The sequence below is a fragment of the Hymenobacter daeguensis genome, from assembly GCF_054780555.1.
Window position 1 is genome coordinate 114,511 of sequence record NZ_BAAGWC010000002.1, and the last position, 115,343, is coordinate 229,853.

90 protein-coding genes (2 of these 90 only partly in view) are annotated in these 115,343 nt (G+C 62.2%); 67 read left to right on the forward strand and 23 right to left on the reverse strand.

The features are described 5' to 3' along the window. Positions 1-844, forward strand: partial view of an HlyD family secretion protein gene (locus tag ACYVHT_RS04150; RefSeq protein WP_460548266.1) — the 3' portion only. The gene continues 269 nt to the left of window position 1, outside the view; 844 of the gene's 1,113 nt are visible here — the last part of the coding sequence; the start codon falls outside the window, past its left edge; it ends in the stop codon at positions 842-844. Positions 845-915: 71 nt separating this feature from the next. On the opposite strand, the gene ACYVHT_RS04155 is transcribed toward ACYVHT_RS04150, so the two are convergent. After that, entirely contained in the window at positions 916-1,284 is a 369-nt protein-coding gene (locus tag ACYVHT_RS04155; protein WP_460548268.1) for a four helix bundle protein, read from the reverse strand. A 71-nt stretch (positions 1,285-1,355) separates the two neighbouring features. On the opposite strand from ACYVHT_RS04155, the gene ACYVHT_RS04160 reads away from it, so the two are divergent. Continuing rightward, the gene (locus ACYVHT_RS04160; protein ID WP_460548270.1) at positions 1,356-2,927 is read left to right on the forward strand and encodes an efflux MFS transporter permease; all 1,572 of its coding nucleotides are present in this window, start codon (positions 1,356-1,358) and stop codon (positions 2,925-2,927) included. A gap of 175 nt (positions 2,928-3,102) precedes the next feature. Then, entirely contained in the window at positions 3,103-5,391 is a 2,289-nt protein-coding gene (locus tag ACYVHT_RS04165; RefSeq protein WP_460548272.1) for a GH92 family glycosyl hydrolase, read from the forward strand. Positions 5,392-5,480: 89 nt separating this feature from the next. On the opposite strand, the gene ACYVHT_RS04170 is transcribed toward ACYVHT_RS04165, so the two are convergent. The 4 genes from ACYVHT_RS04170 to ACYVHT_RS04185 form a co-directional block, all read right to left on the reverse strand. Then, positions 5,481-6,509 carry a hypothetical protein gene (locus tag ACYVHT_RS04170; RefSeq protein ID WP_460549059.1) on the reverse strand — a complete coding sequence of 343 codons (1,029 nt, stop codon included), beginning with the start codon at positions 6,507-6,509 and terminating at the stop codon, positions 5,481-5,483. A gap of 109 nt (positions 6,510-6,618) precedes the next feature. Then, on the reverse strand, positions 6,619-7,437 hold the full coding sequence (locus ACYVHT_RS04175; RefSeq protein WP_460548275.1) for a class I SAM-dependent methyltransferase: 819 nt from the start codon (positions 7,435-7,437) through the stop codon (positions 6,619-6,621). Between the two features lie 251 nt (positions 7,438-7,688). Then, on the reverse strand, positions 7,689-9,053 hold the full coding sequence (locus ACYVHT_RS04180; protein WP_460548276.1) for a TonB family protein: 1,365 nt from the start codon (positions 9,051-9,053) through the stop codon (positions 7,689-7,691). Continuing rightward, positions 9,031-9,438 carry a BlaI/MecI/CopY family transcriptional regulator gene (locus ACYVHT_RS04185; RefSeq protein WP_460548278.1) on the reverse strand — a complete coding sequence of 136 codons (408 nt, stop codon included), beginning with the start codon at positions 9,436-9,438 and terminating at the stop codon, positions 9,031-9,033. Before ACYVHT_RS04185 ends, ACYVHT_RS04180 begins: the two co-directional genes overlap by 23 nt. A 214-nt stretch (positions 9,439-9,652) precedes the next feature. Here ACYVHT_RS04185 and treF point away from each other — a divergent pair, with 214 nt between their 5' ends. The 3 genes from treF to ACYVHT_RS04200 all read left to right on the forward strand — a co-directional run bounded on the left by treF (position 9,653) and on the right by ACYVHT_RS04200 (position 13,813). Next, entirely contained in the window at positions 9,653-11,314 is a 1,662-nt protein-coding gene (gene treF, locus ACYVHT_RS04190; protein WP_460548280.1) for an alpha,alpha-trehalase TreF, read from the forward strand. A gap of 157 nt (positions 11,315-11,471) precedes the next feature. Further along, positions 11,472-12,026, forward strand: coding sequence for an RNA polymerase sigma factor (locus ACYVHT_RS04195; protein ID WP_460548282.1), 555 nt, complete (start codon positions 11,472-11,474; stop codon positions 12,024-12,026). Further along, on the forward strand, positions 12,023-13,813 hold the full coding sequence (locus ACYVHT_RS04200) for a hypothetical protein (protein ID WP_460548284.1): 1,791 nt from the start codon (positions 12,023-12,025) through the stop codon (positions 13,811-13,813). Before ACYVHT_RS04195 ends, ACYVHT_RS04200 begins: the two co-directional genes overlap by 4 nt. 156 nt (positions 13,814-13,969) lie before the next feature. Here ACYVHT_RS04200 and ACYVHT_RS04205 read toward each other — a convergent pair whose 3' ends face one another. Beyond that, the gene (locus ACYVHT_RS04205) at positions 13,970-14,263 is read right to left on the reverse strand and encodes a hypothetical protein (protein WP_460548286.1); all 294 of its coding nucleotides are present in this window, start codon (positions 14,261-14,263) and stop codon (positions 13,970-13,972) included. A gap of 894 nt (positions 14,264-15,157) precedes the next feature. Between ACYVHT_RS04205 and ACYVHT_RS04210 the strand changes: the two genes are divergently transcribed. Both ACYVHT_RS04210 and ACYVHT_RS04215 read left to right on the forward strand, forming a co-directional pair. Further along, the gene (locus ACYVHT_RS04210; protein WP_460548288.1) at positions 15,158-16,744 is read left to right on the forward strand and encodes a T9SS type A sorting domain-containing protein; all 1,587 of its coding nucleotides are present in this window, start codon (positions 15,158-15,160) and stop codon (positions 16,742-16,744) included. A 317-nt stretch (positions 16,745-17,061) separates the two neighbouring features. Beyond that, on the forward strand, positions 17,062-17,880 hold the full coding sequence (locus tag ACYVHT_RS04215) for a porin family protein (RefSeq protein ID WP_460548293.1): 819 nt from the start codon (positions 17,062-17,064) through the stop codon (positions 17,878-17,880). Positions 17,881-18,005: 125 nt separating this feature from the next. Here ACYVHT_RS04215 and ACYVHT_RS04220 read toward each other — a convergent pair whose 3' ends face one another. After that, positions 18,006-20,774 (reverse strand): T9SS type B sorting domain-containing protein, encoded by a 2,769-nt coding sequence (locus ACYVHT_RS04220; protein ID WP_460548296.1) that lies wholly within the window; start codon positions 20,772-20,774, stop codon positions 18,006-18,008. Between the two features lie 112 nt (positions 20,775-20,886). Beyond that, entirely contained in the window at positions 20,887-22,893 is a 2,007-nt protein-coding gene (locus ACYVHT_RS04225) for a vWA domain-containing protein (protein WP_460548298.1), read from the reverse strand. Between the two features lie 168 nt (positions 22,894-23,061). Between ACYVHT_RS04225 and ACYVHT_RS04230 the strand changes: the two genes are divergently transcribed. Then, a complete protein-coding gene (locus tag ACYVHT_RS04230; RefSeq protein ID WP_460548300.1) occupies positions 23,062-23,757 on the forward strand; it encodes an RNA polymerase sigma factor in 696 nt (231 codons plus the stop codon). After that, the gene (locus ACYVHT_RS04235; protein ID WP_460548302.1) at positions 23,744-24,937 is read left to right on the forward strand and encodes an energy transducer TonB; all 1,194 of its coding nucleotides are present in this window, start codon (positions 23,744-23,746) and stop codon (positions 24,935-24,937) included. Before ACYVHT_RS04230 ends, ACYVHT_RS04235 begins: the two co-directional genes overlap by 14 nt. A 102-nt stretch (positions 24,938-25,039) precedes the next feature. Here the strand turns inward: ACYVHT_RS04235 and ACYVHT_RS04240 are convergent, their stop codons facing one another. Both ACYVHT_RS04240 and ACYVHT_RS04245 read right to left on the reverse strand, forming a co-directional pair. Then, complete coding sequence (locus ACYVHT_RS04240) at positions 25,040-26,110, reverse strand: alpha/beta hydrolase family protein (protein WP_460548304.1); 1,071 nt, start codon at positions 26,108-26,110, stop codon at positions 25,040-25,042. Positions 26,111-26,284: 174 nt separating this feature from the next. Continuing rightward, positions 26,285-26,671 (reverse strand): dodecin family protein, encoded by a 387-nt coding sequence (locus ACYVHT_RS04245; protein WP_460548306.1) that lies wholly within the window; start codon positions 26,669-26,671, stop codon positions 26,285-26,287. A gap of 209 nt (positions 26,672-26,880) precedes the next feature. Here ACYVHT_RS04245 and fumC point away from each other — a divergent pair, with 209 nt between their 5' ends. Beyond that, entirely contained in the window at positions 26,881-28,281 is a 1,401-nt protein-coding gene (gene fumC / locus ACYVHT_RS04250) for a class II fumarate hydratase (RefSeq protein WP_460548308.1), read from the forward strand. A gap of 104 nt (positions 28,282-28,385) precedes the next feature. Here the strand turns inward: fumC and ACYVHT_RS04255 are convergent, their stop codons facing one another. Next, positions 28,386-29,417, reverse strand: coding sequence for an LLM class flavin-dependent oxidoreductase (locus ACYVHT_RS04255; RefSeq protein WP_460548310.1), 1,032 nt, complete (start codon positions 29,415-29,417; stop codon positions 28,386-28,388). 225 nt (positions 29,418-29,642) lie between these two features. Between ACYVHT_RS04255 and ACYVHT_RS04260 the strand changes: the two genes are divergently transcribed. From ACYVHT_RS04260 to ACYVHT_RS04315, 12 genes are all read left to right on the forward strand, one after another. After that, positions 29,643-30,236, forward strand: coding sequence for a GNAT family N-acetyltransferase (locus ACYVHT_RS04260; protein WP_460548313.1), 594 nt, complete (start codon positions 29,643-29,645; stop codon positions 30,234-30,236). Further along, positions 30,229-30,636, forward strand: a complete 408-nt coding sequence (locus ACYVHT_RS04265) for a diacylglycerol kinase family protein (RefSeq protein WP_460548315.1) — start codon at positions 30,229-30,231, stop codon at positions 30,634-30,636. Before ACYVHT_RS04260 ends, ACYVHT_RS04265 begins: the two co-directional genes overlap by 8 nt. An 86-nt stretch (positions 30,637-30,722) precedes the next feature. Then, a complete protein-coding gene (locus ACYVHT_RS04270; protein ID WP_460548317.1) occupies positions 30,723-31,181 on the forward strand; it encodes a DUF6970 domain-containing protein in 459 nt (152 codons plus the stop codon). 92 nt (positions 31,182-31,273) lie between these two features. After that, positions 31,274-31,771, forward strand: coding sequence for a DinB family protein (locus ACYVHT_RS04275; RefSeq protein WP_460548319.1), 498 nt, complete (start codon positions 31,274-31,276; stop codon positions 31,769-31,771). Positions 31,772-31,938: 167 nt separating this feature from the next. After that, complete coding sequence (locus tag ACYVHT_RS04280; protein WP_460548321.1) at positions 31,939-32,616, forward strand: response regulator transcription factor; 678 nt, start codon at positions 31,939-31,941, stop codon at positions 32,614-32,616. 96 nt (positions 32,617-32,712) lie between these two features. After that, a complete protein-coding gene (locus ACYVHT_RS04285) occupies positions 32,713-34,083 on the forward strand; it encodes a HAMP domain-containing sensor histidine kinase (RefSeq protein ID WP_460548323.1) in 1,371 nt (456 codons plus the stop codon). A gap of 129 nt (positions 34,084-34,212) precedes the next feature. Then, positions 34,213-34,719 carry a gluconokinase gene (locus ACYVHT_RS04290; RefSeq protein WP_460548325.1) on the forward strand — a complete coding sequence of 169 codons (507 nt, stop codon included), beginning with the start codon at positions 34,213-34,215 and terminating at the stop codon, positions 34,717-34,719. Positions 34,720-34,915: 196 nt separating this feature from the next. After that, positions 34,916-35,179, forward strand: a complete 264-nt coding sequence (locus ACYVHT_RS04295; protein WP_460548327.1) for a hypothetical protein — start codon at positions 34,916-34,918, stop codon at positions 35,177-35,179. A gap of 37 nt (positions 35,180-35,216) precedes the next feature. Next, on the forward strand, positions 35,217-36,374 hold the full coding sequence (locus tag ACYVHT_RS04300) for an efflux RND transporter periplasmic adaptor subunit (RefSeq protein ID WP_460548329.1): 1,158 nt from the start codon (positions 35,217-35,219) through the stop codon (positions 36,372-36,374). Between the two features lie 287 nt (positions 36,375-36,661). Beyond that, positions 36,662-39,817, forward strand: coding sequence for an efflux RND transporter permease subunit (locus ACYVHT_RS04305; RefSeq protein ID WP_460548331.1), 3,156 nt, complete (start codon positions 36,662-36,664; stop codon positions 39,815-39,817). 211 nt (positions 39,818-40,028) lie between these two features. Then, positions 40,029-41,471: an outer membrane factor lipoprotein domain-containing protein gene (locus tag ACYVHT_RS04310; RefSeq protein WP_460548333.1), complete on the forward strand. Its 1,443-nt coding sequence runs from the start codon at positions 40,029-40,031 to the stop codon at positions 41,469-41,471. 131 nt (positions 41,472-41,602) lie between these two features. Next, complete coding sequence (locus ACYVHT_RS04315) at positions 41,603-42,211, forward strand: thioredoxin family protein (RefSeq protein ID WP_460548335.1); 609 nt, start codon at positions 41,603-41,605, stop codon at positions 42,209-42,211. A 143-nt stretch (positions 42,212-42,354) separates the two neighbouring features. Here the strand turns inward: ACYVHT_RS04315 and ACYVHT_RS04320 are convergent, their stop codons facing one another. From ACYVHT_RS04320 to ACYVHT_RS04340, 5 genes are all read right to left on the reverse strand, one after another. Continuing rightward, on the reverse strand, positions 42,355-43,905 hold the full coding sequence (locus ACYVHT_RS04320) for a TolC family protein (protein ID WP_460548336.1): 1,551 nt from the start codon (positions 43,903-43,905) through the stop codon (positions 42,355-42,357). A 147-nt stretch (positions 43,906-44,052) separates the two neighbouring features. Continuing rightward, positions 44,053-45,414, reverse strand: a complete 1,362-nt coding sequence (locus ACYVHT_RS04325) for an HlyD family secretion protein (protein WP_460548338.1) — start codon at positions 45,412-45,414, stop codon at positions 44,053-44,055. Beyond that, positions 45,407-46,420, reverse strand: coding sequence for an ABC transporter transmembrane domain-containing protein (locus tag ACYVHT_RS04330; protein WP_460548340.1), 1,014 nt, complete (start codon positions 46,418-46,420; stop codon positions 45,407-45,409). Before ACYVHT_RS04330 ends, ACYVHT_RS04325 begins: the two co-directional genes overlap by 8 nt. Before the next feature lie 228 nt (positions 46,421-46,648). After that, positions 46,649-47,494: a DUF4382 domain-containing protein gene (locus ACYVHT_RS04335; RefSeq protein WP_460548342.1), complete on the reverse strand. Its 846-nt coding sequence runs from the start codon at positions 47,492-47,494 to the stop codon at positions 46,649-46,651. A gap of 114 nt (positions 47,495-47,608) precedes the next feature. Then, a complete protein-coding gene (locus ACYVHT_RS04340) occupies positions 47,609-50,635 on the reverse strand; it encodes an AsmA family protein (RefSeq protein ID WP_460548344.1) in 3,027 nt (1,008 codons plus the stop codon). A 441-nt stretch (positions 50,636-51,076) separates the two neighbouring features. Between ACYVHT_RS04340 and ACYVHT_RS04345 the strand changes: the two genes are divergently transcribed. From ACYVHT_RS04345 to ACYVHT_RS04355, 3 genes are all read left to right on the forward strand, one after another. Continuing rightward, a complete protein-coding gene (locus ACYVHT_RS04345; protein WP_460548346.1) occupies positions 51,077-52,180 on the forward strand; it encodes an OmpA family protein in 1,104 nt (367 codons plus the stop codon). A 90-nt stretch (positions 52,181-52,270) separates the two neighbouring features. Continuing rightward, positions 52,271-53,317 carry a PorP/SprF family type IX secretion system membrane protein gene (locus ACYVHT_RS04350; protein WP_460548348.1) on the forward strand — a complete coding sequence of 349 codons (1,047 nt, stop codon included), beginning with the start codon at positions 52,271-52,273 and terminating at the stop codon, positions 53,315-53,317. A gap of 69 nt (positions 53,318-53,386) precedes the next feature. After that, positions 53,387-54,661 carry an SUMF1/EgtB/PvdO family nonheme iron enzyme gene (locus ACYVHT_RS04355; protein WP_460548350.1) on the forward strand — a complete coding sequence of 425 codons (1,275 nt, stop codon included), beginning with the start codon at positions 53,387-53,389 and terminating at the stop codon, positions 54,659-54,661. Between the two features lie 72 nt (positions 54,662-54,733). Here ACYVHT_RS04355 and ACYVHT_RS04360 read toward each other — a convergent pair whose 3' ends face one another. Continuing rightward, a complete protein-coding gene (locus tag ACYVHT_RS04360) occupies positions 54,734-55,435 on the reverse strand; it encodes a ComF family protein (protein ID WP_460548352.1) in 702 nt (233 codons plus the stop codon). A gap of 219 nt (positions 55,436-55,654) precedes the next feature. Between ACYVHT_RS04360 and ACYVHT_RS04365 the strand changes: the two genes are divergently transcribed. From ACYVHT_RS04365 to ACYVHT_RS04435, 15 genes are all read left to right on the forward strand, one after another. Further along, the gene (locus ACYVHT_RS04365) at positions 55,655-56,074 is read left to right on the forward strand and encodes a carboxymuconolactone decarboxylase family protein (protein WP_460548354.1); all 420 of its coding nucleotides are present in this window, start codon (positions 55,655-55,657) and stop codon (positions 56,072-56,074) included. Next, positions 56,071-56,463: a hypothetical protein gene (locus tag ACYVHT_RS04370; RefSeq protein WP_460548356.1), complete on the forward strand. Its 393-nt coding sequence runs from the start codon at positions 56,071-56,073 to the stop codon at positions 56,461-56,463. The genes ACYVHT_RS04365 and ACYVHT_RS04370 overlap by 4 nt, the downstream gene beginning before the upstream one ends. Before the next feature lie 48 nt (positions 56,464-56,511). Further along, entirely contained in the window at positions 56,512-57,282 is a 771-nt protein-coding gene (locus tag ACYVHT_RS04375) for an exodeoxyribonuclease III (protein WP_460548358.1), read from the forward strand. A gap of 146 nt (positions 57,283-57,428) precedes the next feature. Continuing rightward, on the forward strand, positions 57,429-60,977 hold the full coding sequence (locus tag ACYVHT_RS04380; protein WP_460548360.1) for a DUF4175 family protein: 3,549 nt from the start codon (positions 57,429-57,431) through the stop codon (positions 60,975-60,977). A gap of 164 nt (positions 60,978-61,141) precedes the next feature. Next, positions 61,142-61,588, forward strand: coding sequence for an ATP-binding protein (locus ACYVHT_RS04385; protein ID WP_460548362.1), 447 nt, complete (start codon positions 61,142-61,144; stop codon positions 61,586-61,588). A gap of 6 nt (positions 61,589-61,594) precedes the next feature. Then, the gene (gene ybeY / locus ACYVHT_RS04390) at positions 61,595-62,092 is read left to right on the forward strand and encodes an rRNA maturation RNAse YbeY (RefSeq protein ID WP_460548364.1); all 498 of its coding nucleotides are present in this window, start codon (positions 61,595-61,597) and stop codon (positions 62,090-62,092) included. Between the two features lie 73 nt (positions 62,093-62,165). After that, complete coding sequence (locus ACYVHT_RS04395; RefSeq protein ID WP_460548366.1) at positions 62,166-63,086, forward strand: hypothetical protein; 921 nt, start codon at positions 62,166-62,168, stop codon at positions 63,084-63,086. Positions 63,087-63,157: 71 nt separating this feature from the next. After that, positions 63,158-63,883, forward strand: coding sequence for a GNAT family N-acetyltransferase (locus tag ACYVHT_RS04400; protein ID WP_460548368.1), 726 nt, complete (start codon positions 63,158-63,160; stop codon positions 63,881-63,883). Positions 63,884-64,116: 233 nt separating this feature from the next. Continuing rightward, entirely contained in the window at positions 64,117-65,985 is a 1,869-nt protein-coding gene (gene mnmG, locus ACYVHT_RS04405) for a tRNA uridine-5-carboxymethylaminomethyl modification enzyme MnmG/GidA (RefSeq protein WP_460548369.1), read from the forward strand. A gap of 115 nt (positions 65,986-66,100) precedes the next feature. Then, complete coding sequence (locus tag ACYVHT_RS04410) at positions 66,101-67,009, forward strand: class I SAM-dependent methyltransferase (RefSeq protein WP_460548372.1); 909 nt, start codon at positions 66,101-66,103, stop codon at positions 67,007-67,009. Beyond that, a complete protein-coding gene (locus ACYVHT_RS04415; protein ID WP_460548374.1) occupies positions 67,009-67,299 on the forward strand; it encodes a hypothetical protein in 291 nt (96 codons plus the stop codon). The genes ACYVHT_RS04410 and ACYVHT_RS04415 overlap by 1 nt, the downstream gene beginning before the upstream one ends. Next, positions 67,283-68,917 (forward strand): Ig-like domain-containing domain, encoded by a 1,635-nt coding sequence (locus ACYVHT_RS04420; protein WP_460548377.1) that lies wholly within the window; start codon positions 67,283-67,285, stop codon positions 68,915-68,917. Before ACYVHT_RS04415 ends, ACYVHT_RS04420 begins: the two co-directional genes overlap by 17 nt. Before the next feature lie 78 nt (positions 68,918-68,995). Then, positions 68,996-69,466, forward strand: coding sequence for a hypothetical protein (locus ACYVHT_RS04425; protein WP_460548379.1), 471 nt, complete (start codon positions 68,996-68,998; stop codon positions 69,464-69,466). 465 nt (positions 69,467-69,931) lie between these two features. Continuing rightward, entirely contained in the window at positions 69,932-70,426 is a 495-nt protein-coding gene (locus ACYVHT_RS04430) for a DUF4385 domain-containing protein (protein ID WP_460548382.1), read from the forward strand. Positions 70,427-70,542: 116 nt separating this feature from the next. Next, a complete protein-coding gene (locus ACYVHT_RS04435) occupies positions 70,543-71,028 on the forward strand; it encodes a hypothetical protein (RefSeq protein ID WP_460548384.1) in 486 nt (161 codons plus the stop codon). 186 nt (positions 71,029-71,214) lie between these two features. Here the strand turns inward: ACYVHT_RS04435 and ACYVHT_RS04440 are convergent, their stop codons facing one another. Beyond that, positions 71,215-72,618, reverse strand: coding sequence for an inorganic phosphate transporter (locus tag ACYVHT_RS04440; protein ID WP_460548386.1), 1,404 nt, complete (start codon positions 72,616-72,618; stop codon positions 71,215-71,217). A gap of 314 nt (positions 72,619-72,932) precedes the next feature. Here ACYVHT_RS04440 and ACYVHT_RS04445 point away from each other — a divergent pair, with 314 nt between their 5' ends. The 12 genes from ACYVHT_RS04445 (at position 72,933) to ACYVHT_RS04500 (ending at position 93,504) form a co-directional block, all read left to right on the forward strand. Continuing rightward, entirely contained in the window at positions 72,933-74,438 is a 1,506-nt protein-coding gene (locus ACYVHT_RS04445) for a glycine--tRNA ligase (RefSeq protein WP_460548388.1), read from the forward strand. Between the two features lie 154 nt (positions 74,439-74,592). After that, entirely contained in the window at positions 74,593-78,021 is a 3,429-nt protein-coding gene (locus ACYVHT_RS04450; protein ID WP_460548390.1) for a DUF7948 domain-containing protein, read from the forward strand. Between the two features lie 136 nt (positions 78,022-78,157). Continuing rightward, complete coding sequence (locus ACYVHT_RS04455) at positions 78,158-80,602, forward strand: efflux RND transporter permease subunit (protein WP_460548392.1); 2,445 nt, start codon at positions 78,158-78,160, stop codon at positions 80,600-80,602. Between the two features lie 130 nt (positions 80,603-80,732). Further along, positions 80,733-84,230 carry an isoleucine--tRNA ligase gene (gene ileS, locus ACYVHT_RS04460; protein ID WP_460548394.1) on the forward strand — a complete coding sequence of 1,166 codons (3,498 nt, stop codon included), beginning with the start codon at positions 80,733-80,735 and terminating at the stop codon, positions 84,228-84,230. Positions 84,231-84,397: 167 nt separating this feature from the next. Next, the gene (locus ACYVHT_RS04465; protein ID WP_460548396.1) at positions 84,398-85,069 is read left to right on the forward strand and encodes a lipoprotein signal peptidase; all 672 of its coding nucleotides are present in this window, start codon (positions 84,398-84,400) and stop codon (positions 85,067-85,069) included. A 207-nt stretch (positions 85,070-85,276) separates the two neighbouring features. Beyond that, positions 85,277-85,945 carry a lipoprotein signal peptidase gene (locus ACYVHT_RS04470; RefSeq protein WP_460548398.1) on the forward strand — a complete coding sequence of 223 codons (669 nt, stop codon included), beginning with the start codon at positions 85,277-85,279 and terminating at the stop codon, positions 85,943-85,945. Between the two features lie 114 nt (positions 85,946-86,059). Next, positions 86,060-86,473 carry an Imm50 family immunity protein gene (locus tag ACYVHT_RS04475; RefSeq protein ID WP_460548400.1) on the forward strand — a complete coding sequence of 138 codons (414 nt, stop codon included), beginning with the start codon at positions 86,060-86,062 and terminating at the stop codon, positions 86,471-86,473. 92 nt (positions 86,474-86,565) lie between these two features. Beyond that, positions 86,566-88,470 carry an ABC transporter ATP-binding protein gene (locus ACYVHT_RS04480; protein ID WP_460548402.1) on the forward strand — a complete coding sequence of 635 codons (1,905 nt, stop codon included), beginning with the start codon at positions 86,566-86,568 and terminating at the stop codon, positions 88,468-88,470. Between the two features lie 342 nt (positions 88,471-88,812). Continuing rightward, positions 88,813-91,293 (forward strand): ribonuclease R family protein, encoded by a 2,481-nt coding sequence (gene rnr / locus ACYVHT_RS04485; RefSeq protein ID WP_460548404.1) that lies wholly within the window; start codon positions 88,813-88,815, stop codon positions 91,291-91,293. 210 nt (positions 91,294-91,503) lie between these two features. Then, entirely contained in the window at positions 91,504-92,475 is a 972-nt protein-coding gene (locus ACYVHT_RS04490; RefSeq protein WP_460548406.1) for a polyprenyl synthetase family protein, read from the forward strand. Between the two features lie 8 nt (positions 92,476-92,483). Beyond that, a complete protein-coding gene (locus ACYVHT_RS04495) occupies positions 92,484-93,134 on the forward strand; it encodes a rhomboid family intramembrane serine protease (protein ID WP_460548408.1) in 651 nt (216 codons plus the stop codon). A 100-nt stretch (positions 93,135-93,234) separates the two neighbouring features. Continuing rightward, a complete protein-coding gene (locus tag ACYVHT_RS04500; protein ID WP_460548410.1) occupies positions 93,235-93,504 on the forward strand; it encodes a PLD nuclease N-terminal domain-containing protein in 270 nt (89 codons plus the stop codon). Positions 93,505-93,590: 86 nt separating this feature from the next. On the opposite strand, the gene ACYVHT_RS04505 is transcribed toward ACYVHT_RS04500, so the two are convergent. After that, positions 93,591-94,214 carry a hypothetical protein gene (locus ACYVHT_RS04505; protein ID WP_460548412.1) on the reverse strand — a complete coding sequence of 208 codons (624 nt, stop codon included), beginning with the start codon at positions 94,212-94,214 and terminating at the stop codon, positions 93,591-93,593. Between the two features lie 144 nt (positions 94,215-94,358). Here ACYVHT_RS04505 and ACYVHT_RS04510 point away from each other — a divergent pair, with 144 nt between their 5' ends. Both ACYVHT_RS04510 and ACYVHT_RS04515 read left to right on the forward strand, forming a co-directional pair. Continuing rightward, on the forward strand, positions 94,359-95,225 hold the full coding sequence (locus ACYVHT_RS04510; RefSeq protein WP_460548414.1) for a glycerophosphodiester phosphodiesterase family protein: 867 nt from the start codon (positions 94,359-94,361) through the stop codon (positions 95,223-95,225). Between the two features lie 289 nt (positions 95,226-95,514). After that, complete coding sequence (locus ACYVHT_RS04515) at positions 95,515-95,901, forward strand: helix-turn-helix domain-containing protein (RefSeq protein WP_460548416.1); 387 nt, start codon at positions 95,515-95,517, stop codon at positions 95,899-95,901. 298 nt (positions 95,902-96,199) lie between these two features. Here ACYVHT_RS04515 and ACYVHT_RS04520 read toward each other — a convergent pair whose 3' ends face one another. After that, positions 96,200-96,508 carry a DciA family protein gene (locus ACYVHT_RS04520; protein ID WP_460548418.1) on the reverse strand — a complete coding sequence of 103 codons (309 nt, stop codon included), beginning with the start codon at positions 96,506-96,508 and terminating at the stop codon, positions 96,200-96,202. A 73-nt stretch (positions 96,509-96,581) separates the two neighbouring features. Then, on the reverse strand, positions 96,582-97,694 hold the full coding sequence (gene recF, locus ACYVHT_RS04525; RefSeq protein WP_460548420.1) for a DNA replication/repair protein RecF: 1,113 nt from the start codon (positions 97,692-97,694) through the stop codon (positions 96,582-96,584). Between the two features lie 73 nt (positions 97,695-97,767). Between recF and pdhA the strand changes: the two genes are divergently transcribed. The 12 genes from pdhA to recJ all read left to right on the forward strand — a co-directional run bounded on the left by pdhA (position 97,768) and on the right by recJ (position 112,496). Further along, positions 97,768-98,961: a pyruvate dehydrogenase (acetyl-transferring) E1 component subunit alpha gene (gene pdhA / locus ACYVHT_RS04530; protein ID WP_460548422.1), complete on the forward strand. Its 1,194-nt coding sequence runs from the start codon at positions 97,768-97,770 to the stop codon at positions 98,959-98,961. 68 nt (positions 98,962-99,029) lie between these two features. After that, positions 99,030-99,803 carry a tetratricopeptide repeat protein gene (locus ACYVHT_RS04535; protein ID WP_460548424.1) on the forward strand — a complete coding sequence of 258 codons (774 nt, stop codon included), beginning with the start codon at positions 99,030-99,032 and terminating at the stop codon, positions 99,801-99,803. 203 nt (positions 99,804-100,006) lie between these two features. Further along, positions 100,007-100,483, forward strand: coding sequence for a 6,7-dimethyl-8-ribityllumazine synthase (gene ribH / locus ACYVHT_RS04540; RefSeq protein WP_460548425.1), 477 nt, complete (start codon positions 100,007-100,009; stop codon positions 100,481-100,483). Positions 100,484-100,659: 176 nt separating this feature from the next. After that, the gene (locus ACYVHT_RS04545; protein ID WP_208173963.1) at positions 100,660-101,043 is read left to right on the forward strand and encodes a TraR/DksA family transcriptional regulator; all 384 of its coding nucleotides are present in this window, start codon (positions 100,660-100,662) and stop codon (positions 101,041-101,043) included. A 154-nt stretch (positions 101,044-101,197) separates the two neighbouring features. Beyond that, positions 101,198-103,135 (forward strand): pseudouridine synthase, encoded by a 1,938-nt coding sequence (locus tag ACYVHT_RS04550; protein WP_460548428.1) that lies wholly within the window; start codon positions 101,198-101,200, stop codon positions 103,133-103,135. Positions 103,136-103,226: 91 nt separating this feature from the next. Further along, on the forward strand, positions 103,227-103,967 hold the full coding sequence (locus ACYVHT_RS04555) for a type III pantothenate kinase (protein ID WP_460548430.1): 741 nt from the start codon (positions 103,227-103,229) through the stop codon (positions 103,965-103,967). Beyond that, complete coding sequence (locus ACYVHT_RS04560) at positions 103,954-105,282, forward strand: hypothetical protein (protein WP_460548432.1); 1,329 nt, start codon at positions 103,954-103,956, stop codon at positions 105,280-105,282. The genes ACYVHT_RS04555 and ACYVHT_RS04560 overlap by 14 nt, the downstream gene beginning before the upstream one ends. Positions 105,283-105,309: 27 nt before the next feature. Beyond that, positions 105,310-105,870 carry an LPS export ABC transporter periplasmic protein LptC gene (lptC, locus tag ACYVHT_RS04565; RefSeq protein WP_460548435.1) on the forward strand — a complete coding sequence of 187 codons (561 nt, stop codon included), beginning with the start codon at positions 105,310-105,312 and terminating at the stop codon, positions 105,868-105,870. A gap of 18 nt (positions 105,871-105,888) precedes the next feature. Then, positions 105,889-106,155 carry a hypothetical protein gene (locus ACYVHT_RS04570; protein ID WP_460548437.1) on the forward strand — a complete coding sequence of 89 codons (267 nt, stop codon included), beginning with the start codon at positions 105,889-105,891 and terminating at the stop codon, positions 106,153-106,155. A gap of 162 nt (positions 106,156-106,317) precedes the next feature. After that, positions 106,318-108,441 carry a SurA N-terminal domain-containing protein gene (locus tag ACYVHT_RS04575; RefSeq protein WP_460548439.1) on the forward strand — a complete coding sequence of 708 codons (2,124 nt, stop codon included), beginning with the start codon at positions 106,318-106,320 and terminating at the stop codon, positions 108,439-108,441. Between the two features lie 169 nt (positions 108,442-108,610). After that, on the forward strand, positions 108,611-110,437 hold the full coding sequence (locus ACYVHT_RS04580) for a tetratricopeptide repeat protein (RefSeq protein ID WP_460548441.1): 1,827 nt from the start codon (positions 108,611-108,613) through the stop codon (positions 110,435-110,437). A gap of 319 nt (positions 110,438-110,756) precedes the next feature. Beyond that, a complete protein-coding gene (gene recJ / locus ACYVHT_RS04585) occupies positions 110,757-112,496 on the forward strand; it encodes a single-stranded-DNA-specific exonuclease RecJ (protein ID WP_460548443.1) in 1,740 nt (579 codons plus the stop codon). A gap of 48 nt (positions 112,497-112,544) precedes the next feature. On the opposite strand, the gene ACYVHT_RS04590 is transcribed toward recJ, so the two are convergent. Together ACYVHT_RS04590 and ACYVHT_RS04595 are read right to left on the reverse strand one after the other, a co-directional pair. Next, positions 112,545-113,213 (reverse strand): TonB family protein, encoded by a 669-nt coding sequence (locus ACYVHT_RS04590; protein ID WP_460548446.1) that lies wholly within the window; start codon positions 113,211-113,213, stop codon positions 112,545-112,547. 283 nt (positions 113,214-113,496) lie between these two features. After that, positions 113,497-115,343, reverse strand: the 3' portion of a protein-coding gene (locus ACYVHT_RS04595; protein ID WP_460548448.1) for a penicillin acylase family protein. Its footprint extends 592 nt past the window's final position; 1,847 of the gene's 2,439 nt are visible here — the last part of the coding sequence; its start codon lies beyond the right edge, outside the window; the stop codon is at positions 113,497-113,499.

Genomic DNA, 115,343 nt, shown 5'->3' on the forward strand with positions numbered 1-115,343 from the left:
AGTGGACGATAACGTGCCCGTGAAAAAGGGCGATGTGCTCGTGACCATCGACCCGGCCGACTACCAGCAGCGCGTGAACGCCGCCGAGGCGGCCCTCGCCGCCGCCCAGGCCCAGGTGACGGCTGCCCGCGCCGGCGTGGCCACCGCCCAGGCCAACGTGCGCACCGCCCAAACCGGCATCGGCGTGAGCCAGGCCAACCAGGAGCGCCTGCAGAAAGACCTGAAGCGCAGCACCTTCCTGCGCCAGCAGGACATCATCCCGCAGAGCGAGTATGACGCCGTGCAGGCCAACCTGAAATCGACCGCGGCCCAGCGCGCTACCGCTACCGACCAGGTGAGCGTGGCCCGCCAGCAGGTAGCCGCCGCCCAGCAGCAGATTGCCGTGGCCCAGGCCGTGGTGAAACAGCGCCAGGCCGACCTCGACAACGCCCGGCTGCAACTGAGCTACACCATCGTGACGGCTCCGCAGGACGGCATCATCAGCAAAAAGAACGTGCAGCCCGGCCAGGTAGTGGCCCCCGGCCAGCAGCTGTTCGGCATTGTGGGCAGCGCCCGCACCTGGGTGGTGGCCAACTTCAAGGAAACCCAGCTGGAAGACATGAAGGTGGGGCAGAAGGTGAAGCTCGACGTGGATGCCTACCCGCATGAGGAGTTTGAGGGCCACATTGAGAGCCTCTCGGCCGCTACCGGCGCCCGCTTCGCCCTGCTGCCCCCCGACAACGCCAGCGGCAACTTTGTGAAAGTAACCCAGCGCGTGCCCGTCAAAATCGTTCTCGACAAGCAGGACCCCGAACACCCCCTGCGCGCCGGCATGAGCGTGGACGTGCAAGTAGCGGTTCATTGAGTGAATGAGTGAATGAGTGATTGAGCGAATGAGTGAGTTTTTTCTTATTCTTAATTCCCTTATTCGCTCAATCATTTCCCGTACGTTTTGCGGGCGGTGGCTAGAACCGACACTATTTCCAAATATTCCTGCTCCAAGCTTGCCAACTTAGCCTTGGGGAAAATTCCCGCGTCGCCGAGAAGTTCAAGCCATAGTTGTGTTTCGTCGGCTTCTTCTACGCAAATACATACTTTGGCATACCATTCGGCCCCCGAGCGGCCCCGGCACGCCGCCCGGTAGTTAGCGGCTACAGAAGTGGCAGACCGCAACAATTGCTTCCCTAATACTTCTGCATCTCCGCTACGCGGCAACTGCTGATAGAGGCGAATAATACGAAGTGCTGCTGCCTTAGTCCGAGCCCGAAATGCTTGATTAAAGGCTGTTTTAGAAGAATTTTCCATAATGTACAGCAGAGTGCGTAAGAGGTGCCCCTAAGCTACTTCACTCATTCGCTCATTCACTCATTCACCACATGGAGACTGGTTTTAGAAAATGGATTATCGTTGTGACGGTAGTGCTGTGCTGCCTGCTGGAGCTCATTGATACCAGCATCGTGAACGTGGCCCTGACCCAGATGATGGGCAACCTCTCGGCCACGCAGCAGGAAGTGAGCTGGGTGGTGGCGTCGTACGCCATTGCCAACGTGATTGTGATTCCGATGACTGGCTTCCTGGCCGAGCAGTTCGGGCGCAAAAACTATTATCTGGTGTCGGTTATTCTGTTCACGCTGGCCTCCATGGCCTGCGGGCAGAGCACCAACCTGTGGGAGCTGGTGGCGTTCCGCTTCATTCAGGGCATTGGCGGGGGCGCGCTCATGGCCACCTCGCAGGCCATTCTGATTGATACCTTCCCGCCCAAGCAGCTGGCCCTGGGCCAGGCCCTGTTTGGCATGGGCGTCATTATCGGGCCCACCATCGGGCCCACGCTGGGCGGCTACATCGTGGAGAACTACGACTGGCCCTGGATTTTCTACGTGAACGTGCCGGTGGGCATCATGGCCAGCATCTTCACCATTCTGTTCATCCGCGACCCGGAGCGCATCAAAAACGCCATTCCGCGACCGTTGCGCGAGATTGACTGGGCCGGCATTTTCCTGCTCATTCTGGGCGTGGGCTCGATGCAGTTTGTGCTGGAGCAGGGCGAAACCAACGACTGGTTCGACGATTCGACCATTGTGTTCTTCACCATCTTGGCGGTGATTGGCGTGGTGGGCTTCCTGTGGCGCGAGCTCACGGCCAAGCACCCCATCGTGGACCTGCGCGTGCTCACCAAGAGCCGCAACCTGGCGGTGGGCGCGTTTCTGTCGTTCGTGCTGGGCTTTGGCCTGTTTGCCTCGGTGTTTGTGTTCCCCATTTTCACCCAGCGCATCCTGGGCTTCACGGCGGCCCAAACGGGCTGGCTGCTGCTGCCCGGCGCCCTGGCCTCGGGCCTGATGATGCCCATCATCGGCCGGATGCTCATGGCGGGCATTCCGCAGAAGCTGATGATTCCGATTGGCTTCACCATCTTCTTCTTCTTCACGTTCTGGATGGCCGCCAAGATTTCGCCCACGGCCGGCGAGAGCGACTTCTTCTGGCCGCTCATCGTGCGCGGCGTGGGCCTGGGGCTGATTTTCATGCCCATCACCACCATGAGCCTGGCGGGCCTGCAGGGCAAGGACGCCGGCCAGGCCGCCGGCCTCACCGGCATGATTCGCCAGCTCGGCGGCTCGTTCGGGGTGGCCATTGTGGGCACCTACCTGGAGCGCACCATTCAGGCCAACCGGGTGGCGCTGCTGCCCAACATCTCGCTCTACAACTCGGCCACGGTGCAGCGCATTCAGGCCTTCACGCAGAACTTCCTGTCGCACGGCTACTCCCTCGACCAGGCCAGGCAGCAGGCCTACGCCGTGATGGAAGGCATTCTGATGAAGCAGGTGTCCATCATCACCTACGCGCAGATTTTCACCAGCCTCGGCATTTTCTTTTTGCTGTGCCTGCCGCTGGTATTCCTCATTAAGCGGCCGAAGCCCGGCTCGGTCATCGACCTGAACGCGGCGCACTAAGGCCCCTGCTGCAGTCAGGCGCACCACCCGGTTTGATAAGCCCCGCCTCTTCCAGAAGCGGGGCTTATTGGCTTTATAGCAGCAATGCGGGCGCAGCCACGCCGCACGGCAGCTGGCGTTTGCGCAACGCCAAACGGCGTTTATTTGCTGCCGCTTACCTATTTGGTTTATACGAATGCTGAAAACCCTTACCGCGCTGGCGGCACTCTGGCTAGCGGCCGGCGGGGCCCGGGCCCAAACGCCGGCTCCCCCCGCCGACCCGGCCCAGTGGGTGAACCCGCTCGTGGGCACCGACTCGAAGCCGGACCTCTCGAACGGCAACACCTACCCGGCCATTGCCCTGCCCTGGGGCATGAATTTCTGGATGCCGCAAACCGGCAAGATGGGCAGCGGCTGGGCCTACCAATACGCGGCCGATAAGCTGCGCGGCTTCAAGCAGACGCACCAGCCCTCGCCGTGGATGAACGACTACGGGCAGTTCGCCCTCATGCCCATCACCGGCCGGCGCGTGTTTGATGAGGACGCCCGCGCCAGCTGGTTTTCGCACAAGGCCGAGGTGGCCGAGCCCAGCTACTACCGCGTGTACCTCGCCGACCACGACGTGACCACCGAAATAGCCCCCACCGAGCGCGCCGCCCGCTTCCGCTTCACCTTCCCCAAAACCGACAGCGCCTACGTGGTGATTGACGCGCTGGACCGGGGCTCCTACGTGAAGGTGCTGCCCGGGCAGCGCCGCGTCGTCGGCTACACCACGCGCAACAGCGGCGGCGTGCCGAAAAACTTTAAGAACTACTTTATTCTGGAGTTCGACCACGATTTTACCAGCACGGCCTTGTATCAGGACAAAGCGCTGGCCGCCGGCGTGCTGGAGGTGACGGCCAAACACGCCGGCGCCGTGGTGGGCTTCCGAACCCGCAAGGGCGAGCAGGTGAATGCGCGGGTGGCCTCCTCGTTCATCAGCCCGGAGCAGGCCGAGCTCAACCTGCGCGAAATCGGTGAGCAGGACTTTGAGGCCGTGCGCCGGCAGGGCCGCGCCGCCTGGAACAAGGCGCTGGGCCGCATCGAGATTGAGGGCGGGACGGAGGCGCAGCGGCGCACGTTCTACTCGTGCCTGTACCGCTCGCTGCTGTTTCCGCGCAAGCTGTATGAGCGCGACGCCGCCGGCAACGTGATGCACTACAGCCCCTTCAACGGGCAGGTGCTGCCGGGCTACCTGTACACCGACACGGGTTTCTGGGACACGTTTCGGGCGCTGTTTCCTTTCCTGAACCTGCTGTACCCGGACGTGAATGCCGAGATTCAGCAGGGCCTGGCCAACGACTACCGGGAAAGCGGCTGGCTGCCGGAGTGGGCCAGCCCCGGCCTGCGCAACGTGATGGTGGGCAACAATTCGGCCTCGGTGGTGGCCGATGCCTACCTCAAGGGCATTCGGGGGCAGGACATGAACGTGCTCTACGAAGCCCTCACCCACGGCGCCAACAACGCCGGCCCGCTCGATGCCGTGGGCCGCAAGGGCGTGGCGTATTACAACAAGCTGGGCTACGTGCCCTACGACGTCAAAATCAACGAAAACGCGGCCCGCACCCTGGAGTACGCCTACGACGACTTCACCATCTACCAGCTGGCCAAGGCGTTGAATAAACCCAAAAAGGAAATCGACCTCTACGCCCGACGCAGCCAGAACTACCGCAAGCTGTTCGACAAGCAAACAGGCCTCATGCGCGGCCGCAACCTGGACGGCTCCTTTCAGCAGCCCTTCAACCCCTTCAAGTGGGGCGATGCCTTCACCGAGGGCAACAGCTGGCACTATACGTGGTCGGTGTTTCACGACGTGCAGGGGCTGATTGACCTGATGGGCGGGCGGCAGAAATTCGTGGCCACCCTGGACACCGTGTTTACCCTGCCGCCGGTGTTCGATGCGTCGTACTACGGCGAGGTCATCCACGAAATCCGGGAGATGCAGATTGCCAACATGGGCAACTACGCCCACGGCAACCAGCCCATTCAGCACATGGTGTACCTCTACAACTACGCCGGCCAGCCCTGGAAAACCCAATATTGGGTGCGCGAGGCGCTCAACCGCCTCTACCTGCCCACGCCCGACGGCTACTGCGGCGACGAAGACAATGGCCAGACCTCGGCCTGGTACGTGTTTTCGGCCCTGGGCTTCTACCCCGTGTGCCCCGGCACCGACCAGTACGTGCTGGGCGCCCCGCTCTTCCCCAAAGCCACCCTGCACCTGCCCTCGGGCAAGGACATTGTGCTGAACGCGCCGAAAAACTCAGCCGAAAACCGCTACGTGAATGGCCTGACTTTCAACGGTCGGCCTTATGACAAGAACTACCTCAGCCACGCGGAGCTGATGCAAGGGGCTACGCTGGATTTTGAGATGAGCGCCACGCCAAATAAGGGCCGGGGCACGCAAAAGGACGCGGCGCCGTACTCGTTTTCGAAAGCGAAGTAAATAACTCCGTACAAACGAAAAGGCCCCGGCAGCACGAAGCTGTCGGGGCCTTTTCGTTGTTCAGCTGATACGCTAAGGTCGTTCGGTTGTTACTGATACTGAATGTACAGCGGCTTGGGCGTGAGCTGGGTCAGCACTTCCACCGGGGTCATCATGTGGTGGGGCTTGGGCTTGGGGTCGTACTCGTAGAACAGCTTGAAGCCGGTGTACTGCACGGGCTCGGTCTGGATGTAGTCGTGGTACGAGTCCTTTTTCAGGGTGGGCTCGCCGTGGCCGTCCATGTGCATCACCACCTGCACGCGCGGGTCGAGCTTGATGTTCTTGTAGTTGGTCAGCATTTTCCGGGTGAAGCGGTGCACCGTCAGCACCTTGGGCGGGAGCTTGTTCTCGCTCACCAGGCGGGCCAGGTAGTTGATGGTCCAGTTCACGTCCTTGGCATCGAGCGTGCCGATGCGCTGGTTGGGCCGGATGCCGGGCATGGTGGCCAGCGAGAACTCCGGGTCGATGCCGAGGTGGATGTCGGGCTGCTTGAGGTAGGGCTCCAGCTTGGGCACTTCCACCTGCAGGGTGCTGTGGCCGGGCTGCACGTCCAGAAACAGGATGCAGTGGTGCTCGCGGGCCCAGCTAATGACTTCCTCGATGGTGGCCTTGGAGTTCATCAGGCGCCATTTGCCGTCTTTGCCGGGCGAGCCCTGGGCGGTGATGGTCACGTTGTGCAGGGCCGGCTGCACCGGAATGCTGGGGTCGGCGGCCTGCCACTCCTTCAGCACGCCCTCAAACTTGCGGAACATCTGCTCCTTGGGCTCGCGGCCCAGAATGCCCATGCCCTTCGAGCGGATGTTGCCGTAGAACGCCACAATGCGGTGGCCCGGCAGGATGGCGCCCGGCAGCTGGCCGTTTTTCCTGGCAATGCTGTCGGCCTTGAGCGAGTCGCGGCGCATGGCCTGCATCTTCAGCTTGATGGTGTCGACGGGGGCGGGCTTGTTGGCGACGCTGTCGTTGGCGGCGGTGCCAGCGGCTTCACCCTCCTTGGGGTTTGTTTTGCAGGCGGGCAGGGACAGGGCGGCGCACAGGCCCAGGGCAGCGACGAAGGCGCTGGAGGTGGCTTTTAAAAACACTGACAAGTGGGGACAAAACGGCAATAGATGGCTCAAAGGTAGTGCTTTCCGGTGGGCCGGAAGCGCCGCGCCAATTAAAACCCGCTTAAATCCGACAAGCAAGCAGCAGCTACCGCGAAACCGGCTTCAAGGTGACTTCAAACCAGGTGGTTGGGTCGGCCAGCGGGTCGGGGGCGTGGGCCGGCAGCGGCGCGGGTGCGTACAGGGCGCACAGCGTGTTCTCCACCTGTACCAGCTGGCCGGTGGCGGCGGCCGGCAGCCCGTCGAGCAGGCCGGCCAATACCTCCCAGCGGGGCTCACCGGGCTGGCGGCTGGCATCGTGCCACACCACAATGGTAGCGGGCCCCACCAGGTGCTCAAACACGCGCCGTGTGTCGGTACGCACGGCCTCGTAGCGGTGGTCGCCGTCGATAAAAACCACGTCGAACGGCCCGCCCAGGCTGGCAAAGTCGTAGGTGGCCGAGTTGCCGTGCAGGTGGCGCACGTTGGCCAGCGGCTTCGAGAAAAAGCCGTGCAGCTCGATGTAGCGCTCGGGCAGGCCGAGGGCGCGGATTTCGGCATCCGACAGATTCAGGGTGAAAACTTCCCTGGCTACTTCGGCCACGTTGGCGGCGCTCTCGCCGCGCCAGGTACCGATTTCGAGGTAGCGGCAGCCGGGCACGCGGCGGGCCAGGGCGCGCAGCAGCAGCAAATCGGTGGGCAGCGAGCCGCCTTCGCGGAAGGCGAACGGGCGCACCGTGGTGTCGGCCGGGCTCAGGAAATTATTCAGCGCCACCATGGGCAAGCCTCTGGCCGTGAGGCCGCGCCCGGCGTGGGCGAGGGCCAGCTGCTGCCAGCGGGCCACGTCGCCGGTGATGACGTGGTTGAGCAGCGAAGGGGTGCGGGCCAGGCTGCGCAGGGCCTGGAGGGCAACGGAAAGTCGGGACATAAGCGTAGCGGCAACCAAGCCCAGCCGCTGGTTGCCCCCGAAAGGTAGCGCCCGCCGCCGCTACGCCCAGCCGAAACGCAGAAAGGCCCCGGCGCCGGCCGGAGCTTTTCGAGCGGTTTCCCGAGAGTAAAATTGGCCGGGATGCAGAAACGCAAGTATGCCTCTCGAGGGTGAACGACAACATTCGAACGATGGTCAAACGGCACCTACGACGAGACGGCAGTATGCGTCTCTGCATCCCGGTCGGCAAATCAGCAGCCCTCGCCGGGCGAGCTCATGGCCCAGCCGTGCCAGTTGAGCGGCAGGCCGCCGGACACGCGCACCGAAGCTTTCCAGATAAACTGAATGGGCACGGTGTAGCTCACCGCCACGGCTTTGCCTTCGTTGCGGCCGGGCACGAAGGTGGGCAGCTTTTGAATGGCGGCGATGGCTGCGGCATCGTATTCCGGCCCCAGGCTTTTCAGCACTTTCACGGCCTGCACCTCCCCCTTTTCCGTCACGATGAACGAAACGAACATATTGCCGTCTTTCCGGCTGGTTTTCGGCACGTCGGGGTAGGTCAGGTTTCGCTGAATGGCGCTGACAATGGCTTCGGGCCCGCCGCCGCCGGGCAGCTCGGGCATGTGCTCCACGGTTTCGTACACCATGGGGGGCGGCGGCGGGGGCGCAACGGCATTCTGGGTGGCAGCGGCCACGGTGGGCGCAGTTGGCGGCGCGGCCTTTTCACAGGCAACGGCAACGAGCAGCACGCCCAGCAGGGGCAGCGCGAGCCACTGCTTCCAGCGGCGGATGGGATTGGTTTTCTGAATCATGGCAATGCGACTTAGGGTTTGGGAATGGGAGAAGGAGTGCGCAAGCGGAACCGAGAAACCGAGGCGGCTGGCCACTTGCCGGGCCAGCAGATGGGTGTAGGAAGTGGAAAGGGAAGGCGTGTTTTGTTCGGGAAGCAGGGCGGCCGCGTCGGCCAGATACTCGTGGGTGAGGGCCAGCGCCCGGCCACACAGGTGCACGAAGGGGTTGAACCACAGCGCGGCGCGCAGCAGCTCCAGCAGCAGGCGGTCGTAGGTGTGGCCCTGCTGCACGTGGGCCAGCTCGTGGCGCAGCACCTGCCGGGCTTCGGCCGGGCTCAGGGCCAGCGTTTCATCCCAGAAAATGACCGCGCCGAAGGAGCTGGTGGGCAGCCGGCCGTGGGTGTGGGCCAGCGTGTAGCCGGAGTGCGCGGTGCGCGGCAGGCGGCGGCCGGTGCGCCACAGGCGGCCCAGCCCCAGCAGCAGCCGGGCCAGCATCAGGGCCACGCCGGCCAGGTAAACAACCCGCAGCCAGGCGTTCCAATTGATAGCAACATCGCCAGCCGCGCCGTTGGCCGATACCTCGGCGGCAGGCAGCAGCACGCCCACCACGCCGGGCAGGCCCGCCGGGCCGGTGCCCCACCAGCCGGCCGGCCACGCCAGCGGCAGCAGCGGCAGGCCGGCGGCCAGCAGCGGCCCCAGCCCCAGAAAGGCGCGGTTGTAGGCAAAGCTGCGCTCCTGGCGCAGGGCCAGGCGGTAGCAGGCCCACCACACGCCCAGCAGGGCGGTGCTGAGCAGCATCCAGTTAAGCAGGTTGGGCGGGTTCATCGTCGGTGGGATTTGGGGGGTTGGTGGCGTGGCGGAGCAGCTCGTCGAGCTGGGCGGCGTCGAGGTTTTCTTCCTTGGCGAAGAAGGAAACGAGGCGGCTGAAGGAGTTGCCGAAGTGGCCGCCCAGCAGCTTGCGGAGCGAGAAGCGGCGGTAGTCGTCCTGGGCCACCAGCACGAAGTAGCGGTGCGTGCGCCCGAAGGCTTCGTGGCCCACAAAACCCTTGGTTTCGAGAATGCGGACGATGGTGGACACCGTGTTGTAGGCCGGCTGCGGGGCCGGCAGCGCGGCCAGCACGTCTTTCACGAAGGACGGGCCCTGGCGCCAGAGCACCTGCATCACTTGCTCTTCGGCACGGGTGAGCTCGGGGAAGGACGAAGGGTCCATAGGCATAGGGGGTTAGGGCAAGAATTCAGGATACTGTAAACGTATAACTAAAATTTTAGTTTAAAAACTATTTTTTTAGTTATCGCCATGCAAGCCGCCACTGCCGGGGCGGGGCCGGCATCGGCGATGAAGCGAAAAGCGCCCCCGGCACGTAAGCCCCCGGGCAGCCCGCTTGCCACCGCCGAGGCTGCCCTCACCCCTCATGCCCTCGCTCATGCTCCGATTTATATTCTGCAGCTTATGCATACTCAGCGCCTTACCCGGCCGGTCCCAAACGGAAAATGCCGCCCCCGCCGCCAGGCCGCTGCCCGCAGCGCCAGCCGCTGCCGCCGCCAAAGCCGGGCCGCCCGCCCGCCCGGCCTCGCCCCGGCAGCTCTTTCCCGGGCTGTTCGAAGCCGTGCAGCTGGGCCGCATTTTTCCCGATAACAAGACCTTTGTGGACGCCGCGCCCAAGCAGCCGCCAGCCGAAATCCTGGCCGCATGGCGGCGCGAGAAAAGCCAGCCGGGCTTTCAGCTCAAGGCCTTTGTGCTGCAGCACTTCACGATGCCGACGGATAGCTTCGTGCCGTTCCAAAGCAACGTAAGCGCCGGCCTGCGCCACCACCTCGACACGCTGTGGGCGGTGCTGGCCCGGCCCGCTGCGGCGGCCCCGGACCCGGCCGATTCGCTGGCCGCCTTCCGCTCGCTGGTGCCGCTGCCCAAGCCCTATCTGGTGCCGGGCGGGCGGTTTCGGGAGGTGTATTACTGGGACTCGTACTTCACCATGCTGGGGCTGGCCGAGGCCGGCAAGGGCGAACTGCTGCGCGACATCGCCGACAATTTTGCCTACCTCATCGGGCGCTTCGGCTTCGTGCCCAACGGCAACCGCACCTACTACCTCACCCGCTCGCAGCCGCCGTTTTTTGCCAGCATGGTGCAGCTGCTGGTGCAGGAGCGCGGCAATGCCGAGCTGCTCCGCTACCGCGCCGCCCTGGAGGCCGAGTACCGCTACTGGATGCGCGGCGCCGAAACCCTGAAGCCCGGCACGGCCAGCCGCCGCGTGGTGCGCCTGCCCGGCGGCGCCCTCCTGAACCGCTACTGGGACGAGAGCGACCAGCCCCGCGAAGAATCGTACGCCGAGGACGTGGCCGCCGCCAGGAACAGCAAGCAGCCGCCCGCGCAGCTCTACCGCAGCCTGCGGGCCGGCGCGGCCTCGGGCTGGGATTTCAGCAGCCGCTGGTTTCGGGCCGGGGGCGGGCTGGGCAGCATCCAGACCACCGATTTGGTGCCGGTCGATTTGAACTGCCTGCTCTATAACCTCGAAAACACCCTGGCCGAGGCTGCCCGCGTGGCCAACCAGCCGGCCCTTTCCCGCAGTTACCTGGCCAGGGCGCAAAAGCGCAAAGCGGCCCTGCTGGCCACCAGCTGGGACACCAAAGCCGGCTGGTTTCAGGACTACAACTGGCGGCTGCGGCAGCGCTCCCAGGTGCGCACGCTGGCGGGCGTGTTTCCGCTGGCGTTCGGGCTGGCCACGCCGGAGCAGGCCAAGCGGGTGGGCGCGGGCCTGAAAGCCAGCTTCCTGAAACCCGGCGGGCTGGTGACCACCCTCAGCCCCACCGGCCAGCAGTGGGACGCCCCCAACGGCTGGGCCCCGCTGCAATACCTGGCCATCGAGGGCCTCACGCGCTACAGCCAGCAGCCCCTGGCCGACACCGTGGCCCACCGCTGGGTGCGCCTGAACCGCCGCGTGTTTCAGCAAACCGGCAAGCTGCTGGAGAAGTACGACGTGGTGAACCTCAGCCGGCCCGCCGGGGGCGGGGAGTACCCCTTGCAGGACGGCTTCGGGTGGACCAACGGGGTGCTGCTGAAGCTGCTGAACCGGGAAGAGGGGAAGTAGCGCGGACTTTTAGTCCGCGAGTCAACCAAGCTTGGGTAGTATGGAATCGCGGACTAAAAGTCCGCGCTACTTTTTTCTGCTGCCCCGGCAGCCTTTTCGGGAAGTAACTTGTCTGCCGGGGAGCGCCCGGCCGGGCTGCCGCTGCTTTCCCGATTGAATGCCCCTTTCTCCTGAGCTGGACGCGCTGATTGCCTCCTGCCGCCGCTACGAACCCGCGGCGCAACGGCAGCTCTATGCCCGCTACGCGGCGCTGATGCTGGGCATTGCGCGGCGCTACACCCGCTCGCAGGAAGAGGCCGAGGACATTCTCCAGGATGCCTTCATCAAGGTTTTTACCCGTCTGCAGGAGTTCCGGGGCGAGGGCTCGTTTGAGGGCTGGATGCGGCGCATTGTAGTAAACACGGCCCTCAACCACTGGCAGAGCGGGCAGCACCGCCGCCAGCAAATGCCCCTCGACGACGTGCCCGAGCCCTTCGCGCCCGACGCCGACGCCTTCGACCGCCTGGGCGTGGCCGAGGTGCTGGCCCTGATGGAGCAACTGCCCGACGGCTGCCGCCTGGTGCTCAACCTCTACGCCATCGACGGCTACAGCCACGGCGAAATCGCGGAGCTGCTCGGCATTCAGGAAAGCACCTCCAAGGCCCAGCTCAGCAAGGCCCGCAAACAACTTCACCTGCTGCACCAGCGGCAGACCAGCTATTACCGACTATGAGCTTCGACCCGGAAGACGACCGCCTCGACCAATCCCTGCGCAGCAAGTTTGAGCAGTTTGCCCCGCCGCCCACTGGCCAGGTGTGGCCGGGCATTGCCCCGCACATTGGCCCGCCGCCGATGCCGCGCAGGCGACGGCGGCCCCTGCCCCTGCCCTTCCTGTTCGGCCTGACGGCCCTGCTGGCCGGGTTGGGCGGCTGGCTGCTGCCGCACGGGGCGGGGCCGGCCGTGCCCGGTATGCGGGAAGTGCCGGGAACGGCATTGCGGAGTTCCGCAACGGCCTCGGCGGCACCGAAAGAGGTGCTGCGGAGCTCCGCAACGGCTGGTTCGGTTCTGAAAGGGGGGCTGCGGAACTCCGCAACGGTCAATTCCATTCCGCAAACCTCACTGCGGAGCTCCGCAACAACCAATTCCTTTTTGATAAGACCGTTGCGGAGCTCCGCAACGGCTAGTTCGGTGCGGGGCCGCGTGTTGCGGAGCTCCGCAATGGTCTCGTCGCCCGTGGGCCCTGTGGGCTTGAGCGTAGGAATGCCAAGCGGGCACGGGATGCCGGCCGCCGCGGATTCCGGTGCCGCGCAGCTGGCAGCAGAGGCCGGGGCCGGGGTGGCCCGGCAGCCGCAATCCGGCGGGCCGGCGGCCGACTCCACGCCCGCCACCCTGCATCCGCTGGTGGCGCTGGAGCGCCAGGCGCTGGGGCAGCTGCCCAGCATTGCCACGCTGGCCGCCGGCCCGCTCGGTGCCGAAAGCCGCACCAGCTTCATCGGCACGCTGCGCCGCGAGCGGGCCGAGCTGCTGCGCCTCCAGCGCCGCACCGACAGCCTGCTGCTGGCGCTGGGCGACCTGCCGGGTGCTGCGCCGAACGCTCCGGCCTTAGCGGCAGCGCCCGAAGCCGATTCGACGAAGAAACCGGCCATCAAACACCGGTGGAGCCTGCTGCTCACGGCCACGCCCGAGCAAAACACCCTCACCCTGCAAGGCCCCGAAAACGACCCGCTCACGGCCCTGCGCCGCAACCACGAAACCGGCCGCGCCGGCTTCAGCGCCGCCGCGCTGGCCGAGTACCAGCTCACGCCCCGCGTGAGCGTGGGCGGCGGCCTGGGCTACAGCACCTTCGGGGCCGACCTGCGCGTGACCAACAAAAAAACCGACGTGAGCGTGACCTACAACACGACCACCACCACCTCAACCAACGTCTATACCTCGACCAACCAGACGTATTCCGTCCGCATCATTCAGGTGCCGCAGCAGTCGCCCATCTTCAACAGCAGCGGCCAGGTCATCGGCTACCAGACCGTGTACGTGCCGCGCCAGGACACCGTGTACAGCACCATTGTGCAGCACGACACGGTGCGGACCACCAGCCACGTCACCACCCCGGTCATCAGCAAGAAGGAAACCCTCACCACTAAGCTCCTGCAGCCCAGCTACCGCTTTGCTACGCTGCCGCTGCTCATGCGCTACCGCCTCAGCCTGGGGCCGGGCCGCTGGTGGGCCGATGTCTCGGCCGGGGCGCAGCTCCAGTTTTTCCTGGGCGGCACGCAGGTGGTGACGGATGACGGCGAAACCTTCCGCACCCAGACCGTGACGGTGGGCAACGGCCCCTTCCGCCCGCTCAACGTGGCCCTCTCCGGCTCGCTGGCGCTGAACTACGCCCTCACCCACCGCCTCAGTGTGAGCGTAGCGCCGAGTATGCGCTGGCAGGCCCTGTCGGTGTACAAAGCCGAAACCGGGCTCATTCAGCAGCCCACGGCTACGGGCCTGCAGCTGGGCGTGCGCTTCAAATTATAATATTTTTCACCAAGCCAGCAGCCTTTTTCGGATGGCTCTGGTCTGGCCTCCAGAAACCCGCTGCGCCGCGCTCCGGCCGGGGCGGCACGGCGGGTTTTGCAATTGGCGCGGCCACGCTTTTGGTCCTTCCTTTCCCTTCTTATGAAAATGAAAATGCTACGTCATTGCTACCTGCTGGTAGTGCTTCTGCTCGCGGCCGGCCTGGGGCCGGCGCGGGCCCAGTCGTTTGCCTGGGCCAAGCTGGTGCGCGGCTCGGTCGATACCACGTTTGCGCAGCCCCAATCCAGTGCCACCGATGCGGCCGGCAATACCTACGTGGCGGTGAGCTACCGAGACAGCCTGCGCGCCGCCGGCGTACTGCTCACCGGCCCGCGCAATCAGTCTATTGCCCTGCTCAAATACGATGCAACGGGTGCGGTGCGGTGGGCCAAGGCCCTGAACTACATCCAAGAAATTAGCTTGGCTGCTGATAACAGTGCAGGGGAAGTATTCGTGACGGCTACTGTCAGTGGCGCCTCCCCAACCTGGGGCGGTGCGGTTATTCCCATAAGCGCCCCAGCGGCTTTCTATGGCAAGTTCACAGCGGCTGGCACCTTACAATGGAGCAACCCGCTGCCTACACCAAATCACTACAGTTTGGATATCAACACTGACAATACTGGAAACGCTTACATAAGAGGCACAGTATCGCCTGCCAGCACCAGCAATATCGTAGCAGGCACTACAGTCGCCAACAACGAAAATTACTTTCTCAAAGTAAATGGAACGGGCAATGCCCAGTGGGTGCGGACGTTACATACCACCAACTCTATTCCCCTGAACTCCGTCGTTTTAGCAGCGAAGCCGAGTGGCGGTTTCTTAGTGGGAGGGGCAATAGGTACTTCTCCACTCTATATGGGCTCGGGAACGGGGACTGTTTTGCTTCCGGGTGTTTCCCAGGGCACTGGCTTTCTAACTAGCTTCGACCCAGGGGGTACTCACCAGTGGAGTCAGCCTATCGGCAGTAACCCGTCGGCTACGATAGTAGCCGTCATGCACCCGCGCGCCGTAGCAGCCGATGCAGCAGGTAATTGCTACGTTACCGGCCTCAATAACGGCCCCACTCAATTGGGCGGCGCAACCATAACCAGTGGCTTTTTTCTAGCTAAATACGATGCCAGCGGAGCCTTCCAGTGGGTGCGCGATGCGCAGACATCTAGCGGGTCCGAAGGGATAAGAATAGTCGTAGGCAATAGCGGCCCTACCGTAGCAGTGTATGCATATTTATTTAATGCCCCTGTTTTGAACATCGGAGCGTTGACGCTAAGGTCGCAGTATAGCTTTGTTCACTTCACGACCCAAGGTGTGGCGCAATGGGCCGTAGGTGATGCATGGCCAAATAGAAGCGACCCATACTACATTCCTGTCGGTCTGGGCATTGATGGACAAGACAATCTATATCCGGTAGGACAGCCCAGCGCCTTTTATAATAACTTCTCGGTCATTCAGCTCGGGGCCCAGACCACGGTGGGCAAAGGCACCATCGTGAGCCGCCTCAACGCCTACGCGAATACGCTGCGCGGGCAAGTGTACCTCGACACCAATGGCAACGGCCAGCAGGATGCCGGCGAAGGCACCTTCCCCCGCCAGCTTACGGCCGTGCTCACCCAAGGCAGTACCACTACGTATTCGGCAGTAGGCAGCACGGGAGAACTGCAAGCCTACGCCGACCCCGGAGCTTACTCCCTGTCGCTGGCCCAGGTTCCGGCCCGTTACAGCATCACCCAGCCTGCCAACGGCTCTTATTCCGGCACATTCAGCGGCAGCAACCAGCTTGTGACCAACCAGAGCTTTGGGATTACGCCCACCCTTAATCTGAACGATATCCGCATCACGCTCACGCCCTACACCACGGCGCGGCCGGGCTTCACCACCAGCTACCACGTTTCGGTAGAGAATATGGGCACAACCACCGTGAGCGGCACCGCTACGGTAGTGCTCGACAGCCACTTCACCTACGTGAGCAGCACGCCCAGCGCCACCCGCACGGGCCAGACGCTGACGTGGACCTACAGCGGCCTGGCTCCGTTTGGCCGGCTCAACTACGATATTCTGCTGAGCCTGCCCACCAATACGGTGGTGGGCACCGCCCTGTCTTCCACAGCCACCGCGCCCCTCACCGGCGATGTGGAACCCACCGACAACACGAGCACCCTGGCTCAGAACGTAGTCGCTTCCTACGACCCCAACAGCATGGAGGTGAACTACGAGCGCATCACGCCCGCGCAGGTGGCCGACCAGCAGTGGCTGGAATACACCATTCACTTCCAGAACCTGGGCACGGCGGCGGCCACCACGGTTATTCTCAGCGACACGCTGGATTTCCAGAAGCTCAACCCTGGCTCCATTCAGTGGATTACGCAGTCGCACAACTGCAGCTGGAGCCTCACCAGCATCGGGCCCAATATGGGCCTGCTCACGGTGCGCTTCCTGGGCATCAACCTACCTTATCGCAATGTGGATGTGATTCGGTCGCAGGGCTTCGTGCGGTTCCGGGTGCGGGCCCGGCCCACGCTGGCGGTGGGCGAAATCATCCCGAACCACGCCGGCATCGTGTTCGACTACAACGTGCCGGTCATTACGAACACGGCCACCACCACCGTGTTTCTGGTTACGGCCGCCCTGGGCCGCCACGATGCGCCCGCCTGGACGGCCTACCCCAACCCTGCTACCGACGCCGTGACTGTTTCGGCCGACCTGGCCACCGCCGGCCCGGTGCGCGTGGAACTGCTCGACGTGCTGGGCCGCCCCGTGCGCCAGAAAAGTTTCGTGGCCCCCGCCGGCCCGCTGAATCAGGCACTGAATTTGCAGGGCCTCGCGGCCGGCGTGTATGTGCTGCGTCTTACCCCGCCCACCGGCCCGGCCACCAGCCGTCAGGTGGTCATCAACTAGCCTTTTCTTTCCTTCCTCCACTTTCCAACTCCTTTCCCATACCCTTCCTTTCCAGCCGCTTAGAGCCGGACCGCCCGTGGAGCGGTCCGGCTTTTTTGCGTTTTCAGCGGGCTGCGCCTGGTCTGGTTTCGGAGACGGGCGGTCTGGAAAAACGGGCGGTTCGTCGGTGCCTGCGCTTTGGGGGGGACTTCCGGCCGTTGGCCGGGATGCAGTTTGGCACGGTTTTGCAATGTATCCTTTCATCGGCCCAGTAGCCGGGCCGGAAGTTCCGGCTTGCAGCGGCCGGTTTCTCTCCCTCACCCCAACCATTTCTGGTTATGAAAATTTCACGCCTTTCGGGCGGCCTGGCCGTGGCTTGCCTGTTGATTTCCGCAACGTTTACCACGGCCTCGGCCCAGGGCGCCCGCGATGCCTACGGCAACCCCAAAGCCGCCCCCTCGCCCCGCCCCATGGGCAGCGCCCCGCGCCGCGCCACCTACAGCAGCAAGCCGGTGTACTCGGCTCCGTCTTCCTCCAGCAGCACGTCCGGCGTTAAAATCGGCCTGCGGGCCGGCCTGAACGTGGCCGATGTGCAGGGCGACGCCGTGAAAACCTTCACCGACCTGGCCGGCTACGCCCCCGACGGCACCGTGACCAGGCAGATGCGCCCCGGCTTCTACGCCGGCCTCTACGCCACGCTGCCCCTCTCGCCCAATTTCGCCATCGAGCCCGGCGTGACCTACTCCGAGAAAGGCACCGTGCTGCGCGGCACCCTGCCCTTCCCCGCCCTCGATTTCCTGAACGCCAACGTGACGGGCACGGCCCGCCTGGCGTATGTGGACGTGCCGGTGCTGGCCAAGGTGTTCATCACGCCGGGCTTCTACCTCTACGCCGGCCCGCAGGCCTCGTTCCTGGTGAGCGGCAAGGCCCGCGTGGAAGCCGGTGCGCTGGGTTTCACGGCCTACAAGCAGGATTTCGACATCTCCAGCCAGCTGCGCAAGGTTGATTTCACGGCCGTGGGCGGCCTGGGCTACCAGTTCAACAACGGCCTGGGCCTGAGCGCCGGCTACGACTACGGCCTCACCTCCCTCGACACCGGCAACCGCTTCGACGCCCAGAACCGCGTGCTGAAAGTGGGCCTGAACTACTCCTTCTAAGGCGGATTAACCGCCATTCTATTCCTCGATTCCTGTTGAATTATTGCTCGGGTAAGCATCCGAAATAGGTTATAAAAAAGGCCCCGCTGAGCTGTCAGCGGGGCCTTACTGGTTTTTTTCAGCTGCTACCGGATAACCTCCAGCCAGCCCTTGTAGAGCACGTTGACGATGGGCCGGCGCAGGATGTAGTAGTACACGCCGGCCGGGGCATCGCGGCCCCATTCCTGCTGGTAGTTGGTGGTGTGGTACACCTGGCGGCCCCAGCGGTTGTAGAGCGTCAGGTCCCAGGCACCGCCGGTCATGTTCCGAACGAAAAAACGGTCGTTCTGCTGGTCTTCGTTGGGCGTGATGACGTTGGGAATCAGCAGGCAGCTGGTGTGCGACACCGTGCGCCGCAGCGTGATGCTTTCGCAAGGCGTGCCGATGCGGAGGGAGTAACTGCCGTTTTCGCGCACGGTCAGGGTGGGCCCGCTGCTGCCATCGGACCAGCGCCACGCCACGCCCGGCCCGGCAATGTCGGGGGCCCGCAGCAGCAGCGGCTCTTCCAGGCACACGGTGGTATCGGGGCCGAGGGTGAGGCCCGCCGGGATGACGGGCGCGGCCAGCACCCGCAGCGAGTCGCGGCTGGTGCAGCCGCCCGTGTAGGTGAGCAGCACGCCGTAGGTGCCCGGCTGCGTCACGGCAATGGTGGGCGTGGTGGCCCCCGTGTTCCAGCGGTAGGTGAGGGCATCGGGGTTGAGGGCCGTGAGGGCAAGAGTGGCACCAGAGCACAGCAGGGTATCACCGCTCACGGAAGCTACCTGAGCCACGGGCGGGCCCACAATGTGCGTGCTCGTGAGCTGGCAGCCATCGGCAAAAGTGGCCGTGACGCGGTAGGTTCCGGCCTGCCCCACCAGCAGCGTGGGCGTGGTAGCGCCGGTATTCCAGCGATACCCGGTGGCGGCTGCGCCGCTGGACGTGGCCGTGAGCGTGGTGCTCTGGCCCGGGCACAACTGCAGCCGGCCGCTGATGCGCACCGTGTTGCCGGCCACCACGGCCTGCGCCGTAGCCGTGCAGACCGCGCCAAACGAGGCCGTTACGGCATAGGTGCCGGGTTGGGTAATGGTGATGGTGGGCGTGGTTTCGCCCGTGCTCCAGCGCCAGGCCGTGGCCCCGGCCGCCACCGCCGTGAGCTGGCGCGGGGTGCCGGGGCAGAGGAAGCCCGCGTTGCCCGTTACCGTCACGCTGGGCGCAACGCTCCGCACCCGATAGGACTCGGACAAGCGGTAGCCGCCGGGAAAAGTGGCTGTGACCGTGTAGGTGCCCGGCTGCGCTACTGCTATGCCGGGGGTAGTTTCGCCGGTGCTCCAGCGCCAGCTTATGCCCGTGCCCAACGTGGTGGCGGTGAGCTGAATGACCGCCCCGCTGCACAGCAGCGAATCGCCGGCGATGCGCAGCTGGTTGGGCTGCATACGGGCCAGGTAGGTAGAAGCCGAAAAAACGGTTTCGCCGGGAATGGTGATGGCCCCGAAAGTCATTGACGGGCTGAAATACTCCCCGGCGATATGCGGCGTCGCGTAGGGCCCCAGCGCAAACCCGGTGCTGATATCATCCTGAGCGCCAGCGGCCGGCACGGCCCACAGCCAGCTGCCGGCCGCGCTCAGCTTGGCCACGTACACGTCGTGGAAAGCCAGGCTGCCATTTTGCGAGTTCAGGGTGGTGGCACCGAATTGGGTGGCTCCCCGGAAGCTCCCCGCGATGTAGATACCGCCGTGGTCATCGACGGCAATACCCGCGCAATAGGCCCCGCCGGGTCCGCCGGCCGTGCGGGCCCACTGCCAGGCCCCCGCCGCGTCGAGCCTGGCCACGAATACATCGTCGAGGGAAACGCCCGCCCCGATGCTGCTGAGGGTGAAAGGCCCCAAAGTGGCCGTGCCGAGGTAGTTACTGGCCAGGTAGCAGGTACCAGTGGCATCTACGGCCAGGTGGCCGGCGTAATAACTGTTTCCGCTCCCAAAGGAGGTAGCCCGCTGGTAGGCGCCAGTGGCGGCATCGAGCCGGGCCACAAACGACGGTGCTTGCAGCTGGAGGGCCCCCAGCTGCCCGCCGGCCGCCGCCAGCTGCCCCGTGATGTACACATGGCCCAGCGCATCGAGGGCCACGTCGGTAGCCGTATCGACGCCCCCGGTGCCCCCTTGCACAGCCCAGGCCCAGGCCCCGTTGGCATCGAGGCGCGCCACAAATAAATCATCAAGCCCCGCGCTGCTTAAGGTCGTGCTGCCGATTCTGGTTGTGCCATTGAAGCGGCCCGCGAGGTAGGCGTTGCCATTGGCATCAAGCGCTATGCCGTTCAGGCTTTCATTGGTCGCCCCGCCGGCCCGCACCGCCGACCGCCAGCTGCCATTCGCATCGAGCCGGGCCACGAATACATCGGTACCGCCCGCGTTGGTGAGCGTGATGCTGCCCAGCGTGAGCGTACTGCTCGAAAAACTACCCGCTACGTAGATATTGCCCGCGGCATCGAGGGCAAGGGAACTGCCTTCGATGCCATTGCGCCCCCCAATGCCGGTAGTGGTGCCGGCAATGGTGGCAATCCAGCGGTAGCTACCCGCCGCATCTATTTTCGCCACTACTAAATTCCCCGGGTTGGCAACCATCGTCGCATTGTTGAAGCGCACCGACCCGTTGAAAAAACCGCTGACGTAGCTATTGCCGGCCGCATCCACAACCACGTCGCTGGCGAACGGCCGGCCAATGGGGCCGGAGCCGGTGGGGCCGGGGTTGGCGGCGAGCACCCGCGCGGCCATGTCGAAAGTGGGCGGTGCCTGAGCCGCGGCCAGCCGGGCAAACAGGCAGCTTAGCACGAGCAGCCGCCCGGCCAGCACGCGCCAGCCAGTGGGTAGGAATTGGAACAATGCGTAGAAGAGTGAAGTGGAAGGAAGGCTACTACCCCCTAACGTCGAAACCGGGGCAGTATTTCATCAAAGCTATTTCAATGAACTCCTGCCCCGGCTTGTCTCCTCCGCCCTACCGCGCCCCCACGGCCCCGCTGCCGCTCAGCCCTTCGGCCAGCCGCACGAGGCGCACCAGCTCGGCGCGGTAGCCGTCTTTGTCATCGCCGCGGGCGCCGTCGGCCAGCTTTTCGGTGGCGGCCCAGGTGGCGGTGCCGCGCTGCTCGCTCTGACGCAGCAGCATGCCGAACTGCGCCACGGCGGCGGCAAAGCGGAAGTCGGGCGAGGCCTTTTCGATGGCCACGGGCGCGCCTACCAGCGGCTGGGCCAGCAGCTTGCTGGTGCTGCCCTGCGGCTCTTTGTAGCGCAGCTTCACGGTCAGCACGTCGTTGGTGAGGAATTGCTGCATGGACGCCGTAGTGGGCTTGGTGGGCTGGTATTTGAGGTCGTCAATCAGCGGCTGGGCGCTGCCCACGGGCACGATTTCGTAGAGGGCCGTGACGGTGTGGCCCGCGCCCAGCTCGCCGGCATCCTTGCGGTCGTTGTTGAAGTCCTCGGCTTCGAGCAGGCGGTTTTCGTAGCCCACCAGGCGGTAGTTGGCCACGCGGGCGGGGTTGAACTCGATTTGCAGCTTCACGTCCTTGGCCACGGTGAAGAGCGTGCCCCCGAACTGCGCCACCAGCACCCGGCCGGCTTCGTCGAGGTTGTCGAGGTAGGCGTAGTTGCCGTTGCCTTTGTCGGCCAGGGTTTCCATGCGGGCGTCGCGCAGGTTGCCGCGCCCGCAGCCCAGCACGGTCAGGAACACGCCGCTGTCGCGCTGGTCCACGATGAGCTTTTCCATGGCCTCGTCGGAGCTTTCACCCACGTTGAAATCGCCGTCGGTGGCCAGAATCACGCGGTTGTTGCCTTCCTTCTGAAAATTCTGCCGGGCCGTGGAGTAGGCCAGCCGCAGGCCCGCGCCGCCGGCCGTGGAGCCGCCGGCCTGCAAGCGGTCGAGGGCATCGAGAATGACCTGCGGCTGCGAGCCGGGCGTGGGCGGCAGCACCAGGCCGGCGGCCCCGGCGTAGGCCACCAGCGCCACGTGGTCCTGCGGCCGCAGCTGCTTCACCAGCAGCTTCAGGCCGGCTTTCACCAGCGGCAGCTTGTCCTCCGAGAACATCGAGCCCGACACATCGACCAGGAACACGAGGTTGGCGGGCGGGAGCTTGGCGGTTTCTACTTTCCGGGCCTGAATACCGATGCGGGCCAGCTGGTGGCCGGCGGCCCAGGGGCAGGCGGCCAGCTCGGTGCTGATGCGGACGGGGTCGGGCGAGGTGGCGGCGGGCGCGGCGTAGTCGTAGCGGAAGTAGTTCAGCATTTCTTCTACCCGCACGGCGTCGCGCGGGGGCAGCTGGCCTTCGTTGAGGAAGCGGCGCACGTTGGTATAGGAGGCGTTATCCACATCCAGCGAGAAGGTGCTGAGCGGCGCATTCTTCACCGTGAAAAACGTGTTTTCCTTGACGTGGGCGTAGGTATCGCCAGCCCCGGGCTCGGGCTGGGCGGGCAGGGGCAGGGCGTAGTTGGTGTCAGCCAGTGACTTTTGTTCGATGTAAACGCCCGGCACCCGGCCGCTCAGGTCGGCGCGGGGTTTGGCTTTTTTTTCGGCCGGCGCGGCCGGGGCCACGGTCGATACCGAGCCGGTAATGTCGCGGCGCGTCACAGTGCCGTAGCCGGTCACCACTACTTCGTCCAATGATTTAAAAGAGGGCCGCATGCCAACCTTGATGGTATGCCGCTTGCCCACGGCTCTTTCCACCGTATCGTATCCGATATTACTGAACACCAGTACGGCTTTAGCAGCATTGGGCACCATCAGCGAATACCGTCCATCCGCGTCTGTGCTAGCTCCTGCATTAGTGCCTTTAATGAGCACCCGAACGCCGGGCATACCCTGGCGGTTGGTAAGGTCAGTCACTAGCCCGGACACAACCCAATTCTTGGCAGAGTTCTCCATTATTGTCGCGGGCGAGGCAACGGTTTGGGCCGCAACGGGCGGCGCGCTCAGCACGATGGCGAGCAGGGGCAGCAGCAAGTGGTTTCGCATGGCAGCAGGGTTTTGGATGATACTTGCTGACCTGATGCGGGCGAGGGGCGGATTGCACACGGCAGGATGGAGAAAAAAAAGAGCGAGGTGCCCCCGCTGCGCTCGGCATGACGTTCTGCTGGAAACCTCCTCACGAATCACCCAAAATTGCCCTAACTTCCCCGCCTGATGTTCTTCCGCCGCGCCAAACCGTCGCCCGCTGCTGCCGCGCCGCTCTCCGACCAGGAGTTGCTGGCCCGCTACCGCGCGCACGGCGACGTGGCCGACCTCGGCCTGCTCTACGACCGGTACCTGCCCGAGGCGTTTGCCGTGTGCCGCCGCTACCTGGCCCCGCCCGACGAGGACGCCCAGGATGCCGTGATGCAGCTTTTCGAGCACCTGGTGAAAGTGCTGCGCACCCACGCGCCCGACAACTTCCCGGCCTGGCTGCACACCACCGCCCGCAACCACTGCCTGATGCAGCTGCGGGCCCGCAAGCGCGCCGGCCCCAGCGCCGGCCCGCTCGTGCTCAGCTTTCCCGATGCCACGGATGTGGAATCGGCCACCGGCCGGCATCTGCTGGATGATGACGCTGCCGCCGAAGATGCCGAAGAAACCGAAAACCGCCTGCAAAGCATGGAGGCGGCCCTGGCCCAGCTGCCGCCCGCCCAGCGCCGCTGCCTTGAGTTGTTTTACCTCGAAAAGAAAAGCTACCGCGAAATCGCCCTCGAAACCGGCCTGGACCTGAACCTGGTGCGCAGCCACCTGCAAAACGGCAAGCGCATGCTGCGCCGCCAGCTGGAGCCGCCCGCGCCGCCCAGCGCCGCGCCCCGCTCCTCGCTCCCCACCTCCGATTCCAACAACCCGCTCCATGTCGCCCGCTGACTCGCCTTTTGCCCCGCTGCCCGCCCCCGGCCCGCACCCGGCCACGGCGGAGCTGCGCGCCTACGCGGCCGGCACCCTCGCGCCCGCCGACGAGCACCGCATTGAGGCGCATTTGCTGGATTGTGCGCGCTGCGCCGATTTGGTGGAAGGCTTTTCGATGAGCGACCGCGCCACCACCGACCGCGCCGTGGCCGAACTGCGCACCCGCCTGCAGGCCCGCATCGGCCAGGAAGAACCTACGCCCGTGGCCGGCGGCTGGGCCTGGCCGCGCATTGCAGCGGCGGCGGCGCTGGTAGCCGCCGTGGGCGGCGGCCTCTGGACCTGGCAGCAGGCCGATGCGCCTTCCGTGCCCGTTGCTGCCCGCCAGGAAGCCGTAGCGCCGGCGGCCCCGCACGCGGCAGTCCCTACACCCGCCGCAGCGCCGGCTCCCCCGGCGCAAGCCGAACTAGCCGCCACGCCCAACGCCACGCCAGCAGCCAAACCGGCGGCAAAGCCTTCGGCCGATTACGCGGCCATTACTTTGCCCCGGCCGCCACGGCAAGGCTTGTCGCGCGCCACCCCTCAGGCCCGCCGCGACGATGATGTGGCTGCCGACTACGCTGTCCTGTCAGAATCGGAACAAAAAGCGGCGTCCAGTCCAGCCCCCGTTGTAGCCACCGAAACGCCCGCAGCCAGCGCCCCGGCCGCCGGCAGTGTGCCGGACGACGGCGACATGGCCGCGCCGGCCAAAAAAGAAAATTCCCTGGCCGGCCGCGCTGCCACCGACAGCGTGCCCTCCCTCGGCGAAGTAGCAGTGGCTCGCCAGGCCATGAAGCCGAAAGCCAAGGCAATGGTTGCGGATGCTTTCGCGCCGGCCATCGTTCGCAACACGCCCATGCCCGTCACGCCGGCCATCAACCCGGCTCCGGTGGGCGGCACGCCGGCCCTGCGCGACTACCTGCGCCGCGAAGCCTCGCAGTTCGTGCCCGAAATCAACAACCTGCGCATCAGCGGCACGGTGCGCATCCGCTTCATGGTGGAGGCCGATGGCAAGCTCAGCCACATTAAAGTGGTGCGCGGCATGCGCAAGGACTACGACGACGAGGCCCTGCGCCTGCTGTGCGAAGGCCCCGCCTGGCAGCCCGGCATTGCCGGCGGCAAGCGCGCCCCCCTGCCGATGGAAGTGACGGTGCCGTTTTAGCATCTGCTTGTCATCCTGAGCGCAGCGAAAGACCTTTATCACCGTCGAACCGGTCGTGCGTGCGTGATAAGGTCCTTCGCTGCGCTCAGGATGACAGGTGTATTACAGCTCCGCGCCCGGCTTCACCGTGCCCGCATCCGCTGCTTTCAGGAAGGTGAGCAGGCCTTTGAAATACGTCTGCTGGTCGTCGTACATGCTCATGTGGCTGCCCCGGGGGCAAATGAGGGAGTTGCCGCGCTGCACTTTGGTGGCAATCATGCGCATGTGGGCGGGGTCCATGGTGTCGTACCTGCCGCCGATGCTGAGGACCGGCACGGTGAGTTTGGGCAGGTCGGGCACCCGGTCCCAGTTCACGAGCTTGCCCGAAGCGCCGAACTCGCTGGGCCCCTGCATCGTGACGTAGAGCGAATGGTTCATCTTGCTGAAAGAGCGGGCGGCTGGCTCAGGCAGCTCGGGCAGGCGGCACAGGTGCTCGGCGTAGAAATTTGGTTCCAGCAGGGCCATGTAGCGCGGGTTGTCGAAGTCCTTTTTGGCCTCAATCTGCCGGATTTCAGCCAGCACTTCGGGCTTTAGCTGCGGGGCCAGCACCTCGGCGGCGTACTTGTTGTAGGCCGGAATGCTCATCATCATGTTCGAGATGATGAGGCCCTTCAGGTTCTGCTGGTACTTGAAGGCATACTCGGCGGCCAGGATGCCGCCCCAGCTGTGGCCCAGCAGGTAAAAGTTAGTGTTGTCGAGCTTTAGCGCTTTGCGCACCTGCTCCACTTCCTCCACGTAGCGCGGCAGGCTCCACATGGCGGTGTCCTTGGGGTTGTCGGAATTGCCGCAGCCCAACTGGTCGTAGTAGATGAATTCGATGCCTTCCTTCGGCAGGAAGTTCTCGAAGCACTCGAAATACTCGTGCGTGGCACCCGGCCCGCCGTTGAGCAGCAATACTTTGATTTTGGGATTATTGCCGAAGCGCTTGGTCCAGACCCTAAACGTGCCCTTGGGCGTCGTTATCGGAATCAGCTGCACATTGCCGGTCTGCACGCCGGTTGCGGTGGAGGCGAAGTAGCTGGCCAGCGTTGGGCCGGCTGCAGCCGCAGCGTCGGGCCGGGCCGGCTGATTGCAGGCATTCAGGGCCAGACCGGCGACCAGCCACGCCGCCGTCAAACGTAAAGAAGCAGTCATTTCGCAGTGAGAAAGGAGGTGAAAGCCAGCGCTTCTGGCTTGCCACAAGGTAGAATAAATTCCCTGTTTCTCAGCAAACGAAAAAGCGCCGCGCCGCCCGATTCCGGGGCAGCGCGGCGCTTTTCGACGACGCAGGGACGCATACTTGCGTCTCTACGCCTTGCACATAGCTCCTTATCCGCTGTAGCCGCCGCCGCTTTCGGGCTCGGTGGCGCTGCCGCCGGGCTTCAGCTCGTTGGCGTTGGTGGGGGCGATGAACTGGTCGAGGTCGAGGCCGTGATAGTCGGGTGCGCCGTTGCCGGCCGGCACGGGGGCTTCGTCGAAGGTGCGCTCGAGGTCGGAAAGGTCGAACGGTTCCGTGGGCGTGCCGAAGCTCACCTTGGCCGTAATGCGGTATTCCACAATGCGGTTGCCCTGCACTTTGCAGCTCTGGTCTTTCACGTAGATGGACGAAATATTGGGCACCGACGTGCTGAGCGAAGCCACGGCGCGCTGCAGGGCGTCTTCGAAGCTTTTGTCGGACGAGGCCAGGATTTCAATGACTTGCTTGATGGAAGACATTTTTAATAATGTGAAAATGTGACGGATGTGGAAATGACAAGCGCGTGGCTGCTACTTCCGTTACCAACGTGTACGCCGGATACGTCTTAGCGGCTATTCTCGCCCCAACAAATGCCGTGCTTCCGCGTCGGTGTACTTTTGCACCGAGCGCACGCGCCGGCTTCTGCATTTCCACATCATCACATTCGCACATCTTCACATTTAACGAAATGGCTTTCCGCACCGAAAAGGACACCATGGGCACCGTGCAAGTGCCTGCCACCGCCTACTGGGGCGCCCAAACGCAGCGCTCCATCGAGAACTTCCCCATTGCGCAGGACATCAACCGGATGCCCAAGGAAATCATCGCCGCCTTCGCTTACCTGAAGAAAGCCGCCGCCCTCACCAACCGCGACGCCGGCATCCTGTCGGCCGAGAAAGCGGAGTTGATTGGCAAAGTGGCCGATGAAATCCTGGCCGGCCAGCTGGCCGATTCGTTCCCGCTGGTGGTGTGGCAAACCGGTTCGGGCACGCAGAGCAACATGAACGTGAACGAGGTGATTGCCTATCGCGGCCACGTGCTGCACGGCGGCCAGCTCACCGACGAGAAGAAGTTCCTGGCCCCCAACGACGACGTGAACAAGAGCCAGAGCTCGAACGACACGTTCCCGACGGCCATGCACATCGCGGCCTACAAAATCCTGGTGGAGGTAACCATTCCCGGCATCGAGAAGCTGCGCGACACGCTGAAAGCCAAGAGCCAGAAGTTCATGCACATCGTGAAAATCGGCCGCACCCACCTCATGGACGCCACGCCGCTCACCGTGGGCCAGGAGTTTTCGGGCTACGTGTCGCAGCTCGACCACGGCCTGCGCGCCATCAAGAACACGCTGGCCCACCTGAGCGAGCTGGCCCTGGGCGGCACCGCCGTGGGCACGGGCATCAACACGCCCAAAGGCTACTCCGAGAACGTGGCCAAGCACATTGCCACCCTCACCGGCCTGCCCTTTATCACGGCCGAAAACAAGTTTGAGGCCCTGGCCGCCCACGACGCCATCGTGGAAGCCCACGGCGCGTTGAAAACGGTAGCCGCCTCGCTGATGAAAATCGGCAACGACATCCGCCTGCTGGCTTCGGGCCCGCGCGCTGGCATCGGCGAGCTGCACATTCCGGATAATGAGCCTGGTTCGAGCATCATGCCCGGCAAGGTGAACCCCACCCAGTGCGAAGCCATGACCATGGTGGCTGCTCAGGTGATGGGCAACGACGTGGCCATCAACATCGGCGGCATGAACGGCCACTTCGAGCTGAACGTGTTCAAGCCGGTCATGATTTACAACTTCCTGCATTCGGCCCGCCTCATCGGCGACGTGTGCGTGAGCTTCAACGACAAGTGCGCCGTGGGCATCGAGCCCCTCGAAGCCAACATCAAGAAGCACGTCAACAGCAGCCTGATGCTGGTGACGGCCCTCAACCCGCACATCGGCTACTACAAAGCCGCCGAAATTGCCCAGACGGCCCACAAAAATAACTCCACGCTGAAGGAAACCGCCATCGAATTGGGCTACCTCACCGCCGAAGAGTTCGACGAGTGGATGAAGCCCGAGGAAATGGTGGGCGAAATCAAGTAGGCTTAGCCTTACTTGTTAAGCACTGCGCTTTCACAAAAAAAGAAGTCCCGGCTGATTGGCCGGGACTTCTTTTTTGGTCGCCATTACGGCTCATTCGCACGCTTTTATTGCCCGGCGGCGCGCAGCAAAGGAGCTACCCGCGTGCCCAGCAGCTCAATGGACTGCATGATTTTGGCGTGCGACTGCGTGGCGACGTCCTGCTGAAACGTTACCCGGGAAATCCCGCCCAGGGCTTCGCTGTGGCGCAGGATTTTGGCGGCTACTTCCTCCGGGCTGCCCACCAGCAAGGCGCCCCGCGGCCCGGCCTGGGCATCGAACATGCCGCGCGTGATGGGCGCGCCGCCCCGTTCCTTGGCGCGGCTGGTGAAGGTGTGGGCGTAGCCCGGGAAGAACTCTTCCACGGCCTGTTCGGTGGTTTCGGCCACGTAGCCCAGCGAGTGCAGGCCCACTTTCAGCTGCTCGGGCGCGTGGCCCGCCCGGCGGCCGGCTTCGCGGTAGAGGTCAATCAGGGGGCGGAAGCGGTGGGTATCGCCGCCGATGATGGCCACCATCAGGGGCAGGCCCAGCGCGCCGGCCCGCACAAACGAAGCCGGCGTGCCCCCCACTCCCAGCCAGATGGGCAGCTGCGGCTGCGCCGGCCGCGGGTAGATGCCCTGCCCCGTGAGCGCGGGCCGGAATTTGCCCGACCAGCTCACCTTTTCCTGGTCGCGAATGAGCAGCAGCAGGTCCAGCTTTTCGGCAAACAGCTCGTCGTAGTCGTCGAGGTCGAAGCCAAACAGCGGAAACGCTTCGATGGACGAGCCGCGGCCCACCACCATTTCGGCCCGGCCCTGCGAAATCAGGTCCAGCGTCGCGTATTCCTGAAAGGCGCGCACCGGGTCGATGGCGCTCAGCACCGTGACGGCGCTGGTCAGGCGGATGCGCTTGGTGCGGGCGGCGGCGGCGGCCAGAATCACGGCCGGGGCCGAATCGAGGTACTGCGACCGGTGGTGCTCGCCCATGCCAAACACGTCGAGGCCCACCTGGTCGGCCCATTGAATCCGGTCGAGCAATTCGCCCATGGCCTCCACGCCGTTCGGCATTTTGCCGGGGGCGGCATCAAAATGGGCAGCGAAGCTATCAATTCCTATTTCCATGATTTCTCGGTTTTTGCGATTGAATTTTCATTGGCCGGAACCAGGTAGGCCTGGCTCGTGAACCAACATTCAAATGTACATACATTTTATGTACATACATCATTCAATCGCCTTCACTTTTTAGCTCCTCCCCGCTTGCCCGCCTCCTGTTCCTGGAGCCGGAGAGAGCAGATACATTTTTTGAAGGCAACTTTGCGGCTCCAATCCCGCCCACTTCGCTCTGCAATGGACTTTTCCGCCCCCATCGTTCTCGAAAACAGCCGCGTGCGCCTGCGCCCGCTGGAGCTCACCGATTTTGAAGCCCTCAAAGCCGTGGCCTTCGATGCCGAGCTGTGGCGATATACCCTCACGCGGGGCGACGACGCGGTGAGCCTGGCGGCCTACATCCGGCAGGCCGTGGAAGACCGGCAGCAGGGCCGGCGCTACCCGTTTGCCATCATCGACCGCGAAACCGGCGAGCTGGCCGGCAGCACCAGCTACTACAACGTGGCCGAGCCCGACCAGCGCCTGAGCATCGGCTACACCTGGGTGGGCACCCGGTTTCAGCGCTCGGGCCTGAACCGGGCCTGCAAGCACCTGCTGCTCAGCCACGCCTTCTGCCAGCTGGGCTGCGAGCGGGTGGAGCTGGAAACGGATTCGCGCAACCACAAGTCGCGCACGGCCATGGCCCGCATGGGCGCCACCGAGGAAGGCACGCTGCGCAGCCACCGCCTCACGCAGGGCAACCTGCGCCGCGACACGGTCATTTTCAGCATCATCCGGTCCGATTGGTCGGGGCTGCGCCAAACCGTTTTTCAGGAATACGAAGCCCGTGGCTGAGCCCGACTCTCCCAACCCCGAGCGCCTGCGGCCGCCCGAGGGGCTGTGGCGGCGGCGCGTGGCCAGCTTCGGCCACGCCTTTCGGGGCGTGTGGGCGGCGCTGCGCTCGGAGGTGCACCTGCGCTTTCACGCCGTGGCCACGGTGGTGGTGATGGGGCTGGGGTTTTACTACGGCATTGCGCGGCTGGAATGGGCGCTGGTGGCCCTTGCGGTGGCCTGCGTGTGGGCGGCCGAGCTGATGAATACGGCCATTGAGGCCCTCACCGATTTGGCCTCGCCGGGCTTTCATCCGCTGGCGGGCAAGGCCAAGGACGTGGCGGCCGGCGCGGTGCTGCTGGCGGCCATTGGGGCGCTGGTGGTGGGCGGGCTGGTGTTCATTCCCAAGATTTTTCCGCTTTGAAACACCGCCCAATCTGAACCATTGCCCGTGCGGGGCGTACCCATAGCTGGCGGGCCGGTTGTCGGCAGCTGCTTTTTTTCCGAACCATGCGTTTGCTTTTCCTTGCCGCTTCCCTGCTGCTCACCACGGCCTGCGCCAACAATCAGGTGAGCGTGACCACGCCCACTACCCCGCCCGAAGGCCCCAACGTGGCCGGCAACGACACGCCCGCCCCCACCAGCGCCAACACCGTGGACCCGGTGTATGCCCGCGTCCTCGTCACCGACACCACGGCCCGGCCGCAGTGGCTGAAGCAGCGCATTGCGGCGGTACTGGCCGAGCGCAAGCGCAACCCCATTATCCGCATTTTCCGCTACGAGTACGAGGGCCAGACGGTGTACTACCAATCGGCCCCGTGCTGCGACCAGTATTCGCAGGTATTCGACACCAAAGGCAACCTCATCTGCCAGCCCGACGGGGGCATTACCGGCAAGGGCGACGGCAAGTGCCGCGACTTCGATAAAAACAAAAGGAACGAGAAACTGGTCTGGCAAGACCCCCGATAAGAATGATGAATGATGAGTTATGAATTGCCTTGTTGGGTGGTCGTGGTTGGAGCTCATAATTCATAACTCATACTTTATAACTTACCATTAAAATGATTGACACCATTGCCAAGCTCGGCGCTTTCAACGTCTGGGCCAACGAAACCCTGCTGCGCCGCCTCGATTCGTCGGTGGCGGCCGGCAAAGAGGCTCCCCAGCCCGCGCTGCGCATTTTCAGCCACCTCCTCAACGCCCAGGCCATCTGGATTGCCCGCCTCACCGGCACGCAAAGCCCCGTGAAAGTGTGGCAGGAGCACGACCTGGCCGGCCTGCACCACTGGCACGAGCAAACCTCCCAGCGCCTGGCCGACCTCTGCGCCCAGGCCCAGCACGACGAAGCCGAGCTGACCCGCCACATCCAATACACCAATTCGCAGGGCGACGCCTTCGACTCGCAGGTGAGCGACATCCTGACCCATGCCGTGATGCACGCCAGCTACCACCGCGGCCAGGTGGCCACCCGCATGCGCGAAGGCGGCCTGGAGCCCATCAACTCCGACTTCATCACCTATTGCCGCGAGCAGAGCGGGCAGGTGCAGCCGCAGCTGTAGAGGCGCGTAGCTGTGGCTCACGGCCCGCGCCGGGCCCACGATTCCGTTCAACGACGAGACGCAGGGATGCGTCTCCACCGCATACCCAACAGGCAGCCCGGCGCGTAGCTTTGGGCTGCCTGTTCTGATTGCGGACCATTGCCGTATAGCAGGGGAAATCTACATCCATGAAAATTCTGCTGGTTGAAGACGAGCCGCCACTGGCCTCATTCGTGAAGAAGGGCTTCGAGCACGAAGGCTACGACGTGACCGTGGCCTACGACGGCCGCACCGGCTGGTCGCTCTACGAGCAGCAGCCCTACGACCTGGTTATTCTCGACATCAACCTGCCTTACCTAAACGGCGTGGAGCTGTGCCAGCGCATTCGCGCCAACAGCCGGCTGGTGCCCATCCTGCTGCTCACCGCCCTCGACAGCCTCGACGACAAGGAAGCCGGCTTCGCCGCCGGGGCCGACGACTACCTCGTCAAGCCGTTCGAGTTCAGGGAGCTGCTGATGCGGGCCCGCGCCCTCACCCAGCGCTACGCCGCCGCCGCCGGCCAGCGCCAGGAGCTGCGCATGGCCGACCTCGTGCTCGACCTCGACGCCAAAACCGTGCGCCGCGCCGGCCAGCGCATCGACCTCACCACCCGCGAATACTCCCTGCTGGAGCACCTGCTGCGCAACCGGGGCCGCGTCATCTCGCGCGTCGATATTGCGGAGCGCGTCTGGGACCTGGATTTTGACACCACCACTAACGTGATTGACGTGTACGTGAGCTACCTGCGCAAGAAGCTGGACCGGGATTTCTCGCCCAAGCTCATTCATACGGTGGTGGGCATGGGCTATGTGATGCGGGAGGGGTAGGAAGAAGCGCATTGAAAAAATGGCCGCGCTAAGCGAAGGCGCAGCCGCAGCCGAAGCATGACGGTCTTGCTCAAGCACCACTAACTACTCAATAAGATGCTGATTCGCAACAAGCTGATGCTGCGCTTTACGCTGCTGGTGCTGGCTATTCAGGTCAGCTTCTCGGCGTTTATCTACTACTTCAATGCCAGCACGCGGGCGCAGCGCTTCGCGCACCGGCTGGAAACCAGCGCCGGGCTGGCCTCGCGGCTGCTGGTGCGCACGGGCAAGCTCGAAACCGGCGAGCTCGGCAGCCTGCGCCGAAACGATATTCTGACGCTGCCGGATGAGCAAATCAGCATCTACGGCCCCGATGGGGCCCTGCGCTTCAGCAGCTCCGACAGCATCGACCAGGAGCCCAACCGGACGCGCCTGGGCGCTTTGCAAACCACGCCGCTGGTGAACTTTACGACAATCGGGCGGCGCGAGGCAGTGGGCACCGTGTACCGGCACGAGGGCGAGCCGTACCACATTTTCGTGTCGGCCGAGGACGTGCCGGGCTGGGTGCGGCTGCAGCAGCTGGGCCTGCTGCTGCTGGTGGGCAATGTGGGGGCGCTGGCGCTCACCATTCTGGCGGGCTGGTACTTTGCGGGCGCGGCGCTGGCCCCGGTGGCGCGCATCAGCCGGCAGGCGGGGCGCATTTCGGCCACCAGCCTGGGCCGGCGGCTGTCGGAAGGCAACGGGCGCGATGAGCTGGCCCAGCTGGCCCACGTCTTCAACAAGATGCTGGCCGGGCTGGAGCAGGCGTTTGAGGCGCAAAAGAGCTTTCTCGCCCACGCCTCGCACGAGCTGCGCACGCCCCTCACCACCCTCACCGGCACCCTCGAAACGGCCCTGGCCTACGACACGTCGCTGCCCGAAGCGCGACAGAGCCTGACGCAGGCCCTGGAAGCGGCGCAGCACCTGACCGGCCTCACCAGCAGCTTGCTGTCGTTGGCCAAGGTGGATGGCACCCTGCCCGAATTCGAGCCTGTGCGCCTGGATGAGTGCCTGAACCAGGCGTTGGGCTTTGTGCGCGCCAAGTTTCCGGGCCGGGAGTTTCGCCTCGCGTTTGGTGCGCTCCCGGCCGAGGCCGAAACCGATGTTTTCATGGTGCCCGGCAACGCCGAGCTGCTCACCACCGCGCTGCTGAACCTGCTGGACAACGCCGGCAAATATTCGGCCGGCCCGGTGCTGGCCGAGCTGGGCTACGAAGGCCCGGCCACGCTGCGCGTGCGGATAACGGATGTCGGGCCGGGCCTCAGCCCGGAAGAGCTGGGCCGCATCTACGAGCCGCTGTACCGGGCGGCGGGGGCGGTGGGCCGGCCGGGCTACGGCCTGGGGCTGCCGCTCACGCAGCGCATTGTGCAGCGCCACGGCGGCCGGCTGGAGCTGGCATCGGCCGTGGGGCAGGGCACCACGGCTACGGTGTGGCTGCCGGCGGCGTAGGGCGGCGTTTTGGGCATGGCCATTACGCTCAACCTTGCGTAAAGCAACTACCGCGGGCAAAACCGGCGGCTCAACATTTTCCGGGTAGCCTTGTCTTCAGGGCATTATTTCTTCAAAAAACAGGCAGGTATGAGTTTCATCGTCATGGGGGTTTCGGGCTGCGGCAAAACAACGGTGGGCGAGCAGCTCGCCCAAAAACTCAACCTGCCCTTTTACGATGCCGACGACTTCCACTCGCAGGCCAACATCGACAAGATGGCCCACGGCACGCCCCTCACCGACGACGACCGGCGCGACTGGCTGAACACCCTGGCCACCAAACTAAGTGAGTGGGAGCAGGCCGGCGGGGCCGTACTGGCCTGCTCCGCTTTGAAGGAGAAATACCGCACCACGCTGCAAAGCCAGTCGAAGGAGCCGCTGCACTGGATTTTTCTCGACGGCCCCAAAGCGCTGCTGCTGGAGCGCATGGGCGCCCGCAAGGGCCACTACATGCACTCCAACATGCTCGATTCGCAGCTGGCGACGCTGGAGCGGCCGGCGTATGCGCTGCGGCTTTCCATTGAGCACACGCCGGAGGAGCTGGTGGCTGAGGTGGTGGCGGCGCTAAAAAAAGACCCGGCCGTGGGAACGAGGTAGAGACGCCTGGTTGCGCCCCGTCGTTGAAGAGCTTGCGTTGAGCGACAACGCCAGAAATTACCTAACGGCGCGGACGACGAGACGCGTGGTTGCGTCTCGTCGTCCGCGCCGTTTTCATGTATTCTAATACGGTTCTCACACCGTTTTAATGTTGCCGGGGGTCCTTTGCGGGCAGTTGCCACTACCGCAAACGCCTATGCCCACCCCCATTCGGCCCCTCAATTTTCTGGTTGCGCTGCTCGCGGGGGCCTTGCTGTTGTCGCTGGGGCTCAATGCTTTTCTGCTGTTTAACCAGCCCACGCTGGCCCTCGACTACGAAGACCTGCAGGCCACCGAAGCCGACCTGCGCATGACGCAGCGCCTGCTGGCCCGCTGCCAGGCCGACCACCAGCAGCAGGACAGCCTCCTGGCGCTGCACCCCGAATTGCCCGCTACCATCCCCACGGCCACGACCCACTAACGGGCCGGCGGCTTTTGCCTGCTCATTCTCAACCCCCATGAACTCCTTTTTGCGCCGCACTTTTCTTCATTCGTTTGCGCTGACCGCAGCGGCCGGACTGCTGGCCAGCGGCCTGAGCGGCTGCTCGGCCAAGGCCGAAAAAGACACCGTGGAAACCCCGCCCGAGGTGCCGGTGGTGACGCTGGCCATCTCCAACCAGAGCCTGCACCGCGACTACGTGGCCGACGTGCAGGCCGTGCGCAACGTGGAAGTGCGCGCCCAGGTGGCGGGCTTCCTGGAGCACATTTACGTGGACGAAGGCAAGCCCGTGAAGAAGGGCCAGCCGCTGTTCCGCATCAACGCCAGCGCCTACCGCAACCGCCTGAGCCAAGCCCAGGCCGCCGTGGCCAGCGCCCAGGCCCAGGCCGCCGCCGTGCGCGTGGAAAGCGACCGGGTGAAGCTGCTGGTGGACAAGAACGTCATCGCTAAATCGGAGTTAAAGCTCTCGACCAGCAAGATACACGAGGCCGATGCCCGCGTGGCCGATGCCCGCGCCGGCGAGGCCGCCGCCCGCCTCAGCCTGAGCTACACGCTGGTGCGGGCCCCCTTCGATGGCGTGATTGACCGCATTCCGCTGAAAATGGGGAGCGTGGTGGAAGAAGGCACGCTGCTCACCACGGTGTCGGACCTGAGCGCCGTGTTTGCCTATTTCGACGTGGCCGAGGGCAGCTTTATGAACTACAACAAGGCCCGCCGCGAGCACCCCGAGCTGCACTCCGACTCGGTGCGCCTCACGCTGGCCAATGGCGAGCTGTATCCGCTGGTGGGCCACATCGAAACGGCGGAAAGCGAGTTCAACCCCAACACCGGCTCCATTGCCCTACGCGCCCGCTTCCCCAACCCCGACCGCCTGCTCAAGCACGGTGCCTCGGGCAAGGTGCGCCTGACCGACCAGCTGCCGGCGGCGCTGCTGCTGCCGCAAAAGGCAGTGTTCGAGATTCAGGACAAAAACTTCGTGTACGTGGTGGACCAGCACGGCACTACGCATACGCGCAGCTTCACGCCCTACACGCGCCTCGGCGATTTCTACGTGGTGAAGGACGGCCTGAAACCCGGCGAGCGGGTGGTGTACGAAGGTGCGCCGGAGCTGCACGACCAACAGAAAATCACCCCCAAAGCGGTGCTGCTGGATACGGCCGCCGTGGCGGCCCAATAACGCGCTGTAATCCTTCCCAGGAACGTCCTGCAGAGCGTAGCGAAGCATCTGGCCCGCGTCGTTGCACCGGCCCTGATTGCCAAACCCGGCGAGATGCTTCGCTGCGCTCTGCAGCACCTTCTGCGCAACGCTGCCCCGGTCCGAGGGCGTAGCCGTCCGACCGGTTGCCACAAGCGCCGAGTAGGCCCGTAGCACTTCAACGACCTCAACGACAACTACACCGAACCTCACGACAACCGGTCGGACGGCTACGCCGTCGGACCGGCCGGAGGCAAGAACCCTGATTCATGTTCGACATCTTCATCCGCCGGCCGATTCTCTCGCTGGTGATTTCCGTTTTTCTGGTGCTGCTGGGCGGGCTGGCGCTGTTCACGCTGCCCATCACGCAGTTTCCCGACATCGTGCCGCCCTCCGTGACCGTCACGGCCAAGTACACCGGGGCCAACGCCGAGGTGTGCGCCAAGGCCGTGGCCACGCCGCTGGAGCGCGCCATCAACGGCGTGCCGGGCATGACCTACATGAACTCGGTGAGCTCGAACAATGGCATCACGCTCATCACCGTGTTTTTTGAGGTGGGCACCGACCCCGACCTGGCCGCCGTGGGCGTGCAAAACCGCGTGACGACCATTCTTGACGAATTGCCCGAGGAAGTCATCAAGGCCGGCGTGACGACGGAGAAGGAGGTGAACTCCATGCTGCTTTACCTCAACATCACGAGCGATGACAAGTCGGCGGGCGAGAAGTTCATCTACAACTTCGCCGATATCAACATCCTGCAGGAGCTCAAGCGCATCAACGGCGTAGGCTTCGCCGAGATTATGGGCTCGCGGGAATACTCGATGCGGGTGTGGCTGAAGCCCGACCGCATGGCGGCGTATGAGGTGGGCACCGATGAAATCGTGCAGGCCATCCGGGCCCAGAACGTGGAGGCGGCCCCCGGCAAATCGGGCGAAAGCTCGGGCGGCAAGGCCCAGCAGCTGCAGTACGTGCTGCGCTACACCGGCAAGCTGTTCGAGCCGGAGCAGTACCGCAACATCGTCATCCGCTCGAACCCCGACGGCTCGGTGCTGCGCCTGAAGGCGGTGGCCGACGTGGAATTTGGCTCGCTCACCTACGGCATGTCGTCGAAGAACGACGGGCAGCCCTCGGCGGCCATCATGCTCAAGCAGCGGCCCGGCTCCAACGCCAGCGAGGTCATCGAAAACGTGAAAACCCGCATGGCCGAGCTGCAGAAAACCAGCTTCCCGCCTGGCATGAAGTACAGCATTGCCTACGACGTGTCGCGCTTCCTCGACGCCAGCATTCACGAGGTGCTGCGCACGCTGGTGGAGGCGTTTTTGCTGGTGTTCCTCATCGTGTACCTGTTTTTGCAGGACTGGCGCTCCACGCTGATTCCGGCGCTGGCCGTGCCGGTGGCCCTCATCGGCACGCTGGCCTTCATGCAGATGCTGGGCTTTTCCATTAACCTGCTCACGCTCTTCGCGCTGGTGCTGGCCATCGGCATTGTGGTCGATAACGCCATTGTGGTGGTGGAAGCCGTGCACGCCAAGATGGAGGAGAAGCACATGGACGCCCGCAGTGCCACTTTCGAAGCCATGCACGAAATCAGCAGCTCGCTGATTGCCATCACGCTGGTAATGTCGGCGGTGTTTATTCCGGTGTCGTTCATGGACGGGCCGGTGGGCGTGTTCTACCGGCAGTTTTCGCTCACGCTGGCCATTGCCATCGTCATTTCGGGCGTGAACGCCGTGACGCTCACGCCGGCCCTATGCGCCCTCATGCTCAAGCCCCACGAAGGCGAACGGACGGGCCTGCTGGGCCGGTTTTTCAAGGGGTTCAACAACCGGTACGAGAAGCTGGCCGGCGGCTACCAGCGCCTGCTGGGCGGCATTGCCGGCCGCCGCGTGGTGACGCTGGCGGGGTTGCTGCTGTTTTTCGGGGCCACCTGGGGCATCAGCAAGGTGCTGCCCTCGGGCTTCATCCCGACGGAGGACCAGGGCATGGTATACATCAACGTGACCACGCCCGCCGGCGCCACCGTGGAGCGCACCGAGGCCGTGCTGGCCCAGGTGCAGCGCATTGCCCAAAAACTCAAGCCGGTGGAGTCGGTGTCGACCCTGGCCGGCTACAGCCTGGTGACCGACGCGGCCGGCTCCAGCTACGGCATGGGCATGATTAACCTCAAGGGCTGGGACGAGCGGGAGCAGTCGGTGAGCGAGCTCATCAAGGAGCTGGAAGCCAAGACGAAAGGCATCGCCGACGCCGACATTCAGTTTCTGCCGCCGCCCACGGTGCCGGGCTTCGGCAACAGCAGCGGGTTTGAGCTGCGCCTGCTGGACAAGTCGGGCAGCGGCGACCTGCAGAAGACGGCCCAGGCCTCCAAAACCTTCCTGGCCGCGCTGCAAAAGGAGCCGGCCATCAACGGCGCTTTCACCGGCTTCGACCCCAACTTCCCGCAGTACCTCATCCACGTCGACCAGGACATGGCCGCCAAGAAGGGCGTGACCGTGGACCAGGCCATGAGCACGCTGCAAACGCTGCTGGGCAGCTACTACGCCTCCAACTTCATCCGCTTCGGCCAGATGTACAAGGTGATGGTGCAGGCCGGCCCCGAATACCGCGGCCGCCCCGACGACCTGCTGGCCCTGCACGTGAAAAACAACCGCGGCGAGCTGGTGCCCTTCTCCACCTTCGTGAAGCTGGAGCGCGTGTTCGGCCCCGACCAGCTCACGCGCTACAACATGTACACCTCGGCCATGATTAACGGTGACGCCGCCGCCGGCCACAGCTCCGGCGACGCCATTTCGGCCATCGAGCGGGTGGCGGCCAAGGTGCTGCCCAAAGGCTTCAGCTACGAGTGGAGCGGCATGACGCGCGAGCAAATCCTGAGCGGCGACCAGGCCCTGTACGTGTTCGGCGTGGTGCTCATCTTCGTGTACCTGCTGCTGGCCGCCCAGTACGAAAGCCTGCTGCTGCCGCTGCCCGTGCTGCTGAGCCTGCCCACCGGCGTATTTGGCGCTTTCCTCAGCCTCAAGCTGTTGGGGCTCGAAAACAACATCTACGCCCAGGTGGCGCTGGTGATGCTCATCGGCCTGCTGGGCAAAAACGCCATCCTCGTCATCGAGTTTGCCGAGCAGCGCCGCCGCGCCGGGGCCACCGTGCTGGAGGCCGCCGTGCAGGGCGCCGTGTCGCGCCTGCGCCCCATCCTGATGACGTCGTTTGCCTTCATTGCCGGGCTGATTCCGCTGGTGATTGCCGACGGGGCCGGGGCGCTGGGTAACCGCTCCATCGGCACGGCGGCGGCGGGCGGCATGCTCATTGGCACCGTCTTCGGCATGGTGCTGATTCCGGGGCTGTACGTGCTGTTTGCCAGCTTCGAGAAGCCGAAGAACCTGGCGGCTGATGCGGCGGTGGTAGCGGAACCGGAGCTGGTGGCGCATTGACCTAACGGGGGCCTCGCCCCCCGGCCCCCTCTCCGGTGGAGAGGGGAAGCCTGATGATTTGTAGCGCGGACTTTTAGTCCGCGAGTTGCCCGAATAGATAACCCACGCGCGGACTAAAAGTCCGCGCTACATCGCCCGCGCCGCCGTGGCTCCCCCGCTCCACCGGAGAGGGGGCCGGGGGGGTGAGGCGAACCGCCAGAACGACCAATCCATGCGCTTTCTCCCCGCCTTTTTCTCCATCCTCGCCCTATCCGCCGGCTGCCGCGTGGCCGCGCCCGACGCGCCCGCTGCCAGCCCCGCCACGCCCAAAGCTTTCAACCAGCCTACGCCCGCCACCGATACCCTGAGCGTGGGCAGCACCCCGTGGCGGCAGTTTTTCCAGGACCCCGCGCTGGCCGGCCTCATCGACACGGCCCTGCAGCAGAACCTCGATTTGAAAGTGGCCGTGCAGCGCGTGGAGGTGTTTCAGGCGCAGTACCTGGCCCGGCGCGGGGCACTGTTCCCGACCGTGACGGCCACCGGCACCGCCGCGCTCGACCACTACGGCAAGTACACCATGACCGGCGTGGGCAACTACGACACCAACTTTTCGCAGAACATCAACGGCGACCAGCGGGTGCCCACCACCCTCACGCCCGACTTTTTTGTGGGCCTGCGCAGCTCCTGGGAAATCGACCTCTGGGGCAAGCTGCGGAGCCGCCGCAAGGCCGCTTACCTGCGCGTGCTGGGCTCCGAGCAGGGCCGCAACCTGGTGGTGACCAACCTGGTGGCCGACGTGGCCCGCGCCTACTACGAATTGCTGACGCTGGACAACCAGCTGGCCATTCTGCTCCGCAATGCCCGCTTTCAGCAGGAGGGGCTGCGGCTGATTAAGGTGCAGAAAGAGGCCGGGCGCGTCACGCAGCTGGCCGTGCAGCAGTTTGCCGCGCAAGCCCTGCGCACCGAAAGCCTGGCCTACGAAACCCGCCAGCGCATCGTCGAAACCGAAACCCAGCTCAACCAGCTGCTGGGGCGCTACCCGCAGCCCATCCGGCGCGGGCCGGCGCTGCCCAGCCAGTCGGGCCTGCCCACGCGGCTGTCGGCCGGGCTGCCCGCCACGGCCCTGCTGCGCCGCCCCGACGTGCGCCAGGCCGAGCTCCAGCTCCGCGCCACCACCGCCGACGTGGACGCCGCCCGCGCCGCCTTCCTGCCTTCGCTCACGCTCACGCCCTACGTCGGCCTCAATTCCTTCACCTCCAGCCAGCTGCTCAACCCGACCTCAATCGTGTATGGCGCCGTGGCCGGCCTGGCTGGCCCCATCCTCAACCGCGCCCAGTATCGCGCCGATTTCCGCGAGGCCGTGGCCAACAACTACGAGGGCTACTACCGCTACCAGCAGGCGCTGCAAACCGGCTTCCGCGAAGTGGTGGTGGGCCTGCAGGGCCTGCAAAACTTCCAGTCCGTAGCCGACCTGCGCGCCCGTGAGGTAGAGCAGCTGCAAAGCGGCGTAGCCACGGCCAACGACCTGTTTGTGGCCGGCTACGCGTCTTACCTCGAAGTCATTACCGCCCAGCGCAGCGTGCTCGAAGCCGAGCTGAGCCTCGCCGATGCCCGCCAGGCGCTGCTGCTGCAAAGCGTGAACCTGTACCGGGCCCTGGGCGGCGGCTGGCAGTAAGCCCGCCGGTGAAACGGGAGGGCTGGCGCCGGAGGTGAGTTGCTACGCCGCCGGATTGCCGGGGCCGGCCCTCACATTTCACGGTTTCGGCTGTTATGGGCGCGGTTTTCCTGTTTATCGACGCCGCATTTATGTCAGCCAGTCTCGCCCCCGTACTCTCTCCCGAACAACTCGCCACCGGACTTTCCTACGCTGCCTACCGCCGGCAAATCAGCGCCCTGCTGGCCGGCGAGCCCGACCCGCGCCTGGCCAAAATGCTGCCCTACTACCGTGAAAACGAGGAGCGCATGGACGGCCTCACGCCCACCATTGCCGTGCTGCCCGAGCTGCAGGCCGCCGCGCGGCAGCTGCAGCAGCGCTACATCTGGGTGGTCATCACCGAAGGCTGGTGCGGCGATGCGGCCCAGCTTGTGCCCGTCATCGAAGCCGTGGCCCAGGCCAGCGGCGGCCGCCTCGAAACCCGCTATTTCCTGCGCGATGCCAACCCCGGGCTCATCGACCGCTACCTCACCAACGGCGGCCGGGCCATCCCGATGACCGTCGTGCTCCACGCCGATTCGCTGACCGAAGCGGCCGTGTGGGGCCCGCGCCCGGCCCCGGCCCAGGCCCTGTTTCAGGACCTGAAGACCCGCGAAGTGCCGTTTGCCGAGCTGGCCGCCCAGCTCCACGGCTGGTACGCGCAGGACGCTACCCGCACCACACAGCAGGAGCTGCTGGCACTGGTGCAGCGGTTAGAGTAAATTTAGAGCGGTTTTCAGTTCCGTGTACCGTTGCTGGTGCCAGTCGATTGTGACGCGAACTACAAAGTTCGCGCTACGTGTACATGGACCTGAAAACGGCTCTAGTAGGAACCGGCATGACGGGCTTTCGCTAAAATGCCCGGCTATTTCTGTACCACATCCACCGACCGCGTGCCGGCGTAGTAGTACAGCTCGGCGCGCGACTTTTCGTAGCTGGAGCGCAGGCTTTCCTGCTTGATGCGCAGGTCGATGAGCTTGGTTTCGCGGGCGTTGATGAGGAAGATGGTGCTTTCGCCCAGCTCAAACTTCTGCAGCTCGGCCTGCAGCAGCTTGCGCTGATTGGCAATGGTCTGGGCCTGGAGGGCGAGCTGGCGCTCGTAGGCCCGCAGCGTGTTGTACACGGTGTTGACCTGCGTGACGATGGTGCGCTGGCTTTGCTGGCGCTCCAGGGTGGTTTCCTTCACCTGAATGCGGGTGTACTGCAGCTTGCCGCGCTCGGCCCGCAGAAACAGCGGAAAGGCGAAATCGACGCCCACCTTGTAGTTGTCCATCCCGAAATTGTAGTAGGAGGGCACTTCCGAGCGGTAAAAATCGCCCTGGCTGAGCAGCACGCCGCTCACGTTGAGCTTGGGCTTGAGCATCTCGCGGCGGTACCGCTCCTCGATGCCGAGCTGGCTGATTTTGGCTTCCAGCTTGCGCAGCGTGGGGTGCTGGGCGGCAGCAAAATCGGCGAGGCGCTGCAGCTCGGCGCGGCTCACGCTATCGACCAAGGGAGTTTGCGGGGCGGCGTAGGTGGGCAGCTCGGCGGGCTGGCCGTCTTTGGTCCAGAGGTGGTTGGAGAGCACGAGGCGGGCGTTTTGCAGCTCCACGCGCAGCTGCTCGGCCTGCACCTGGCGGTCCTGCACCGTGATTTGGGCCTCCACCGAGTCGATGGGGGCCTGGTCGCCAATCTGGGCGCGGCGGGCGGTGCCCTGAAAGCGCCGGTCGGCCAGCGCCACGCCTTCCTGAATGAGGGCGGCCTGCTGGTAGGTGTAGTACCAGGTCCAGTAGTCCTTGGCGGCCTGCAGCCACACTTCGTTTATCTGCTTCACGCGGTCGGCCTCGGCGGCGTTCTGCATCACTTTGGCCTGGCGCAGGGTGCTGCGGCGGGCGTCAATCAGCAACCCCGCCCCGATGGGCACCGAAAGGCCCACGCCGGCCAGGCCGTTGACGGGCGTGCGGCTTTCGGGGTTCACGTAGGTGCCCACGTAGCGGTCGTAACTGGCTTTCAGGTCGATGCCGCCGGGCCAGAGCGGGATTTTCAGCTCGTTGCCCCAGTTGTTGTAGTAGTCGGTGCCGCCAAACTGCTTGCGGTGGAAGTCGGAACCCAGCTTGGGGTCGAAGCCGCCGCGGGCCTGCAGCACCTGGCTGCGGGCCTCGTCCGAGAGCAGGGCGGCCTGCTTCACGATGGGGTGGTTGGCAAACACCAAATCGGCCAGGTTTTGCAGCGAAAACACTTTGGCCGTATCGCCGGGCCGCACCATGTCCAGCTGCGTGGTTTGGAGCGGCGCTTTTTCGAGGCCGGAGCGGCGGGCGGGCAAAGCGGGGTCCTGGGCGTAGATGGGGCGCGCCAGGCTGAGCAGCAGCAGCAGGAGCAGCGGCCAGTGATGGCTGCGGTTTGGTTGAAAGAATGTGTTGAATATGATGGATAACATCTTGACTTATAGAATTCATACTACCAGAGCGATGTAGGAGCGGGGCTTGCCCCCGCCCGTCGTTAGCTTCGCTGTCCTTCGGTTGAACGGAACTGTTGAGGCCACGCAGGCATCCGGGCGGGGGCAAGCCCCGCCCCTACATCGTTCTTACTTTCCCTTCACCGGCGCGTCGTCGGGCTCGGCTTGCAGGGTGGGGGGGAAGCCGTTGAGCTGCCGCCAGATTTCGTACCACACCGGCACCGAATCCAGAATAACCCAGCCCTGCACGCCCGAGCCCAGGCGCAGCTGCCGGGGCCAGCGCTTGTCGCCGGCCTGCGGCTGGGCCGGGCGCACCAGCAGGCGGTATTTGCCGCCGCTGCTGCTCACCACGTCAATCACCGACACGAAGCCGCCGAACGTGCCCACCGCCGCCGAGGGCCAGCCCGAAAACTGAATGGCCGGCCAGCCATCGAACTGCAGCCGCACCTGCCGCCCGCGCTGAATGAGCGGCACGTCCATGGCCCGCACGTAGATTTCGGCCGCCAGCAGCGGGGCCTCGGGCTGCAGCGTGGCAATGGATTCGCCCTCCTTGATGGTTTCGCCGATGCCCGCCTTGAGGGCGCGCACCACGTAGCCGGTCTGGGGCGCACGCACCACATACAGGCCGCGCCGCACCTCCACGTTGCTGATTTTGTTGCGCGTGGTGGCCACCTCGCCCTGCGAGCTGGCGCGGCTCGACACGGCCGAGCTGCGGTCTGACTGCGCTTTGGCGACGTCCTGCGCGTACTTGGCGCGCAGGTTGCTCAGCTCGATGCGGGCGTTGGCCAGGGCCTGCTCACTGCTGGCCACCTTGTTGCGGGCCGAGGTCACCTTGGCCAGGTCTTCCTGCAGCTTGAGGCGGCGGGTTTCGATGTCGGTGAGCGAGAACAGGCCGTTTTTGTAGCCTTCCTCGTAGCGGGCCAGCCGGGCGCGGGTGGTTTCGTAGAAATTCTGGGCCGCCACCAGGTCGGCGCGGTCGATGTTGAGGTAGTTGGCGGCCTGCTCCACCTTGTTGCGGGCCGATTCGAGCTGCACCTGCAGCGTGGCACCCAGCGCGGCAATCTGCTGGTCGGTGGCGGCTATTTTGGCGCCGTAAGCGTCCACGTTGGCGCGCTTGGCGGCCAGCTGCTCGCGCAGGCGCTCGGGCAGGTTGGGGTCGAAGTACTCGTCCTTGATTTCGGAGATGGTCAGGAGCGTGTCGCCCTTGCGCACCAGCTGGCCTTCGCGCACGTTCCAGTGCTCGATGCGGCCGGCAATCTGGTTCTGCACGGTCTGGGGCCGGTCCTCCGGGGTAAGGGCCGTGAGGCTGCCGGTGCCGGAAATGGTCTGCCGCCAGGGCAAAAACAGCGCAATCAGGAACAGGATGCCCACCACCAGCAGAATGCGGCTCAGCCGCCGGCTGCCGTTGATGCGCAGCAGCTCGGGGCGCGACTGCCGGGGCACTTTCTCCCATACCTCCTCGGCTACGGACTGGTTCGAGAGGTTAAGCATGGGCGGTAGCGGCTTGGTGAGAATCGAGGGGCAGGTCGGTGACGGCGGCCATTTTTTCGACCCCCGTCAGGATATCGAAAATGGTGCCCACGCCCGTCATCAGCTTCTCAATCGAGCCGCTGATTTGCACGATGAGCACCTCGGCGGCCACGAATTGCCCCAGCGTCATCTGGCGCGACACCACGAACAGCGTGCCCGCAATCAGCAGGCCGGCCGTGAGAATGGTGCGCAGGCCGGTGGCGTAGCCGTAGTAGGTTTTCAGCACCTGAAAGTGGGCGTTGCGGGCGTGCAGGTAGCCAGCGGTCAGCTCGTCGGTGCGGGTCAGGGCCGCGTCTTCCTCGCCGTGGTTGGTGCGTACTTCGGGCAGGCGGCCGGCCACCTGCTCCAGCCAGTCCACCAGCTCGTACTTGTAGGCCGATTCCTCGATGCTCGTGCGCAGTGCCCGCCGGTAGTTCAGCGCGTAAATCAGTATCAGGGCAATGATGGTGAACAGCCCCAGCGCGATGAAAATGGGGTGGTAGAACGCCAGCACCAGCACCCCAAACAGAATCTGCATCCCGGCAAACATCAGGTCAATCAGCAGCTTGGTGAGGCCTTTCTGCACCGTGAGCACGTCGAAGAAGCGGTTCACCAGCTCCTGCGGGTTCTGGCCTTCCAGGGCCTCGGGCCTGATGCGCGGCAGCCGGTAGGCAAACTCAATGGCGGCTTTCGCAAACAGCCGCTGCTCAATGGCTTCCACCAGCGTGAGCTGCCCGATGAGCAGGATACTGGCCAGCAGCACGCCGCCCACCACCACGGCAATCAGCAGGTAGGTGGAGCCAAACACGGCCCCCGTCGAAACCAGGTTAAAAACGGCCTGGGTGCCCAGCGGCAGCGACAGGCTGACGATGCCCGCCACCACGGCGTACCAGATAATGTGACGAATCGTTTTGCGCTCGGTGTCGAGCATGCGCGTCAGTCGTTGCCACGGCGTGGGCGGCGGCAAAGTACCAGCGTGTGAAGCCATTAATCAGGGTAAAAGTGAAACAATGCGGGGCGCAGCCCGAAAATCCGGACTGCAAAATTCACTCACTAAATGAGTGTTTACCGCGCTTTGTTGCAGCCTTTTTCCGAATTAACGTCCTTTTAATGAGGCATTAATCTGATTTTAATTTTTTGCTTACCGAATTTTGTTGCATAAAAAAGCCGCCCCACAACGACTGTGGGCCGGCTTTTTTGTACCGGGCGGCCGGCACTACTGCAGGCTGGTCGTCCCGAGGTCGGTCACCTGGTCATTCGTCACCGGCACGCCCAGGCGCACTGCGCCGTGGTAGGCGGGCTGGCCCACGGGCGCCGTCGTGCTCGGGAAATACTCCACCCGGTACGAGCCGGCCGCCAGGCCGTTAATCTGGTAAGCGCCCGAGGCATCGGCCCAGGTGCTCACCGTGTCGGGCGCCAGCAGGCCGGTGGTCCGGATGGCCAGCACCTGCGGCCGGGTGGCCGCCGGGTTCACGGTGCCGCGCAGGCCGCCGCGCACGTCCTGCGCCACCACCCGAATGACGGGCTTGAGCAAATACCGCTCTTTTCTGTCCTTGCCCGGGTTCCAGTTGCCGCGCTCCACAATGGACTTGGCCACGTCGAAATCGAGCACCAGCTGGAAAGTTTCGCGGGCCCTTAGCGTGGCCTTATCGAGCTTCAGCTTCACGCCCGAGGTCTGGCCGCTGGGCGTTTTCAGGTCGTAGCGCAGGCCGTCGCGGCCAATTACATAGCTGTCGGGCCCCAGAATGAGGCGGATTTCCTTGAGGTCGCCGGGCGCGAAATCGTCGTTCACCAGCAGGGCCGAGCGGCCGTTCACGTACTCCAGCACGTTGATGGCCTGGGGCGAGAAGCCCAGCGTTTTCCAACCGTCGGGGTCGTTTTCTTCCTTCAGGTGCACTTCCACCTGGCGCACGTCCAGCACCACGCCGTTGAAGTCGCCGGGGCCGTCTATCAGCCGCACTTCCAGCTTGGCCGCATCGGCATTTTCCGAGGAGCTTTTGGAGCAGCCGGCCAGGCCCAGCAGGGCCGCGCAGGCAAAAGGTAACAGGCGGTTAATCTTCATGATGGAATAGTTGAGGGTAATAACGGGGCATGAAACGGCCCGGCCAACCAGGAGGTTGCCGGGCCGCGTTTCCCAACCATAGTGCCAAAACCGGCCCTACGCTGTTCAGTCCTATTACTTCGTGGAATCAGCCGGTTCCACTGGCTTCGGTTTCGGCTTGGGCTTGTTGAAGAGGCTGTTGAAGCCTTTGGCCAGCTGTTCTTTGGCCTTGTTGGCCGCATCAATTTTTTGTTGCTGCTTATCGAGCTGGGCCTGCCGCGCGGCTTCTTCCGGCGTCTGACCGGCGCGCTTCATGCTGTCTTCCTTGCTGATGGCGCGGGGCTTCACGCCCAGCAGGTCGAGGGCTTTTTGCTTGGCCACGCTCTGCACCAGCGCCTTGCCCTGGTCTTTCACGCTGCCGCTGGTCAGCTTCACCACCGGCGCCTTCACGGTGCCGCCGATGTTGAGGCCCAGCGTCACGCGGTCGGTGCCCTGGATGTTGCTCACGCCCGTGAGCTGCGTCAGCTTGCTGTTCATGGCCGAGCCGAGCTTGCCGGTGGGCACGTTCAGGGCCGTGATGTAGGAGAGCACGCCGGTCAGGCTGTTCGAGCCGCCGATGTTCATCTTCACGTCGCCAATGGTCAGGTCGAAGGGCTGCACCACCAGGTTGCCGTTCACGATGTTGGCCTGGATTTTCTTATCCAGCACCACCAGCGTTTTCAACTCCGGCAGGGTGGTCAGGCTGGCAATCTTGGTCATCACCTCCGATTGGTTGATGGCCGCCCGCACCACGTCGAACAAGCCCTTGCCGCTCAGCGTGGCCAGGTTCGGCATCATGTCGGGCCCCATTTCGCCGCTCACGTTGAAGTTGGTGCCGAACACGCCTTCCACCTGGCTGGCCAGCGGCACCAGCGTTTTGATGGTGTTGAAGGCGGCAAAAGCCTTCTGGAAATTCAGGTTGTCGATGTTCAGCCCGAAGTTGAATTTCGGGTGCGACAAATCCTTGCTGCTGTAGCTGCCCGTGGTGCCGAAGCTGGCGCCCAGCGTGTTGAACTTGAGGTTTTTGAGCGTGGCCGTCTGGTCGTTCACCGTCACCACGCCCTGGGCGTTGGTCAGCTTCAGGTTGTCGTAGGTCACGTTGTCGACGTGGCTGTTCAGCACCAGGTCGAAGTATTTGGGAATCTGCAGCACGCCGTTGGCCGCCGCCGGCGCCTTCGCGCCCGCCGTAGCCGTCGGCTTGGCCGATACCTCGTCCACCATCCACTCGTTCACGTTGAAGTTGCGCGAGTTCACGGTCATGTTGCCTTTCAGCGACTGCCCCGGCGTGAACAAATAGCCCAGGTAGTTGCTCACCGTGCCCGAGGCCGCGAAATCGGAGCTGCCGGCCGTGCCGTTCAGGCTCTGCACCACAATCTGGTTGTTGTTGAACGTGGCCGTGCCGTTGCTGATTTTCACGCCCTGCGGCAGGTCGGCGCTCTTGTACGTCACGTTGTTGGCCTTCACCGTGCCGCTGGCCACCACGTTCTGGTAGCGGCCGGCTTCCACGTCGGCCATGTTGCCCTTGGCGGCAATGTCGCCGGCCACGCGGCCCGTCACGGTCATGCCTTTCAGCGGGAAAATCCTGGTAATCTTGGTCAGGTCCACCGTGCCGCGCACGTTGGCGTCGAACACCGGCTTGTCGATGTTGTGCGCCGTGAGGCGGCCTTCCAGCGGCTCGCCCTCCAGCACCATCCGGAACTGCGGCAGGTTAATCTGCGTGTCGTTCACCTGGCCCGTGGTGTTCACCACCGTGCCGCTCAGGTTAATGTTCTCAATCGGGGCCGGGAACTGGGCCGATTTCACGTAGCCATTCGTCAGCTTGATGGCCGCATTCACCACCGGCATCTGGGTTTTGGAGTAAGTACCCTTGGCCGTGCCATCCACGAAGAACTGGCCGCGCATGTTCAAATCCTTCACCGGGTACACTTTCAGCGCTTCGGCCAGGTTCACGTTGGCTTTCACGTGGCCGTCCACCTTCATCGGGTCCAGCCCGTCGATGGCCACGTTTCCATCCACCGGGTCGGGGCCGAGGTCGAGGTGGAATTTGGGAATGTTGACTTTCACATCGTTGGTCACGCCCGTGGGGTTGTCCACCTTCATCGTGAGGTTGATGTTCCTGGCCTCGCGGGGCAGGTCCGGGTACTTGAAGCGGCCGTTGGTCACGGTCAGGTTCACGCCATAGCCGGGCAGCGTGGTGGCGGTCTGCGTGCCCTTCGCGTAGCCATCAAAGGCCACCTTGCCGCTGGTTTCGATGTTCTTGAACTTCTCCGTAAACACGCCCGGCACCAGACTCAGCAGGTTTTTAAAGTCTGTTTCCAGCGCCCTGAAGGTGATGTCGTAGGTGATGTCCGTGGCATTCGGCAGCCCGATGGCGCCCGCGAAGCTGAACGGGAAGTCGTTGAGCTTAATCTTGTTGTCCTTGAACGTGTACAGGCTCTTGTTCAGGTCCATGTTCAGCGTCACGTCGGCGTCCAGCTGCTTATCGGTCAGGTAGGCCACGCCGCCGTAGGTCACGTCCATATCCGCCGCCGTGGTCTTGGAGGTCATGTCGAACACGTTGCTGGCGAAGTCGCCGCTGCCGCTGTGGTTCACGCCGCGCGCCTCCATGCGGAAAGGCAGGGTCAGGTCTTCGTAGCGCAAATGCCCGTCGGTCAGCTTCCAGCCCTTGATGGCGAGGCTCACCTGGCTGGTATCCTGGCCCTTGGCCGCCGCGGCCGAGTCCGAAATCATCACGTCCCAGTTGGCCCGGCCGCTTTTCAGGCGGCGCAGGCTCAGGTCGGGCCGCTCCAGCTCCACGGTGTTAATCTTGATTTCCTGGCCTTTAATCACCGTCATCACATCCAGCCCTACGCGCAGGTTGGGCAGGTAGGCCAGCGTGTCGCGGCTGAACGAGTCCAGCCCAATCACCCGCAGGTTTTTGATATCCAGCGTCAAATCCGGGAAGGAGTGGAGCAGGCTCACGTCGATGTCGGCCGGGTTGTACTGCACCTGGGCCCGCACGCGCTGGGCTATCTGCTTATCGGCCAGTGCCCGCAGCTTGTCTTTAAACAGAAAAGGAGCGGCGGCCAGCGCCGCCACCAGCACCACCACAAAAACTACTAACCCCAACAGAATCTTTCGCATAGCAGGTGTTTTAATGAGTTACTTCTAACAAAAGTACATCTGCGGCCGTGCCACGCCGGCACAGGTTTTTCGGATATACGCCAGGGTCTTTGCGAGGCGCGCCGGTGCTTTCGGCCCAATGGAAGCACTTTTTGTTACCCTTATACCGACTACCGAAATTGGTAATCGACGAATTTCCAGGCGGGCTTTTGCTTATATAGCAAAAGTTATTTTATTAAATAATTCATAAAATATTATCAAATTTTCATACCATTTATTTATTTTATCTTTGCCCGGCTTTCGTTCCGCCGCTCATTTTGATTAATCGTTTGCCAACTTGCACGGCTTTTCAGTTTACCAAACAAAGCACTGATTGTCAAATCTGTCTGGTTCGAAAAACTCAGCAGCTTTGGATTTGAATTGTTTCCTAACTCATTCCCACCCAGGCATTTTGCTCCGCACATGAAGCGCTTTCTACCCTTTGGTTTATTGTTGGGCCTTGCCACGTCGGCGCTTGCTCAGAATACGGGCACGAGCCTCGTCGGCAGCGTGCAGTCCGACAGCCAGCAGCCCTTGCAGGGAGCGGCCATCACGGTCATTCACATGCCCTCGGGTGCCCAGCACGCCACGGCCTCCGACGCCAACGGCCGCTTCGCCGTGGCCAACCTGACCCTGGGCGGCCCCTACATCATTCGGGTAGGGGAGGGCGGCTACCGGTCGCAAACCGTCGAAAACATCTTTCTGGAAAAAGACAAGCCGGCCAGTTTCACCGTCACGCTCAATAAGCTTAGCAGCAACAAGCAGTCGGCCAGCGGCCGCCTGCGCAGCCCCGAGCCTGCCAGCAGCGGCACCCTGGCCCTGGCCCCCGAAGCCGAAGTGGGCGGGCCGGTACTGCTCACTACGCTCAGCGGAAGCGGGCAGCCCCCGGCCGGCACTGCAGCTACGGCGCCCGCGCCAGCCCCCGTGGCTCCCCCGGCGCTCGTAGCAGCGCGCCCGGCCCGCTATCCGCGCCGCACTACGCCGGTGCGCGTATCCGACCCTATTGTGCCCGGCCACTACGATGCCAAAACCGGCAACTACGTGTACGACACTGGTGCCACGACCACGCTTAAGCTGGCCAATGGCGGAACCATCGCGGGGGTGGGCATCAACTCCACCGAGAGCAACCTCTACCGCTTTCTGAGCGACCCGCAGATGCAGGTCGATACCGTGGACCTCACCCACGGCTGGTATAATTTCGACCGTGTGTACTTCGAAGCCGGCAAGGCCACCCTCACACCGGCTTCCCTCAGCCAGCTGCGCAACGTGGCTACCCTGCTCCGCGCCTACCCCACGGCCCGCATCAAGCTCGGCGGCTACACCGACGACACCGGCACCTACAAAGTGAACAAGGCTCTGAGCGAAGCCCGCGCCCGCACGGCCTGGGCCAGCCTGATTGAGATGGGCATCAGCCCCAGCCGCGTCGATGCCCGTGGCTACGGTCCCAACTACTCCATCGCCGCCAACGACACCGAAGAAGGCCGCGCCATGAACCGCCGCCTGAGCGTGAAGGTGGTGAAAAAATGAGGCCACACGCCAGCCGATGGCTCCGCCAGGGGCCGTACCTTCGCCGGGCTGCGCACTAAACCGTGTTGCGGCAGCGTTATTCTGGTCATTATGCCGATAATTTATGCTGCGTTCTCTGCCCGTCGGTTGCGGCGCGCCCTGCTGGCCGGTGGGCTGCTGAGCGCGGCGACGGGCCAGGCGCAGGATGTTTACTTTTCCCAGCCCTTTGCCACGCGCCTGCACACCAACCCGGCCTTCACGGGCCTGGTCGATGACTACAGCGTCACGGTGAGCTACCGCAACCAGTTTCCGAGCATTGCCGGCTCCTTCGTAACGGCCCAGACGGCAGCCGATATTCGCCTGAACCAGCCTGGCCAGCACCATGCCCTCGGCCTGCTCGTGAACCAGGACCGCAGCGGGGCCGTGGGCTACACCCGCCTCGAAATCGGGGCGCTTTACGCCTACCACACCCGCCTCAACGAGAAGCTGGCCCTGAGCGGCGGCCTGCGCGCCAGCTACGGTCGGCAGCGCGTTGGATATGATAATTTCGTGTTTGGCGACCAGATTCAGGAAGACGGCACCGTAGTCGGCCCCTCGGCCGAATCCCTGGATTTTCCGCCCGCCAACTACCTCAGCCTGGGCACCGGCGCCGTGCTCTACACCGACCAATTCTGGCTGAGTCTGGCCGGCCAGCACCTCAACCAGCCCAACCTCGGCTTCCGGACCCAAGGCGATTTGCCGCTGCTGCTCACTATTTCCGGCGGCTACAAGTTTTTTGCCCTCAAGCCCGGCCCCGGCATTGCCACCCGCGAGGTAAGCTACACGCCCGTAGCCGCTTATACGCAGCAAGGCGGCTCGCACCGCATCGAAACCGGGCTGTATTTCACGGCTTCCCCCATCACCCTGGGCGCCGTGTACCGCAATATTTCCCTGCCCAGCAGCGTTGGCCCCCAGCACGTACTGGCCGCGGTGGTGGGCGTGCAGGCCGGTGGCCTGCGCCTGGGCTACAGCTACGACGTGGGCCTGAGCCGCCTGAGCGCCGACCTGGGCGGCGCCCACGAACTCACGCTCTCGCTGCGCGCATTTGACAAACTGGAAAATGCCCACCGACGCTTAAAAAGACGTGTTTACCCGGCAGCCCCTTGTCCCGCATTTTAATTTATTGTATTATTGCGTTCTCATTGCGCTTGCTAAATCCTCCGACCCCATCTTCATTTTAACTTTGTTATGAAATTTACAAATTATTTGTGCTTGGCCGCTGTGGGCCTCGTGGGCTTATCCAGCTGCGGTAAGAACGGGCAGCCCACGGCCTCTAAACCAGGCAAGTATTCTTCCACTACGGGTATCGAATACAACACCGAGAAAGGCATGTCGGTGGCCGATTTCAAGAAAATTCCCGAAGGTCCGGGCCTCGTGTTCATCGAAGGCGGCCGCACGGTGCTGGGCTCGCAGGAAGAGGACGTGACCATGACGCACGACAACATCGAGCGCACGGTGACCATCGCCTCGTTCTACATGGACGAAGCCGAAGTGGCCAACATCCACTGGCTCGAATACCTGCACTTTATCCGCACCGACTCGGCCGAAGAGTTTTACCGCTCGGCCCTGCCCGACACTACCGTGTGGGCCCGCGACCTGTCGTTCAACGACCCTTATGTTACTTACTATCTGCGCTATCCCGGTTTCCGCTACTTCCCCGTGGTGGGGGTGAGCTGGCTGCAGGCTGACGACTACTGCACCTGGCGTACCTCGAAAGTAAACGAGCGCCTGGCAGCCGGCGGCGACAGCAAGTCGGGCAAAGGCGGCCTGTTTGGCAAGAAAAAATCGAAAGGCGGTGATGCTGCTGCTGGCGCCGAAGGCACGATGGGTGCCGCTGGTGCCCTCGGCAACGGCAAAAGCTCGACTTCCATCGAAAACGGCAACACCCTGCCTAACTACCGCCTCCCCACCGAGGCTGAGTGGGAATACGCCGCGCAGGCCCTCGTAGGCACCCAGGAAGTGGGCAACGAGAACCAGGAAGAGAAGCGCATCTACCCTTGGGATGGCAAATCGACCCGCAACGCCTACGGCAAGAAGCAGGGCCAGTTCCTGGCTAACTTCAAACGTGGCCGTGGTGACTACGCCGGTATTGCCGGCAGCCTGAACGACGGCGCCATGATTACGGAGTACATCTACTCGTACCCGCCCAACGACTACGGCCTCTACAACATGGCCGGCAACGTGAACGAGTGGGTGCAGGACGTGTACCGTCCGCTGTCGTTCCAGGACGTGGAAGACCTGAACCCCTTCCGTCGCAATGGCGTGGGTGACCCCGAGTCGAAATATGACAAGAAGGGCTACCAGTCGCTGATTGACGACCACGTGCGCGTGTACAAAGGCGGTTCGTGGCGCGATGTGGCCTACTGGCTCTCGCCCGGTACGCGCCGCTTCATGGCCGAAGATTCTTCGACGGCGACCATCGGTTTCCGCTGCGCCATGATTAACGCCGGCTCGAACAAGTAATCGATTATCAAGACAAGAAAAAGGCTGCTCCTGAATCAGGAGCGGCCTTTTTCTTGTGCGTTACTTGACAACCTACCGGTCGGCGCAGGCGATAGTGGCGATGCTAACCTCGGCCGCGCCCGCCGCCAGCAGCACCGCGCCGCAGGCTTCGAGCGTGGCTCCGGTCGTCAGCACATCATCGACCACGAGGATGCGGCGGCCGATGACGTGCGCGGGGTTTTCGACTTCGAAGACGGTGGCCACGTTTTCCCAGCGCTGGGCGCGGTTTTTCTTGGTTTGAGTTTTGGTGTTGGTGGTGCGGTGCAGGGCGGTGTTGCTGGCGGGCACTTTCAGGCCGTCGGCCAGGCCAGTGGCAAAGGCGGCAGCCTGGTTGTAGCCGCGCTTGGCCAGCTTGCGCGGGTGCAGCGGCACGGGCACGATGAGGTCGAAATCAGCGGCCAGGCCGGCGGCGTGCAGCTCGGCCCCGTAGAGCTGGCCCAGGGCCGTACCTACGTCGCGCTGGCCCTGGTATTTGAGTTCGTGGAGCAGGTGCTGCACCCGGCCGTGGCGCACGAAGCGCAGGTAGCTCAGGGCATGGCGAATGGGCAGCTTGCCCCAGAAGCGGCGGCCCAGCGGGTTCTGGTCGGGCGGCAGTCGGTGAAAATCGGTGTAGGGCAGCTCGGCCCGGCAGCCGGTGCAGAGGTGGTTTTCGCCGGTCACGAGCGGTTCCTGGCAGGCCAGGCAGAGGCGGGGAAAAATCAGGCCGATAAAATCGGCCGCCAGGGTGCGGAGCATGGGCGGTAGAATGGGGGAGCAGTTTGGGGGTAATTTTGAAGGAGCAAGGTAGCCGGTCACCAGCTACCGGGTTCAACCAGAAGGTGGTGCTGCGCGCCGCCGAAGCAGCTCGCTCGGGCTGGCAATCATATTCGCCGCACGATTGGTTTACTGTTGCGGCAGAGATGCTTCGGCTACGCGCAGCATGACTGTTCTTTTTTCTCAGACAATTTCCTAAAAATGTCCCAAGTAACTGAATTTAACGAATATCGCCAGCGGATGAATGCCACCATTATGGCGGCGGACAACAAGGTCATCAAGCGGTTTTTCAACCTCGATACCAATACTTACGCGGCCGGCGCGCTCGACGTGAAAACCAAGGAGATGCTGGGCCTGGCCTGCTCCATGGTGCTGCGCTGCGACGACTGCATCAAGTACCACGTGGGCAAATGCTTCGAGGAGAAGCTGACCGACGAGGAGATTTATGAGGTGTTTGCCATTGCCAACATCATCGGCGGCAGCATCGTGATTCCGCACTTCCGCCGCGCGGTGGAATATTGGGAAATCCTGAAAGCAGAAGCGGGGAGCAGCCACCGTCAGGCGGAGCAAGCCGACCTGGCCGCCCACAAAGCCGCCCACGACGGCCAACCCACCGCATGAGCGACGACCTGAGCTACCTCGAACCCGCCGAGCATCCCGAGGCCGAAGCCGATTTCGACGCCCGCTGGGAAACGCTGATGCTGGAAATGGAGGAGCGTTTCGGCAAGCGCCCCGACCTCAATGCCCTGCTGCTGCTCATCGGCATTCAGGAGCTGAACCAGGGCCTCACCACCTTCACCAAGGAGCAGAAGCAGGACCTGATGCACATTGCCACCTGCCGCCTTTTCGGCCTCAGCGGCCACTACGCGCAGACGCACGTGGACGCCGACGGCTGGCCGCACTACAAGCTGCTGCGCCCCGTGCCCTTTGCCAATCTGAAGGAGCAGGAGCGCATGCTGAAGTGGCACATTCTGGAGTACTTCGCGCTGGACCCGGGGGACGAGTTGTAGCCTGGGCTTTGCGAGTCCGGGCTACGGGCTATTCAACATCACACTAACATGAAAATCGTTTCTTACAACGTCAACGGCCTGCGCTCGGCCATCAGCAAAGGCCTGCTCGATTGGGTGGCCGAAGCCCGGCCCGACGTGCTGTGCCTGCAGGAAATAAAGGCCAGCCGGGAGCCGATGGACGTGTCGGGCTTTGAGCAGCTGGGCTACCACGTGTACCTGCATCCGGCCCAAAAGCCGGGCTACAGCGGCGTGGCCATTTTCTCGAAGATTGAGCCGAAAGCCGTGGTGCACGGCTGCGGCGAAAGCCTTTATGACGACGAAGGCCGCGTGCTGCGACTGGATTTTGAAGAGGTGTCGGTACTGAATACCTACATGCCCTCGGGCACGAGCGGGCCCGACCGGCAGGCCTTCAAGATTGAGTGGCTGCACTTTTTCCGGCAGTACATTGCCGGGCTGCGGGCCGACGGAAAAACCCCGCCGCTGCTCATTGGTGGCGACTTCAACTGCTGCCAGACGGCCATCGACCTGCACAACCCCAAGGCCAACCAGAACAGCCCCGGCTACACGCCGGAGGAGCGGCAGTGGTTTAAGGATTTCCTGGCCGATGGGCTGGTCGATACCTTCCGGCACCACCACGGCGAGGCCACGGGCCACTACTCCTGGTGGAGCTACCGGGCCGGCTCGCGCGGCCGCAACGTGGGCTGGCGCCTCGACCACTGGCTGGCCGATGCCGCCCTGCAACCACGCCTGACCGGTGCGGGTCTGTTGCCCGACGTGGTGCATTCGGACCACTGCCCGGCCTGGGTTTCATTAGGGTAAGAGGGTATGGGTGTAAGAGGGTAGGAGTTTCCGGAAATAGAGAACAACTCTTACCCTCCCACCCCCATACCCTCTTACCCTAAAAACGAACCAAGCCCCCCCATCCTGATGTATCTTTCCCGACTAAGACCTGATTTATGGCGGTGATGATTAAGCAAGGCGCCGCGGCGGCCGAATACCCCGCGCTGGCACGGGTGCGGACGGAACTGGAAGCCTTCAAGCGCAAATTCTACCTCAACCTGCTGGTGCGGGGCGGGCTGGTGGCGGGGGGACTACTGCTGAGCTTTTTCGTGGTGTTCAACGGGCTCGAATACTTCCTGTACCTGCCCACGGTGGTGCGGGCCGGGCTGCTGTTCGGCTTCATCGGCCTCACCATGTACAGCTTTGCCCGCTGGATTTGGACGCCGCTGGCGGCCCTCACCAACCTGCGCCGGCTGCTGAGCGACGAGCAGGCCGCCCGCCGGGTAGGGGAGCTGTTTCCCGAAGTGCAGGACCGCCTGCTGAACTCCCTGCAGCTGCAGGGCCAGGCCCGCGACAACGCCCTGATTGCGGCCAGCCTGGAGCAGCGCGCCGCGCAAATGGACGACATTTCCTTCGCCAAGGGCATCGACATTCAGCAGCAGAGCAAGCCGCTGTGGAAGTACGCGGCCATTCCGGCGGCCGTGCTGCTGCTGCTGCTGGCATTTTACCCCAGCTTTCTGGTGCAGGGCACCGAGCGCATCTGGCACTACAAGCGGGCGTATTCGCCGCCCGCGCCGTTTCAGTTTGTGATTAAAAACCCTAAGCTGACGGCGTTCAAAGGCGAGGATTTTACGTTGGACGTGGGCGTGGCGGGCCAGGCCCTGCCGGCTGATGTGAGCATTGCGTTTGATGAGGGCGAGCGCAAGCTGAGCAAGGTGACGGGCCGGGGCGACCAGTTCCGCTACACGTTTGAGCAGCCGCAGGGCGACGTCACGTTTCAGCTGAAAGGCGCCGGGTTTGCCTCGCCCGAATACCAGCTCACGGTGCTGGAGCGGCCCAACCTGCGCGATTTCAAGGTCAGTATCACTTACCCGCCCTACACCGGCAAGGCCGCCGAAACCATTGAAAACGGCGGCAACCTCACCGTGCCGGAGGGCAGCACGGTGCGCTGGGAATTTGCCACTGCCGCGACGGACGAGTTGGCCCTCGTATTCCAGAACCCCGACGAAACCCTGGCCGCCACCGGCGACGACGGCACCTTCACGGCCGAGCGGCGGGTGCTGCGCTCGCAGCCCTACCTGCTGCGCCTGAAAAACCCGGCCAGCCTCAACCGCGACCCCATTTCCTACCAGCTCACGGCCGTGCCCGATTTGCCGCCCACGCTCACGCTGGAAGCTTTTTCGGACACCGTGACCCGGCGCTACCTGGCGCTGGGCGGCACCGTGCGCGACGACTACGGCCTGACCCGCCTGGAGCTGCACTATGCCCTGCGCCGCGCCGGTCAGGGGCCAAATTCGACGCCGAGCCGCGTGGGCGCCACGCCGCTGGGGCTGCCCCGCGAAAGCGCCGGCACTTACGCCTACACCTGGAACCTGAACGCGCTGAACCTGCAGCCCGGCGACCGCCTCGAATACTACGTGGAGGCCTGGGACAACGACGGCGTGCACGGCCCCAAAGCCACCCGCACCCGCCCGGCCGAGTTCCGCCTGCCCAGCCGGCGCGAGCTGCGCCAGGAAATGCAGGCCCAGGCGCAGTCCGTGGCCAGCCAGATGAGCCAGGCCGCCAAGCAGAGCGAGAAGCTGGAGCGCGAATTGGCCAAAGCCCAGGACAAGCTCAAGACCAAGCGGGACCTGAGCTTTCAGGACCGCAAGCAGCTGGAAAACATGCTGGACCAGAAAAACCAGCTCAACCAGCAGATGGAGCAGATGCAGAAGATGTTCGACCAGCTGCAGCAGAAGCAGGACCAAGCCAGTCCCAAAAGCGAAGAGCTGGCCAAGAAAGCTGAGGAGCTGAAAAAACTGATGGCCGACCTGCTCGACCCCGAAACCAAGAAGCTTTACGACAAGCTGCAAAAGCTGCTGGAAGAAAAGAAGCAGCCCGATGCCGAGATGCAAAAGCTGCTGCAACAGCTCGAAAACAAGGAAGACACCCTGCAAAAAGAGCTCGACCGCGCCCTCGAAATGTTTAAGCAGATGCAGCTGGAGCAGAAGGCCGAGGAAACCGCTAACAAGCTCGACGAGCTGGCCAGGCAGGAGGAAAAGCTGGCCGAAAAAACCGAGAAAAACGACAAGGACAACCCCGATAACAAGGCCTCAAATCAGGACCAGAAAGCCAAGCAGGAGGAACTCAAGAAGGAGCAGGCCGAAAACCAGAAGGAGTTCGATGACCTGAAAAAGGAGCTGCAGGAGCTGAAGCAGATGGACAAGGAGTTCGGCGACCAGAACGGCATGGACGAGCAGAAGCCCGAGCAGGAGCAGACCGACCAGGACATGCAGGACAGCCAGCAGAGCCTGAGCAAAAACCAGAACAAGAAGGCCGCCGGCAACCAGAAAAGCGCTGCCTCGCGCATGAAAAAGATGGCGCAGAAAATGCGCGACCAGATGAGCGAGGAGGAGAGCGACCAGGCCCAGCAGAACATCGACGACCTGCGCGACATCCTCGAAAACCTGCTCACGCTAAGCTTCGACCAGGAGCAGCTGATGAAGGATTTCCGCAAAGTGGACCAGTCGGACCCGCGCTTTGTGCAGCTGGGCCAGACCCAGCGCAAGCTGCGCGACGACGCCAAGATTATCCAGGATTCGCTGTATGCGCTGGCTAAGAAGGAGCCCAAAATTCAGAGCTTCGTGACCCGTGAGGTGGGCGAGATGAACGGCCGCATGGACGAGTCGCTCACCCACATTCAGCAGCGCGACCTGGGCCGCGCCACCGCCACCGAGCAGCAGGCCATGACCAGCATGAACAACCTCGCCCTGATGCTGCAAAGCTCCCTGCAGCAGATGCAGCAGGAGGCCCAGGAAGGCAAAGGCGCACCCAAAGACGGCCAGGGCAAGCCCGGCAAGAAAAAGGGCAAGGGCAAAGGGCAAGGCCAGGGCAGCAAGCCCGGCCCCGGCAGCATGGGCCAGATGCAGAAGCAGCTCAACGAGCAGATTCAGAAGCTTTCGCAGAGCGGCAAAACCGGCCGCGCCATGAGTGAGGAGCTGGCCAAGCTGGCCGCCCAGCAGCAGATGCTGCGCCAGGCCATGCAGCAGCTCGATAAGATGCAGCAGGGCGGCAAGCCCGGCGGCTCGCAGGGCCAGAGCGGCCAGGGAGGCGAGGGCCAGGCCGGCCAGGGGCAAAGCAAGAATGGCAAAGAAGGCAAAGAAGGCGGCGACCCCACCGGCAAGGACGGCAAAGGCAAGGGCGACCAGGGCATGGGCGGCACCGGCGACCTCAAGAAGATGATGGAGCAGACCGAAACCGACCTCGTGAACAAGCGCCTGACCGAGGAAACCATGATGCGCCAGCAGCAAATCCTGACCCGCCTGCTGGAAGTGGAAAAATCGGCCCGCGAGCGCGACCAGGACACCAAGCGCGAGGCCCAGGCGGCTCAGTACAAACCCCCGGTTTTCCCGCCGGCTTTCGACAAATACAAGGTCAGCAAAGAACGCCAGACCGAATTACTACGTAGTACACCGCCCAACCTCACGCCGTATTATCAGCGCGAAGTGGGCGAGTATTTTCAAAAAATAAAGTAAATCGAAACATCTTCCCATCCTTATGGGATGCAGTTTCGTTAACCAATTAATGCACTGTCAGAACCGCGCTGCGCGGGGCAATTGAAATTGTTGCGGCGCTTTGCAGCCAAAACACTATTTTTGCCGCCCCTAAGCAGCCGCCGTCCTTCCTATTAAACCGCCTTATGAAGCAGGTAAAAATTCAGATTCCGTCGCTCGTTGAGAATATCCGCGTGGTCGAAAGTTTCATCGACAACTCCAAGGATACCTTTCAGATTGAGGACGATATCTACGGCAACATCATGGTGGCCGTGACCGAAGCGGTGAACAACGCCATCCGGCACGGCAACAAGTTTGACAAGGACAAGAACGTCTATCTGTCGCTGTACGTGGAACCCCAGCAGCTCAAATTTGAGATTGAGGACGAAGGCGCAGGCTTCAACTACGACAACCTGGACGACCCCACGGCCCCCGAAAACCTGGAAAACCCCGGTGGTCGGGGCATCTTCCTCATCCGCCACCTGGCCGATGAGGTAGAATTCACGAAGGAAGGCCGCCGCGTGCTGCTCACGTTCCAGCTGGCGCCTGCCCCCACCGACGAAGCCTCGAATGCCGACCACATTGCTGCTTAAAAAAGTATGATGAGCACCCCGCCGGTGGGCCCGCCCCACCACGAGTCGTTCCCACCCGGCGAGCTGCACCACGAGGCACCCGGCATTGAGTTTATGGTGGAGGACGTGCCCGAGTTCGAGCTCTCCGATGCCGAAGGCGTGATTGACTGGATTGAGCGCGTGGCCAAGGTGCACGAGCACCGCATCGTGCAGCTCACCTACATCTTCTGCTCCGACGACTACCTGCATCAGCTCAACGTCGAATACCTCGACCACGACACGCTGACGGATGTTATCACGTTCGATAATTCCGACGACGCCGACATTCTGGAAGGGGATATTTTCATCAGTGTGGAACGGGTACGGGAGAATGCTCAGGACCTCGGCATCAGCTTCCGCGACGAGCTGCACCGCGTCATGATTCATGGTGTGCTGCACCTGCTCGGCTACCAGGACAAGGACCTGCTGAGCCAGACGGCCATGCGCAAGAAGGAAGACTACTGTCTATCTTTGCGGGCTTTTTAATTGTTATAGCGGTTTGAAAAAAGTGCCCTTCAGCTTTAGTAAGCACGTGGCCTAAAGTTGAGTAAATAGCCTGATGGAAAAGAAGATAGTAGTTGTCATCACCTACAAGACACTTTATTTCTTCACCAGAATCTGCTGCGCCAGCGTCCGGTATTTTTATCCCGACGCAGATATTTACATCGTTAAGGACAACTTGGCGGGCGAGTTCGACACCACCGAAATGGAGGAAGCCCTCAACGTAAAGGTGTTGGATTTGGGCAAAGACAAATATGGCTGGTCGGCGGCCAAGGTGCACCTGCTGGCGTCGGACAAGTTTAAGGGGCAGCGCGTGTTCAGCATCGATTGCGACATTGTGCTGGCGGGCCGTTTCCTGGACGATTTGTATCAGAAAACCGCCGGGGCCGACTTCGTGATGGACCCCGATTATGACGCCGACATTACCAGCAAAGAGTTCAAGGGCCACTACTATACCCTGGATACCGTCAAGGGCATCGACCCCAGCTTTGAGTATCCGGGCTATGCGTTTAATGGCGGGCAGGCCATCATCACGACGGGCAAGGTGACGCCGGAAGTGCTGGCTCCGTATTTCGACCTCACGACGTTTCCATATTACAAGCGCTTCGACATTTTCCCGCAGGCCGACCAGTCGCTGCTGAACTACATCCTGCCTTCGCTGGAGCAACAGGGTAAGATTAAAATTGCCCCCGTCAAGTTTATGCTCTGGAGCAACGAGGCAAAAACGCAGACGCTGGAGCTAGCCAGGATTAAGGAAGGCAATTCGTACCCGTATGTCATTCACTGGGCCGGAGTGCTCCGTGTGCCCTACCTCGATAAGATGACCCGGCCCGACATCCTCCATTTTTTTGAGGATTACTATTATTCCAAAGTTCCGTTTGGCGAGGCAAAGAAGAAGGTCCGGGCGCTGCTCGGCATTTCCGATTTTTACCTGCGTAATTTTTACGTTAAAAACATCCGGCCGCTTATCAAGAAGTAGCCTTGATGGCACCGGCTGGGCATTCGGACAGATGTCGGCTGCTGCTGAACGCCGTGGCCTGACTGCATTTTATGGCTGCCTCCTCGTCTGACTTCCCCATCCTCCGGGGCGATGCGCTGGATTTTTACTTGGCGCAGGGCTACTACCGCATGCAGCAGGACCTGTTTACCTGCCAGTTCGTGCCCTTCGATGGCCGCCTCTACACCGCCCACTGGCTGCGGCTGGACCTGGCCCGCGTGCAGTGGGGCCCCGAGCAGCGCCGGCTGCTGCGCCGCAACGCCCGGTTCACGGCCACCATTCAGCCGTTTCGCCCCCGGCCGGAATACGAGGAGCTGTACGCCCGCTACCGGCAGTCCATCACCTTCGATGCCGCTCCCACCGTGGACGATGTGCTGCTGGGCGGGGCAGAGCACAATGTATTCAATACGGGCATCATTGAGCTGCACGACGATGGAAACTTGATAGCCGCCGGGGTTTTCGATTTGGGTGAGCGCGCGTTGGCCGGTATTCTCAATTTCTACGACCCAGCCTATCGTCAATACAGTCTGGGCAAGTATTTGATGCTGTTGAAAATAGAATATGCCCGCCGCCTGCAGCTGGCACATTACTACCCCGGCTACCTCATCCACAGCTATCCGAAATTCGACTACAAGCTGTTTGCCTGCGCGACGGCGACAGAGGTTTTTGATTGTGTCAGGGGCCGCTGGCAGGCTTTTGCCTGGGATGACGTGGCTGCACAATCGGCCGAGCTGCTGGCCGACTGGCTGCCCGATGAGTTGGGCGGGCTGTCGGTGTAGAGCAACCCCAAACAGCTACGGTGCTGCTTAATCCAAATCCTGAAACCCGCAACTCGTTTCACGTGAAACCGGCTGCGGATTTTTGATTGCGTAATTTTGTAGCTGTCAACGCCGGGTGAGCTTTTTTCAGGCAGGTTCTCGCAAAGTTGAAATCAAGTTTCGCAAAGCTTGGTTCTGGCTTTTATCGCCCTGGCGAGACTTCCATTTTAACCTCCGCGAAACTTCGCGCTCCTATGTTTCAGCAAGAAGAATACGACGTCATTGTAGTGGGCGCGGGCCATGCCGGCTGCGAAGCCGCCGCCGCCGCCGCCAACCTCGGCTCGAAAGTGCTGCTGGTGACGATGAACATGAACACAATCGCCCAGATGTCGTGCAACCCCGCCATGGGCGGCGTGGCCAAGGGCCAGATTGTGCGCGAAATCGACGCGCTGGGCGGCCAGTCGGGCATCATCACCGACCAGACCATGATTCAGTTTCGGATGCTGAACCGCTCGAAAGGCCCCGCCATGTGGAGCCCGCGCGCCCAGAGCGACCGCATGCGCTTCGCCGAAGCCTGGCGCCTGACGCTGGAAGGCATCGCCAACGTCGATTTCTGGCAGGAAGCCGTAACCAGCATCGTGGTGGAAAACGGCACGGCGGTGGGCGTGAAAACGGCCCTTGGCATTCAGTTTCGCGGCAAGTCGGTGGTGCTGACGAACGGCACCTTCCTGAACGGGCTTATTCACATCGGCGAGAAGAATTTCGGTGGCGGCCGGGCGGCCGAGAAGGGCAGCCGCGGCATCACCGAGCAACTGGTGGAGCTGGGCTTCGAGGCCGGGCGCATGAAAACCGGCACCCCGCCCCGCGTGGACGGCCGCAGCCTCGACTACTCCAAAATGGAAGCCCAGGGCGGCGACGAGGTGCCGAGCAAGTTCTCCTACCTCGATACGCCGCGCCTCACGCAGCAGCGGCCGTGCTACATCACCTACACCAACGAGCGGGTGCACGACATCCTGCGCGAGGGCTTCGAGAAGTCGCCCATGTTCCAGGGCCGCATCAAGGGCCTGGGGCCGCGCTACTGCCCCAGCGTGGAAGACAAAATCAACCGCTTCGCCGACAAGGACCGCCACCAGATTTTTGTGGAGCCCGAAGGCTGGAGCACCGTGGAATGCTACATCAACGGCTTCAGCAGCTCGCTGCCCGAGGACGTGCAGTACCGCGCCCTGCGCGAAATCGCGGGCTTCGAGAATGCCAAGATGTTCCGCCCCGGCTACGCCATCGAGTACGACTTCTTCCCGCCCACCCAGCTTTCGCTCACGCTCGAAACCAAGCTGATTGCCGGGCTGTATTTCGCGGGCCAGATAAACGGCACCACGGGCTACGAGGAGGCTGCATGCCAGGGCCTGATGGCCGGCATCAACGCCCACAACAAGGTGCACGGCAAAGCGCCCTTCGTGCTGAAGCGAAGCGAGGCCTACATCGGCGTGCTCATCGACGACTTGGTGAACAAAGGCACGGACGAGCCCTACCGCATGTTCACGAGCCGCGCCGAGCACCGCATTTTACTGCGACAGGATAATGCTGACCTGCGCCTCACGCCGCTGGGCCACGAGCTGGGCCTGGCCTCGGATGAGCGCCTGGAGCGCGTGCGGATGAAGGAAGCCCAGACCGCCGAAATCGGCGTGCTGTTCCAGAAATTCGCCATCGAGCCGGCCGAAATCAATCCGCTCATGGTGGAGCTGGGCTCGGCCGAAATCCACGAGAAAACCCGCGCCGTGAACCTGCTGCGCCGCCCCAACGTGGAGCTGGCCGACCTGCGCCGCGCCCTGCCCGCGCTGGATGCCGCCCTGGCCGCCTACGACGCCGAGGCGCTGGAGCAGGCCATCATCAACATCAAGTACGAGACGTATTTGCAGAAGGAGCAGCAGCAGGCCGAGCGCATGCAGGAGCTGGAAAATTTCGTGATTCAGGGCCGGCTCGACTACCGCGCCATGCCCGCCCTCTCGCACGAGGCCCGCGAAAAGCTGCTGCGCATTCAGCCCGAAACCATTGGACAGGCCTCGCGCATCAGCGGCATTTCGCCGGCCGACGTGTCGGTGCTGATGGTGTACCTTGGCCGATAATTTGGAAATGAGGAATGAAGAATGAGGAATGAAGAATGGGCCGAAAGCAACTGCGCGGGCCTTTTCCCTTTCGCTAATTCTTCATTCCTCATTCTTCATTCCTCATTAAAAAAGAGTGTCTTACGAACGTTTAGATAATTGCCCGGTCTGTGGCAAAACCGACTTCAAGAACAAGCTGGTGGTGGAAGACCGCACGGTGAGCCACGAGAGCTTTGCCATTGTGCAGTGCGCGGCGTGCAGCTTTCAGTTCACTAACCCGCGGCCGAACGAGGCGGAAATCGGCAAGTATTACGAGTCGGACGCCTACGTGTCGCACAACAGCGCCGCCCAGGGCTTTGTGAACCAGGCCTACAAGGTGGCGCGGTTTTTCACCATGCGCCGCAAGGTGGGCTTGCTGAATAAGCTGGCGCCGCGCCGGGGCAAATTGCTGGACTATGGCTGCGGCACCGGCCACTTTCTGAAAGCGGCGAAGTCGGCCGGCTGGCAGGTGGCGGGCCTGGAGCCCAACGCCCGCGCCCGCGAGGAGGCCAGCCAGCGCCTCGGCCAGCCCATTGGGCAGGAAAGTCTGGTGCAGTTTCAGCCCGGCACGTTCGATGCCATCACGCTCTGGCATGTGTTGGAGCACGTCCATACGCTGAACGAAACGCTGGCCCAGCTGGTGGCGTTGCTGAAGCCCGACGGCGTGCTGCTGATTGCCGTGCCCAACGTGGAAAGCCTCGACGCGCAGCACTACCGCGAGCTGTGGGCCGCCTACGACGTGCCCCGCCACCTCTACCACTTCGCGCCCAAAACCATGGCCCAGCTGCTCAAAAAGCACAAGCTGACCATCCGCCAGACGCTGCCCATGCCGCTCGATGCCTACTACGTGAGCATGCTCAGCGAGAAGCACAAGGCCGAGCGCGCCGGCGGGCTGGTGACGGTGCTGAAGGCTGGCTTCGCCTCCAACCGCTATGCCGAAGAGCACGACGGGCAGTATTCGAGCCTGCTCTACGTGGCCGGGCGGCGCACCCCGGCCGGCGCCTGATGCGACGGGCGGCGCGGTGGCAGCTGGTGGTGGTAGCAGGCCTGCTGGCCGCTGCCGCCCGTGCCCAAACCGTGCCGGCGCCGGCTGCCGCGCCGGCGGGCACGCCCCGTACCGATTCCCTCAAAACGCCGCACCCCACCTTTGTGGCCGATACCACCCGGCGCGTCGTGGTCGTTGACACCACCGAGCCCACCAATGCCGTGACGCGCCGGACGGGGCTGCGCATCGGGGCGGCCATCGTAGTTATTACCCTCACCACGCTGCTGTTGTATAATGTCCGTTCGCGCTGAATTGCTGGCTTTGCTGGCGCTGGTTGCCCTGCTTGAAAGCTGCGCCGCCGTGGCTCCGCCCCTGGGCGGCCCGCGCGACCGCACGCCCCCGCGCCGCATCAGCAGCGTGCCCGATAGCGCGGCCCGCAACGTGAAACTGCAGCTCATCCGGCTCAATTTTTCGGAGCCCGTCATCACCAAGGACCTGAGCAAAAACCTGCTCATCACGCCCCAGCTGCCGGCCGACAACCCTTACAAGCTGCGCGAAGACCGCAACTCCATCTCGCTGCTGTTCGACAAGCCCCTCGACGCGAACACGACCTACACCTTCAATTTCCGCGAAGGCGTGGTGGACATTACCGAGGCCCTGCCGGCCAAGAATGCCTACCTCACCTTCAGCACCGGGGCGGTGCTCGATTCGGGCAAAGTGAGTGGCACTGTTACCGACGTGCTTTCGCTCCGGCCGGTGGCCGAAGCCAGCATCGGCCTCTACCGCGAGGGCGATACGCTGGGCGTGCGCAAGGGCCGGCCCTACTACACCGTGCTTACCGATAAAGACGGAAAATTCAGCCTGAATTTTCTCAAGGACGGCCGCTACAACCTGTATGCCGTGGCCGATAAGAACAACAACGGCAAGTTCGACGAAGGCGAGAAAATTGCCTACCTGCCTGCGCCCATCACCATTGCGGGCAGCACCACCCAGCCCTTCGCCCTGGTGCTCACCCAGCCCGACAAGCGCCCGCCGCTGCTCACCACCCGCACGCCCGGCGCCACGCAGCTGCGCCTGGCTTTCAACGAAGGCCTGCGCACAGCGGTGCTGGGCACTTTGGGCACCGCCGCCGTTCTGCCTGCCGTAGGCGAAGCCGTGCAGCTTGAAGAGCGGGGCCGTACCGTGGTGGTGTATAAAACGCCCGAAGTGGGCGACGGCCGCTACCTGCTCACGGCCACCGACAGCACCGGAAACGTGGCCCACGATACCCTCAACATCAAGTTTCCGGTGCCGGCGGCCACGGCCAAAAAGACCGTCAGCCCGCCGCTCTATTCGGTGGAAGGCAGCCCGCGCTCCGTGTACCCCGAAGGCCAGGTCAAATTCGTTTTCAACGTGCCCGTACGCCTCGCCAAAGACCGTCCTTTCGGTACGCTCATCGAAGACTCTGTGAAGCGCCGCCCGCTGCGCCTGCCCGCCGATGGCACCCTCGATGCCGACCGGACAAAGCTGGCCGTGCGCTTCAATTCCAAGGCCAAAACCCGCCTCGAAATCGTGCTCGACAGCACGGCCATCACCACCATCACGGGCCAGAACCTGCGCCTGAAGCCGCTGCGCCTCGGCATCAGCGAGCAGGACGTTTCGACCAGCCTGTCGGGCACCATCACCACTACGGCCAGGAATTTCGAGCTGCAGCTGCTGAGCGAAAAGTTCGAGCTAATCTCCAGCCTGAACTCGCCCAAAGGCAGCTACCTGTTTTCCGACATGCCGCCCGGCACCTACCGCCTGCGCGTGCTCATCGATGCCGACGGCGACGGCCGCTGGCGCGGCGGCGACCCCAATCTGCTCCTCGCCCCCGAGCCGGTGTACCTCGACCCCAATCCGCTGAAAATTCGCGCCGGCTTCGACATCGTAGAGAACCTTAAATTTTAACTACTGCAATGCCGCGTAGCGGCGGCCGTTTTGCTCAGCATCATGGGGCAGGCGATTTAAAAACTGGTTTGGCGTTGCGTGGCCACCCTACCTGCCGCTCCTCAGCAGCCACGCGCCTACGTCGCTGGCCTGGCGCCGGGCGGCTGGCGCGCCTGCCAGCATGGCTGCTTGCTAAATGAGTTAGCACCAAAGCAGTTCAGCAGCGTCGCAGAAAATGCCTTTCTGCCGGTTTTGGCTTCGTTTCTCCTTTACCGGCCTTTTCCCCACCTGTGGATAGCTGCTCCGATTTTCAGCTGCGGAAACACTGAAAACACCCGCCATTTTCCACATTGGTGGATAACTCAAGTCGATTTCCAGTTACTTGGGCCCGTTTTTCGGGTTATTCCACCGCTTTTCCACGGGGTTTTCCACAGCGGTTTCGTGCCGGGGATGATTTCGGGGATAACCTGGGGGAAACATTGCCGCCACACGGGGATAAGTGGGGCAGAAGTTTTTTTGGTAAATCCGGAAGCCACACAGGGCAAAACGGGCGGGGATAAGCGGGGATAACTTTCCCCGGCCAAAACGCCTTCCCACACCGCCCATTTTCGTGGGGACAGGAAAATGTGGAAACCCGGTGGACATGTTGAAAAACGAATTATCGACTAGATAATCAGTGCTTTATTTTCCACAATGCCGGTGGATAGTGCGTGGATAAGACTGTCGTTTCCCCCACGTTATCCACGCTGGGGATAACCCTTTGGGCTTTTCCACTTATCAACCGACCTAATGAGTGGAAACAAAAAGAGTTTTTTAGAAAAAAATTTAATCAAAAAATAAAAGTGGGGAAAACCGGGAAAAGACATTCCTCCGATTCGGGCCCGGCGCCCGTGGTTTTCGAAAAACCTGCCCAGCGGCCCTCGCGCTAAAAATTGGAGCAGCCGGTGCGCAAAGCAGCGCAAGCCCCGGGTTATCCCTGCCGCTTTGTGGAAAAGTGCGTAAAGAGGGCTAAAGCCACCCTTGCGCCTATTCGCCATGCCGTTCGATTACACCCTCGATTTCCACACCACGGATTTCCGCCAGCACCCGGAGCTGTACCGCGTAGGGCGGGGCGAGCAGGGCGTGCTGCTGGTGCAGCCCTACAAGGGCGAAATTTTGCCCCACTGGCGCTTCAAAGACGCGGCGGCGGCCCGGGAGTCATCGGAGACGATTCACGGCCTGTTTGAGGCGTATTTGAAGGCCCACGATTTTGTGGGGGCCGACATGGCCCGCAAATTCATCCAGATGGGCTTCACCCGGGCCCGGCGCTACGCCAACCACAAAGGCGGCAAGAAATACGACGGCCCCGTGCCCGACGACAAGAAAGGCCAGAGCGGTGCCCACGGCCGGGCCGAGCTGCCCCGCAATCCCCACCCTGATGTGGATAAGGTGGAAGCCGCCGCCATTTTCAAGCGCAAGTGGGACGAGGCCAAGGCCAATCCGGAATACATCCGGCAGAAGGAGGCGTTTGTGGAAAAGTATGGGAAATAACGATTAGTGGTTAACGGGTAAGAATTAATGGCCCGAATCCTCAATCATTAACCGCTAGCCATTAACCACTAATCATTACCGCCCTACCTTTGCCTACTATCCTTTACCCCAACCCCATGAGCACCCCCCAACCCTCCAGCATCGAGGAAAACGAAATCATTCTGGGCACCGGCATGGGCCCGCTGCGCTTCGGCGCCACCATGGACGAAGTACGCACCCTCGTGGGCGAGCCCGAGGAGATTGAGGAGTCGGACGACGACGACGATTTCGAGCACCAGGCCTGGAACTACCACGAGGAAGAGTACCTGCTCTCGCTCTACTTCGACCGCGAAGACGACTTCCGCCTGAGCTGCATCGAAACCGACAACCCCAACATGCGCCTCTTCGGCGAGGCCATCTTCGGCCTGAGCGTGGACCAGGTGAAGGCCATCATGGCCCGCCACAACCAGCCCACGCCCGAACTCGAAACGATGGAAGAAGGCGCCGTGCGTCTGTCCTACGAGAAGTCGATGATTGACTTATACTTCGAGGAAGGCGAGCTGCAATTCGTGAATTTCGGCGTGTTTATCAACGACGACATGGAGGTGCAGTGGCCCAAGTAGGCCGGAGTTTATCCACATTTCCCCGGGTTTTCTCTGTGGATAAGTGGATAAGTAACTAAAAACAGGGCGGTTATCCCCGTTTCTGGAACGCAAACCCAAAACGGGCCTCATACTCCAGTTTTGGTTATCAGCAAAAAAGGCTGCCCGATTGGGCAGCCTTTTTTGTGTTTTCCAGGTTCGGGGCGCTTAGCCGAGCACGGCGCGGAACAGCAGAAACAGCAGGCCCGACAGCACCATGGTGACGGGCAGCGTGAGTACCCAGGCCAGGGCAATGTTGCGCACCATGCCGGGGTTGATGTTCTTCACGCCGCGGCTGGCCACCATGCTGCCCGCAATGCTGGAGGTGAGCACGTGCGTGGTGGAAGAGGGCAGGCCGAACTGCGTGCTGATGCCAATCATGGCGGCGGCTACCAGCTCGGAGCTGGCGCCCTGCGCGTAGCTCAGGTGCTCCTTGCCGATGCGCTCGCCGATGGTTTTCACGATGCGCTGCCAGCCAATCATCGTGCCCACGGCCAGCGATAGGCTCACCATCAGCAGCACCCACCAGGGGGCGTAGTCGGTGAAGGTTTTCATCTCCTTGGTAGCCGCGTCGTAGATGTTGCGGTCCTGGGTGCTGAGGCTCACGTTGGGCGAGGCCAGCAGCTTTTTCGACTGGTTGGCGAGCAGCAGCACGTCGCGGCGGATTTCGAAGCGCGCTTGCTGGGGCAGGTCCTTCACGTTGGTCTTGCCTTCGAAGATGCGGTCCAGGTCAGCGGTTTTGGCTTGGATTTCCGTGAGGGATTTCTGGTCGTTGGGGCTGAGGTCGGCGCGGTTGACGCGGTTGATGACGTACTCGATTTTGCCCAGCGACTCGCGCAGGTCGAGCGGGTTCTTGGTTTCGTCGAGGGCGAAGCGGAAGGGCACGATGCCAATCAGAATCAGCATCACGAGGCCCACGCCCTTCTGGCCGTCGTTCGAGCCGTGGAAAAAGCTCACCAGCGTGCAGGTGGTGATGAGGGTGAGGCGAATCCAAAGGGGTGGGGGCTTGCGCTTGTGCGGCTCCTTGAAAATGGCCTTGCTGGGCACGAAGCGCTTAAACAAAAACATCATGCCGATGGTGAGCGCGAAGCCCAGCAGTGGCCCGACCAGCAGGGCAATGCCGGTTTCGCCGGCCTTGCTCCAGTTCACGGCCGCGCCGCGCGAGTCGGGCAGCAGCGAGAAGGCGATGCCCACGCCCAGAATCGAGCCGATGAGGGCGTGCGAGCTGGAGGCCGGAATGCCGTAGTACCAAGTGCCCACGTTCCAGATGATGGCGGCCAGGATGAGCGCGCCCACCATGGCAATGCCGTGGTACACGTTCTGGTCGACCAGCGTTTCGACGGGCAGCAGGTAAATGATGCCCATGGCCACGCCAATGCCGCCGGCAAACACGCCGATGAAGTTCCAGAACGCCGACCACACCACGGCCACCCAGGGGCGCAGGGCGTTGGTATAAATAACGGTGGCCACGGCGTTGGCCGTGTCGTGGAAGCCATTCACGAACTCGAACGCGCAGGCCGCCAGCAGGCAAATGCCAAGAAGCAAAAGCACGTGAGGTTCTAAACCAAACATAAAATGCGGTTTTGTGGGAAATTGATTGTAATCATGGGCCAAAGGTAGGCAGGTTGCTTACAGACGCTATGTTACCGAATTGTGACGTGAGCAGAAACAGGTATCAAAAAAGAACGTCATGCTGAGCGCAGCCGAAGCGCCTCGCGGGCAGTCGTAAACCAATCGTTGCGGGAGAAAGGATTAGTGGCAGCACGCGAGATGCTTCGGCTGCGCTCAGCATGACGTTCTTATAATAGTAGCGTGGCGACGGGCCCGATTTTGCGCCTTCTACGCACAAGTTTCAGCTTCAGCCGCATCGGCCTACTTTTGCGGGCATGAATCCAGCATCAGAACCCGCGCAACTAAAAGATATCGTGGCCCACGCCAAGGAATACGGCTTCGTGTTCCAGTCCTCGGAAATCTACGACGGCCTGGCCGCCGTGTACGACTACGGCCCCAACGGCGTGGAGCTGAAAAATAACCTCAAGCGCCTGTGGTGGGACGCCATGACCCAGCTGCACGGCAACGTGGTGGGCATCGACGCGGCCATTTTCATGGACCCGCGCACCTGGGAAGCCAGCGGCCACGTGGCGGGCTTCAACGACCCGCTGATTGACAACCTCGACAGCAAGAAACGCTACCGCGCCGACGTGCTGCTCGAAGAAAAAGCCGCCGAATACGAGAAAAACGGCGAGCTGACCCGCGCCGAAACCCTGCTGGCCGAGATGGGCCGCCTGCTCACGGCCAACGACCTGGCCGGCGTGCGCCAGCTCATCATCGATGAAAACATCAAGTGCGCCGTATCGGGCACCGGTAAGTGGACCGATGTGCGCCAGTTCAACCTGATGTTCTCTACCCAAGGCTCGGCCGTGGACTCGGACGCGCCGCCCGTGTACCTGCGCCCCGAAACGGCCCAGGGCATCTTCGTGAACTTCCTGAACGTGCAGAAGTCGGCCCGCATGAAAGTGCCGTTTGGCATTGCCCAGATTGGCAAGGCCTTCCGGAACGAGATTGTGGCCCGCCAGTTCATCTTCCGCATGCGGGAGTTTGAGCAGATGGAGATGCAGTTCTTCGTGCGCCCCGGCACCGAAGGCGAGTGGTACGACACCTGGAAGGCCGCCCGCCGCAAGTTCCACGAGGCCATCGGCCTGCCGGCCGAAAAGCTCCGCTTCCACGACCATGATAAGCTGGCCCACTACGCCAAGGCGGCCGTGGATATCGAGTTTGAATTCCCCTTCGGCTTTAAGGAAATCGAGGGCATTCACTCGCGCTCCGACTTCGACCTGACCCAGCACCAGAACCTGAGCCGCAAGAAGCAGCAGTACTTCGACGCCGACATCGACCCCGCCACCGGCAAGGCCTACGGCAATTACGTGCCCTTCGTGGTGGAAACCTCGGTGGGCGCCGACCGCCTGTTCCTGGCCACGCTCTGCAACGCCTACCAGGAAGAAACCATCACGGAAGGGGAGGGCGACGCCCAGCAAACCAAAACCCGCACCTTCCTGAAGCTGCACCCGGCCCTGGCCCCGGTGAAGGCCGCCATCTTCCCGCTGGTGCGCAAAGACGGCATGCCCGAGAAAGCCCAGGAAATCTTCGACGCGCTGAAGTACGACTTCCGCCTCGTGCTGGAAGAGCGTGATGCCATCGGCAAGCGCTACACCCGGCAGGACCTCATCGGCACGCCCTTCTGCATTGTGGTGGATGGCCAGACGCTGGAGGACAACACCGTGACCGTGCGCCACCGCGACTCGCGCGAGCAGACCCGCATGGCCATTGCGGAGCTGCGCGCCTACATCGGCGAGGCCGTGAGCCCGCGCCGCATCTTCGAGCAGCTGGGATAGCAGGCAGGCGCACGGTGAGCCTTTCGAATATAAATTCACAAAAAGTTCATTCAGATTCAAAAAAGTCGGTCAGTTCGGTAAGCTTCTTGCTTAGCGAACTGACCGACTTTTTTGATTAAAACCTTACGCTTCATTTTTTCCCTTTCCACATTTTATGAACCTAACGAATACTACGCTGCAGCTTGGGCTTGTTTTAGCTTCGCTGCCGGCACTGGCGGGCCCGCCTACCGTAGTGGCTCCGGCTCCGGCTACCGCCATCGAGTTTGTTGCCAACCAACGGCAGTGGGACAAGCCGGTACTGTTTGCCGCTGACGTGCCCTCCGGCCGCTTGTTTCTGGAGCACGGCCGGCTGGTGCAGGCGCTTTACGACGGCAAGCAGGTAGAGGAACTGCACCACAAGACGGCCGCGCCATCGGCCAAAGAGCGCATTCGGGCGCACGCGTACTCCACCACGTTTGTGGGGGCCAACCTGGACGCAGCCGTGAAGGGCGAAACCCAGCTGCCGGGCCTCAACAACTACTTCCTGGGCAACGACGAGAGCCGCTGGGCCAGCAACGTGCCTGGCTACGGCGAGGTGCGCTACGAAGCCCTGTACCCCGGCATCGACCTGCACTTCTACAGCAAGGAGCGGGTGCTGGAATACGACTTTGAAGTGGCCGCCGGGGCCGACGCCCGGCGCATTGCCCTGCGCTACGCCGGCCAGACCAAGCTGAGCGTGGTGGACGGGGCCCTGCACATCGGGACCAGCGTGGGCACCGTGGTGGAGCAGCGCCCCTACGCCTACCAACTGGTGGAAGGCAAGCGCCAGCGCGTGGCCTGCGAGTACGCCCTGAGCGCCGGCAATACCGTGAAATTTGCGCTGCCGCAAGGCTACAACCACGACCTGCCGCTCGTCATCGACCCCGTGCTGGTGTATTCGAGCTACAGCGGCTCGTCGGCCAGCAATTACGGCTACACGGCTACCTACGACTCGCTGGGCAACCTGTACTCCGGTGGCGTGGTGTTTTCATTGGGCTTCCCGACCACGGTGGGCGCGTATAGTGCCATTTTTTCGGGCAGTCAGGACATTGGCATCATCAAGTATAACCCTACGGCCACGACCGGCCCGGCCAGCCGCCTGTATGCTACCTACATCGGCGGCAACCTCGACGACCACCCCCACAGCCTGGTGGTGGACGGGGCCGGCAACCTGGTGATTCTGGGTTCGACCAGCTCGACCAACTACCCGACTTCGACCACGGCGTACGACCGCACGGCCAACGGCGGGGCCGACATTATCCTGAGCAAGCTGAACGCCACGGGCTCTACGCTGCTGGCCTCTACCTTCCTGGGCGGTAGCGCGAACGATGGCCAGGTGACCGGCGTGCTGAACAACAACTACGGCGACAACTACCGCGGCGACGTGACCGTTGACCGCCAGAACAACATCTACATCGCCTCCATCACGCAGTCGACCAACTTTCCCACCACGGCGCAGGCGTTCCAGCGCACCTCGGGCGGGGGCATTTCCGATGCCGTGGTGGCCAAGCTCAATACCGGCCTCACGGCGCTGACGTGGAGCAACTACCTGGGCGGCAACAATACCGATGCCGGCTACTCGATTCAGCTCGATAGCGTGAACAACGTGTTTGTGGGCGGTGGCACGGTCAGCGCCAACTTCCCGGGCACAGCTGCCGGCTTCAAGTCGCTGTACTCGGGCGGTTCGGCCGATGGTTTCGTGTCGCGCATCTCGGCCGCCGGCGATGACCTCGCGCAGAGCACCTACTTGGGCACCAGCAGCTACGACCAGACTTATTTTGTGCAGCTCAACAAGCGCGGCGAAGTGTATGCCTACGGCCAGACCGATGGCGTGTACCCCATCACCACCGGTCTGTACGGCAATCCCAATAGCCGGCAGTTTATTCAGAAGCTGAATGCCCGGCTTACCTCCGGCATCTATTCTACGGTCATCGGCAACGGAACGGTGGGCCAGATTTCGCCCACGGCGTTTCTGGTGGACAACTGCGGGCAGATTGTGATTTCGGGCTGGGGCGGCAACAACGCCGGGATGCCCGTGACGCCCAACGCCATTCGGAGCACGGGTGGCACGGGCAGCTTTGGCTATTTCTACATTGCCCAGCTTTCGGGCGATGCCCAGAACCTAGTGTATGCCACGTTCTTCGGCAACGGCTCGGCCCACGTCGATGGCGGTACTTCGCGCTTCGATAAGCGGGGCATTATCTACCAGTCGATGTGCGTAGGCACGGGCGTGCTGCCCACCACGCCCAATGCCTGGTCGGCCACCAACGGCTCGAGCTGGAACAATGCGGCGTTCAAGATTGACGTGCTGCAGCTCACGGCCACGTTTGTGCCAACGGTTACTTCCACCAGCACGGTTCGGGTGGCCAATCTTTGCACGCCCGCCACGTTCTATTTCAACCGGCCGAACTCAGCCGGCACCAGCACGCTCTGGAACTTTGGCAACGGCCAGACTTCCACCCAGGCCAACAACGCCACCACCACCTACACCACGCCCGGCAAATACGCCGTGCGCCTCACGGTTTTCGATACCAACAACTGCCTGCAGAGCGTCACCACCGTCGATACCGTGACGGTGTATGCCGTGCCGCAGCCCCGCGTGGCCGCCAGCGCCCGCCAAACCATCTGCGTGGGCTCGTCGGTCACGCTCTCGGCAACCAACCAATCGACGGGGATGCCCAACGTGACCTATACCTGGACGGCCCCCGGCCAACCCACCCGCACGGGAGCCAGCATTACGGTGAGCCCGGCTGTGACAACCAAGTACACCATCACGATTGCGACGCCGGCTAACGTGGGCGGCTGTTCGGCCACCGACACGGTGACGGTGAAAGTTATTCCCCGCCTCACGGTATCGGCCGGCCCGGCCCGCACCATCTGCGCCGGCACACCTACCACTCTGAGCGTGGCGGATTTCGGCGCGGGCTCTACCTACACCTGGACGGCCCCCGGCCAGCCCACCCTCACGGGGCGCACCATCACGGTGAGCCCCACCACGAATATCCGCTACCTGGTGCGCGTAGTGAACCCTACGGGCTGCTTGGGGCGCGACTCGGTGCAGTTCACCATTCCGACGCCGCCCGTGCTGGCCGCTACCGCCAGCTCTCCCAATCTGGTGAACAAGCCGGTTAGCTTCATCAACACCACGACCGGGGCCACCAGCTACCGCTGGGATTTCGGCGACAACACGCCCACCAGCACCGAAGTAAACCCCACGCACGTGTACACGGCCCCCACTACCACCACGCCCTACCAGGTGCGCCTGACGGCCGTTTATGGCCCCGGCTGCGAAGCGTCGCTCATTGTGCCGGTGCCCGTGCGCGGCTTCGATACGCCCAACATCATCACGCCCAACGGCGACAAGCTCAACGACACTTTCCGCCCCTTTGTGACTACCAGCAAAGTGGATATCCAGATTTTCAACCGCTGGGGCCGCCTGGTGTATGAGCAGAAGGATTACGCCGGCACCTGGGGCGATGAAAATACGCCCGTGGGCCTCTATTACTACCGCCTCGAAAGCGCCACCGGCGAAAGCTGGAAAGGCTGGCTTGAGGTCGTGAAATAACCCTTTCCTCGTTTCCCAGATTGCCTCACCGCTCCCGGCCTACCCCCGGGAGCGGTTTTGTTTTTAGTTGTTGGCTGATGCGCGCAAAACGCGCCCGCGCCGCGCTTACGTAACTTTGCCTCTTTACAAGGATTTTATGTGGGAAAAGCTCGCCGTCTTCATCATCCGATTCCGCCTCACGTTGGTCGCGGTGCTGGCCGTCATCACGGTTTTCATGGCCTACAAAGCCAAGGACGTGGAAATGACCTACGACTTCGCCCAGGTGGTGAGCGAGCAGGACCCGGACATGCTCTACTTCAAGCAGTTCAAGCGAACGTTTGGCGAGGATGGCAATGTGCTGGTTATCGGCATGCAGGACAGCTCGGTGTACAAGCTGGGCAATTTCAATGAGTTCCGCATCCTGACCGATACGCTGGCCAAAGTGCAGGGCGTGAACGGCGTGCTCAGCGTAAGCAAGCTGCTCAACATCACGAAGGACACAACCAATAACAGCTTCAAGGCCGCCCCGATTTTCAGGAATCCACCCCGCTCGCAGAAGGAGCTCGACAGCCTGATGCGCGTGGTGAACAGCGTGGAGTTCTACAAGGGCCAGCTCATCAGCCCCAGCACCGGGGCTACGCTGCTGGCTCTTACGATGGACCCCAAGTACCTGAATTCCTCGAAGCGGCAGGCGGTGATGAACAACATTCTGGGCTTCGCCGCGCAGTTTGAGAAGAAAACGGGTATCAAGCTGCACTACGCCGGCCTGCCCTACGTGCGCTCCACGATGACGAGCAAAGTGGCCGGGGAGATGAAATTCTTCACTATCCTGGCCATGATTGTGACCGGGATTACGCTACTGGTGTTCTTCCGGACGTGGTCGGCGGTGGTGTTTCCGCTCATTGTGGTAGGCGTCACTGTCATCTGGTGTATTGGCTCGATTGTGCTGCTGGGCTTCAAAATCAACCTGCTCACAGGCCTGATTCCCAGTATCATTATCGTTATCGGCATCCCGAACTGTACCTACCTGCTTTCGCGCTACCACTACGACTACCGAAAATCGGGCAACCAGATGCTGGCCATGACGCGGGTAATCCGCAAAATCGGCCTCGTGACCCTGATGAACAACACGACCACGGCCGTGGGCTTCATCGTGTTTGCCTTCACGGATATTGCCATTCTCTACCAGTTTGGCCTGGTCGCCACCATCAACATTTTCGCGGCCTTCATTATCAGCTTCATCCTGATTCCGGCCGCTTTCACCTACCTGCCGCCGCCCACGCCCAAGCAGCTGGAGCACCTCGACGCCGCGCCCCTTACCAAGCTGCTGGAGTTCTTCGACCACCTCGTGCTTGACCGCCGGCCCACCGTCTACATCGCCGCGCTGGTGCTGGTGGCGGGCGCCGCTATCGGTATCTCGCGCATCGAAGCCGTGTCGTACATGGTGGACGACCTGCCCAAGAAAAGCTCCGTGAACTCCGATTTGGCCTTCTTCGAAAGCCACTTCAATGGCGTGATGCCGCTGGAATTCGAGGTCGACACGCACAAGAAAAAGGGCCTTTTCAAGCTGAAAAACCTGGAAAAAATCGACCAGTTCGAGAAGTACCTGCGGACGCAGCCGGAGCTGTCGCCACCCGTCAGCCTGGTGACTTTCCTCAAGGCCAGCACCCAGGCGTTCTACAACGGCAACCCGTCGTTTTACCGTCTGCCCGATAACTCGGAAAAAAACTTCATCCTCAGCGCGCTGGCTAACTCGGGTGGCTCGGCTGGTGGGGCGGGCATGAACAGCAAGCTGCTGCGCTCCTTCATCGACAGCACGAGCCAGAAAGCCCGCATCAGCCTGAAAATCGCCGACATCGGCTCCCAAAACCTGGACACGCTGATGAACACGAAAATCATCCCGGAGATGAATCGCATCTTCAAAGGCACAGGCATGGACATCCGCCCCACGGGCACGACCATCATCTTCACCAAGGGCAACGAGTACGTCATTCACACCCTGCGCGACAGCCTGTTCATGGCCTTCGGGCTGGTGGGTCTGGTGGTGCTCATCCTCTTCCGCTCGTTCAAAACGGTGCTTTTTGCCCTTATCCCCAATGCCGTCACGCTGATTCTCACGGCCGGCATCATGGGCTATTTCAACATCGCGCTCAAGCCCAGCACGGCCCTGATTTTCGTGATTGCGCTGGGGATTGATGGGGATAACTCCATCCATTTGCTGGCTAAATTCCGCCAGGAAATGGCGCTGAACGGCGGCCGGGTGCGCGAAGCCGTATCCGTCACGCTGAGCGAGGCGGGCACCAGCATGATATACACCAGCATCGTGCTATTCGTGGGTTTCAGCATCTTCGCCTTCAGCGAATTTGGCGGCACCAAGGCGCTGGGAATGCTAATGTCGGCGTCGCTGTTGATAACCAACTTCTCCAACCTGATACTGTTGCCCTCGCTGCTCGTGACCTTTGAGCACGGCAAGGGCGACACGGATACCAACGCCCTCATTCGCCACTACGACGAGTCGTACCACGAGGAGGACGATGACGCCGACCTGAACCTGAAAGAAATGCACAAAGCCTCTGATTACGAAGGCGATTACTCAATCTAGAACGATGTAGAGACGCATATTTGCGTCTCGTCGTCTGCGCCGTGCAGGCCTCGTTTGCCCTGAAATTCTATCGATTACCGTTCAACGACGAGACGCAAGTATGCGTCTCTACATCGTTCTAAAACTGACAATGAAATACCCCGAATACAAGCAGCCGCTCAACTACGGCCAGCTCGGCGAGGACATCCTCGCCTGGTGGAAGGAGCACGGCATCTTTGAAAAGAGCGTGAGCAGCCGCGAAGGCCAGCCCACGTTCGTGTTTTACGAAGGCCCCCCGTCGGCCAACGGCGCGCCCGGCATCCACCACGTCATGGCGCGGACGGTGAAGGACATCTTCGGCCGCTACCAGACGCTGCTGGGCAAGCAAGTGCCCCGCAAAGGCGGCTGGGACACCCACGGCCTGCCCATCGAACTGCAGGTGGAGAAGGAGCTGGGCATCACGAAGGAGGATATCGGCAAGAAAATCAGCGTGGAGGATTATAACCAGCGCTGCAAGGAAACCGTCATGCGCTTCAAGGCGCAGTGGGACGACCTGACCGAGAAAATGGGCTACTGGGTCGACCTCAACGACCCCTACGTGACCTTCGAGCCGGAATACATCGAGAGCTGCTGGGCACTGCTCAAGAAGCTCTACGACAAAGGCTTGCTCTACAAGGGCTACACCATCCAGCCGTATTCGCCAGCCGCCGGCACCGGCCTGTCGTCGCACGAACTGAACCAACCCGGCACCTACAAGGACGTGAAGGACACGACCGTGGTGGCACAGTTCAAGGTGAAATGGGATGAGAAGTCCGAGAAACTTTTTCAGAAGGTGCTTCAACTAAAGGAAGATACTCAATTTCTGACAGAAACAGAAGGCGGATATCTGCCTAAGTCTTTGATAGGCGCGTCTGGTAATGTATTCTTTCTTGCATGGACAACTACTCCTTGGACTTTGCCAGCGAATACAGGATTGGCTGTTGGCAAGAACATAAAATACCTTTTGGTTCGCACTTATAACCCTTATACTGAAGAGGCAATCCACGTAATACTAGCAAAAGATTTATTCGCTAAGTATTTTTTCGCTAATGGGTTGGATTTAATTAAAGGTCAGGGTTATAAAGACAATAATTCTAAGCTCTTAGATAAAGCAGGTAAAATAACTGCGTGGTTAATTGACGGTGAATTCACCGGCGCCGACCTAATCGACATCAAGTACGAGCGCCTGTTCGATTTCACGCCGTTTGAAGGGCAGGAGCGGGCTTTCCGCGTCATCAACGGTGACTTCGTGACCACGGAGGACGGCACGGGCATCGTGCACATCTCGCCCACGTTTGGCGCCGATGACTTCCGGGCCGCGCAGCTGGCCGACATCCCGGCGCTGATGGTGCCGGATGCCGAAGGCACGCTCGGCCCCATCGTGGACCGGACGGGCCGCTACGTGCCCCAAATGGGCGAGTTCGCGGGCCGCTGGGTGAAGAATTACGACGGCCACGACGAATCCGGCGCCGACTATAAAACGCTGGACGAGAGCATCGTCATCAAGATGAAGGGCGACGGCACGGCCTTCAAAGTGGAGAAGTACGAGCACACCTACCCGCACTGCTGGCGCACCGACAAGCCCGTGCTCTACTACCCGCTCGATTCCTGGTTCATCAAGACCACGGCGGTGAAGGACCGGCTCATCGAGCTCAACAAAACCATCAACTGGAAGCCCGAAAGCACCGGCACCGGCCGCTTCGGCAACTGGCTGGAGAACCTGGTAGACTGGAACTTAAGCCGCTCGCGCTACTGGGGCACGCCGCTGCCCATCTGGCGCACCCAGGACCGGACGGAGGAAATCTGCATCGGCAGCATCGCCGAGTTGAAGGCGGAGATTGACAAGGCCGTGGCGGCCGAAATCATGACCCACAACCCCTACGCCAACGGCGAAAAAGTGGACCTGCACCGGCCATACGTGGACGATATTTTCCTCGTCTCGCCCACCGGCCAGCCCATGTACCGCGAGCCCGACCTCATCGACGTGTGGTTCGACAGCGGCGCCATGCCCTACGCGCAGTGGCACTACCCGCTCGAAAACGAGGGCCAGTTCCAGAAGAATTTCCCCGCCGATTTCATCGCTGAAGGCGTGGACCAAACGCGCGGCTGGTTCTTCACGCTGCACGCCCTGGCCGTGATGCTGGAAGACTCCGTGGCTTTCAAAAACGTGATTGCCAATGGCTTGGTGCTTGCTAAGGACGGCCAGAAGATGAGCAAGCGCCTCGGCAACGCCGTCGACCCGTTTGCCACTATCAAGCAGTTCGGCCCCGATGCCACCCGCTGGTACCTCATCGCCAACGCGCCACCGTGGGACAACCTCAAGTTCGACCCCGCCGGCGTGACCGAAGTGCAGCGTCGTTTCTTCGGCACGCTGTTCAATACGTACTCGTTCTATGCGCTTTACGCGAACCTGGACGAGTTTCAAACCAGCGAATTCGACCGCGTGCCGCACGCCGAATTGAGCGAGCTGGACCGCTGGGTGCTGAGCAAGCTGCAGTCGCTGATTGTGGAAGCACGCGGGCATTTGGACAACTACGACCCCACGAAGGCCGCCCGCGCCATCCAGGATTTCGTGACCGACCAGCTCTCGAACTGGTACGTGCGCCTCTCGCGCCGCCGTTTCTGGAAGGGCGAACTGACTCAGGATAAGCGCGCTGCCTTCGAAACCCTGCAGGAATGCCTGGTGGTAGTGGCGCAGCTGATGTCGCCCATCGCGCCCTTCTTCGGCGAGTGGTTGTACAAGAACATGACCGACGGCATGCGCGCCGAAGCCGTGGCCAAAAACACGCCCCTGGCCCCCGAGTCGGTGCACCTCACGCTGCTGGTGGAAGCCGACACGGCCCGCATCGACCCGAAGCTGGAGGAGCGCATGGAGCTGGCCCAGCGCATCAGCTCGCTGGCCCACTCGCTGCGCAAAAAGTCGGTGCTGAAGGTGCGCCAGCCCCTGCAACGCATCCTGGTGCCGGTGCTGAACGATTCGACCAAGGAGCAAGTCGGCCTTGTGGAGGACCTGATTTGCGCCGAAATCAACGTGAAGCACATCGAATTCCTCGACGACGAGAGCGAAAGCGGCGTGCTGGTGAAGTCGGTGAAGCCCAATTTCAAGCGCCTCGGCCAGCAATACGGCCCGCGCCTGAAGGCCGTGGGCGCCCGCATTCAGCAGATGACGGCCGCCGAAATCTCGAAGCTGGAGAAGGAGGGAAGCCTCGCCGTGGAAGTCGATGGCCAGCCCATCACGCTTGCTCCCGACGATGTGGAAATCCGCACCGACGACCTGCCCGGCTGGCTCGTGGCCACCGACGGCCCCCTCACCGTGGCCCTCGACGTGACCCTGACCGACGAGCTGCGCCAGGAAGGCCTCGCCCGCGAGCTGGTGAACCGCCTCCAGAACCTGCGCAAAGACTCGGGCCTGGAAGTGCAGGACAAAATCCGCGTCACGCTGGCCGACCAGCAGCCCGAGCTCACGGCCGCCGTGGCCGCGTTCGGCGACTACATCCGCACCGAAACGCAGGCCCTCGCCCTCACGTTCGCGGCCGACGTGAACGGCGGCTCGGTGCTCGAATTTGATGACTACTCTGTGCCGGTTCGGTTGGAGGTCGCAACTGCCTGATGCTGAACGACTCGCCGGGAGGTGAAATCCCCGGCGAGTCCTCGGCCGTACAAACACTCAATAAGCTCGTCTTTGGTCGCACAAAACCTCAGATAATCAGTTGTAAAAGGTACAAAAGGACGGTAATAAAACAGGCCGTCGTTCCCGCCACTTTTGGCCCCGTCTGAATGCATCCAACGCTCACCACTCGCCAGCAAAACGCGGCTAAATTCTTCCTGCTGGCGCTGTTCGTCATTGCCTTTGACCAGCTCTCGAAGTGGGCCGTGCACACCTACATGCAGCCCGGCATGGCGGGCGAAATTCCGCTCATTGGCCACTGGGCCAAGCTACACTACACGCTGAACCCCGGCATGGCCTTCGGCGCCGAGCTGCCTGCGCCCTATGGCAAGCTGGTTCTCAGTGGGTTCCGCCTGCTGGCCGTGTTTGGCCTGAGCTACTACATTATCCGCCTCTGCAAGCAGCGCGCCGCCGGCGGCTACATCGCCTGCATGGCTCTCATCCTCGGCGGCGCCGTGGGCAACCTGATTGATTCGGTTTTCTACGGCATTATCTACGACAACGCGCCGTTTGGCTCGCCCACGCGCTGGTTCTACGGCCAGGTCATCGATATGCTCTACGTGGACATCTACGAAGGCTTCCTGCCCCAAAACTGGCCGCTGATAGGAGGGAAGTACGTCTCGCTCTGGCCCATCTTCAACATCGCCGATTCCTCCATTTTCATCGGCGTGGCATTGATTCTGCTCAACCAGAGCCGTTTTTTCAAGCAGGAAGAACCCGTGACTGTGATTGAGAAATACAGCGAGCCGCTGGTAGCTCCTGACTCGGAGAATCTGGCATAACGCCTTTTTCTGCGGGGCTAATGGAGCACTGAATACCAGAACGTCATGTTGAGCGAAGCATAGCGCAGCCGAAGCATCTCTACCGGGGTCGTAATTTCACTCCCCACAACGAAGCGGTAGAGATGCTTCGACTCCGCTGCGCTTCGCTCAGCATGACGTTTTTTATTGCCTTTTGCCCGCCAATTCCGCCCCCGGGCACCCTCTGAAATGCACCCAACGCTCACCACTCGCCAGCAAAACGCAGCTAAATTCTTCCTGCTGGCCCTGTTCATCATCGCCATCGACCAGCTCTCGAAGTATTTGGTGCACACCTACATGCAGCTAGGTTCGGCCGGCGAAATCCCGATTTTCGGCCAGTGGGCCAAGCTCACCTACACGCTGAACCCTGGCATGGCCTTCGGGGCCGAGCTACCCGCGCCCTACGGCAAGCTGGTGCTCACCGGCTTCCGCATGCTGGCCGTGGGCGGGCTGATTTACTACATTATTCGCCTCTGCCGCCAGCACGTGGCAGCCGGCTATATTGCCTGCATGGCTCTCATTCTCGGCGGCGCGGTCGGCAACCTGATTGACTCGATTTTCTACGGAATTATCTACAATAACGCCCCGGTAGGCTCGCCCACGCGCTGGTTCTATGGCCAGGTCATCGACATGATTTTCGTGCCGCTGTACGTGGGTTATTTCCCCAAATCCTGGCCCCTCATCGGTGGCTCGTACAGCAACGGCTTCCCCATCTTCAACATCGCCGATTCGTCCATCTTCATCGGCGTTGCCTTGATTCTGCTCAACCAGAGCCGCTTTTTCAACGAATCGCAGCCCGCCGCCGCTCCCAACGAGCCCCAGCCCCTAGTCGCTGCCGATGCTGAGAAGCTGTCGTAGTAGGGGAGAGGCAGAACGTCGAACGGTAATCGTAGAAGGTCACACTTTAGAACGGTCATGCTGAGCGCAGTCGAAGCATCTTTACCGCTTCGGTGAACATAGAAATTGAACTTCGTGTCAGAGAATCAAAACCCTGCTATCGCTAGAATAACCAATGCCGAAATTGTTCTTGAGCATTTCGGATACTGGCCACGGTTTCATGATGCAGCAGTCGCAAAAGTGACTTTTGAGTCTAATTCTGGTTATTGGCCTTTGGTTTCCTTTGTCATATCTGCATTCGAGATGACGAAAGAGGTTGATGAAACAGGGCATTACAAGCTCACCAAGCAGTGCGATATAGAACTCAATTTTATCGGCGTAGAAGAAATAGAGTTTGACCGTTTCAGCCACCAAAATGTGCTGATGAGCCTAGATTTTGAGGAAAGTGGCAGCTTTATTAAAACTACATTTGATGCTGCTGTCGGCTTAGACGCGGTGATTTTTTCTGAGGGAGTATCTGTAGTGAGCCTTACCCCAACGAAGCGGTAGAGATGCTTCGACTGCGCTCAGCATGACGTTCCTGCGTACTTGACGTTCTTGCGTACCGAAACCACCCCAAACTGCCACCCATAATTCCCTCCGTGCCCAACCCGCTGCTCGCCGTTTCCAACCTCACCATTGACTTCTCCAGCCACCGCGGCGACGTGCGGGCCGTGGACAACGTGTCGTTTGAGCTGAACCGGGGCGAAACGCTGGCCATTGTGGGCGAATCCGGCTCGGGCAAATCCGTGACGTCGCTGGCGCTGCTGGGGCTGATTCCGATGCCGCCCGGCCGCATTGCCAGTGGCGAGGCCCTCTTCCAGTCCGAAAAGCTGGGCCAGACCGACCTGCTGAAACTCGCCGAAACCGACCTGCGCCAGGTGCGCGGCAACGACATCGGCATGATTTTCCAGGAGCCGATGACCTCGCTGAACCCCGTGTACACCTGCGGCAGCCAGGTGGTGGAAGCCCTGCGCCTCCACACCGACCTCAGCGAAGCCGCCGCCAAGGCCCGCACCATTGAGCTGTTCACCGAGGCGCAGCTGCCACGCCCCGAAGCCATTTTCGGCAGCTACCCGCACGAAATCTCGGGCGGCCAGAAGCAGCGCGTCATGATTGCCATGGCCATGGCCTGCCGCCCGGCCCTGCTCATCGCCGACGAGCCCACCACGGCCCTCGACGTGACGGTGCAAGCCCGCATGCTGCGCCTGATTGACGACCTGCGCCGCCAGCACAACACCGCCGTCCTCTTCATCACCCACGACCTCGGGGTGGTGGCCGAAATCGCCGACCGTATTCTGGTGATGTACCGGGGCAAGGTCGTGGAACAGGGGAGGGTGCTAGATATTTTTTCAAATCCGCAACATCCGTACACAAAAGGCCTTTTGGCGTGCCGTCCGCGCCTCTCGGTGGGCAAAAAACGCCTCCCCGTGGTGGCCGATTTCATGCGAGAAGACGCTAGCGGGCAGCTTTTGGCTCAGCCCGAGCCCTTGCTTCCGCTGCCAGATGAGGCACTTGCGGAATCTTCGCCCGAAGTGGAGGCCCAGCAGTTACACGATAAAATCGAAACCGCCAAAACGTTCCCCGTGGAACATGGCGTTTTGGGGGATGTTCCACGCCCTGCCGAGCTTACTTCGGCGCCCATTTCTGCGCCCGTCGTGGCCGCCGCGGCTAGCGGTGCTGAACCGCTTCTCCAGGTTCAAAACCTCCAGGTCTACTTTCCCCTCCGCAAGGGCTTCTTCCGTCGCGCCACCGATTACGTGCGGGCCGTGGACGATGTCAGCTTCACGCTCTACCCCGGCGAAACCATCGGCCTCGTGGGCGAGTCGGGCTGCGGCAAGACCACGCTGGGCCGGGCCCTGCTCCGCCTCACGGAACCAACGGCGGGCAGCATCCTGTTTGAAGGGACCGATTTGGCGAAGCTGTCGAGTGGGGACCTGCGCCGCCGCCGGCGCGATTTGCAGCTGGTGTTTCAGGACCCCTACGCCGCCCTTAACCCGATGCTGACCGTGGGCGAGGCCATTTGGGAGCCGATGCGCGTGCACAACGTGGGCGGCACCCGCCAACAGCAAAAGGCGAAGGTGCTGGAGCTGCTGCGCACCGTGGGGCTGCGCGACGAGCATTTCCAGCGCTACCCGCACGAGTTCAGCGGCGGGCAGCGACAGCGCATCTGCATTGCCCGGGCGCTGGCCTTGCAGCCCAAATTGATTGTCTGCGACGAGTCGGTTTCGGCCCTCGATGTCTCGGTGCAGGCGCAGGTCCTGAACCTGCTCAACGACCTCAAACGTGAGTTCGGTATCACCTATTTGTTCATCACGCACGACCTGTCCGTGGCCCGGTTTATGAGCGACCGGCTGCTGGTCATGCACCAGGGCCGCATCGTGGAAAGCGGCCCGGCGGCAGCCATCTACGCCGCTCCCCAACACGAATACACCCAAGGTCTGCTAGCCGCCATCCCGAAGGACAGCCTGGCCGACATCGAAGCCGCCGTAGCTAGCCGGGCTTAACCGTAGCGTTCCGTAGCGTGGACTCTGCGAGTCCGCGCCTGGGCGAACGACATATCGGCCAACGATGCGCGGACTTGCAGAGTCCACGCTACGGGGTTCGCGTTACTCCGCGCTTGCCTCAATACCTTGCGCCGCCAGACGCTACTTAAGCAGCGCTGACGAAGCTCAAGATTCTGGCGGCTACTACGTCAATCCCAAACCCCGCACGGACTCGCAGAGCCCGCGCTACAACCTCCCGGCCCGGCCCGCGTTTCACTAAGCGGCGCGGCCCAGCCAGCCACTCATTTTTCCGCTCTCGCCGCCTGCGACCAAACCACTTTTCGGCGGCCACTTTTACCCCAAATGAATACCCCCGAAAACTCCCGGGCTCCCCGCGCCAAGCGCGAAAAGCCCGAACCCGCGGCCATCACCCAAGACCAAGTCCTGCGCGTCTTCGCCGACAACCCCACCAAAGTCCTCGCCTACCGCCAGCTCTCGCGCCGCCTCGGCGTCACGACCAAGGGCCAGCGCGAGGAGATTTTTGCCCACATCAAGGTGCTGCGCAAAAACGGCCTCATTACGCTGCTCCAAAACGACGAATACCGTCTTGCCGATGCGGACGCCGTAGCGGCGGCTTTGATGCCGTCCAGCGCTCGAAAATCGGGTAAAAAAGAATCTTCGCCCATCGCCCCGCCCCGCAACCGTTCGGTGCAGGCCGAGTTCGGCCAGGACCCCATTGTGCACCGCCGCCGCTCGGCCGGCTTCGACTACGTGGATGGCGACGACCGCCCCGAGCGCGCCCCGTCGAACACCGTCATTGGCACCGTCGATTTGGCCACGCCCAACTTCGCCTTCGTGGTGCCGGAGGGCACGGGCGACTCCGACGACATCCGCGTGTTCACCGACCAGCTCAAGTTTGCCCTGCAGGGCGACGTGGTGCGGGTGCGCCTGCGCAGCGGCTCGCGCGATGGCCGGCCGATGGGCGACGTGGTGGAAGTGCTCAAGCGGGTGCGCCCCGAAATCGTGGGCCGCATCCAGATTCAGGGCACGCTCGGCTTCGTGAAGCCGGACAACCGCAAGGTGTATTTCGACGTGTTCGTGCCGCCGCATTTGCTGCACGAATCGCGCAACGGCGACAAGGTGCTGGTCCGCATCAACGAGTTTCCGGAGGACAGCAGCCGGCAGCCGGTGGGCGAGGTCATCCGCAACTTCGGCGCGGCCGGCGGCAACGAAGCCGAGATAAACGCCATCATGGCCGAGTTCGGTCTGCCCTTCGAATTCCCCTCCGAAGTGGAAGAGGAATCGGAAGGCATTAGCGAGGTTATCGAGCAGGATGAAATTGCCCGCCGCCGCGACTTCCGCAACATCACCACCTTCACCATCGACCCCGCCGATGCCAAGGATTTCGACGATGCCTTGAGCATTCAGAAGCTGGAAAACGGCCACTGGGAAATCGGCGTGCACATCGCCGACGTCACCCACTACGTGCGCCCCGGCACCGAGCTAGAGCGCGAGGGCAAGCACCGCGCTACCTCGGTGTACCTGGTCGACCGCGTGATTCCGATGCTGCCCGAGCGCCTAAGCAACGGACTCTGCTCGCTGCGCCCGCACGAGGACAAACTCACCTTCTCGGCCGTGTTCGAGCTTGATGAAAACGGCAAGCTCTACGAGTCGTGGTTCGGCAAAACCATCATTCACTCCGACTGCCGCTTCAGCTACGAGGAGGCGCAGGAGCGCATCGAAAGCAAGGAGGGTGACTACGCCGAGGAGATAAACATCATGAACGACATGGCGCATAAGCTGTGTGCGCTGCGCTTCAAGCAGGGGGCCATCACCTTCGAAACCCAGGAAGTGAAGTTCCGGCTCGACGAGAACGGCAAGCCCCTCGGCGTGTACGTGAAGGAGCGGAAGGACGCCCACAAGATGATTGAGGAGTTCATGCTGCTGGCCAACCGCAAGGTGGCCGAGTTCGTGTTCAACCTCAAAAAGACCAAGCCGCGCTTCACCATGGTGTACCGCACCCACGACGCGCCCGAGCCCGAACGCCTCCAAACCTTCGCCCTCTTCGCCCAGAAATTCGGCTACAAGCTCAAGCTCGAAAACCCGAAAAAAATCAGCACCGAGCTCAACAACCTCAGCTCCGAAGTGATGGGCAAGCCCGAGCAAAACGTGCTCCAGGGCCTGGCCATTCGCACCATGAGCAAGGCCATCTACACCACCGAGCCGCTCGGCCACTTCGGCCTGGCCTTCGACCACTACTCGCACTTCACTTCGCCCATCCGCCGCTACCCCGACATGATGGCCCACCGCCTGCTCGAGCACTACCTGCTCGGCGGCAAGAACGTGCCCGTCGAGCCCGTGGAAGAAGAGTGCAAGCACTCCTCGGCCCGCGAGAAGCTGGCGGCCAACGCCGAGCGCGCCAGTATCAAATTCAAGCAGGTCGAGTTCATGGCCGATGAAATCGGCAACACCTTCAAGGGCGTCGTATCGGGCCTGACGGAGCGCGGCATGTACATCGAAATCGAGGAGAATAAGTGCGAGGGCATGGTCCGCATCAGCGACATTCCCGGCGACGAATACGAGCTCGACAAGGACAACTACCGCATCGTGGGCCGCCGCAACAAGCGCATCATCCAGTTCGGCGACGAGATGATGGTGGTCGTAAAATCCGCCAACCTGCTCGACCGCACCATCGACTTTGAGCTGGTCGACGACCGTCCCGACCATGTGAAAAAGCGCGAAGCCGACGAGCGCAAGCAGCGCAACAGTGAGCCCCGCGGCTACCGCGACCACAGCGGTGGGAAGGGTGGCAGCAAAGGCGGGTTCAAGGGCAAGCGGCGGTAAGTTCAGCCGCCGGAACCTCACCCCCGGCCCCTCTCCAAAAGAGAGGGGAGCCTGACGATTTTAAGAGCCCTGACTCAAGCCAGAGTCGGGGCTTTTTTGCTGATACCAGAAACACTGAATTTGCCCTTGTAAGCGCCGCCGTGGCTCCCCTCTCTTTTGGAGAGGGGCCGGGGGTGAGGTTACTCGCGCCTGCCGTTCTTTGCACCACCTATGACCCCAGCCGACTTCCCCGCTAACATCACCGCCGCCTTGGCGCAGCTCAGCTACGGCGAGCAGCCCGATACCCTCTACGCCCCCATCCGCTACATCATGGGCCTGGGCGGCAAACGCATCCGCCCGCTGCTCACACTGCTCGGCGCCCACCTCTTCACCGACAACCTCAGCGGCATCCTCAAGCCCGCCCTGGCCACCGAAGTCTTCCACAACTTCACCCTCCTCCACGACGACCTGATGGACCAGGCGCCCCTGCGCCGCGGCCAGGCCACCGTGCACGAAAAGTGGAACCCCAACGTGGCCATCCTTTCCGGCGACGTGATGCTGGTGCGGGCCTACGAACTGTTCCTGGAAGTGCCGCCCGCGCTGCTCCCGCGCATCCTCGCCCGCTTCAGCCAGACGGCTGCCGAGGTCTGCGAAGGCCAGCAGTGGGACATGAATTTCGAAACCGAGCCCCAAGTCAGCATTGCCCAATACTTGGACATGATTCGGCTGAAAACGGCCGTCCTCCTCGGCTTCTGCCTGGAGCTGGGGTCCCGCCTCGCCGGCGCTTCCGAGGAAGATGCCGAGCACCTCCGCCAGTTCGGTACTGACATTGGCCTAGCCTTCCAACTGCGCGACGACCTGCTCGACGTGTACGGCGATGCCGCCACCTTCGGCAAGCGCGTGGGCGGCGACATTATATCCGATAAAAAAACCTTCCTCCTGCTCTCCGCTCAGTCCCAGGCTAACGCCGCCCAGCAAGCTACTTTGGCCCAACATATAGGCCAGCCCGTGGCCGATGCAGATGCCAAGGTTCAAGCCGTCCGGGCTATCTACGACGAGCTCGAAATTCGTCCTCAGACCGAAGCTCTCATCAACTCCTATTTCCAGGATGCCTTGCAGCATCTGGAGCGCGTAGCGGCCCCTGCCGAGCGCAAAGAACCACTCCACCGCCTCGCGCTCCAGCTCATGGACCGCGAAAATTAATCCTTGCCGTGTTCAGTCCCGTCATCATTCTTATCGGCCTCACGGTCGCCATCTCCGCCTATGCCTGGTCCAAACAGGAATTGTTGGACTCCTGGATAATGTATCCCTACCTCATGGCTCGCTCGTCGGGGCAGTGGTATCGGCTGCTCACCTCCGGCTTCCTTCATGCCGACCTGGGCCACCTGTTCTTCAACATGTTTGCCTTTTATTCTTTCAGCCCCGTGGTGCTGGAAACGCTGGGTGCCGGCTATGGTCAGGGACTGGGACTTGGGCTGTTTTTGCTGCTCTACCTGGGCGGCATCATTATTTCCGATTTACCCTCCTACTTCCAGCACCGCGACGACCGTGGCTATCGCAGCCTTGGCGCCTCGGGGGGGGTGGCCTCGGTTCTTTTTGCCAGCATCCTGCTTTTCCCGGTTGCACCCGATGGCAGTGGCATCATCATCTTCCCCATCCCGTTTCCAATTCAGCCTTTCCTTTTTGGTATTCTCTACCTGGCTTATTCCTGGTACATGGGCCGTCGCCGGGGCGACAACGTCAACCATGATGCCCACTTTTACGGGGCCTTGTACGGTGTTGTCCTTATGCTTGTGCTCATGCCGGCTGCTGGCGCGGGCTTCATCGAGCAAATTAGCCTGTTTGTTAAGTCAAAAATTTGATAATCAGTTCTTTGACTAGTAATAATTGATTCTCTATATCTATTTGCCGGACATTGCGTAAGGAAAGCACGAACTCATTCTTTCACTTCGTTCCTCTCTTATGCATACGCTTCGTCACTTCGCTGCCCGCCTGCCTTTCGCAGCTGGCCTGCTTCCCCTGATGCTGCTTGTCTCATCGTGCAGCCGCTACAATGACAACGGCAGCCTCACCATCATTGGTGTGCTCTACCTTATCCTGGCCATTGCTGCAGTTATCAGTCTGCTCAAGCAGGACTGGGACATCACCAGGAAAATTATCTGGGGCGTTGTTATCTGGTTTTTCCCGGTGCTCGGTTCCATCATTTACTTCCTGTTTTCGGGTCGCAAGTAAGCCCCTGAAACCAGAGCCAGTCAAAAGCAAGAAGCCCCGACCATTCATTGGTCGGGGCTTCTTGCTTTTGACATAAAGTTGAGCCGCTATTGATTCAGCAGCCGCTTCTTTTCCAACTGTGCCACGCCGCGCAGCAGCTCGCTGCTGTTCGTAATCTGGGTGAGCTGCCAGTGGTCGCCCTGCCGGCGCATCTTCACTTCCACTACCATGGTGGTGTCGTAGCGCGGCTGCGTCACCTCCAGGCCCACGAAAGCATTGTCGCCTTCCTCCCGGGTATACTTCACGCCCTTAAACTCGCTGTCCGGGCTCACCACTTTGCTGGCCAGGCCGGTCAGCGAGATATTTACGAGGCGCTTGGGAGCAGCCGCGGCAGCTGCTTCCAGCGAGCCGGTTTCTACGTAGCGCTGCACCTCATTGTGCGCCGCCTTGGCCAGGGCCGGCTTCAGGAGCCGCATGGCCCCACCCATCATCAGGCTACCACCGGGCATCAGCGAAGTCAGCACATTGCCCTGCTGCGCTACGTCGTCCACCAGGTGGGTGGTCACGCTGTTCACGTCCACGTACTTCTCAAAGCTGGTCATGTCGTGCGCTTGCACGGCCGCTGCCGCTGCTATCAGCGCGCCGCTGGGCCCATTTTTCAGGCTCCGGTAGTAATAATAGCCTCCGGCACCCAAAGCCAGTAGCACAACGAGTAGCAGCAGTTTTTTCATGAAAGCGTAAGCAGGCAAAATGATGAGCCGCAAAATTACCCCAAACCACGCGTTTCGGTTCGTAGCTCGTAAATCACAACCATTCACTAACGCATAAATCATGGTTCAGTCTGGCAGCAGCCAGCTTGCTACCTCTCTTCCCCAATGTCCCAACCATTCATGCTCACCAGCCGCTGCACGTTTCACCGCCCCGAAATCCACGGCCACCGCGGTTGCCGCGGCTTACTGCCCGAAAATACCCTCCCATCCTTCCTGCATGCCCTGGCCCTTGGCGTTGATGTGCTGGAAATGGACGTCGTCATTTCGGCCGACAGTCAGGTTGTCGTTTCACACGAGCCCTGGCTAAATCCTCTCATTTGCCTCGGCCCCACAGGCCAGCCCATTGCACCGGAAAGTCCGCCCCGGTTCAATCTCTTTCAGATGCCGTATTCCATTATTCGCCACTGCGACTGCGGCCAGCTACGCCATCCCGGCTTTCCCAATCAGCAGCCCCAACCTGCTTACAAGCCCCTCCTGGGCGAGGTATTGCGTGCTATATCTATCGCCACCCGGCAGCTGGGCCGTGCGCCCGTTCGCTTCTCCATCGAATTAAAATGCCTGCCCGAAACCGACAACATTTATCATCCCGAACCCGCGCAATTCCTGGCCCTGGTGTTGGCTGAGCTAGTAGCGGCTCAGGTCATCCCTCAAACTACCCTTCTCTGCTTTGATGCTCGCATTCTGCAGCTAGCCCACCAGCAACAGCTCGGCCTCGCTACTTGTCTGCTGGCCGAGGAGGAGCAGCCGTGGCTTGCCAGCCTTCAGGCCCTTGGCTTTGTACCCACTGCGTTCGGGCCCAATTTCCGAACCGTTACAGCTGATGCGGTGCAACAACTGCGAACGTCCTACCCCGGCCTGCGCCTCGTACCCTGGACGGTTAATACCGCTGCTGATATGCAGCGGCTCATCGACCTGCGGGTTGATGGTATTACGACAGACTACCCCGATGTTCTTACCCGTCTCCTGGTATAAAATCAGGCACCTTTAAGCCGATACGCAATATCTCGGTGCTTCCTGATTTGATAAGCCCTTTCGTCTAGGATATCAAAGAATACATTATTTGTAAACCATGCTGTACAATGCGTTACAAATCTTATCTGTAACAATGTTTTTTGTAACATGCATTGCTTGTAAATGATACGTTTTTATCAGTGTAACCTTATTGTGTATAGAAACGTTTTGTGTTTTTATTGTTTGAACAAGTTTGTATTATTGAAACGAATCGGACATATTTGCATCAGCGTTACGCAACACTCTCAATATGCCACATCAAGGCGAAATCCTGCAGGAAGCCATCAAAAACAGCGGTATTTCCATTACGCGTATCGTAGAGGAATTGGGCATTACACGTCCGACTATTTATCGTAAATTCAAAGACGAGACAGTTGATTACAGCTTTGTAAAAAAAATCGGCGAAATTATAAATCACGACTTTTCGGAGGATTTTACAATTGTTCAGCAATCGTCGCTTCCATTTGTAACTCCAATTGTTCGCACACCTGTTACAAATAACGTTACACCACGCGTTACGTCCTCCGTTTCAGTTGATTCTGATGCAACTAAACAGTTGTTGGCACTGCAGACCAAGTACATCGCGCTTCTGGAAGCCTACAACGAGCTTTTGCTGAAAGTGTATGGGCCCAAGTGACAGAAATGTTCCACGTGAAACATTTTTGTCTTTTTACAAACTCATTCAAGAGAGGCCCCTGTGGCAAGGATTCGTAGCTGACCGCTGATTGGCACCGGATAGTTGAGCCGAAGAAAAAGGTGTTGGCAGCGCCCGCTATTATTGAAGAGACGGCGGTGCAATCACAAGCGAATGAGCTCAACAGCGCTACGCAATTAAGGAATACGCGCGTTGACAATCGACCTTACTCTGACCAGCGAATGCTGACTCCGATACCGCTCAGGGAAACCAGGGGCAAATCGTGCGGGAGATGGGCGCTCTATAGAAAAATGACCTCGTGAACCACTGTTTCTCCAACCTCAGCATTAATGAGCTCGGCAACGCGGGTTTTAGCCATTAATAGCTCGTGCTTGAGCGGTGCGGAGCTAAGGCGTACAAAGAGCCGGCCCTTGTTCACATATACCTCCTGGGTCTTCAGTGCAACGGCTTTGCCCATCACTCGCTCCCAGCTGGAAACTACGGTTACCTCATTAAGCTTGCCCTGGAGGCGATAAGTTCGCACCAAGGCTTCGAGGCCTTCCTTGAGCGTGATGTCACCAGAGCGAGAAGGGGAGGAGGATTTTTTCACAGAGCTTTTCGAGGCAGAAAATGACAAAAGCATTGTGCTGTTTTCTGTAATGCAAAGGTAGGCAAGAGCCCGGCTAAACGGGTACAACCGTGCCAGCCTGAACCCGAAACCGGGAGATAGGAACCGTGACCCGGGCAAGCGCCTGGTCGGTGCGTTCCAGGTTGGTATCGGTCAGAAAAACCTGGCCGAAAGTTTCGTCAGCCACCAGTTCCAGTAGGCGGGCTATCCGCTTATCGTCGAGGCGGTCAAAAATATCGTCGAGCAGGAGCAGAGGCTTGTGCTGCTGCTTGGCGGCCAGCATTTCAAACTGGGCCAGCTTAAGCGCAATGGCAAACGATTTTTGCTGGCCCTGCGAAGCATGGGTTTTGACCGGCTGCTCACCCATTAGAAAGACGAAGTCGTCGCGGTGCGAGCCGGTGGTGCTGCGCTGCAAGGCAAAGTCCCGGCGTTCGTTCATACGGAGCAGCTGAGCAAAATCAGTTCCTAATAGCTGGGTTTTGTAGGAGAGCGTCACCTCTTCGCGGCCATCGGCAAGCTGCTGGTAATGACGCTGGAATATGGGGACATACTCTTCCAGAAAAGCAGCACGCAGGAGCGTGAGCTGCTGGCCAATTGGGGCAAGCTGCTCGTCGAGCGCCAAAAGATAGTCGCGGTCGAAACCATGAGAAGGCCGGTCGCCCTGCTTGAGTACCGCGTTGCGTTGGCGAAGCAAGGCGTTATAGGAAATAAGCAGCTCCAGAAACTCGTGGTCGAGCTGGGCCATCAGGCTATCGAAATATTTGCGCCGTTCTTCGCTGCCCTGGCGAATGAGGTCGGTGTCGTATGGCGAAATCAATACGGCGGGGTAGCGGCCAATATGGTCGGCCATGCGCTCATAAGACTGCTTATCGTGCGTAACGGTCTTTTTCTGGCCTTGCCGCAGGCTCACTTGGATGGTTTCGTGGCCCGAAGTCGATTCCGATGAAAAATTTCCCTTAACTACAAAGAAATCAGCGCCTTGCTTGATGCATAAGCTGTCGGAAGCAGTAATAGCGCTTTTGGTGAGGGAGAGGTAATGAATGGCGTCGAGCAGATTGGTTTTACCACTCCCGTTGTCGCCGATGAAGCAATTGAGGCCCGGCGATAAACGCAGGGCGGCGTCATCATAATTCTTAAAAAAAAGCAACTGTAGGGAGTCAAGCGTCATAAGGTTCGGTATTGCCAGCAGTTTTACGTAATTTCGCCCTCCCAACGCGAAAATATTTCTTCCTTAACGTGCTATGGCGGATACGAAAGTAAAAGCTGCTCCCAAAAAATCGACGGCCGCAAAGGCTTCCACTGGCGCGGCTGCAAAAGCCACCAAAGCGACCAAAGGAAAAAGCAATGGTGTAGAAACCATTGCCCAGCCCGACCCCGTACTGCCTGGTACCGATAAGCCGACTGCGGCCGCATCGGGCAGCGACACGCCCACGCCCGAAGCTACGCAGCCCTCGTTTCCGAAGGAGACGTATCTGCAGTGGTACGAGCAGATGCAGCTCATGCGCAAGTTTGAGGACAAGGCTGGTCAGCTTTACGGGCAGCAGAAAATTAAAGGCTTCTGCCACCTCTACATCGGCCAGGAGGCCTGCGTAGCTGGTCAGGTATCGGCGCTGGAAAAGGGCGACAAGTACATCACTGCCTACCGCGACCACGCCCATCCGCTGGCGCTGGGCACTTCTCCCAATGCCGTGATGGCCGAGCTGTTTGCCAAAGCCACCGGCTGCTCGAAAGGCAAGGGCGGCTCGATGCACATGTTCGATAAGGAAGTTGGTTTCATGGGCGGCCACGGCATTGTGGGCGGCCAGGTACCGATGGGCGCGGGCATTGCCTTTGCCGAGAAGTATAACAAGACCGGCAAGCTCTGCATCTGCTCGATGGGCGATGGCGCGGTGCGCCAGGGTGCTTTGCACGAAGCCTTCAACATGGCCATGCTGTGGAAGCTGCCCGTGATTTTCGTGATTGAGAACAACGGCTATGCCATGGGCACGTCGGTATCTCGCACCTCGAACGTGACGGACCTCTACAAAATCGGCCTGAGCTACGACATGCCCTCGGAGCCGGTGAACGGCATGCGCGTGGAAGACGTGCACAACGCCGTGGCCCGCGCCGCCGAGCGCGCCCGCGCCGGCGAAGGCCCCACGCTGCTGGAGTTCAAGACTTACCGCTACAAAGGCCACTCCATGAGCGACCCGGCCAAGTACCGCACCAAGGAAGAGCTGGAAGACTACCGCCACCGCGACGCCATTGAGGGCGTGCGCCACACCATCCTCACCAACAACATGGCGACGGAGGCCGACCTCGAAGCCATTGATGAGCGCGTGAAGGCGCAGGTAGCCGAGTCGGTAGAATTTGCCGAGAACTCGCCTTACCCCACGCCCGACGAGCTGTACAAGGACGTGTACGTGCAGGCCGACTATCCCTACATCCACGACTAATTTAATCTGGCCCGCTGGGCTCTATCCGAACTTGTGCACAAGGCCGGATTGTTGAAATACCTTCTGTAATGTCGAAGATTCCATACACTGGCAAAAGCCAGCAGGCCCGCCAGGGGCAGCAAGTAACCCAGAACGTGCCCGTCGACCCGCTGGCACCGGCCGAGGAGTTTGTGCCGTCCGAAAACCCGCTTCTGGAAGACCCGGACGCTCTGGCCGCCCGTCTGGCCGAGTCGGAGGACTTCGTGCGCAACAACCGCAACATTCTGCTGGGCATTCTGGCCGTGGTGGTGCTGGCGATTGTGGGCGGCTTCGGCTTCTACACCTGGCGCAACCAGCAGGACGACAAGGCCCAGGCCAGCATGTTCCGCGCTGTGAACAACTGGGAAGCCGATTCGCTGAACAAAGCCGTGAAAGGCGATGGCAAAGCGCCCGGCCTGACCACCGTAGCCAACGAGTATGGCAACACGAAAGCTGGCAACCTCGCCAATTTCTACGCCGGGGTAGCTTCGCTCAAGCAAGGCAAATTCCAGGAAGCCCTCGATTACCTCGAAGACTTCAGCTCGGATGATTACCTGGTGCAAAGCCGTGCCTACGCGCTGATGGGCGACGCGCAGCTGGAACTCAACAAGCCCAAGGAAGCCGCCGACCTCTACGCCAAGGCAGCCGACCACAACGCCAACGAATACTTCTCGCCCGGCTACCTGCTGAAAGAAGCCGTGGCCCGCGAAGCGGCCAAGGACAATGACGGTGCTCTGAAAGCTTACGACCGCATCATCAACGAGTATCCCACGGCGCAGGAAGTATCGGAAGCCCGCCAGTACAAAGCCAAACTCGAAAAATAAACCACTGATTATCATGGCTTAGCTGTGGTTTCGCTGGTTCCGGATTGCGCTTCTCCAAATGTGGGGAAGCGCAATTTTTTTGAGCCGACTGCGTAAAGATGATGTAATCAGCCCGCGCTGGAAGCAGTGCGGGATGGGCGTAATTTTGAGGCGCGTGAACAAAACCGCGCAATCATGGCTAATACAGCGAAAAAGAGCGATTCATGGCAACTTCCCTACAAAACCTGAGCGAGTACGACGCTTCTACTTTTATCGACATCAGCGAAAAGCGCTTCGGGCTGGTGGTAGCCGAGTGGAACCGGGAGATTACCGATGTGCTGAGCGCCGGCGCCTACGAAACGCTGCTCAAGCACGGGGCCGTGGCCGAAAACATCTTCCGCAACACGGTGCCCGGCAGCTTCGAGCTGACGCTGGGGGCACAGTTTCTGGCCCAGCACGATGAGATTGATGCCGTGATTTGCCTGGGCGTCGTGATTCAGGGCGAAACCAAGCACGACGACTACATCTGCCATGCCGTGGCGCAGGGCATCACGCAGGTAGGGCTGAAGTTTAATAAACCGGTTATCTTCGGACTGGTAACCACCAACACGCTGGAGCAGGCCTGGGACCGGGCCGGCGGCAAGCACGGCAATAAGGGCGTGGAAGCGGCTGTGGCCGCGATTCAAATGCTGGGTTTTTAGCAAAAAAGGAAAAGCGGTTCGAAAGACATAACTTTGCACCCGCAAAAACCAGTACCCAACGGCTTTAGCGTGAGGCGGCAGAAGCTTTTGAGCCCTGCCAAACCATTTAGCAGCCGCCGGCGTTGCCGAGTGGCAAGCCTTTCACATCATTTCGCAGTCCTTTTTTTACCCTATCAATGAACGACGACAACATTCGCTATTCCCGGGAGGACTTGAATGAGTTCGACCAGATTATCCAGGAAAAGCTGACGGCGGCCCGCAAGGAGCTGTCTTTCATCAAGGAAACGCTGAACCGGAGCAACGACACCGGCACAGACACCACGGCTTCCTCGGCCAAGGTGCTGGAAGACGGCGCAGACACGGCTGAGAAGGAAAGCATGAACCAGCTGGCTTCGCGCCAGATGAAGTTCATCCAGCAGCTCGAAAATGCCCAGATTCGCATCAAGAACGGCACCTATGGCGTGTGCATCGGCACGGGCAAGCTTATTCCGAAGGAGCGTCTGCGGGCGGTGCCCCACACCCAGCATTCGATTGAAGCCAAAATGGCGCGGCGCGACTAAGCACCCGCTTTTTGGGAATGGTCGGTATTGGGTAGTCAGTGGTCAGAATGATTTTTTGGTTGGCTGTGTTCAACCCGTCTGACCACCGACTACCCAATACCGATTCCTTTTTTTAACCTGTACCGTAGCGATACGGCACGCAACTTTTCTCCCCATGGGCAAGAAACATTTTTCAGAAGATAAAGCGGACCGTCGCGGCGGCCGCAATGCCGGTGGTCCCGGGGGCTTTGGCGGCAGTGCTGCCGGCCGGGGTGCTGAGCGCGGCAACGACCGGGGCAACAGCTACGGAACCGGCCGCCCGGCCTCAAACGGCGCCTTTGGGCGGCCCACGAACGGCGCGTTTGGCGGTAAAAAATTTGGCGATGGGGAGAAGCGCCCATATGGCAGCAGCTACGGCGGCGGCAACCGCGAAGGCGGCAGCGGCTTCGGGGGCCAGCGCTTCGGCAATAAGGAATTTGGCCAGCGCGAGCAGGGCGGTTTCCGCCCCGGTAATGACCGCTCGTACGAACGCCGCACCGACCGGCCCAGCGTGGGCAAGGAGCAGCGCACCGGCACCAGCTACGGGCGGGTAGCGGCACCGCGCCCCGAGCGCGGCAGCTTCGGCGGCGACCGTGAGCAGCGCGGCCCGGCCGCCAACGCCGACCGCCCCATCCGGCCGTACCAGCCCAAAGAAAACTGGAACGGCCAGCCCTACCGCCGCGACGGCGAAAAGGCCGTGCCCCGGGGCCTGCCCGGCGAGCGCAACCGCAAATTCCAGAAGCAAAACCCCTACGAGCAAACCGATGCCAGTGCCCCGCGCCCGGGTGGCAGCTTTGGCCGCAGCACGCCCCGCGAGCCGGAAGGCTTTGACCGCGACGCGGAGCGCGGCCCCAACCGGCCCATCCGCGCCGCTCGGCCGTTCGAAGCCAATCCGCCGCAGCCGCGTGAGGAGCGCAACGAGCGCCGTGACTTCGGCCGCGAGCGCAACGACGCCGGTGATGCCGACTACCGCGCCGACCAGGCTGCGTTTGGCCGGAAGTTTACGCCCGGGGCGTTTGGCCGCCGCGACGGCGCGCCTGGTTCGCCCCGCAGCACCGGCGAGCGCCACGGCAGCTACGAAAAGCGTGGCCCCAAAGAGAAGTGGGCACCGGCCCCCGGCAGCTTTGCCGAGCGCCGCGAAATGCTGAAAGCCCAGGAGCGCAGCGTACGCCGTTCGGGCACGGGCTATGGGGCCAGCGTGGACAAGCCACGGTCGGCCCGTCCGGTCGTCCAGGAAAACCGCGCCGACAAGCCCCGCTACGGCGAGAAGCCCGGCGAAGCGCCCGACTACAAAAACCTGAAGCACTACGAGCAGGACAAAAACCGGGGCAACAAGCGCCGCCGCGAGGAAGATGATTTCGGCACCGACGAAACGCGCCTGAACCGCTACATCGCCAACGCGGGCATTTGCTCGCGCCGCGAGGCCGATGCGCTGATTGCGGCCGGCGAAATCCGGGTGAACGGCGAAGTGGTGACGGAGATGGGCTACAAAGTGCAGCCCGAAGACACCGTGCAGTACGGCAAAACCAACCTCAACCGCGAGAAGTCGGTGTACGTGCTGCTGAATAAGCCCAAGGACTTCATCACGACCACGGAAGACCCCGAAGGCCGCCGCACGGTGATGGACCTGGTGGCCAGCGCCTCGAAGGAGCGCATTTTCCCGGTGGGCCGGCTCGACCGCAACACCACCGGCCTGCTGCTCTTCACCAACGATGGCGAAGTGGCGCAGAAGCTGTCGCACCCTTCGCACAAGAACAAGAAAATCTACCAGGTTGAGCTGAGCAGGCCGTTGTCGGAAGACGACCTGCGCAAGATTTCGGAAGGCCTGGAGCTGGAAGACGGCAAAGCCGTGGTGGACGACGTGGCCGTGGTGGCGGGCAACGCGCACTTCGTGGGCATCGAAATCCACATTGGCCGCAACCGCATTGTGCGCCGCATTTTCGAGCACCTCGGCTACGAAGTGGTGGCCCTGGACCGTGTGCAGTACGCCGGCCTCACCAAAAAAGACCTGCCCCGCGGCAAGTGGCGCTTCCTGAGCGAGCAGGAGGTGATTCGCCTGAAATACTTCCTGTAGGGAAATGAGGAATGAAAAATGAGGAATGAAGAAGTGGCCCAACCGCCATTTTCCATTCCTCATTTTTCATTCCTCATTCTTCATTTTATCCATGCGTACCCTCGCTCTTGATATTGGCAACACGGCCGTGAAGGCCGGCTGTTTCGATGGTCCGGCGCTGCGGGCGATGGCGGCCGGCCTCACCGCTGCCGAAGTGCACGAGCTGGTGAAGCGCTGGGCCCCGCAGCACGTCATCGTGGCCTCGGTGGCCGAGGCGGCCGTGCTGACCGTGGAGGAGCTGCGGGGCCTGGTGCCGGGCGAAATCCTGGCCTTCAGCCCCGGCACCACGCTGGTGCCGCTCGGCAATGCCTACGCTACCCGCCACACGCTCGGGGCCGACCGGCTGGCCGCTGCCGTGGGGGCCGCCGCGCTGCGGCCGGGCCGCGACACACTCATCATCGATGCCGGTACGGCGCTGAAGTTTGACCTCGTGACGGCCGATGGCACCTACCACGGCGGCAGCATCGGGCCGGGCCTGGCCATGCGGCTGCGGGCCCTGCACACCTTCACGGGGCGGCTGCCGCTGCTGGAATTGCCGGCAGCCGATGCAACGATTCCGCTCGTGGGCGACTCCACTACCGGGAGCCTGCTGAGTGGCGTGGTGAATGGCACGGTGGCCGAAATCGGCGGCTTACTCGCTCAATATCAACAGCAATACCCCAACCTGGGCGTGTTGCTGACGGGAGGCGATGCCGGCTTTCTGGCCGCCCGGCTCCCAAATAGTATCTTTGTTGTCCCCGAGCTGGTACTGCTCGGGCTAAATCGGATTTTAGTTTATCATGTTGACAAGTAAAGAGATGGAGTACCGCTGGCTGGGGCTGGTGCTGAGCGGCGTGCTGATGGCGGCCGGCGCGCAGGCGCAGGGCCTTGGCAACTCGCCGTACTCGCGCATTGGGCTGGGCGAGTACAATGCCAACACCGGCGGCGTGCGCCAGATGGGCATGGGCGGCGTGGGCCTGGCGGCGCCTAATGCGGTTAACGTGAATGAGCTGAATCCGGCAATGCTGTACTACACCGGCCGGACCACGTTTGAGGCGGGCTACAACGGGCAGTACAAGACGGTGAAGAATGCGGTGGCGTCGAGCCGGAGCGGCAGCGCTACGCTGGGCTACTTTGCCATGTCGGTGCCGCTGAGCACGCGCTGGGGCGCGGCCGTCGGGCTGAAGCCACTGAGCTCGGTCGACTACGAATCGAACACGCAGCAGCCGGTGGCCAACAAGCCCGAAGACACCGAGCTGACCCAGCTGCGCGGTACGGGCGGCGTTTCGGAAGCCTACCTGGCGCAGGGCGTGCGCTTGGCCAAGGGCTTCACGGTGGGTTTCACGGCCTCCTACGTTTTCGGGACGGTGGACGAAACGACGGGCACGACCCTGCAAATTGCCAACAGCACCGAAGCCGCCGTGAAATCGGTGGACCGCCAGCACACGCGCTACTCCGACTTCGCGTTCCGGGCCGGGGCGCACTACCGCCACAAGGTGGGCAAAAGCCTGAGCCTGAACCTGGGCGGTGTATATAGCTTCTCGCACAAGCTCAACGGCTTGCAAACCAACACCCGTGAGCGTGAGAATGCCGATGGCACCCTCATTGGCACCGCCACGGTGCTGAGCGACGGGCGGGGCAATGCCTTTGTGCCGGCGCTGGCCCAGGCCGGCCTGAGCCTCGACAACGACAAGAACTGGAGTGTGAACCTGGATGTGTCGCAGCAGCAATGGTCGCAGTTTCGCAATTTCACTTCCACCGGCCCGGCCCTGAACAACACGCTGCGGGTTGGGCTGGGCGGCGAGATTTCGCCCGACCCGGGCTCGGTGGAGCACTACTTCCAGCGCGTGACGTACCGGGCGGGCGTGAGCTTCGCCCAGATGCCGTACCAGCCGGGCGGCAAAACGCTGTATGACCGGTCGGTGAGCTGGGGTTTTGCCTTCCCGCTGCCTACGGCTACGCCCCTGGAAGCCACCACGTTCAGCCTGGCCTTCATTTATGGGGTGCGCGGCAATACCAGCCTGCTCGAAACGGCCAGCGGCTCCAGCAACGTGCAGGAAAACTACATTCGCGGCCAGCTGGGCGTCACGCTGAACAACCGCTGGTTCATCAAGCGCCGCCTGCAATAATTTCCATCGCACTAAAGCTCAGGTAACTTGTCCGGATTCAGCTATTGGTGGGGGAGTGGGGTGGTGCTGGCTATGCTGGCGCTGGCCGGCTGCGACAAGCAGAAAATCACGGGCCCTCGCATGGTGTACACCGGCCCGCTGATGGAAACCACCAACGTGCTGACGCTGGTGAGCGACTCGGCCAAGCTGAAGTTTCAACTCACCGCGCCGCTGGAGCAGCAGTTCGAAAACGGCGACATCATTTACCCCAAGGGCATGGTGGTGACGTTTTACTCGGCCGATGGCAAGAAGACGGTTATCAACACGCTGCGGGCCAACTACGGCAAGTCGGACAAGGCCAAAAACCTCTACATCATGCGCGGCAAGGTGCACGTCGTGAACGTGCCCGAGCGGCAGAACATGCGCACCGAGGAGCTGTTTTTCGACAAGAACCAGCAGCTGATTTACACCGACACCGCCATGTTTGTGAAGGTGGAAACGCCCACTGAGTACATCGACGGCTACGGGCTGAAGGCCAACCAGAACTTCTCGCGCTACAGCATCAAGCGGCCCACGGGCATCATTGCCAAAACCGGGGCCGGCCTCTAGGCGCGGCCTCTTTTTCTTATGACATTCGACAAACACCTGCTGCGCACCGTCCTGTTTTCCGTGGGCGTGGTGGCGCTGGTTATCGGCATCTACCAGACGGTTTTCTACAACGACCTGGCCCGGAACTACTGGCTGTTTATGGTATCGATGACGTGCTGGATGCCGCTGCTTTACTGGCGGCAGCAGGAGCGGCTGGCCGAGAAAATTGCCGAGCAGGAAGCCAAGCTGGCCGCCAAGCAGGCCCGCGCCAAAACCCCCGCCAAAGCCACTAAAAAACGGCGTTAGTGCTGGTATTGCCGGTTCCCTTAGATTAGGGCTGCTGCGGCCGCAATGGTTTCGGTAGCCGAGCACTAGACTTTAAAACCGGTAAAACTTTGATTCCCGGTCAAATTCTGGTTATTTTGCGCCTCTTTTGACCAACACGGATTCGATTCTTTTGACAAGTAAATGGCTTTAATTAACACGATTCGGGAAAAATCGGGCTGGGCGGTAGGTACCGTGGCCGTCGGGATGCTGCTCTTTATTGTGGGCGGCGACCTGGTGGGCGGTAAAAACAAGCTCTTCAACCGCAACGACCAGACGGTGGGCGAAGTAGCCGGCCAAAAGGTCGAACTCGCCGACTACGACAACGCCCTGACGCAGGCCAAGCAGGCTTTTATAGCCCAGCAGCAGCGCCAGCCCGACGACCAGGCCCTGGGCTACCTGCGCGACCAGGCCTGGAACCAGACCATTTACCGCCTGGCTTTTCAGCCGGAGTGGGAAAAGCTGGGCCTCAAGGTGAGCGACGACGAACTCGTGGACATGGTGCAGGGCGACAACATCAGCCCCGGCATCAAGCAGGCCTTTACCGACCAGAAGACGGGGCAGTTCGACAAGGCCCGCCTGATTGAGTACCTGAAAAACCTCGACAAGCTGCCCCCCGAAAACCAGGCCGCCTGGCACAACTTCGAAGCCAACCTGCCCGCCGAGCGCCTCGCCAACAAGTACAACGCCCTGCTGAAAAACTCGGTGTACGTGACTTCGGCCGAAGCCAAGCGCTTCGACGTGAGCCAGAACACGAAAGCCACCATCAAGTATTTGTTTGTGCCCTACGGCAGCATCTCGGACTCGGCCGTGAAAGTGACCGATGCCCAGCTGCAGGCCTACCTCGACAAAAACAAGAGCAAGTACAAGGTGGAAGACGGCCGCTCGGTGGAGTACATCACCATTCCGGTGGTGGCCTCGAAGGAGGACAGCGCGGCGGTGAAAAACACCATTGCCGAGCTGACCACGCAGTTTGCCGCCGCTCCGGTCGATTCGCTGTTTGTGATGCAGAACTCGGAGCTGCAGCCCAATAACGCGTTCCGCAGCCCGGCCGACCTGCCCGAGGAGCTGCGCAAGCAGCTGCCCCTGACCCAGGGCAAAGTGTATGGCCCGTACGTGGAAGGCGCAACGTACTCGCTCTACAAAGTATCGGCCGTGGGCACGGGCAAAGAGCCGGCCGCCCGCGCCAGCCACATTCTCATCAAGGCCGACGGCACCACGCCCGAAGCCAAAGCCGCTGCCAAAGCCAAGGCCCAGGATATCCTGAACAAAATCAAGGGCGGAGCCGACTTCGCGGCCATGGCCCGGCAGTTCGGCACCGACGGTACCAAAGACCAGGGCGGCGACCTCGGCTGGTTTGGCAAAGGCCGCATGGTGCCCGAGTTCGAGAAGGCCATTTTCGGCGCTACGTCCACGGGCCTGCTGCCCAACCTGGTAGAAACCTCGTTCGGCTACCACATCATCAAAATCACGGCCGCGCCTACCAAGCAGACCTATCAGGTGGCCGAGGTGAAGAAAACCATTGCCCCGAGCGATGCCACCCGCGAAGCCGCCTACGCCAAAGCCCAGCAGCTGAAGGGCGAAGCCACCGACCTGGAAAGCTTCCGCCAGCTGGTAACCAAGGACAAGACCCTGCAAAAGCAGGAGGCTAAAAACCTGGACCGCGGCGCGCGCAGCGTAAACGGCCTGCAGAATGCCCGTGAGCTGGTGCGCTGGGCCTTTGGCTTCAACCCCAACGGCTCGGAAACCAAGGTGGGCGACATCTCGGAGGTGTACGAAATCGGCGACCAATACGTAATTGCAGCCCTCACCGACGAGCGCACCAAGGGCACGGCCACCGTGGCCAGCCTGCGCCCCGAGCTGTCGGCGCTGGTGCGCAACGAGGAGAAGGCCAAGCAAATCATGGCCAAGCTGCCCAAAACCGGCACCCTGGAAGAAATGGCTCAGAAGTACGGCCCCACCGCGCAGCTTGGCGCCGCCGATAACGTGGTGCTAGGCCAGGGCAGCATTACCAACGTGGGCTTCGAGCCACTGGCCGTGGGCAAGGCCTACGCGCTGAAGCCCGGCCAGAAGTCGGCCCCCATCCAGGGCGAGCAGGGCGTGCTGGTCGTGGAGCCCGTAACCATGTCGATGCCCGCCGTGGCCAACGACCTGAAAACCATTCGCCAGCAGCTGACGCAGCAGCGCGCCCAGGCGCAGGACGGCAAGATTTACGAGGCCATCAAGGCCCACGCCAACGTGAAAGACAACCGCACCAAGTTTTTCTAAGCCGTCAATCCGCACATTTGAAAAGGGCCGTACCTTCGGGGGCGGCCCTTTTTTTGTGCGTCTTTCCCGGCCCGACTACTTTGAACGAAGCGCCTGAATTCCGGCGTTTACGACCTGCAGCCGCTGCGGCGCCATTGGGCCGTTGCGGCCCGAAACGACTTCTGACTCTATGCGTTCGTCTTCCCTTTTTGTAGCTGCCGCCCTGCTGCTGGCCCTGGCGGCCCGGGCCCAACCCTCGAAGCCGTGGGCGCCGGTGAGCAGCGCCGCGCTGGCCCAGGACTACGCCAGCCGGGGCGAGCACGAGAAAGTGGTGTTCCTGTTCGAAAAGCTCTCGGCCGAGGAGCAGACGAGCCCGGCCTTGTTTCCGGTATACCTGACTTCGCTGCAAGCCCTGAAGAAGTATAAGGACGCCGAAAAGCTAGCCAAAAAAGCCATCAAGCTGCACCCGGAGGACGCCACGGCGGGGGTGGCGCTGGGAAGCGTATACAAAGCGGCTGGCGATGCGCCTGCCGCCGAAAAACAGTGGAACAAGGTGCTGGCCCAGCTCACGCCGGCGCAGGTGCTGCCCGTAGCCACCGATTTTGAGCGCCGCGAACTGCCCGCATGGACGGAGAAAGCCTATCTGCGCGGCCGGGCGCTGGCCAAAAACGATACCGAATACGCCCCGCAGCTCATTCAGCTCTACACCCAAACCCAGAACCAGCCCCAGGTGCTGGCCGAAACCCTGCGCCTCATTGCCCAGGACGACAAGCAGCTGCCCTACGTGCGCAACATGCTGCAAAACGCCCTGCACGACGAAAAAGACTTCGACGCGCTGGAGAAGCAGCTGCTCACCGCCACCCAGAACCACCCCGACCAGGCCGCTTACAGCGAGTTGCTGCTCTGGCTGCAGGTGCAGCGCCGCGACTTTGCCGGGGCGCTGGTGCAGGCGCGGGCGCTGGACCGGCGCGGCCGCAGCGAAGGCGTGCGGGTGATGGAGCTGGCCGCCATCGCGCAGCAAAACAAGGACTACGAAACCGCCATCGACGGCTTCAGCTACGTGGCCAGGGAGTACCGCAGCGGGCCGTACTACAACGCTGCCCGCCAGCGCCTGCTGCAAGCCCGCGAGGCTCAGGTGCGCGAAACCTACCCGGTAGACGTGACGAAAGTGCGGGCATTGGTCACGGAATACGACCAGCTGCTGGCGGAGCTGGGCCGCACGCCCGAAACGGCCCCCATTATCCGCAACCTGGCCAACCTGTATGCCTTCCAGCTGAACGACCGGGCCCGGGCCATGACCCTGCTGCAGGAAGTCATCGACATGCCCCGCGTCAGCGATGACGTGGTGGACGAGGCCAAAGTCACGCAGGGCGACCTGTACATTCTGAAAGGCGAACCCTGGGAGGCCACGCTGCTCTATTCGCAGGTCGAAAAGTCGCACAAGGACTCGCCGCTGGGCTACGAGGCCAAGCTGCGCAACGCCCGCCTGAGCTACTACGCCGGCGATTTTAAGCTGGCCCAAAGCCACCTCGACATCCTGAAAGAGGCCACCACCCGCGAAATTGCCAACGATGCCATGCAGCTCTCGCTGCTGATTCAGGACAACACCGTGGAGGACACGCTGGGCCTCGGTCTGAAGGCCTACGCCGCCGTGGAGCAGCTGGTGTTTCAGAACAAGATTCCGGAGGCGATAAAGGGCTTGGATGACTTGCTGGACCGCTTTCCCGGCCACGCGCTGGCCGATGATACTTACTACCTCAAAGCCCAGCTGCAGCGCCGCACCGGCGACGCGGCCGGGGCCATTGCCACGCTGGAGCGCATCACCAACAACCCCAAAACCGACGTGCTGAGCGACGATGCGCTATTCCTGCTGGCCCGCATTCAGGAAGAAGACGTGAAGGACAAGGTGAAGGCCCAGGAGCTGTACAACCAGGTACTGGTGAAGTACCCCGGCAGCATTTACGTGGCCGAGGCCCGCAAGCGCTTCCGCAAGCTGCGCGGCGATGGGGTACAGTAGGCGGGGGCAGGAGGGTGAGAGGGTGTGAGGGTGAGAGGGTAGGAGTTGTGCAACCAGAAACTCCTACCCTCACACCCTCACGCCCTCATACCCTCCTGCCCTAAGCCCTCCTACCCAAAAAACAATACCAGCAGCGCCAGCAGTACGATGAACGTGCCGTACATCAACACTTCGGTGCCGATGTACTGGCGGTATTTGCGGAAAAATTCCGAAAGCTTGCTCATGGAACGGCCTGCTAAGATGACGGAGGCAAAGGTAAGCCACCGGGCGCGGGGCGGGGTTTGGTCGTACTTTTGAAGCCATTTTGACGAAGTATCCAATGTCCCAATCCGCTGCTAAGCGCTGGAATTATATCCCCGACCCCGACTCTGCCCAGGTCAACGCCCTCACCGAGGCTCTTTTCATTAGCCCCGAAATAGCGGCCCTGCTGGTGCAGCGTGGCATTGCCACGCCCGAAGCGGCCGCTGCCTTCTTCCACCCCGACCTGCGCCAGCTGCCCAACCCGCTGCTGATGCGCGACATGGACCGTGCCGTGGCCCGCCTCGCCCACGCCCTGGAAGCCGGCGAAAAGGTGCTCGTGCTCGGCGATTACGACGTGGACGGCATCACGTCGGTGGCCACGGTGATGAGCTACCTCACGCCGCTGTTTGGCGCCGAGCGCCTGCGCGACTACATCCCCGACCGCTACACCGAGGGCTACGGCATCTCGCAGAAGGCCATCGACGTGGCCGCCGACCAGGGGTTTGCCCTCATCATCGCGCTCGACTGCGGCATCAAGGCCGTGGAGCAGGTGGCCTACGCCACCAGTCGGGGCGTCGATTTCATCATCTGCGACCACCACCTGCCCGGCGAGGAGCTGCCCGCCGCCGTGGCCGTGCTCGACCCCAAGCGGGCCGACTGCCCGTACCCCTACAAGGAGCTGTCGGGCTGCGGCGTGGGCTTCAAGCTGATGCAGGCGCTGGGCCAGCACCTGGGCCTGCTGACGGAGCCGCTGTATGATTTGCTGGACTTGGTGACGGTCAGCATCGCGGCCGACATTGTGCCCATCACCGGCGAAAACCGGATTCTGGCCTCGTACGGGCTGCGGCGCTTCAACGAAGACATTGCCCTGCTGCGCCCCGGCCTGGCCGCGCTGCGCGAGCTGGCGACGCTGCGCGAAGGCCCGCTGGGCATCAGCAGCCTGATATTTGGCTTTGCGCCGCGCATCAACGCGGCCGGGCGCATGGGCGATGCCCGCCGCGCCGTGGCCATGCTGCTGGCCCCCGACCAGCAGGAGGCCCGCTACACCGCCGAAGTGGTGGACCAGATGAACCAGCAGCGGCGCGGCTCGGACCAGCACACCACCCAGGAGGCCCTGGACATGATTGCCAGCAGCCCAACCCTGCAAAACGCCCACGCCACCGTGCTCTACAAGGCCGACTGGCACCAGGGCGTGCTGGGCATCGTGGCCTCGCGCTGCCTCGACCAATACTACCGCCCCACCGTCATCCTGACGCAGCGCGATGGCAAGGCCACCGGCTCGGCCCGCTCGGTGGCGGGGTTCGATGTGCACGAGGCGCTGGAGGCTTGCGCCCCGCTGCTCGACCAGTTTGGCGGGCACCGCGCCGCCGCCGGCCTCACCCTGAAGGTGGAGAACGTGCCCGCCTTCCAGCGGCGCTTCGAGGAAGTGGTGGCCCATACGCTCACCACCGAGCACCTGGTGCGACCCGTCGAAATCGCGGCGGTGCTGCCCATCGGGCGCATCACAGAGGCCTTTTTTGGGGAGTTGCGGCGCATGGAGCCCTTCGGCCCCGGCAATCCCAACCCAGTGTTTGCCTCGCAGCGGCTCATGGCGGTGCCACACAGCGCCCGGGTGGTGGGCCAGGGCCACCTCAAGCTCCGCCTTGCCTCGGCCGATGCGCAGGGGCCGGCCGTGGATGCCATCGGCTTCGGCCTGGCCGACTACCTGCCCCAGATTGAGCAGGGCCAGCCCTTCAGCGCCTGCTACACCGTGGAACTGAACGAATACCGCGGCCAGCGCGCCGTGCAGCTGCGCCTGCTGGACGTGCGCTGGGAATAAACAGAACGGGTAGGGGCGGGGCTTGTCCCCGCCCGTTCCGGTGGCGCGTCAAGGCTTTTTCGGGAGCCGGCCGAACAGCACGGGCACGGTGAAGCTCACCGAGGCCGGCAGGCCATTCAGCTTTCCGCCCACGAAGCGCGGCAACTGGCGCACGGCGGCCAGGGCAGCGGCATCGCAGGGGGCATTCAGGCTTCTCACAAGCTTGACGTCGCGGATAACGCCGCTGGGCCCGACGATGAAGCTGACAAAGACCTTGCGGGCAATGGTATCGTTGGCCGCTTCGGGCGGCATGATGACGGCCTGCTGGATGGCCCTGAAAATGGCCTGATTGCCGCCCCCGCCTGGTAGGTGCGGCATTTCATTCACCAGTGGATATACCCGGCGCAGGGTATCCAGCATATCGCCTCGGGTGGTGCCGGAGCCCTCAAGGCGGAACGTAATGGGTACCGTAAACCCCACATCTACCGGCCGGCCATTCTGGGTGCCGGGCGTGAAGCGGGGGAGCTTTCGAACGACAGCCAGCACCTGCTCGTCGCACCCCCCACCAATACCCCGAACGATGCGTTCGCCGCGAACCGCCCCATTGCTGCCAACTACGAAATGGACCTGCACAATGCCTTCAATCTGCTGCTGAATGGCATAGGGCGGATACACTAGCCGGCCCTGAATGGCCTTAATAATGGCCGCGCTGCCACCCCCGCCGGGTAGCTGCGGCATTTGCTCCACATAGGTGTATTCTTTGCCAATCACCTTTTCAACGCCACTCTTTCCAATAACGTTTGTTTCCACTACCTGGTCGGCTCGATTAGTAGGGTCCTTCACCACCGGTGTCGCGGGCTGCTTTTGCGCAAATGCCCACATCGGCCCGAATAAGGTGGCCAGAAGCAGCGCTTTGGGGTAAAGACCTGATAGAGAAAATGATGGGTAGGAAGGCATGAAGAGGCAAAGGATTGACTTTGGAAAGAGGTTTGGCAGCCTTCGAGTAAAACCAAGAAAAAAACTATTTCCCCCGCAGCGTCCAGGCCGTGGCCACCCGCGCATTGGGCTCCTGGGCCGTGCGTAGAAACACCAGTTCATCGAGCTGGCCCACGCGCCAGGTCTCCACCAGGTTGGTGTAGAAGGGCGAGCCGGGGTTGCCGCTCTGGCCGCCGGGGTACACGCCGTAGGCGCGCACCTGCGAGCCCAGGGCCACCACCATGCGCCAGCTGGGGCCCGTGCGCTCAGTGGTGGCGTTCACAATGCCCGCGCCGCCGCCGCAGTCCACGTCCAGCACCCCGAAGCCGGGCAGCTTGAGCAGGTGCAGCACGTCGGTGCTTTTCTGGGCGGCCCAGCGCCATTTGGCGCTTTGGCGGCCGTATTTGCGGGTGAGGCTGTCCACGGCCCAGCTCAGGCTTTGGCGGGCCAGCAGGGGCAGGGTTTCGCGGGTGGTGCGGGTGCGGCGGTCGTCAACCCAATGGCTGGTGTCTTCTTTCATAATCAAGTTGTTGGTGCGGTCGCGGGCAGGGTAGCGGTAGGCCGGCCCGCTGGGGTCGGTGGGGAAGTCGTCGTCCCAGAGGCGCTTCACCAGGTTGTCGTACCACAGCTCAAACAGGCTGGGCGCGATGGCATCGGCGGTGTACTGGTAGTTCCAAGCACGCAGGGCCGCCAGGGCTTTGCCTTCGGGCGAGGCGGGCGACAAGCCGCCGGCCAAGTCCAACAAGCGCGGCAGCATGAGTTGGGCATTCATCCCGAAGTTGTCGTTCTGCAGCCGTCGCAGGCTGTCGGCCGTCACGCGGGGCATCTGGCCCAGGCGCTGGTTGATGCGTCGGCCGCGCTCCGACGAGCCGTAGTCCCAGTTTAAATAATACGGATAGTCCTCGGGCCGCACCGACGACTGATTGGCCGACGACACAAAGCCCCGCGCCGGATTCTTCACGTGTGGGTTCTGGGCGGCCGGAATCCAGCCCTGCCAGTCCTGGGCCGGGTCGCGGCCGTCGAGCAGGTACTTGCCCTGCTCGCGCCATTTCAGCGGGAAGTGGCCGTTAGGCCAGAGGGCAATATCTTTTTCCGCATCCGCAAAAACGAAGTTCTGCGCCGGCGCGCCGTAGGTGGCCAGCGCGGCCGTGTAGTCGGCGTAGGTGCGGGCGCGGTTGAGGCGGTAGAAGGTCAGGAATTCGTTGGCCGCGTCGTGGGCCGTCCAGCGGGCGGCGTAGCCGATGGGCGTCTGGGGCAGAAAGGGCTTTTGGGCCCGCTCGTACACCACCGGGCCGTGGTGGGTATAGAGCACAGTATCGAGCTGGTCGGGCTTGCCTTTTACTTTGATGTGCTCCACCACGCGGCGCACCGGGCGCCACTGGCCATTGTAGCGGTACTCGCGCCGCGAGGCATCCCGAAACTGAATCTGGTACCAGTCCAGCACGTCGGCGTAGGTATTGGTCACGCCCCAAGCCGCGTTTTCATTGAAGCCGATGATGGCCGTGGGCGTGCCGGGAATGCTCACCCCGTACACGTTCACACCCGGCGCGGCCAGCTGCACCTGGTACCAGATGCTGGGCAGGTTGAGCTGCAAGTGCGGGTCGTTGGCCAGCATCGGAAAGCCGGTTTCGGAGCGCGCGCCGCTCACCGCGAAGTTGTTGGAGCCCAGCTCCCGGTCCGGCTCCTGTGTGGGCGTGTAGGGTGCCTCGGCTGCCGCGAAAGCGGGCGGCACGGGCGGCACCGCCAGCGGCTGAAAGTCGAGCGGCGTGCCGGCCGGCACCACCGGCGACTCGCGGGTGGGGTAGTCCGGAAACAGGTCGCGCATCACCGCCGGGCCGTATTTGCGCAGGGCGTTGCTCATGCGCAGGTCGTCGGAGCGGCCCGTCAGGTCGA

What these genes read in the sequence shown, in the direction of transcription:
- ACYVHT_RS04155 (WP_460548268.1), bottom strand. Translation starts at nt 1,284, where the DNA reads ATGGAAAATTCTTCTAAAACAGCCTTTAATCAAGCATTTCGGGCTCGG.
- ACYVHT_RS04160 (WP_460548270.1), top strand. Translation starts at nt 1,356, where the DNA reads ATGGAGACTGGTTTTAGAAAATGGATTATCGTTGTGACGGTAGTGCTG.
- ACYVHT_RS04165 (WP_460548272.1), top strand. Translation starts at nt 3,103, where the DNA reads ATGCTGAAAACCCTTACCGCGCTGGCGGCACTCTGGCTAGCGGCCGGC.
- ACYVHT_RS04175 (WP_460548275.1), bottom strand. Translation starts at nt 7,437, where the DNA reads ATGTCCCGACTTTCCGTTGCCCTCCAGGCCCTGCGCAGCCTGGCCCGC.
- ACYVHT_RS04180 (WP_460548276.1), bottom strand. Translation starts at nt 9,053, where the DNA reads ATGAACCCGCCCAACCTGCTTAACTGGATGCTGCTCAGCACCGCCCTG.
- ACYVHT_RS04185 (WP_460548278.1), bottom strand. Translation starts at nt 9,438, where the DNA reads ATGGACCCTTCGTCCTTCCCCGAGCTCACCCGTGCCGAAGAGCAAGTG.
- treF (WP_460548280.1), top strand. Translation starts at nt 9,653, where the DNA reads ATGCTCCGATTTATATTCTGCAGCTTATGCATACTCAGCGCCTTACCC.
- ACYVHT_RS04195 (WP_460548282.1), top strand. Translation starts at nt 11,472, where the DNA reads ATGCCCCTTTCTCCTGAGCTGGACGCGCTGATTGCCTCCTGCCGCCGC.
- ACYVHT_RS04200 (WP_460548284.1), top strand. Translation starts at nt 12,023, where the DNA reads ATGAGCTTCGACCCGGAAGACGACCGCCTCGACCAATCCCTGCGCAGC.
- ACYVHT_RS04215 (WP_460548293.1), top strand. Translation starts at nt 17,062, where the DNA reads ATGAAAATTTCACGCCTTTCGGGCGGCCTGGCCGTGGCTTGCCTGTTG.
- ACYVHT_RS04225 (WP_460548298.1), bottom strand. Translation starts at nt 22,893, where the DNA reads ATGCGAAACCACTTGCTGCTGCCCCTGCTCGCCATCGTGCTGAGCGCG.
- ACYVHT_RS04230 (WP_460548300.1), top strand. Translation starts at nt 23,062, where the DNA reads ATGTTCTTCCGCCGCGCCAAACCGTCGCCCGCTGCTGCCGCGCCGCTC.
- ACYVHT_RS04235 (WP_460548302.1), top strand. Translation starts at nt 23,744, where the DNA reads ATGTCGCCCGCTGACTCGCCTTTTGCCCCGCTGCCCGCCCCCGGCCCG.
- ACYVHT_RS04240 (WP_460548304.1), bottom strand. Translation starts at nt 26,110, where the DNA reads ATGACTGCTTCTTTACGTTTGACGGCGGCGTGGCTGGTCGCCGGTCTG.
- ACYVHT_RS04245 (WP_460548306.1), bottom strand. Translation starts at nt 26,671, where the DNA reads ATGTCTTCCATCAAGCAAGTCATTGAAATCCTGGCCTCGTCCGACAAA.
- fumC (WP_460548308.1), top strand. Translation starts at nt 26,881, where the DNA reads ATGGCTTTCCGCACCGAAAAGGACACCATGGGCACCGTGCAAGTGCCT.
- ACYVHT_RS04255 (WP_460548310.1), bottom strand. Translation starts at nt 29,417, where the DNA reads ATGGAAATAGGAATTGATAGCTTCGCTGCCCATTTTGATGCCGCCCCC.
- ACYVHT_RS04260 (WP_460548313.1), top strand. Translation starts at nt 29,643, where the DNA reads ATGGACTTTTCCGCCCCCATCGTTCTCGAAAACAGCCGCGTGCGCCTG.
- ACYVHT_RS04270 (WP_460548317.1), top strand. Translation starts at nt 30,723, where the DNA reads ATGCGTTTGCTTTTCCTTGCCGCTTCCCTGCTGCTCACCACGGCCTGC.
- ACYVHT_RS04275 (WP_460548319.1), top strand. Translation starts at nt 31,274, where the DNA reads ATGATTGACACCATTGCCAAGCTCGGCGCTTTCAACGTCTGGGCCAAC.
- ACYVHT_RS04280 (WP_460548321.1), top strand. Translation starts at nt 31,939, where the DNA reads ATGAAAATTCTGCTGGTTGAAGACGAGCCGCCACTGGCCTCATTCGTG.
- ACYVHT_RS04285 (WP_460548323.1), top strand. Translation starts at nt 32,713, where the DNA reads ATGCTGATTCGCAACAAGCTGATGCTGCGCTTTACGCTGCTGGTGCTG.
- ACYVHT_RS04290 (WP_460548325.1), top strand. Translation starts at nt 34,213, where the DNA reads ATGAGTTTCATCGTCATGGGGGTTTCGGGCTGCGGCAAAACAACGGTG.
- ACYVHT_RS04295 (WP_460548327.1), top strand. Translation starts at nt 34,916, where the DNA reads ATGCCCACCCCCATTCGGCCCCTCAATTTTCTGGTTGCGCTGCTCGCG.
- ACYVHT_RS04300 (WP_460548329.1), top strand. Translation starts at nt 35,217, where the DNA reads ATGAACTCCTTTTTGCGCCGCACTTTTCTTCATTCGTTTGCGCTGACC.
- ACYVHT_RS04305 (WP_460548331.1), top strand. Translation starts at nt 36,662, where the DNA reads ATGTTCGACATCTTCATCCGCCGGCCGATTCTCTCGCTGGTGATTTCC.
- ACYVHT_RS04310 (WP_460548333.1), top strand. Translation starts at nt 40,029, where the DNA reads ATGCGCTTTCTCCCCGCCTTTTTCTCCATCCTCGCCCTATCCGCCGGC.
- ACYVHT_RS04315 (WP_460548335.1), top strand. Translation starts at nt 41,603, where the DNA reads ATGTCAGCCAGTCTCGCCCCCGTACTCTCTCCCGAACAACTCGCCACC.
- ACYVHT_RS04320 (WP_460548336.1), bottom strand. Translation starts at nt 43,905, where the DNA reads ATGTTATCCATCATATTCAACACATTCTTTCAACCAAACCGCAGCCAT.
- ACYVHT_RS04325 (WP_460548338.1), bottom strand. Translation starts at nt 45,414, where the DNA reads ATGCTTAACCTCTCGAACCAGTCCGTAGCCGAGGAGGTATGGGAGAAA.
- ACYVHT_RS04330 (WP_460548340.1), bottom strand. Translation starts at nt 46,420, where the DNA reads ATGGCTTCACACGCTGGTACTTTGCCGCCGCCCACGCCGTGGCAACGA.
- ACYVHT_RS04335 (WP_460548342.1), bottom strand. Translation starts at nt 47,494, where the DNA reads ATGAAGATTAACCGCCTGTTACCTTTTGCCTGCGCGGCCCTGCTGGGC.
- ACYVHT_RS04340 (WP_460548344.1), bottom strand. Translation starts at nt 50,635, where the DNA reads ATGCGAAAGATTCTGTTGGGGTTAGTAGTTTTTGTGGTGGTGCTGGTG.
- ACYVHT_RS04345 (WP_460548346.1), top strand. Translation starts at nt 51,077, where the DNA reads ATGAAGCGCTTTCTACCCTTTGGTTTATTGTTGGGCCTTGCCACGTCG.
- ACYVHT_RS04350 (WP_460548348.1), top strand. Translation starts at nt 52,271, where the DNA reads ATGCCGATAATTTATGCTGCGTTCTCTGCCCGTCGGTTGCGGCGCGCC.
- ACYVHT_RS04355 (WP_460548350.1), top strand. Translation starts at nt 53,387, where the DNA reads ATGAAATTTACAAATTATTTGTGCTTGGCCGCTGTGGGCCTCGTGGGC.
- ACYVHT_RS04360 (WP_460548352.1), bottom strand. Translation starts at nt 55,435, where the DNA reads ATGCTCCGCACCCTGGCGGCCGATTTTATCGGCCTGATTTTTCCCCGC.
- ACYVHT_RS04365 (WP_460548354.1), top strand. Translation starts at nt 55,655, where the DNA reads ATGTCCCAAGTAACTGAATTTAACGAATATCGCCAGCGGATGAATGCC.
- ACYVHT_RS04370 (WP_460548356.1), top strand. Translation starts at nt 56,071, where the DNA reads ATGAGCGACGACCTGAGCTACCTCGAACCCGCCGAGCATCCCGAGGCC.
- ACYVHT_RS04375 (WP_460548358.1), top strand. Translation starts at nt 56,512, where the DNA reads ATGAAAATCGTTTCTTACAACGTCAACGGCCTGCGCTCGGCCATCAGC.
- ACYVHT_RS04380 (WP_460548360.1), top strand. Translation starts at nt 57,429, where the DNA reads ATGATTAAGCAAGGCGCCGCGGCGGCCGAATACCCCGCGCTGGCACGG.
- ACYVHT_RS04385 (WP_460548362.1), top strand. Translation starts at nt 61,142, where the DNA reads ATGAAGCAGGTAAAAATTCAGATTCCGTCGCTCGTTGAGAATATCCGC.
- ybeY (WP_460548364.1), top strand. Translation starts at nt 61,595, where the DNA reads ATGATGAGCACCCCGCCGGTGGGCCCGCCCCACCACGAGTCGTTCCCA.
- ACYVHT_RS04395 (WP_460548366.1), top strand. Translation starts at nt 62,166, where the DNA reads ATGGAAAAGAAGATAGTAGTTGTCATCACCTACAAGACACTTTATTTC.
- ACYVHT_RS04400 (WP_460548368.1), top strand. Translation starts at nt 63,158, where the DNA reads ATGGCTGCCTCCTCGTCTGACTTCCCCATCCTCCGGGGCGATGCGCTG.
- mnmG (WP_460548369.1), top strand. Translation starts at nt 64,117, where the DNA reads ATGTTTCAGCAAGAAGAATACGACGTCATTGTAGTGGGCGCGGGCCAT.
- ACYVHT_RS04415 (WP_460548374.1), top strand. Translation starts at nt 67,009, where the DNA reads ATGCGACGGGCGGCGCGGTGGCAGCTGGTGGTGGTAGCAGGCCTGCTG.
- ACYVHT_RS04420 (WP_460548377.1), top strand. Translation starts at nt 67,283, where the DNA reads ATGTCCGTTCGCGCTGAATTGCTGGCTTTGCTGGCGCTGGTTGCCCTG.
- ACYVHT_RS04430 (WP_460548382.1), top strand. Translation starts at nt 69,932, where the DNA reads ATGCCGTTCGATTACACCCTCGATTTCCACACCACGGATTTCCGCCAG.
- ACYVHT_RS04435 (WP_460548384.1), top strand. Translation starts at nt 70,543, where the DNA reads ATGAGCACCCCCCAACCCTCCAGCATCGAGGAAAACGAAATCATTCTG.
- ACYVHT_RS04440 (WP_460548386.1), bottom strand. Translation starts at nt 72,618, where the DNA reads ATGTTTGGTTTAGAACCTCACGTGCTTTTGCTTCTTGGCATTTGCCTG.
- ACYVHT_RS04445 (WP_460548388.1), top strand. Translation starts at nt 72,933, where the DNA reads ATGAATCCAGCATCAGAACCCGCGCAACTAAAAGATATCGTGGCCCAC.
- ACYVHT_RS04450 (WP_460548390.1), top strand. Translation starts at nt 74,593, where the DNA reads ATGAACCTAACGAATACTACGCTGCAGCTTGGGCTTGTTTTAGCTTCG.
- ACYVHT_RS04455 (WP_460548392.1), top strand. Translation starts at nt 78,158, where the DNA reads ATGTGGGAAAAGCTCGCCGTCTTCATCATCCGATTCCGCCTCACGTTG.
- ileS (WP_460548394.1), top strand. Translation starts at nt 80,733, where the DNA reads ATGAAATACCCCGAATACAAGCAGCCGCTCAACTACGGCCAGCTCGGC.
- ACYVHT_RS04465 (WP_460548396.1), top strand. Translation starts at nt 84,398, where the DNA reads ATGCATCCAACGCTCACCACTCGCCAGCAAAACGCGGCTAAATTCTTC.
- ACYVHT_RS04470 (WP_460548398.1), top strand. Translation starts at nt 85,277, where the DNA reads ATGCACCCAACGCTCACCACTCGCCAGCAAAACGCAGCTAAATTCTTC.
- rnr (WP_460548404.1), top strand. Translation starts at nt 88,813, where the DNA reads ATGAATACCCCCGAAAACTCCCGGGCTCCCCGCGCCAAGCGCGAAAAG.
- ACYVHT_RS04490 (WP_460548406.1), top strand. Translation starts at nt 91,504, where the DNA reads ATGACCCCAGCCGACTTCCCCGCTAACATCACCGCCGCCTTGGCGCAG.
- ACYVHT_RS04500 (WP_460548410.1), top strand. Translation starts at nt 93,235, where the DNA reads ATGCATACGCTTCGTCACTTCGCTGCCCGCCTGCCTTTCGCAGCTGGC.
- ACYVHT_RS04505 (WP_460548412.1), bottom strand. Translation starts at nt 94,214, where the DNA reads ATGAAAAAACTGCTGCTACTCGTTGTGCTACTGGCTTTGGGTGCCGGA.
- ACYVHT_RS04510 (WP_460548414.1), top strand. Translation starts at nt 94,359, where the DNA reads ATGTCCCAACCATTCATGCTCACCAGCCGCTGCACGTTTCACCGCCCC.
- ACYVHT_RS04515 (WP_460548416.1), top strand. Translation starts at nt 95,515, where the DNA reads ATGCCACATCAAGGCGAAATCCTGCAGGAAGCCATCAAAAACAGCGGT.
- recF (WP_460548420.1), bottom strand. Translation starts at nt 97,694, where the DNA reads ATGACGCTTGACTCCCTACAGTTGCTTTTTTTTAAGAATTATGATGAC.
- pdhA (WP_460548422.1), top strand. Translation starts at nt 97,768, where the DNA reads ATGGCGGATACGAAAGTAAAAGCTGCTCCCAAAAAATCGACGGCCGCA.
- ACYVHT_RS04535 (WP_460548424.1), top strand. Translation starts at nt 99,030, where the DNA reads ATGTCGAAGATTCCATACACTGGCAAAAGCCAGCAGGCCCGCCAGGGG.
- ribH (WP_460548425.1), top strand. Translation starts at nt 100,007, where the DNA reads ATGGCAACTTCCCTACAAAACCTGAGCGAGTACGACGCTTCTACTTTT.
- ACYVHT_RS04545 (WP_208173963.1), top strand. Translation starts at nt 100,660, where the DNA reads ATGAACGACGACAACATTCGCTATTCCCGGGAGGACTTGAATGAGTTC.
- ACYVHT_RS04550 (WP_460548428.1), top strand. Translation starts at nt 101,198, where the DNA reads ATGGGCAAGAAACATTTTTCAGAAGATAAAGCGGACCGTCGCGGCGGC.
- ACYVHT_RS04555 (WP_460548430.1), top strand. Translation starts at nt 103,227, where the DNA reads ATGCGTACCCTCGCTCTTGATATTGGCAACACGGCCGTGAAGGCCGGC.
- ACYVHT_RS04560 (WP_460548432.1), top strand. Translation starts at nt 103,954, where the DNA reads ATGTTGACAAGTAAAGAGATGGAGTACCGCTGGCTGGGGCTGGTGCTG.
- ACYVHT_RS04570 (WP_460548437.1), top strand. Translation starts at nt 105,889, where the DNA reads ATGACATTCGACAAACACCTGCTGCGCACCGTCCTGTTTTCCGTGGGC.
- ACYVHT_RS04575 (WP_460548439.1), top strand. Translation starts at nt 106,318, where the DNA reads ATGGCTTTAATTAACACGATTCGGGAAAAATCGGGCTGGGCGGTAGGT.
- ACYVHT_RS04580 (WP_460548441.1), top strand. Translation starts at nt 108,611, where the DNA reads ATGCGTTCGTCTTCCCTTTTTGTAGCTGCCGCCCTGCTGCTGGCCCTG.
- recJ (WP_460548443.1), top strand. Translation starts at nt 110,757, where the DNA reads ATGTCCCAATCCGCTGCTAAGCGCTGGAATTATATCCCCGACCCCGAC.
- ACYVHT_RS04590 (WP_460548446.1), bottom strand. Translation starts at nt 113,213, where the DNA reads ATGCCGCAGCTACCCGGCGGGGGTGGCAGCGCGGCCATTATTAAGGCC.